The sequence below is a fragment of the Paraburkholderia sp. SIMBA_054 genome (genome assembly GCF_046534875.1).
Lineage (GTDB): Bacteria > Pseudomonadota > Gammaproteobacteria > Burkholderiales > Burkholderiaceae > Paraburkholderia > Paraburkholderia hospita.
Genome location: NZ_JAWRXV010000015.1, coordinates 115343 through 210214 on the forward strand (window position 1 = coordinate 115343; position 94872 = coordinate 210214).

General features: G+C 63.7%; 93 protein-coding genes and 2 tRNA genes. 43 read left to right on the forward strand and 52 right to left on the reverse strand.

From position 1 onward, the window contains the following. Window positions 1-769 precede the first annotated feature (769 nt). The 4 genes from earP to SB822_RS19865 all read left to right on the forward strand — a co-directional run bounded on the left by earP (window position 770) and on the right by SB822_RS19865 (window position 4853). The gene (gene earP, locus SB822_RS19850) at window positions 770-1951 is read left to right on the forward strand and encodes an elongation factor P maturation arginine rhamnosyltransferase EarP (RefSeq protein ID WP_090835765.1); all 1182 of its coding nucleotides are present in this window, start codon (window positions 770-772) and stop codon (window positions 1949-1951) included. Between the two features lie 329 nt (window positions 1952-2280). Next, entirely contained in the window at window positions 2281-2838 is a 558-nt protein-coding gene (efp, locus tag SB822_RS19855; RefSeq protein ID WP_007741081.1) for an elongation factor P, read from the forward strand. A 282-nt stretch (window positions 2839-3120) separates the two neighbouring features. Further along, window positions 3121-3327 (forward strand): CsbD family protein, encoded by a 207-nt coding sequence (locus SB822_RS19860; RefSeq protein ID WP_007741080.1) that lies wholly within the window; start codon window positions 3121-3123, stop codon window positions 3325-3327. 143 nt (window positions 3328-3470) lie between these two features. Then, the gene (locus tag SB822_RS19865) at window positions 3471-4853 is read left to right on the forward strand and encodes a sigma-54-dependent transcriptional regulator (protein ID WP_090835766.1); all 1383 of its coding nucleotides are present in this window, start codon (window positions 3471-3473) and stop codon (window positions 4851-4853) included. Between the two features lie 76 nt (window positions 4854-4929). Here SB822_RS19865 and nagZ read toward each other — a convergent pair whose 3' ends face one another. The 22 genes from nagZ to SB822_RS19975 form a co-directional block, all read right to left on the reverse strand. Beyond that, window positions 4930-5961, reverse strand: coding sequence for a beta-N-acetylhexosaminidase (gene nagZ / locus SB822_RS19870; RefSeq protein ID WP_090835767.1), 1032 nt, complete (start codon window positions 5959-5961; stop codon window positions 4930-4932). A gap of 58 nt (window positions 5962-6019) precedes the next feature. Further along, window positions 6020-6427 carry a holo-ACP synthase gene (gene acpS, locus SB822_RS19875; protein WP_079500000.1) on the reverse strand — a complete coding sequence of 136 codons (408 nt, stop codon included), beginning with the start codon at window positions 6425-6427 and terminating at the stop codon, window positions 6020-6022. Window positions 6428-6475: 48 nt separating this feature from the next. Then, window positions 6476-7240, reverse strand: a complete 765-nt coding sequence (gene pdxJ / locus SB822_RS19880) for a pyridoxine 5'-phosphate synthase (protein WP_007741074.1) — start codon at window positions 7238-7240, stop codon at window positions 6476-6478. Then, a complete protein-coding gene (recO, locus tag SB822_RS19885; protein WP_090835768.1) occupies window positions 7237-8241 on the reverse strand; it encodes a DNA repair protein RecO in 1005 nt (334 codons plus the stop codon). Before recO ends, pdxJ begins: the two co-directional genes overlap by 4 nt. Beyond that, window positions 8228-9127, reverse strand: coding sequence for a GTPase Era (gene era, locus SB822_RS19890; protein ID WP_009770784.1), 900 nt, complete (start codon window positions 9125-9127; stop codon window positions 8228-8230). Before era ends, recO begins: the two co-directional genes overlap by 14 nt. 64 nt (window positions 9128-9191) lie before the next feature. Further along, window positions 9192-10472 (reverse strand): ribonuclease III, encoded by a 1281-nt coding sequence (gene rnc / locus SB822_RS19895; protein WP_090835769.1) that lies wholly within the window; start codon window positions 10470-10472, stop codon window positions 9192-9194. A 184-nt stretch (window positions 10473-10656) separates the two neighbouring features. Continuing rightward, entirely contained in the window at window positions 10657-11550 is an 894-nt protein-coding gene (gene lepB, locus SB822_RS19900; protein ID WP_007734561.1) for a signal peptidase I, read from the reverse strand. Window positions 11551-11569: 19 nt separating this feature from the next. Next, window positions 11570-13363, reverse strand: a complete 1794-nt coding sequence (lepA, locus tag SB822_RS19905) for a translation elongation factor 4 (protein ID WP_103153671.1) — start codon at window positions 13361-13363, stop codon at window positions 11570-11572. A gap of 186 nt (window positions 13364-13549) precedes the next feature. Then, on the reverse strand, window positions 13550-13819 hold the full coding sequence (locus tag SB822_RS19910) for a glutaredoxin family protein (RefSeq protein ID WP_090835772.1): 270 nt from the start codon (window positions 13817-13819) through the stop codon (window positions 13550-13552). 5 nt (window positions 13820-13824) lie between these two features. Then, window positions 13825-15357, reverse strand: a complete 1533-nt coding sequence (locus SB822_RS19915; RefSeq protein ID WP_090835773.1) for a DegQ family serine endoprotease — start codon at window positions 15355-15357, stop codon at window positions 13825-13827. A 19-nt stretch (window positions 15358-15376) separates the two neighbouring features. Next, window positions 15377-16417 (reverse strand): MucB/RseB C-terminal domain-containing protein, encoded by a 1041-nt coding sequence (locus SB822_RS19920; RefSeq protein WP_079500006.1) that lies wholly within the window; start codon window positions 16415-16417, stop codon window positions 15377-15379. Window positions 16418-16421: 4 nt separating this feature from the next. Beyond that, a complete protein-coding gene (locus SB822_RS19925) occupies window positions 16422-17057 on the reverse strand; it encodes a sigma-E factor negative regulatory protein (protein ID WP_090835774.1) in 636 nt (211 codons plus the stop codon). A gap of 100 nt (window positions 17058-17157) precedes the next feature. Next, window positions 17158-17757, reverse strand: a complete 600-nt coding sequence (gene rpoE / locus SB822_RS19930; RefSeq protein WP_007734577.1) for an RNA polymerase sigma factor RpoE — start codon at window positions 17755-17757, stop codon at window positions 17158-17160. A 135-nt stretch (window positions 17758-17892) separates the two neighbouring features. Beyond that, entirely contained in the window at window positions 17893-18324 is a 432-nt protein-coding gene (locus SB822_RS19935) for a protein YgfX (RefSeq protein WP_322789365.1), read from the reverse strand. Window positions 18325-18382: 58 nt separating this feature from the next. Then, the gene (gene fabF, locus SB822_RS19940) at window positions 18383-19621 is read right to left on the reverse strand and encodes a beta-ketoacyl-ACP synthase II (RefSeq protein ID WP_090835775.1); all 1239 of its coding nucleotides are present in this window, start codon (window positions 19619-19621) and stop codon (window positions 18383-18385) included. Window positions 19622-19976: 355 nt separating this feature from the next. Next, entirely contained in the window at window positions 19977-20216 is a 240-nt protein-coding gene (gene acpP, locus SB822_RS19945; protein WP_004197638.1) for an acyl carrier protein, read from the reverse strand. A gap of 149 nt (window positions 20217-20365) precedes the next feature. Beyond that, window positions 20366-21115 carry a 3-oxoacyl-ACP reductase FabG gene (gene fabG / locus SB822_RS19950; RefSeq protein WP_009770780.1) on the reverse strand — a complete coding sequence of 250 codons (750 nt, stop codon included), beginning with the start codon at window positions 21113-21115 and terminating at the stop codon, window positions 20366-20368. A gap of 66 nt (window positions 21116-21181) precedes the next feature. Then, a complete protein-coding gene (fabD, locus tag SB822_RS19955) occupies window positions 21182-22114 on the reverse strand; it encodes an ACP S-malonyltransferase (RefSeq protein WP_090835776.1) in 933 nt (310 codons plus the stop codon). A 95-nt stretch (window positions 22115-22209) separates the two neighbouring features. Then, window positions 22210-23199 carry a beta-ketoacyl-ACP synthase III gene (locus SB822_RS19960; protein ID WP_090835777.1) on the reverse strand — a complete coding sequence of 330 codons (990 nt, stop codon included), beginning with the start codon at window positions 23197-23199 and terminating at the stop codon, window positions 22210-22212. Further along, window positions 23199-24329 (reverse strand): phosphate acyltransferase PlsX, encoded by a 1131-nt coding sequence (gene plsX, locus SB822_RS19965; protein ID WP_079484735.1) that lies wholly within the window; start codon window positions 24327-24329, stop codon window positions 23199-23201. Before plsX ends, SB822_RS19960 begins: the two co-directional genes overlap by 1 nt. A 136-nt stretch (window positions 24330-24465) precedes the next feature. Next, window positions 24466-24645 (reverse strand): 50S ribosomal protein L32, encoded by a 180-nt coding sequence (rpmF, locus tag SB822_RS19970; protein WP_007741736.1) that lies wholly within the window; start codon window positions 24643-24645, stop codon window positions 24466-24468. A 113-nt stretch (window positions 24646-24758) separates the two neighbouring features. Beyond that, the gene (locus tag SB822_RS19975; protein WP_079484732.1) at window positions 24759-25397 is read right to left on the reverse strand and encodes a DUF177 domain-containing protein; all 639 of its coding nucleotides are present in this window, start codon (window positions 25395-25397) and stop codon (window positions 24759-24761) included. A gap of 252 nt (window positions 25398-25649) precedes the next feature. Between SB822_RS19975 and SB822_RS19980 the strand changes: the two genes are divergently transcribed. Then, entirely contained in the window at window positions 25650-26267 is a 618-nt protein-coding gene (locus tag SB822_RS19980) for a Maf-like protein (RefSeq protein ID WP_007741742.1), read from the forward strand. Further along, window positions 26264-26983 (forward strand): SAM-dependent methyltransferase, encoded by a 720-nt coding sequence (locus SB822_RS19985; RefSeq protein ID WP_090835778.1) that lies wholly within the window; start codon window positions 26264-26266, stop codon window positions 26981-26983. Before SB822_RS19980 ends, SB822_RS19985 begins: the two co-directional genes overlap by 4 nt. Before the next feature lie 51 nt (window positions 26984-27034). Here SB822_RS19985 and SB822_RS19990 read toward each other — a convergent pair whose 3' ends face one another. Genes SB822_RS19990 through SB822_RS20005 form a run of 4 tightly spaced genes read right to left on the reverse strand, consistent with a single transcriptional unit; the run spans window position 27035 to window position 30186 of the window. Next, on the reverse strand, window positions 27035-28048 hold the full coding sequence (locus SB822_RS19990; RefSeq protein WP_007741746.1) for a S49 family peptidase: 1014 nt from the start codon (window positions 28046-28048) through the stop codon (window positions 27035-27037). A gap of 47 nt (window positions 28049-28095) precedes the next feature. Continuing rightward, entirely contained in the window at window positions 28096-28488 is a 393-nt protein-coding gene (locus SB822_RS19995; protein ID WP_079484723.1) for a Rieske (2Fe-2S) protein, read from the reverse strand. After that, complete coding sequence (locus SB822_RS20000; protein ID WP_007741754.1) at window positions 28485-29144, reverse strand: HAD-IA family hydrolase; 660 nt, start codon at window positions 29142-29144, stop codon at window positions 28485-28487. Before SB822_RS20000 ends, SB822_RS19995 begins: the two co-directional genes overlap by 4 nt. After that, window positions 29125-30186: an RluA family pseudouridine synthase gene (locus SB822_RS20005; RefSeq protein WP_090835779.1), complete on the reverse strand. Its 1062-nt coding sequence runs from the start codon at window positions 30184-30186 to the stop codon at window positions 29125-29127. Before SB822_RS20005 ends, SB822_RS20000 begins: the two co-directional genes overlap by 20 nt. Before the next feature lie 756 nt (window positions 30187-30942). Here SB822_RS20005 and SB822_RS20010 point away from each other — a divergent pair. From SB822_RS20010 to SB822_RS20035, 6 genes are all read left to right on the forward strand, one after another. Further along, window positions 30943-34254 (forward strand): Rne/Rng family ribonuclease, encoded by a 3312-nt coding sequence (locus SB822_RS20010; RefSeq protein WP_090835780.1) that lies wholly within the window; start codon window positions 30943-30945, stop codon window positions 34252-34254. 162 nt (window positions 34255-34416) lie between these two features. After that, window positions 34417-35529, forward strand: a complete 1113-nt coding sequence (gene moaA, locus SB822_RS20015) for a GTP 3',8-cyclase MoaA (RefSeq protein ID WP_090835781.1) — start codon at window positions 34417-34419, stop codon at window positions 35527-35529. 13 nt (window positions 35530-35542) lie between these two features. Beyond that, a complete protein-coding gene (mobA, locus tag SB822_RS20020) occupies window positions 35543-36166 on the forward strand; it encodes a molybdenum cofactor guanylyltransferase MobA (protein WP_090835782.1) in 624 nt (207 codons plus the stop codon). Between the two features lie 84 nt (window positions 36167-36250). Then, window positions 36251-37564 (forward strand): gephyrin-like molybdotransferase Glp, encoded by a 1314-nt coding sequence (glp, locus tag SB822_RS20025; RefSeq protein WP_090835783.1) that lies wholly within the window; start codon window positions 36251-36253, stop codon window positions 37562-37564. A 57-nt stretch (window positions 37565-37621) separates the two neighbouring features. Next, on the forward strand, window positions 37622-37897 hold the full coding sequence (locus SB822_RS20030; protein WP_007741774.1) for a hypothetical protein: 276 nt from the start codon (window positions 37622-37624) through the stop codon (window positions 37895-37897). Further along, window positions 37897-38382: a GNAT family N-acetyltransferase gene (locus tag SB822_RS20035; protein ID WP_079500012.1), complete on the forward strand. Its 486-nt coding sequence runs from the start codon at window positions 37897-37899 to the stop codon at window positions 38380-38382. Before SB822_RS20030 ends, SB822_RS20035 begins: the two co-directional genes overlap by 1 nt. Window positions 38383-38484: 102 nt before the next feature. Here the strand turns inward: SB822_RS20035 and rmuC are convergent, their stop codons facing one another. The 5 genes from rmuC to pncB form a co-directional block, all read right to left on the reverse strand. Then, window positions 38485-39969, reverse strand: coding sequence for a DNA recombination protein RmuC (gene rmuC, locus SB822_RS20040; RefSeq protein ID WP_090835784.1), 1485 nt, complete (start codon window positions 39967-39969; stop codon window positions 38485-38487). After that, entirely contained in the window at window positions 39966-40955 is a 990-nt protein-coding gene (locus tag SB822_RS20045; protein ID WP_090835808.1) for a 2-hydroxyacid dehydrogenase, read from the reverse strand. Before SB822_RS20045 ends, rmuC begins: the two co-directional genes overlap by 4 nt. A 54-nt stretch (window positions 40956-41009) precedes the next feature. Continuing rightward, the gene (locus SB822_RS20050) at window positions 41010-42410 is read right to left on the reverse strand and encodes a sodium:proton antiporter (RefSeq protein ID WP_090835785.1); all 1401 of its coding nucleotides are present in this window, start codon (window positions 42408-42410) and stop codon (window positions 41010-41012) included. A gap of 55 nt (window positions 42411-42465) precedes the next feature. Further along, window positions 42466-43128, reverse strand: coding sequence for a lactate utilization protein C (locus SB822_RS20055; RefSeq protein ID WP_090835809.1), 663 nt, complete (start codon window positions 43126-43128; stop codon window positions 42466-42468). A 206-nt stretch (window positions 43129-43334) separates the two neighbouring features. Then, a complete protein-coding gene (gene pncB / locus SB822_RS20060) occupies window positions 43335-44534 on the reverse strand; it encodes a nicotinate phosphoribosyltransferase (RefSeq protein WP_007741791.1) in 1200 nt (399 codons plus the stop codon). Window positions 44535-44896: 362 nt separating this feature from the next. Here pncB and fdxA point away from each other — a divergent pair, with 362 nt between their 5' ends. From fdxA to SB822_RS20100, 8 genes are all read left to right on the forward strand, one after another. Beyond that, entirely contained in the window at window positions 44897-45220 is a 324-nt protein-coding gene (gene fdxA / locus SB822_RS20065; RefSeq protein WP_007741795.1) for a ferredoxin FdxA, read from the forward strand. A gap of 112 nt (window positions 45221-45332) precedes the next feature. Further along, a tRNA-Asn gene (locus SB822_RS20070) sits at window positions 45333-45408 on the forward strand. A gap of 64 nt (window positions 45409-45472) precedes the next feature. Next, window positions 45473-45548 (forward strand) — tRNA-Asn (locus SB822_RS20075). A 200-nt stretch (window positions 45549-45748) separates the two neighbouring features. Beyond that, complete coding sequence (locus SB822_RS20080; RefSeq protein WP_007741798.1) at window positions 45749-46249, forward strand: CreA family protein; 501 nt, start codon at window positions 45749-45751, stop codon at window positions 46247-46249. 76 nt (window positions 46250-46325) lie between these two features. Continuing rightward, complete coding sequence (locus SB822_RS20085; RefSeq protein WP_090835786.1) at window positions 46326-47153, forward strand: AraC family transcriptional regulator; 828 nt, start codon at window positions 46326-46328, stop codon at window positions 47151-47153. Between the two features lie 139 nt (window positions 47154-47292). Further along, window positions 47293-48033: an AzlC family ABC transporter permease gene (locus SB822_RS20090; RefSeq protein WP_079484696.1), complete on the forward strand. Its 741-nt coding sequence runs from the start codon at window positions 47293-47295 to the stop codon at window positions 48031-48033. Next, a complete protein-coding gene (locus SB822_RS20095) occupies window positions 48030-48353 on the forward strand; it encodes an AzlD domain-containing protein (protein WP_007741806.1) in 324 nt (107 codons plus the stop codon). The genes SB822_RS20090 and SB822_RS20095 overlap by 4 nt, the downstream gene beginning before the upstream one ends. Before the next feature lie 230 nt (window positions 48354-48583). Next, window positions 48584-49351: a DUF4088 family protein gene (locus tag SB822_RS20100; protein WP_007741812.1), complete on the forward strand. Its 768-nt coding sequence runs from the start codon at window positions 48584-48586 to the stop codon at window positions 49349-49351. A gap of 55 nt (window positions 49352-49406) precedes the next feature. Here the strand turns inward: SB822_RS20100 and SB822_RS20105 are convergent, their stop codons facing one another. From SB822_RS20105 to SB822_RS20115, 3 genes are all read right to left on the reverse strand, one after another. Next, window positions 49407-51653 carry an ATP-dependent helicase gene (locus SB822_RS20105; protein ID WP_090835787.1) on the reverse strand — a complete coding sequence of 749 codons (2247 nt, stop codon included), beginning with the start codon at window positions 51651-51653 and terminating at the stop codon, window positions 49407-49409. 123 nt (window positions 51654-51776) lie between these two features. Beyond that, a complete protein-coding gene (locus SB822_RS20110; RefSeq protein WP_079484687.1) occupies window positions 51777-52043 on the reverse strand; it encodes a hypothetical protein in 267 nt (88 codons plus the stop codon). An 80-nt stretch (window positions 52044-52123) separates the two neighbouring features. Next, a complete protein-coding gene (locus tag SB822_RS20115; protein ID WP_007750427.1) occupies window positions 52124-52570 on the reverse strand; it encodes a hypothetical protein in 447 nt (148 codons plus the stop codon). On the opposite strand from SB822_RS20115, the gene SB822_RS20120 reads away from it, so the two are divergent. The 5 genes from SB822_RS20120 to fumC all read left to right on the forward strand — a co-directional run bounded on the left by SB822_RS20120 (window position 52569) and on the right by fumC (window position 58305). Beyond that, the gene (locus SB822_RS20120) at window positions 52569-52763 is read left to right on the forward strand and encodes a hypothetical protein (RefSeq protein ID WP_131542704.1); all 195 of its coding nucleotides are present in this window, start codon (window positions 52569-52571) and stop codon (window positions 52761-52763) included. The genes SB822_RS20115 and SB822_RS20120 overlap by 2 nt on opposite strands. A 126-nt stretch (window positions 52764-52889) precedes the next feature. Then, window positions 52890-53108, forward strand: a complete 219-nt coding sequence (locus SB822_RS20125; RefSeq protein WP_012400207.1) for an RNA-binding S4 domain-containing protein — start codon at window positions 52890-52892, stop codon at window positions 53106-53108. 217 nt (window positions 53109-53325) lie between these two features. Then, a complete protein-coding gene (locus tag SB822_RS20130; protein ID WP_009770773.1) occupies window positions 53326-54720 on the forward strand; it encodes an MATE family efflux transporter in 1395 nt (464 codons plus the stop codon). 400 nt (window positions 54721-55120) lie between these two features. Next, the gene (locus tag SB822_RS20135; RefSeq protein WP_090835788.1) at window positions 55121-56809 is read left to right on the forward strand and encodes a phospholipase D family protein; all 1689 of its coding nucleotides are present in this window, start codon (window positions 55121-55123) and stop codon (window positions 56807-56809) included. Between the two features lie 95 nt (window positions 56810-56904). Continuing rightward, window positions 56905-58305 (forward strand): class II fumarate hydratase, encoded by a 1401-nt coding sequence (gene fumC / locus SB822_RS20140; RefSeq protein WP_007588222.1) that lies wholly within the window; start codon window positions 56905-56907, stop codon window positions 58303-58305. A gap of 64 nt (window positions 58306-58369) precedes the next feature. Here fumC and SB822_RS20145 read toward each other — a convergent pair whose 3' ends face one another. The 4 genes from SB822_RS20145 to SB822_RS20160 form a co-directional block, all read right to left on the reverse strand. Beyond that, entirely contained in the window at window positions 58370-58876 is a 507-nt protein-coding gene (locus SB822_RS20145) for an acyl-CoA thioesterase (RefSeq protein WP_042306829.1), read from the reverse strand. A 132-nt stretch (window positions 58877-59008) separates the two neighbouring features. Then, the gene (locus SB822_RS20150; RefSeq protein ID WP_090835789.1) at window positions 59009-60091 is read right to left on the reverse strand and encodes a GlxA family transcriptional regulator; all 1083 of its coding nucleotides are present in this window, start codon (window positions 60089-60091) and stop codon (window positions 59009-59011) included. 28 nt (window positions 60092-60119) lie between these two features. Further along, window positions 60120-61376 carry an MFS transporter gene (locus SB822_RS20155; protein WP_090835790.1) on the reverse strand — a complete coding sequence of 419 codons (1257 nt, stop codon included), beginning with the start codon at window positions 61374-61376 and terminating at the stop codon, window positions 60120-60122. Between the two features lie 133 nt (window positions 61377-61509). Next, the gene (locus SB822_RS20160; RefSeq protein ID WP_007588226.1) at window positions 61510-61650 is read right to left on the reverse strand and encodes a hypothetical protein; all 141 of its coding nucleotides are present in this window, start codon (window positions 61648-61650) and stop codon (window positions 61510-61512) included. 190 nt (window positions 61651-61840) lie between these two features. On the opposite strand from SB822_RS20160, the gene SB822_RS20165 reads away from it, so the two are divergent. Both SB822_RS20165 and SB822_RS20170 read left to right on the forward strand, forming a co-directional pair. Next, the gene (locus tag SB822_RS20165; protein WP_090835791.1) at window positions 61841-62554 is read left to right on the forward strand and encodes an ArsR/SmtB family transcription factor; all 714 of its coding nucleotides are present in this window, start codon (window positions 61841-61843) and stop codon (window positions 62552-62554) included. A gap of 153 nt (window positions 62555-62707) precedes the next feature. Then, a complete protein-coding gene (locus SB822_RS20170; protein WP_103153669.1) occupies window positions 62708-65440 on the forward strand; it encodes a DUF6600 domain-containing protein in 2733 nt (910 codons plus the stop codon). Window positions 65441-65527: 87 nt separating this feature from the next. Here the strand turns inward: SB822_RS20170 and SB822_RS20175 are convergent, their stop codons facing one another. Next, a complete protein-coding gene (locus tag SB822_RS20175) occupies window positions 65528-66499 on the reverse strand; it encodes a thymidylate synthase (protein WP_007585823.1) in 972 nt (323 codons plus the stop codon). Window positions 66500-66753: 254 nt separating this feature from the next. Next, window positions 66754-68148: a sigma-54 dependent transcriptional regulator gene (locus tag SB822_RS20180; protein WP_007585822.1), complete on the reverse strand. Its 1395-nt coding sequence runs from the start codon at window positions 68146-68148 to the stop codon at window positions 66754-66756. Between the two features lie 549 nt (window positions 68149-68697). On the opposite strand from SB822_RS20180, the gene SB822_RS20185 reads away from it, so the two are divergent. The 9 genes from SB822_RS20185 to SB822_RS20225 all read left to right on the forward strand — a co-directional run bounded on the left by SB822_RS20185 (window position 68698) and on the right by SB822_RS20225 (window position 77255). Further along, window positions 68698-69201 (forward strand): hypothetical protein, encoded by a 504-nt coding sequence (locus SB822_RS20185; RefSeq protein ID WP_079484664.1) that lies wholly within the window; start codon window positions 68698-68700, stop codon window positions 69199-69201. Window positions 69202-69281: 80 nt separating this feature from the next. After that, on the forward strand, window positions 69282-69815 hold the full coding sequence (locus tag SB822_RS20190) for a hypothetical protein (RefSeq protein ID WP_090835793.1): 534 nt from the start codon (window positions 69282-69284) through the stop codon (window positions 69813-69815). Continuing rightward, window positions 69812-70420 carry a hypothetical protein gene (locus tag SB822_RS20195; protein ID WP_090835794.1) on the forward strand — a complete coding sequence of 203 codons (609 nt, stop codon included), beginning with the start codon at window positions 69812-69814 and terminating at the stop codon, window positions 70418-70420. The genes SB822_RS20190 and SB822_RS20195 overlap by 4 nt, the downstream gene beginning before the upstream one ends. Window positions 70421-70449: 29 nt before the next feature. Then, a complete protein-coding gene (locus tag SB822_RS20200) occupies window positions 70450-71847 on the forward strand; it encodes a hypothetical protein (protein WP_090835795.1) in 1398 nt (465 codons plus the stop codon). A gap of 81 nt (window positions 71848-71928) precedes the next feature. After that, the gene (locus SB822_RS20205) at window positions 71929-72648 is read left to right on the forward strand and encodes a C39 family peptidase (protein WP_079484655.1); all 720 of its coding nucleotides are present in this window, start codon (window positions 71929-71931) and stop codon (window positions 72646-72648) included. 7 nt (window positions 72649-72655) lie between these two features. Next, window positions 72656-73462, forward strand: a complete 807-nt coding sequence (locus SB822_RS20210; RefSeq protein ID WP_079484652.1) for a peptidase C39 — start codon at window positions 72656-72658, stop codon at window positions 73460-73462. Window positions 73463-73575: 113 nt separating this feature from the next. Beyond that, on the forward strand, window positions 73576-75042 hold the full coding sequence (locus tag SB822_RS20215) for a hypothetical protein (protein ID WP_079500028.1): 1467 nt from the start codon (window positions 73576-73578) through the stop codon (window positions 75040-75042). A 24-nt stretch (window positions 75043-75066) separates the two neighbouring features. After that, on the forward strand, window positions 75067-76617 hold the full coding sequence (locus SB822_RS20220; RefSeq protein WP_079484646.1) for a sigma-54 dependent transcriptional regulator: 1551 nt from the start codon (window positions 75067-75069) through the stop codon (window positions 76615-76617). Window positions 76618-76754: 137 nt separating this feature from the next. Then, a complete protein-coding gene (locus SB822_RS20225) occupies window positions 76755-77255 on the forward strand; it encodes a dihydrofolate reductase (RefSeq protein ID WP_007745442.1) in 501 nt (166 codons plus the stop codon). Between the two features lie 862 nt (window positions 77256-78117). Here SB822_RS20225 and pmbA read toward each other — a convergent pair. Beyond that, window positions 78118-79488 (reverse strand): metalloprotease PmbA, encoded by a 1371-nt coding sequence (gene pmbA / locus SB822_RS20230; RefSeq protein ID WP_007580226.1) that lies wholly within the window; start codon window positions 79486-79488, stop codon window positions 78118-78120. 219 nt (window positions 79489-79707) lie between these two features. Here pmbA and yjgA point away from each other — a divergent pair, with 219 nt between their 5' ends. Both yjgA and mog read left to right on the forward strand, forming a co-directional pair. Continuing rightward, entirely contained in the window at window positions 79708-80319 is a 612-nt protein-coding gene (yjgA, locus tag SB822_RS20235) for a ribosome biogenesis factor YjgA (protein WP_090835796.1), read from the forward strand. After that, the gene (gene mog, locus SB822_RS20240; RefSeq protein WP_079500030.1) at window positions 80300-80926 is read left to right on the forward strand and encodes a molybdopterin adenylyltransferase; all 627 of its coding nucleotides are present in this window, start codon (window positions 80300-80302) and stop codon (window positions 80924-80926) included. Before yjgA ends, mog begins: the two co-directional genes overlap by 20 nt. Window positions 80927-80929: 3 nt before the next feature. On the opposite strand, the gene orn is transcribed toward mog, so the two are convergent. Then, window positions 80930-81556 (reverse strand): oligoribonuclease, encoded by a 627-nt coding sequence (gene orn, locus SB822_RS20245; protein ID WP_090835797.1) that lies wholly within the window; start codon window positions 81554-81556, stop codon window positions 80930-80932. A gap of 130 nt (window positions 81557-81686) precedes the next feature. Here orn and SB822_RS20250 point away from each other — a divergent pair, with 130 nt between their 5' ends. From SB822_RS20250 to SB822_RS20260, 3 genes are read left to right on the forward strand one after another with little or no spacing between them, the layout of a single operon-like run. Further along, on the forward strand, window positions 81687-82946 hold the full coding sequence (locus SB822_RS20250; RefSeq protein ID WP_007580222.1) for a M48 family metallopeptidase: 1260 nt from the start codon (window positions 81687-81689) through the stop codon (window positions 82944-82946). Beyond that, the gene (gene rsgA / locus SB822_RS20255; RefSeq protein ID WP_086914378.1) at window positions 82943-83896 is read left to right on the forward strand and encodes a ribosome small subunit-dependent GTPase A; all 954 of its coding nucleotides are present in this window, start codon (window positions 82943-82945) and stop codon (window positions 83894-83896) included. Before SB822_RS20250 ends, rsgA begins: the two co-directional genes overlap by 4 nt. A 12-nt stretch (window positions 83897-83908) precedes the next feature. Beyond that, window positions 83909-84229: a putative signal transducing protein gene (locus SB822_RS20260; protein ID WP_090835811.1), complete on the forward strand. Its 321-nt coding sequence runs from the start codon at window positions 83909-83911 to the stop codon at window positions 84227-84229. A 28-nt stretch (window positions 84230-84257) separates the two neighbouring features. Here SB822_RS20260 and SB822_RS20265 read toward each other — a convergent pair whose 3' ends face one another. From SB822_RS20265 to rpsP, 6 genes are all read right to left on the reverse strand, one after another. Further along, window positions 84258-85196: a CobD/CbiB family protein gene (locus tag SB822_RS20265; RefSeq protein WP_007580219.1), complete on the reverse strand. Its 939-nt coding sequence runs from the start codon at window positions 85194-85196 to the stop codon at window positions 84258-84260. 163 nt (window positions 85197-85359) lie between these two features. Continuing rightward, the gene (locus tag SB822_RS20270) at window positions 85360-86058 is read right to left on the reverse strand and encodes a CoA pyrophosphatase (RefSeq protein WP_090835798.1); all 699 of its coding nucleotides are present in this window, start codon (window positions 86056-86058) and stop codon (window positions 85360-85362) included. A 93-nt stretch (window positions 86059-86151) separates the two neighbouring features. Beyond that, complete coding sequence (rplS, locus tag SB822_RS20275; RefSeq protein WP_007580217.1) at window positions 86152-86541, reverse strand: 50S ribosomal protein L19; 390 nt, start codon at window positions 86539-86541, stop codon at window positions 86152-86154. Window positions 86542-86686: 145 nt separating this feature from the next. Beyond that, a complete protein-coding gene (gene trmD, locus SB822_RS20280) occupies window positions 86687-87454 on the reverse strand; it encodes a tRNA (guanosine(37)-N1)-methyltransferase TrmD (protein WP_007580216.1) in 768 nt (255 codons plus the stop codon). 25 nt (window positions 87455-87479) lie between these two features. Then, complete coding sequence (rimM, locus tag SB822_RS20285; protein WP_090835799.1) at window positions 87480-88184, reverse strand: ribosome maturation factor RimM; 705 nt, start codon at window positions 88182-88184, stop codon at window positions 87480-87482. Between the two features lie 95 nt (window positions 88185-88279). Then, on the reverse strand, window positions 88280-88534 hold the full coding sequence (rpsP, locus tag SB822_RS20290) for a 30S ribosomal protein S16 (protein WP_006050280.1): 255 nt from the start codon (window positions 88532-88534) through the stop codon (window positions 88280-88282). Between the two features lie 399 nt (window positions 88535-88933). Between rpsP and SB822_RS20295 the strand changes: the two genes are divergently transcribed. Next, on the forward strand, window positions 88934-89401 hold the full coding sequence (locus tag SB822_RS20295) for an NINE protein (RefSeq protein WP_090835812.1): 468 nt from the start codon (window positions 88934-88936) through the stop codon (window positions 89399-89401). A gap of 8 nt (window positions 89402-89409) precedes the next feature. Here SB822_RS20295 and SB822_RS20300 read toward each other — a convergent pair whose 3' ends face one another. Then, entirely contained in the window at window positions 89410-90555 is a 1146-nt protein-coding gene (locus SB822_RS20300; protein ID WP_090835800.1) for a PA0069 family radical SAM protein, read from the reverse strand. A gap of 111 nt (window positions 90556-90666) precedes the next feature. Beyond that, window positions 90667-91155, reverse strand: a complete 489-nt coding sequence (locus SB822_RS20305; protein ID WP_007580208.1) for an Lrp/AsnC ligand binding domain-containing protein — start codon at window positions 91153-91155, stop codon at window positions 90667-90669. A gap of 130 nt (window positions 91156-91285) precedes the next feature. Between SB822_RS20305 and SB822_RS20310 the strand changes: the two genes are divergently transcribed. Beyond that, window positions 91286-92608: a D-amino acid dehydrogenase gene (locus SB822_RS20310; protein WP_341809169.1), complete on the forward strand. Its 1323-nt coding sequence runs from the start codon at window positions 91286-91288 to the stop codon at window positions 92606-92608. 91 nt (window positions 92609-92699) lie between these two features. On the opposite strand, the gene SB822_RS20315 is transcribed toward SB822_RS20310, so the two are convergent. Beyond that, window positions 92700-94490: an acyl-CoA dehydrogenase gene (locus SB822_RS20315; RefSeq protein WP_103153668.1), complete on the reverse strand. Its 1791-nt coding sequence runs from the start codon at window positions 94488-94490 to the stop codon at window positions 92700-92702. A gap of 103 nt (window positions 94491-94593) precedes the next feature. Then, window positions 94594-94872 (reverse strand): electron transfer flavoprotein subunit alpha/FixB family protein (locus SB822_RS20320; RefSeq protein WP_410855446.1); only part of this gene is annotated, 279 nt, incomplete at its 5' end.

A 94872-nucleotide genomic window follows, 5' to 3' on the forward strand; every position in this document is an offset into this window, starting at 1 on the left:
ACGTAGCCCAAATTCTAAGTGGACTAACCAGCCACGTACCTTTTGGTTAGAGCCCGATGTTCAAGCAGCTTTGGCTCCTCACTGGTAACGAGGTTTATCAGCAGTTCACATACGTTAACCCTATCAGCCAGCCTAGCTCCTCGACCCCTTTGCTGCTAGGAGTGTCCAGACCCAATCCCTCGCGGGAAAGGCCTGCCCGAAACATCCGGGGGCTACATTGTCAGAAGAGCTTCACACCCCACCGTTGCCAGTGACGCATGTCTTCCTAGGCTACTGCTGGTCGTACAGCAGGTTCACTTCCTCACCCGGACAGCAGGCGAGGCAAAACAATGACACACCGAGCTTTCGCTCGTATCGGTTCGCGAATCCATTGCCGCTGGCGGCGCAGGAATTGCATACATCACTCCACCCTGTCGGCGGAGGTGAAGCCGCTGACGGGGCGGAACCTGACGGTAATCAGGTCAATGCAATGCGAGCTCTCAGAGAATGTGCTCTACCGAGACCCGTAAGGACGAGACCCGGCAAACCTCTACCGGCTCTCGCTTCGCTACAAGAGATACCCCACTTCTGAGCAGTTGCGTCGAGGGACTCACGCCCCTTCCCGATGCTCCGCGTGGTATCTTCGCGACCGGTTAGGCTCATACAGACGCCTCCTTTGCCGCTAGTCGATGCCCCTTACGTTGGGGCTACCCGGACACGAGCGTGCGTGTCGCACTAGAATCGCCAGTTTAGAACATTCCGCCCACGCCCGAACCCAGGCGCCGCCATCATGTCTTCCGCTCCCCCTCAAGCGTTGCAGCCGTCGACGATCGCATGCGACATTTTCTGCGCGGTGATCGACAACTTTGGCGACATCGGCGTCTGCTGGCGGCTTGCGCGACAACTCGCGGGTGAGCATGACTGGCAGGTGCGCGTCTTCGTCGATGATCTGCACGCGTTTCACAAGCTCAATGCATCCGTCGATGTGAAAAGCGCGCGGCAGACGGTGGACGGCATCGTCGTCGAGCACTGGCACGAGCCGGCCCACGTGGGCGATACGCTGCAGGTCGCGGACGTCGTGATCGAAGCGTTCGCGTGCGAGTTGCCGCACGTGTACGTCGAGGCGATGGCGCGGCGCGAGCGCGTGCCCGTCTGGTTCAACCTCGAGTATCTGAGCGGCGAGGACTGGGTCGCGGACTTCCATTTGCGGCCGTCGCCGCATCCGCGTCATGCGCTGAACAAAACGTTCTTCTTCCCTGGGCTCGGCAAGGGCACGGGCGGCGTGCTGAAGGAGCGCGATCTCGACACGCGACGCGCGGCCTTCGAAGCGTCACCCGACGCGCGCGCCGCCTGGTGGCGAGCGAAGACAAGCAGCGCGCCGCCGTCGAAGGACGCCACCGTCGTCTCGCTGTTCGCCTACGAGAACCCTGCCGTCGACAGCCTGCTCGAGCAATGGCGCGACGCCGAACGCGAAATCGTTCTGCTCGTGCCCGAAGGCCGCATTTCGGGCGCCGTTGCACGGTTTTTCGGCCTGCCGTCGTTCGCGGCGGGCACGCATACGTCGCGCGGCAGCCTGCGCGCGCACGCGCTCGCGTTCACCGACCAGCCCGGCTACGACGAACTGCTGTGGGCGAGCGACATCAATTTCGTGCGCGGCGAGGATTCGTTCGTGCGCGCGCAATGGGCCGCACGGCCGTTTGTCTGGCACATCTACCCGCAAGCCGATGACGCCCATCTGCCGAAGCTCGACGCCGCCCTCGCGCACTACGCGCACGGCCTTCCCGCCGCCGCCCGCGCCGCGCTCGGCCGTTTCTGGCATGCGTGGAACGGCAACGGCACGCCCGACTGGGCCGACCTGCAACGCCACCGTCAGCTGCTAGATACACGCGCAGCCGACTGGGCGCGTGAACTCGCGTCGATCGGCGATCTCGCCGGAAATCTCGCCGAATTCGCAAAAAGTCAGTTAAAATAAGCGGTTATCCAACGGCCGACGACGCAAGCGCGGCACGGCGGCCAGACCGGCGGCGGATCGAAAGTCTGCCTTCACGGCTGTGTCAGTCAGTGCCACACGCGTACGCGCCCGCTTCGGGTAAAAGAAGCAGACGGACGAAGCACGGAACAAGGCGTCAGGGAACATCGGCGCCACTCCGGCAAGCACCGGCCCCGCTCACCGCGCACTCCAGCTCGATCTGCCTTCAGGTTGCTGAACGAGATGTCAAGCGCGCGCCGGGCGCCGAACCCGCTTACGCCGTATGCCGTTGAGCAAAAGTTGAAGCACCTTATTTCGTACAGGACAGTTTTATGAAGATCGCTCAAGAACTCCGCACCGGCAACGTGGTGATGATCGGCACCGACGCGATGGTCGTGCAGAAGGCCGAATACAACAAGTCGGGCCGTAACTCCGCCGTCGTCAAGATGAAGTTCAAGAACCTGCTGACGGGCGCGGGCATGGAAAGCGTGTACAAGGCGGACGACAAGTTCGACGTCGTCTTGCTGGACCGCAAGGAAGTCACGTACTCGTACTTCGCCGACCCGATGTACGTGTTCATGGACGCGGACTACAACCAGTTCGAAGTCGAAGCCGAAATGATGGGCGACGCGCTGAACTACCTCGAAGACGGCATGGCTTGCGAAGTTGTGTTCTACAACGAGAAGGCGATCTCGGTCGAACTGCCGACCACGCTGGTCCGCGAAATCATCTACACGGAACCGGCTGTCAAGGGCGACACGTCGTCGGGCAAGGTGCTCAAGACGGCCAAGCTGAACACCGGCTTCGAACTGCAAGTCCCGCTCTTCTGCAACATCGGCGACAAGATCGAAATCGACACGCGTACCAACGAATATCGCAGCCGCGCATAAATTTGAATCGCGCCACACTGCATTCGTCTTAAGCCCTGAGTCAACTCAGGGTTTTTGAATTAAAAAGCGCCCTTCGGGGCGCTTTTTCTTTTTTTCGCGACCGTGTATGGTGGTGGAAAACTTTACCGGCCAGTCATGCAATTTTGCCAGGTCGGCTCGCGCGGCCGGTGTTTTTAGCCCGCGCTCACGTCGGTTTTCAAGAAAGTCCGGTTGGGCACGCCTTCTGCTTACCGAATAGTTCAGGCCTATAAGGCTTTCGTACATTCGAAAACGGGAGGTTTCATGAACAACGATATCGCTGAAGGCAAGTGGAAACAGATGATCGGCAAGGCGAAAACCGCGTGGGGCGAACTCACGGACGACGAACTGACCAAGGCGGAAGGCCGCGCCGACAAGCTGGCGGGTCTGATCCAGGAGCGCTATGGCAAGACCCGCGACGAAGCGGAACTCGAAGTGCGCCGTTTCTTCGACAGCAACCGGCCCTTCTGATCGGGGTCGCGTCCAGCCCGCCACGCCTACCGGGAGGGAGCATTGGCCGCTCAAGCTCACTCATCAAGCGTCCGTGCGTGCGGCGCCGCCTACGGCGAGCCGCGTGCGTCGGGCATCCGTCCATCTGAACAGTTGCGCTCGATATGCCACATGCCCTGATTGTCGAAGACGATCCTAATAGCCTGTCAGGCCTGTCCGCGATTCTCGCCGCCGACGGATTCTCCGTCGACACCGCGATCACGCTTTCCGAAGCACGCGCAGCCCTGACACGCTTCATCCCCGACGTCGTGCTGGTCGACCTGAATCTGCCCGACGGCGGCGGGCTCGACCTGCTCCAGCATCTGCCCGCGCAGCCGCCCGGCGGCGCGTTGCCCGTGATCGTGATGACGGGCAATGCGACGGTCGAAAGCGCGATCGAAGGCTTGCGCCACGGCATCTGGGACTACCTGCTCAAGCCCGTCAACATTCCACGCCTGCGCAGCCTGCTGGCGCGCATTCCGCGTCCGTACGAACTCACCGAGGAAGTACAGACGCTGCGCGCCAAGCTGCGCCGCATGGGCCGCTTTGGGCCGATGATCGGTCGCAGCGGCGCGATCCAGCATATCTACGATTCGATCGAGCACGTCGCGCCGACAGAAGCGGCCGTGCTGATTTCGGGTGAAGCGGGCACCGGCAAGGAAGTCGCCGCGCGCACGCTGCACGAGATGAGCCGGCGCCGCAAAGGCCCGTTCGTCGTGCTCGACTGCCGCTCGGCTCAAGCCGTCGCGGGCGGGCGGCCGCTCGACAGTCTGCTGTTCGGCCACGAACGCGGCGCGTTCGGCGGCGCGGAGCAACGCGAGCCCGGTCTCTTCGAACAGGCGAGCGGCGGCACGCTTTTCATCGACGAGATCACGATGCTGCCGCGCGCGCAGCAGGAAGCGCTGCTGAGCGCGCTCGATTCGCAGACGTTCATGCGGGTCGGCGGCACGAATCAGGTGGCGACCGATTTCCGGCTGATCGCATCGACACGCAAGGCACCGCGCTCGGCCGTCGCCGAAGGCACGCTGCATCAGGATCTCGGCTTGCGCCTCGAAGCGGCCGCGCTGTCGCTGCCGCCGCTGCGCGAGCGCGGCGACGACCCTGCTCTCTTCGCGCAGGCGCTTGTCGACGAACTGAACGATGAAGCCAACGCGCGCGGTGTCGCGGATGCGACCAAGCTGATCGGGCCGAATTTCGTCCGCGAATGTCTGGCGTATGAATGGCCGGGCAATGTGCGCGAGTTGCAGGACCGCGTGCGGCGCGCGTATCACGCATCCGGCGACGTGCTGGAGACGCTGCGCGCCGACGAAGGCAACGGCGCAGGCGGCCGCGATCTGAACGGGGGCCGCGTGCAGGTCACCGTCGGCACGCCGCTCGCCGATGTCGAGGAAATGCTGATTCGCGCGACGCTCGACGCCGTCGGCGGCACGCGGCATCGCGCGGCGTCGCTGCTCGGCATCAGTCCGAAGACGCTGTACAACAAACTGCAGCGCATGCGCCTGAACTGAAGTCGCGCGTCACAAAAACAAAAAGGACGGGTTCCGATTGGACCCGTCCTTTTTTATTTCGACCGCGAGGTGAAGATCAGCCCGCGAACGCCTCGCGCAACAACGCCTGCGCTTGCTGATACTGCGGCTCGTCCATCAGTTGCGCCCACGATAGCGCGTCGCCGCGCGGCCGCATCCGTTCGAGACGCTGCCTCGATTCCTCCGACGGCATAAAGCGCAGCGCGTCGAGCACCTTGCCCGCCTCGTCGGGCTGATTGCAGATCAGCACCATATCGATACCCGCTTCGAGCGCGGCCGTCGCGGCTTGCGTCAGCGTGCCGCCCTGGCGCGCGGCTTCCATCGACAGATCGTCGCTGAAAATCGCGCCCTCGAAGCCGAGCTTCGTGCGCAGAATGTCCTGAATCCACACGCGCGAGAAACCCGCCGGCTTGCTGTCGACCTTCGGGTAAATCACATGCCCCGGCAGCACCGACGCAAGCGACAAGCCGAGCCAGTCGTACGGCGTGACGTCTTCGCCAAGAATCTCGTCGAGCGTGCGTTCGTCGACGGGCACGGCGACGTGCGAATCCGCCGACGCAAACCCGTGCCCCGGAAAATGCTTGCCGCAGTTCGCCATGCCCGCAAGCGCGAGCCCGTGATTGAGGCTCTTCGCGAGCATCGTCACGACGCGCGGATCGCGATGGAATGCACGGTCGCCGATCACCTGCGAATGGCCGTAGTTCAGATCGAGCACGGGCGTGAAGCTCATGTCGATACCGCACGCGCGCAGCTCGGACGCAAGCACGTAGCCGACGGCCGTCGTCACCTTGGTCGCGCGCAGCACGTCGTCGTCCCACAGCGTGCCGAGCTTGCCCATTGCGGGCAACACCGTGAAGCCGTCGGTGCGAAAGCGCTGCACGCGGCCGCCTTCGTGATCGACGGCGATCAGCAGATCGTCGCGTATGTTGCGGATCGCATCCGTCAGCGCGACGAGTTGCGTGCGGCTCTCGAAGTGGCGCGCGAACAGGATCACGCCGCCGGTCATCGGATGTGCGAGGCGGCGCTCGTCGTCGGCGTTCAAGGTCTTGCCGACGACGTCGAGCATCACCGGGCCAGGAGTCAGTTTCATCGGGTTCGTGAAGGAAAAAGGAAGAACGCGGCGCAGTGTTCGCGCCGCGTCGAAAGAATCAGGCAGAGGGGTCAGCAGTCTCGGCGATCACGAATGAAACCGCGTAATCGCGCTCATCGGACAAAGTCACTTTCGACGTGATGCCGCGCTCGGCCAGCCAGTCGGCGAGTTCGCCCGACGCGACGCACATCGGACGGCCGCTCGGTTCGTTCAGCGTCTGCAGTGCGCGCCACGTCATCGGCCAGCGCATGCCGAGTCCGATCGCTTTCGAGAACGCTTCCTTGACGGAGAAGCGCGTCGCGAGAAACGCGAGGCCACGCACCTGCGAGCGTGCATTGCGCGCGTGATAAATGCGCAGCTCATCGGGGCCGAGCACTTTCTCGGCGAAGCGTCCGTTGGTGCGCTCCATCACCGCCGCGACGCGGCTCACCTGAACGACGTCGGTGCCAATCCCGTAGATCGCCATACGTGTACCGTCGCTATCCGTTGTGTGCGTTGTGTGTGCCGTGCTTCGTCAGGCGCGCGCTGCGAGACGCGCGGCGACCATGATCGCCTTCATCTCGCGCACAGCGTTGTCCCAGCCCGCGAAGATCGCATGCGCGACGATCGCGTGGCCGATGTTCAGTTCGACGATGCCTTCGATCGCCGCAATCTGCTGGACGTTTGTGTAATGCAGGCCGTGACCCGCGTTGACCTTCAGTCCCAGCGACGCGCCGAACTCGACGCCGCGTACGATGCGCTCGTACTCGCGCTGCTGTTCGCTCGCGTCGTGCACTTCCGCGTAAGCGCCCGTGTGCAATTCGATCACGGGCGCGCCCGCTTCGTGCGCGGCGCGAATCTGCGCTTCGTCGGCATCGATGAAGAGCGACACGCGCGAGCCGGCGTCAGCCAGTTGCTTGCAGGCGGCACGCACCGCCTCGAAGTGCCCGACGACGTCGAGGCCGCCTTCCGTCGTGAGTTCCTGGCGCTTTTCCGGCACGAGACACACGTCGTGCGGCTGCACTTCGCATGCGATGTCGAGCATTTCCTGCGTCACCGCGCATTCGAGGTTCATGCGCGTCTTCAGTTGCGAGCGCAGCGCGCGCACGTCGGCATCGACGATATGACGGCGGTCTTCGCGCAGATGCAGCGTGATCGCGTCGGCGCCCGCCTCTTCAGCCTGCAACGCGGCGCGGATCGGATCGGGATAGGACGTGCCGCGCACATTTCGCAGCGTAGCGACGTGATCGATGTTCACGCCGAGGTCGATCACAGTCGGAGAAGTCAGAAAGAAGCTCATAGATTCTGCAGGTCGATCAGGATCTGGCGGGTCGCGAGCGGCGTGCCGCCCAGATAGGTGTTGAGCAAAAAGCGCATCAGCGTCTTGCTTTGCGCGACGGTCTGCGCTCGATGGTAATCGTCCTGCTCCATGTCGAGCAAGGTCTGTCCGATGATCACAGGCCAGTTCGAAGGATGCTCGTCGGATGCTTCGCGCACGCCGCGCTCGGGATCGAACACGTAGCGGCCTTCAGGCACCACGGCCTTGCGCGCCACCGTGCGATTGAGCGACATCGCGTAGCCGGTTTCGCGCAGCAACACGCGCTCGAACGAACGCAGCACCTGCACGGGCGGTTCGTCGTGCGCAAGGCGCGTCAGCGTGACGACGTAGTGATGGAACAGTTGCGGATGCGGATCTTCGCGCGCGAGAAACTTGACGAGCAATTCGTTCACGTAGAAGCCGCACAACAGCGCGTCGCCGGCGAGCGGCAACATGCCGCCGACCCACTCGGCGCCCGTCAGCGTGCGCATCTCGGACTTGCCGGACCATGCAAGCGATAACGGCTGGAATGTCTGCAGCACGCCGCGCAGCGCGGAATGCGGACGCTTCGCGCCCTTCGCGACGAGGGCAATGCGGCCGTGATCGCGCGACAGCACGTCGACGATCAGGCTCGTCTCGCGATAGGGATAGCTATGCAGCACGAACGCTGGCTGCTCGGAGATACGGAAGTCGGATGCTGGCGCACGCGGCACGCGCGACGTCGAACGACGGCCTGATGTCTTGCGCAGCGCGGCTTCGGCGTGATCGCCGCCTTCGCCGAAGTCATCGCCGTCCTGGCGCGATGCGCTGCGTTTCGTCGAACGTGCGGGACGCGCCGGCTTTGCGCGGGGCGGCGGCGCGAACGAAGCCGGCTGCTCGTCGTGAGCGGAGGCGTCGTCGGAATCGGCGTCGGGTTGTGTTTCGTTCGGCGGCGTCATCCACGCGTCAGATTGGGTGTCCGGTGCGCCGTCATTCGTAACCATAGGCGCGGAGTCCGGCTTCATTGTCGGCCCAGCCACTCTTCACCTTGATGAACGTCTCGAGATACACGGGGCCGTCGAACAGCTTCTCCATGTCGAGGCGCGCTTCCGTACTGATCTGCTTCAGCTTCGCGCCCTTCTGGCCGATGATCATCGCCTTGTGCATATCGCGCTCGACGAGGATCGTCGCGAAAATGCGGCGCAAGCGCCCTTCCGTCTCGAACTTGTCGATCAGCACCGTGCTCGTGTACGGCAGTTCGTCGCCTGTCCAGCGGAACACTTTCTCGCGCAGGATTTCGGCGGCGAGGAAGCGCTCACTGCGATCGGTCAGATCGTCTTCGCCGTAGATCGGCTGGCCTTCGGGCAGATACGGCTTGACGGTCGCCAGCAGGCGCTTGATGTCGTCGGGATTCTTCGCCGACAGCGGCACGATTTCCTTGAACTCGCGCAGCGCGCTCATCTGCTGCATGAACGGGAACAGCGAATCCTTGTCGTTTACGCGGTCGAGCTTGTTCGCGATGAGCAGCGTCGGCGCGGATTTCGGGATCAGGTCCAGCACCTTCTGGTCGTCGGGGCCGAAGCGGCCGGCTTCGATCACGAACAGCACGGCATCGACGGAAGACAGCGTCGATGTCACCGCGCGATTCAGCGAGCGGTTCAACGCGCTGCTGTGACGCGTCTGGAAGCCGGGGGTGTCGACGAACACGTACTGCGCGTCGTCGATCGTGTTGATGCCCGTGATGCGATGGCGGGTCGTCTGCGCCTTGCGCGACGTGATGCTGACTTTCTGGCCGACGAGCGCGTTCATCAGCGTCGACTTGCCGACGTTCGGGCGGCCGACGATTGCGACCATGCCGCAGCGAAAACCAGTGGGAGTGGGAGCGTTCATATTCGTACTACGGCAGGTTCGTGTGGACGCGCGTCAGGTCGAGCGCATCCACGTCGTATAGCGTTCAATGACCGGCATCGGCCACGCGGGTGTGCACCGCGCCGGCGACGCCGGGTTCGAGATCGCCCGCGCTTGCGCCGGGAGCGGCCTCGCGGGCGCGCGACGCGGTTTTGTCCGCGCCGCGAGTGTTGGTGTCGGGTTTTTCGGCGTGCTTTTCCGCAGATTTGTCGGCGGGTTTGTCCGACGCCTTGTCAGCCGATTTTTCGACAGGCTTCTCAGGCGTCTTTTCCACTGCACGCGCCGGCGTGTCGGGCTTGTCCTGGCTTTGGCGCTCTGCCGGACGGTCGGCCAGTTTCAATACCGTTTCCGGTTTGTCTGCCACGCGCGTGGCGCGCTCGGCCTTGTCGCCGCTCGCGGATTCCTGGCTGTACTCGACATGCGCCGCGCGTATGACCGCGAGCGGCGCCGCCGCAGCCACCTGTCCCGCCGACGGCACCTCGGGCGTCACCGGCTTCGCCTCGGCGGCGCGTGAGGCTCTATCTGACCTGCGCGTATCGGGCGCACGCAGATCGAGCGCCGCCTGAACGCCTGTCACGCCCGGCACGATTTCGGACTCGGCCTGCTTGGCCGCGCGCGCGCTCTTCGAGCGCTTCGGCTTGGCCACCATGGCGGGCGCCGCCGCCATCACCTCGTCGAGCGCCTTCTTCGCCGCGGCCTGCTCGGCAGCACGACGGCTCGCGCCTGAACCGGAAACCTTTACGTCCAGCTTCGGCACGGTGCACTCGACTTCGAACTGCTGATTGTGCGCCGCACCATGCGTGGCGACGACGGTATAAGTCGGCAACGGAATCTTGTGGCCTTGCAGATACTCTTGCAGCAAGGTCTTGGCATCCTTGCCGAGGGTGCGTGGGTCGATGTGATCGAGAATCGGCACGTACAGGCGCTTGATGACCGTCTGAGCCGCGTCGAACCCGCTATCGAGAAAGATCGCGCCCAGAATGGCTTCCAGCGTGTCAGCGAGAATCGACGGGCGGCGGAAACCGCCGCTGCGCAATTCGCCTTCGCCGAGCCGCAGGCTCTCGGAAATATTCAGGGCCTGAGCAATCTCGTACAGCGACTGTTGCTTGACCAGATTCGCGCGAACGCGGGACAGATCACCCTCGTCCAGCTTCCCGAAACGTTGGAACAAAAGCGCAGCCACCGCGCAATTCAGAACGGAGTCGCCGAGAAATTCCAGCCGCTCGTTATGCGTGGCACTGTGACTGCGGTGAGTTAAAGCCTGACGCAACAATTCCGCATTGCGAAATTCGTAGCGCAAACGGCTTTCCAACGGAGATAGGGGCATGTGCAGAGTATAACGCGGGCGCACCACGGGGCGGAGAGTGTGAGCCTCGCAGCCCCGGCGCCGAAAAAGCGTGTTGTAGCGACGTTACCGCGCGTTGTTAAAGTAGCGTGATAACACGTCGCGCTCGATGCGCGACGTGTTGCGCGGGTTCAGCGCGCATCGTCTTGCGATGCGCGAGTGGCGATCAATGGAAGCCGCCGATGCGTTTCAAATTGCTGAAGTTCATCCAGATGAAGAACGCGCGACCGACGATGTTCTTGTCCGGTGCGAAGCCCCAATAGCGGCTGTCGGCACTGTTGTCGCGGTTGTCGCCCATCATGAAGTAGTTACCCGGCGGCACCTTGCACGTGACACCGCGTGCGTCGTACTTGCAGTTATCTCGATAAGGGAAGTCTTCCGCGCCGACGATGAACGGCGGCACGGCCGGGTTATTGAGAATGCGGTTCTTGCGCCCGTCGAGGTCTTCTTCGAACTGCTTTGCGTAGCCGATGCGCTCTTCATCGAAGTAATCGGGCAGCGGTGTTTCGGGCACGGGCTTGCCGTTGATCGTGAGCTGCTTGTCCTCGTACGAGACGACGTCGCCAGGCAGGCCGATCACGCGCTTGATATAGTCGACCGATTCATCCTTCGGATAGCGGAACACGACGACATCGCCACGTTGCAGCGGACGGCCTTCCGTGACCTTCGTATTCGTGATGGGCAGACGGATGCCGTAATCAAACTTGTTGACGAGGATGAAGTCGCCGACGAGCAGCGTCGGCACCATCGAACCAGACGGAATCTTGAACGGCTCGACGACGAACGAACGCACGACGAACACGACGAGAATCACCGGGAAAAAACTCGCCGTGTATTCGAGCCACCACGGCTGGCGAAGCTTTTCGTCACGCAGGCGCGCGCGTGTGGCGGGCGCATTCTCATCGGCGAAGCGTTCGCCGACGCGTGCCTGCTGATTGTCGAACTCGGCGACGGCGGCTTCCGCCGCGCGGCGCCGCTTTGGCAGGAAAACCAGTTTGTCCGCGACCCATGCCACGCCCGTAAAGATCACGAGCACAAAAAGAATCAGCGCAAAATTCATAAGGTTCCAGTTCTTAGTCTTATTTGTCTTCGACGCGCAGAATCGCGAGGAAAGCCTCTTGCGGAATCTCGACGGAGCCGACCTGCTTCATCCGCTTCTTACCTTCCTTCTGCTTTTCCAACAGCTTCTTCTTACGCGTAATGTCGCCGCCGTAGCACTTTGCCAGAACGTTCTTACGAAGTGCTTTGATGTTCTCGCGCGCAATGATGTGCGCGCCGATGGTTGCCTGGATGGCGACGTCATACATTTGACGCGGAATGATTTCACGCATCTTCGCAGCGACTTCGCGGCCGCGATATTGGCTCTGAGAACGGTGAACGATCACCGACAACGCGTCGACCTTGTCGCCGTTGATCAGCATGTCGACCTTCACGACGTCCGACGCGCGATATTCCTTGAACTCGTAGTCCATCGACGCGTAGCCGCGCGACACCGACTTCAACCGGTCAAAGAAGTCGAGCACGATTTCGCCCATCGGGATCTCGTACGTCAGCTGAACCTGGCGGCCGTGGTACTGCATGTTGATCTGCGAGCCGCGCTTTTGCGTGCACAGCGTAATCACCGCGCCGACATAGTCTTGCGGCATGTACAGGTTCACGGTGACGATCGGCTCGCGCACTTCTTCGATCTTCGACGGGTCCGGCATCTTCGCCGGATTCTCGACCGTCATGATCGAGCCGTCACGCTGCACGACTTCATAGACCACGGTCGGCGCGGTGGTGATCAGATCCATGTCGAACTCGCGCTCCAGCCGCTCCTGGACGATCTCCATGTGCAACAGACCGAGGAAGCCGCAACGGAAACCGAAGCCGAGCGCCTGGGACACTTCCGGCTCGTACATCAGCGAAGCGTCGTTGAGCTTGAGTTTTTCCAGCGATTCGCGCAGCGCGTCGTACTGGTTCGCTTCAACGGGGTAGAGACCGGCGAACACCTGCGGCTTCACTTCCTTGAAGCCGGGCAGCGGTTCGGCTGCCGGACGCTTGACGATGGTGACGGTGTCGCCGACCTTCGCCGCCGTCAGTTCCTTGATGCCGGCGATGATGAAACCCACCTGCCCTGCCGACAGCTCTTCCAGATTCTTCGATTTCGGCGTGAACACGCCGACGTGTTCGACGGGATATTCGGCGCCCGTCGCCATCATCCGGATCTTGTCTTTCGGACGCAGCGTACCGTTGACGATACGCACCAGCATCACGACGCCGACGTAGTTATCGAACCACGAGTCGATGATCAGCGCCTGCAGCGGCTCGTCCGTGCTGCCCTTCGGCGGTGGCACTTTCGCGATCAGCGCTTCGAGCACATCCTGGACGCCCAAGCCCGTCTTCGCGCTGCAATGCGTGGCGTCGGTGGCGTCGATGCCGATCACGTCTTCGATCTCGGTGATTGCGTTTTCGGGGTTCGCGGCCGGCAGGTCGATCTTGTTGAGCACGGGCACAACTTCCACGCCCAGTTCGATGGCCGTGTAGCAGTTGGCGACCGTTTGCGCCTCGACGCCCTGACTCGCGTCGACGACCAGCAGCGCGCCTTCACACGCGGAGAGCGAACGGCTGACTTCGTACGAGAAGTCGACGTGCCCGGGCGTGTCGATCATGTTCAGGTTGTACAGCTTGCCGTCGCGCGCGCGGTACGACAGCGCGGCAGTTTGTGCCTTGATGGTGATGCCACGCTCGCGTTCGAGGTCCATCGAGTCGAGGACCTGCGATTCCATCTCGCGGTCCGACAGACCGCCGCAAAGCTGGATGATGCGATCGGCGAGCGTCGACTTGCCATGGTCGATGTGCGCAATGATCGAAAAGTTACGAATATGATCCATTCAGTGCCGATCAAGCGAAAAAGGCGCGCTCTGACGATAGCGGAGCACGCCTTGTAAGTAAGTGAAAAACCTATCTATTTTAGCCGAAAAGGGGGTCGGCGGGCGGGACTTACGGGTAGCGGGCGTTATTCGTGCTATCTGGCCGCCCGCTTTCGGCCTGCAGGTTCGATAGCGCGTCGGCTGTGTTCACCGTGGCGGCGTTGCGTGATGCCCCGCCAGCGCCACACGGACCCGCGCTTCGTCGAGATGGTAATGACACAACTCGACGCCCTCATGAACCAGCACGGGAACCCAATCGTTGTAGCGCGCTTCGAGCGAAGGATCGGCGTCGATGTCGATCACTTCGAGTTGCGCGCCGAACTCTGCCAGCAAAGGCGCGAGCGCGGCGCGCATGTCGTCGCAGAGGTGGCACCACGCGCGTCCGTAGAGCGTGAGCGATGCCACCGCGTTGACCACGTCGCTTACTTCTGCGGCGCGCGCGGGCGAACGGGCACGAACTGCGTGTTTTCGCCGCGACGGACCAGCAGCGCGACCATCTTCGACGGGTCGAGATGCGCAGTCACTTCGTCGAACTGCTTCGCGCTCGTGACGTCCGTGTCGCCGACACGCAGAATGATATCGCCGCGCTGCAGGCCGACACGCGCGGCCGGACCGTCGACGGCATCGACCTGGACGCCGTTGCGCAGCTTGAGCGTCTTCATCTGGTCGGCCGGAATGTCGCTGACGGCCACGCCCAGCGCGTTCGATGCGCGCGGCTTCGGCGTCGGCGCCTTCTTCGGGTCGACCTTCGCCGTCTTGTCGGGCTGCATTTCGGCCACAGTCACAGGCAATTCGCGCGTCTGGCCCTTGCGCCACAGCGTGATCGTCGCCTTCGTGCCCGGCTTGGTGTCACCGACCATGCGCGGCAGGTCGGTCGCCGTATCCACATTGTGGCCGTTGAACTTCAGGATGATGTCACCCGGCTGCACGCCAGCCTTATCCGCCGGACCGCCCGGCTCGACGCTGCTGACGAGCGCGCCCTGCGCTTTCGGCAGACCGAGCGAATCGGCCACGTCCTTCGTCACTTCGCCGATCGCGACGGCAATCCGGCCACGTGTAACCTTGCCCGACGTTTTCAGCTGCTCGGCCACGCGCATCGCTTCGTCGATGGGAATCGCGAACGAGATGCCCATGAAACCGCCCGTGCGGCTATAAATCTGCGAGTTGATACCGATCACCTCGCCCTGCATGTTGATCAGCGGGCCGCCCGAGTTGCCGGGATTCACGGCGACGTCGGTCTGGATGAACGGCAGATAGTCGCCCGTGTCGCGCCCCTTCGCGCTGACGATACCCGCAGTCACCGTGTTCTCGAGACCGAACGGCGAACCGATCGCGACGACCCATTCGCCGACGCGCACCTTGTTCGAATCGCCGATCGGCACGGTCGGCAGATTCGTCGCGTTGATCTTCACGACGGCCACGTCCGTGCGGTCGTCGACGCCAATCAGCTTGGCCTTGAACTCGCGCTTGTCGGTGAGCGTGACGTAAATCGTGTCCGCGTCATCGATCACGTGCGCGTTGGTCATCACGTAGCCATCCGCCGACAGGATGAAGCCCGAGCCGACGCCGCTGTTCTGCTCGGAATCGCTGCCGCCGCTATCCGGCGCCTGGTCCTGGTCGCTGTTGCCGCCACGCGGCGAATTCGGAGAATTCGGCGTACCCGGCGATTGCGGCGACTGCGGCGACTGCGGGGAGTTAGGCATCGGAATGCCGAAGAAACGCCGGAAAAACTCCGACATGTCGCCGTCGTCCATGCCGGGCGGCAAGCCCCGCGTGGTATTGGTGACGCGCGCCGTGGTGCGGATGTTGACGACGGCCGGCCCGACCTTGTCGACCAGATCGGTGAAATCGGGCAGATTGGCAGCAGGCGCCGCCGACGCCGCATGCGGCGCGAGGGGCAGGCAAGCCACCAGTACTGCGGCCGCGAAGAATTTGCGCACCGAAAGAATCGTCATGTCGTAGGGGACCGAAGGATTACCTGGAAGGCTTGTATTCTATGGCAGCCGCAAATTGCTGCAACGTGGTCTGAGGCACTTCCCCGAGCAAGGTGATCCAGAAATCGCCGCGCCGCTTGACCAGCACGTGCGTCGCGCCGCTACTTCCCGCGCCTTCCTTGCGGGTGCTCTTTTCGACCGGCTCGACGAAGATCGAAATCGCGGCGAGACCGTCAGAGAACACCATCTGGTCGACGGGAATGGGCGGATTGGATGGATCGTGCGCCGCCATCGGCCGGCGCAGCTCGCGAATCTTGCGGAAACCCGCGACGGGAGACGTGACCTGCCAGCCCTGCGCTTCCATATCGACAGGCTCGACGGGCGGGCGTACCACCGTCCAGCCCGACGTGTTTTTAATACCGCTGGCGATCGGCGCCTTGTCCACGGGCACACCGATGCGAATCTGCGAAAACGACATCTGCTCGAGCACCTGACCGCTCGGGTCGAGCGTCTGCGCGCGTAGCAGCAGCCCCGTTTTCGTATCGGCCCACAGCTTGTAGGCGAAGCGGTTCGCGTCTTTCGGATCGAGTTCGATGACCTGGCTGTCGACGCCCGCCACGCGGTCCGTGCCTAGCATCTTCGGCTCGTAGACGGTCAGGACCTGCTCGCCGCTCGCCGACATCAGCGCCGGGAACGAGTCCTTGTTCTGCCGTTTTTCGACGACGCACAGATGCCGCTCCGGCACGAACGTGTACAGCTCGTCGTTGTGGCGCAGGATCTTGCGCGGCGCGCCGTCGAGGCTTTCGAGCGATTCGAACTCGCCGTCGTTACGCGTCGCGTAGTGGGCAATACGCGACGACTGCACGAAGTTGCCGCGCTGATAGAGGAACGTGCCTTCGTAGTTCTGCTGCTGCGCAGCCTGATGAACCCGGTTCAACAGTTCCGCCGCGCTGTGCCGGGTGGCAGAGTCGTCGGTTTGCGCGTAGGTGCGCGACGTGGCGGACAACATCACGGCTGCACAGAACAGAAATGCCGGCAGCCGCCCCCAGATAGTCGTTTTTTTCAACCGCAGACTCTGCATCAGACTAGTGGCCCTGCGTGGTCAGAGAAGCCGCGCGGAGCAACGGCATCGAACCCGATACAACGGGTTGAAGGCCGAACTGTTGATGCGCTTCCAGATATTGGTCGAGGCTCGCGTCACGGATGATGTTGCCGTCCGATCCATTGGCTTGAGCCGTGGTCGCGGCGGGCATCGAGGCCATCGCCACGCGCTGCACCGAGTCCCCATGCGGCGCCACCGAGGCGACCTGCGTCACGCCCGTACCGACGCCCGAGAGCTGCGGCATCACGATCCACGTCAGCGTCGCGGCGGCAGCCGCCACAGCGAACGCCGGGATCACCCGGCGGCGCAGCGCCAGCAGACGGCGCGTTGCCGGCACGGAAATCGGCGCCAGCACATGCGCCTCGCTTTCGAAGCGGGCCGCGAAACCGTTCAGAAACGCGCTGCTCGTTGCCGGGCTGACGGCCAGATCGTCGGAACGCAGTGCGTCCCCGATCAGGTGATAGCACGACCATGTCGCGCAGTCTTCACGACCCAGCGCGGCCAGAATTGTGTTTGGATGCTCGCCGTCGAGCAGTTCGCCGTCGACAAAAGCCGACAGACGCTCGCCTTGCGAGTTCGCTTGCGCATTCGATTGCATTGGCATCGAAACCGACCCCATGATGCTCCCCATCTTTACAGACACCCCGTAGTGACACCACTTAACCCAGAGACTGCGCCGCTGTCCGCGAGGACCGGCTGGCTGCTGTGTCGAACAGCTGCTACCAGCGCTTGCCTTCGGGTGTGTCAAGCAGCGGACGCAATTTTGCCGCAATGGCCTCACGAGCGCGGAAAATTCTTGATCTGACGGTGCCGATCGGGCAACCCATCATTTCAGCGATTTCCTCGTAGCTCAGACCTTCAATTTCACGAAGAGTTATGGCGGTGCGCAGTTCTTCCGGTAAAACCGCCATCGCAGCATTGACAGTCTCAGCGATCTGTTTGCTCATCAACATCGACTCGGGCGTGTTGATATCCCTTAGTTGGTCGGCGTCCGAGAAAGTTTCAGCTTCTTCTGCATCTGCTTCCGTCGAAGTGGGCGCTCGCCGGCCCTGGGTCGCAAGGTAATTCTTGGCCGTGTTGACGGCAATCCGGTACAACCACGTATAGAACGCGGACTCGCCGCGGAATTGGGGCAGCGCCCGGTATGCCTTGATGAAGGCATCCTGGGCCACATCCTCGACCTCAGCGGGATCCCGCACGAGGCGCGAGATCAGGCGGATGATCTTGCGGTGGTACTTGGCGACCAGCAGCTCGAACGCGGCCTTGTCGCCATTCTGGACGCGCTCAACCAGCACCTGATCTATTTCTTTTTCGCTCACCTGATAAATCCGTTAACTTTTGCGCGTGTAGCGGGGCACCATTGTAGCGTCCCCTCCACCGCGGCACGTTACGCCCGTAACAGCCGTTACAGTCTTTACAGCCAAGGCGCCCGGCCCGCCCCGCCAGGCCCGCGTTCAGACGTGCGCGCTGTGTCTCGCCAGTACGGCGATCTCGCGAAAAGCGCCGCGCCCGGCCATGTCGGCCGCGATCAGAAGCCGATGCAGCTTACCGCCATCTTCCTTGAGCCACAGCATCAGCAGGCTGTCGCTCCACTGGCTGCATCCAACGATACGGCCCTGAGCGCGTAATATTCCCGCCCGGTTCCAGACAGACAGTCCTTCCGGCCCGATTTTAAGGGCGCCCGGCTGATTGCGCGCATGACGGGCCGCTGACGCCGCCAGAATCGCGAACACGGCCGCGGCACCCACAACCGTCCAGGCAACGCCGAAGCGAGGCGCAATCGTCATGCAGACAGCCGCCACGGCAAAAGCGATGAAAAGAGCCGTCGCCAGATACAACGCGGCGGACCGCCGCAACGCTATGCGCTGCGAGGGTCCGCCGTTCACTGCGGTATCGGAAGCATGCGCCGACGTAGCCGGCAGCGACGCTATCGCCGTCAAATGCTTAGAAGCGCTTGAAAACCAGCGTGCCGTTCGTGCCGCCGAACCCGAACGAGTTCTTCAGCGCGACATCGATCTTCATCTCCCGCGCGGTGTTCGCGCAGTAGTCGAGATCGCATTCCGGGTCCTGGTTGAAGATGTTGATGGTCGGCGGCGACACCTGATGATGCACGGCCAGCACCGTGAACACCGACTCCAGGCCGCCCGCGCCACCCAACAGGTGACCCGTCATCGACTTCGTAGAGTTCACGACGATCTTCTTCGAGTGATCGCCGAATGCGCGCTTGATGCCCGTGGTTTCAGCCAGGTCGCCAAGCGGCGTCGACGTGCCGTGCGCGTTCAGGTAGTTCACCGAGTCAGGGTTAACGCCCGCGTTTTTCATCGCCGCGAGCATGCAGCGGCGTGCGCCGTCGCCGTCTTCCAACGGCGCCGTCATGTGATACGCGTCGCCACTCATGCCGTAGCCGCTGACTTCCGCGTAGATCTTCGCGCCGCGCGCCTTCGCGTGTTCGTACTCTTCGAGCACCATCACGCCCGCGCCCTCGCCGAGCACGAAACCGTCGCGGTCCTTGTCCCACGGACGGCTCGCCGTCGCCGGATCATCGTTACGCTGCGACAGCGCGCGCGCCGCCGCAAAGCCGCCGATACCCAGCGGCGAAACGGTCGATTCCGCGCCGCCCGCGATCATCACGTCGGCGTCGCCGTATTCGATCAGGCGCGAGGCCTCGCCGATGCAATGCAGACCCGTCGTGCATGCCGTCACCATCGACAGGTTCGGGCCCTTGAGACCGAATTTGATCGACAGATGGCCGGAGATCATGTTGATAATCGACGCAGGCACGAAGAACGGCGAAATACGGCGCGGGCCGCGGTTCAGCAGTTCCGTTTGCGTGACTTCGATCATCGGCAGGCCGCCGATGCCCGAACCGACCACCACGCCGACACGCTCCGCGTTCGCTTCGGTGATTTCGAGCCCGCTGTCCTTCATCGCCTGGAAGCCTGCAGCCACGCCGTAGTGGATGAACGTATCCATGTGGCGCGCTTCCTTGGCGGGGATGTAGTCTTCGATATTGAAGCCTTTCACCTCGCCGGCAAAACGCGTGGAGAAGTTCGACGCGTCGAACTTCGTGACGTTGGCGATGCCGGACTTGCCGGCGACCAGATTGGCCCAGCCGTCGGCAACATTATTGCCAACAGGCGAAATAAGCCCCAGGCCTGTAACAACAACACGACGACGGCTCACGGTAACCCCTTTTCCATAGATGACAAAACAAAAGCCACAGCAGCGTACAGGAAAGTGCCCTGTGAGCCCTGTGGCTGTTTAACCTGACGATCGCGCTGACCAGGGCGCTGACGAATACGCTGACCGGTGCACTGGCGGTGACGCCAGAACATGCACCAGTAAGCGCAATGGCGAAAGAGCCGACCTTTGCTGCATCGGCCAGTGCGCCTTGAACGACGCCGTCAGGCTTGCGCGCATGCGCATCGGCATTGACGCCTGCCCTCGTTGCACCGACGGGCGGCGCGACAGGGCCGCCGGTACGACGGACGCTGCGTTTTTCACAGCAGCCGAAGCAACCGGCCAGGCGCGAATGGCCTTAGGCCTTGACGTTAGCGCGAGCGTAGTCGATCGCTTGCTGAACCGTCGTGATCTTCTCGGCTTCTTCATCCGGAATTTCCATGCCGAATTCGTCTTCGAGAGCCATCACCAGCTCGACCGTGTCGAGCGAGTCAGCGCCGAGGTCGTTCACGAACGATGCTTCGTTCTTGATTTCCGCTTCGGCAACACCGAGTTGTTCTGCAACGATCTTCTTGACGCGCTGTTCGATATTGTCCATTACCCCTCCAAGGGAAAAAAGTTCATAAATACAGGTGCGCGCATTTTATCAGGTTTGCATCTGTAAAAAAGCGACGCACAAGGTTGCTGTAGAGCCGTTTAAATCCGCACTTCGAATGGCTTCAAGGCGCGGATAGTAACCGAATTCGATTACGACATATACATGCCGCCGTTCACGTGCAACGTCGTGCCGGTGATATAACCGGCCTGCGGCGATGCGAGGAACGTCACGGCGTGTGCGATATCTTCCGGGCTGCCGAGACGGCCGAGCGGAATCTGCGCCTTCAGCGCGGTTTGCTGTTCTTCGGGCAGCGTCTTGGTCATGTCGGTGTCGATGAAACCCGGCGCGACACAGTTCACCGTGATGCCGCGGCTGCCAATTTCACGAGCGAGCGCACGCGTCATGCCCGCCACGCCCGCTTTCGCTGCGGCGTAGTTCACCTGCCCAGGATTGCCCGCCGAACCGACCACCGACGTGATGTTGATGATGCGGCCGCCGCGCGCCTTCATCATCGGGCGCAGCACTGCGCGCGACAGACGGAACACCGACTTCAGGTTCGTGTCGATGACGGCGTCCCAGTCGTCGTCCTTCATGCGCATCGCGAGTTGGTCTTGCGTGATGCCCGCGTTGTTCACCAGCACGTTGAGCACGCCGAATTCCTTCACCGTGCCGTCGATCAGCGCTTCGGCCGCCGCCGCGTCGTTGACGTTGAGCACTGCGCCGCGGCCGTTCAGACCTTCGGCCTTGAACGCTTCCGTGATCGCATTCGCGCCGCTTTCGCTCGTTGCCGTGCCGATCACCGTCGCGCCCTGACGCGCGAGTTCGATCGCGATTGCGCGGCCGATGCCACGCGAAGCGCCCGTTACGATCGCAATCTGTTTATCGAGAGTCTTTTCCATCGTAGCTTTCCACAGTGCCCTGCACATGCAGGGCTGTTCAATTCTTTGCTGCCTTCAACCAGACGTTCAGGCCGTGACGACTTTTACCACTTCGTCTAGCGAAGCCGGATCGACGATCGACGCGCCGACCAGATTGCCGTCGATACGCTTGGTCAACCCCGCGAGCACCTTGCCCGGACCGCATTCGATCACGTGCGTAACGCCCTGCTTGCCGATCGACTGCACGCATTCGACCCAGCGCACAGCGCCGGCCGCCTGACGTACCAGCGCATCCTTGATGCCAGCCGGCTCGTTGACGATGGCCACATCGACGTTATTGACGACGGGAATGGACGGCACCTGCACGTCGACGCTCGCCAGATACTCGCGCAGCTGATCCGACGCGGGCTTGAGCAGCGACGAATGGAACGGCGCGGATACGGGCAGCGGCAGCGCGCGTTTCGCGCCCTTCGCCTTGGCGACTTCGCACGCCTTCTCAACGGCCGCCTTGTGACCCGCGATCACGACCTGCGCGGGCGCATTGAAGTTGACGGCTTCGACGACACCCGCCACGGATGCTTCCTTGCACACTTCGCGCACGGTGTCATCGTCGAGGCCGAGAATCGCGGCCATGCCGCCCTGACCGACGGGCACCGCGTTCTGCATCGCCTGCGCGCGGAAACGCACGAGCGGCACAGCGTCGCGGAACTTCAGCGCGCCAGCGGCGACGAGCGCCGTGTATTCGCCCAGGCTATGGCCGGCCACGATTGTAGGCGCAGGACCGCCTGCCGCCTGCCATGCGCGAAAGATCGCGTAAGCAGCCGTCAGCATCACAGGTTGGGTATTGGTGGTGAGGTTCAGGTCTTCGGCCGGGCCTTCGGCGATCAGCTTGCCGAGGTCCTGGTCGAGCGCGTCGGACGCTTCCTGGAGGGTTTCGCGCACGATCGCATTGTCGGCGAACGCGTTGAGCATGCCGACCGACTGCGAGCCCTGCCCCGGAAAAACGAACGCAAATTTCATATCGTCCCCAATTCGATGAGTTCAAATGTGCGTGACGCGCACACGACGTGCGCTGCCACTTGAGGCGGCGCTCCAGGCGCCGCCGCGCGCGGTCGTCAGAAACGGATGACCGACGCGCCCCATGTAAAGCCGCCGCCGACGCCTTCGATCAGCACGTTATGGCCGCGCTGGATGCGTCCGTCGCGAACGGCCACGTCGAGCGCGAGCGGAATCGACGCCGCCGACGTATTGCCGTGCTCGTGCACGGTGACGACCATCCGCTCCTGCGGCAGGCCGAGCTTGCGGCACGTGCTCTGCATGATGCGGATATTGGCCTGGTGCGGAATCAGCCAGTCCACCTGCTCGGGCTTGAGATCCGCCTTCTGCAGCGCTTCGACCGCGACTTTCTCGAGCACGTTGACGGCGAGCTTGAACACCGCCTGACCGTCCATGTGCAGGAACGCACTGCCTTGCACGATGCCGCCGTTCACATTGCCCGGCGTGCAAAGGATGTTCGAATGGCTGCCGTCAGCGTGCAACGCGCTCGACAGCACGCCCGGCTCGTCCGACGCCTGCAGCACGACAGCGCCCGCGCCGTCGCCAAACAGCACGCAGGTGGTACGGTCGTTGAAATCGAGGATGCGTGAGAACGTTTCAGCACCGACCACCAGCGCAGTACGATGTTGCCCGCTTCGGATGAAACTGTCAGCCGTCGCAACGGCATAGGCAAAACCTGAGCACACGGCCTGCACGTCAAAGGCGGCGCCATGATTCTTGATGCCCAGCTTGTTCTGCAGCAGACATGCCGTGCTCGGAAACACGAAGTCCGGCGTCGACGTGGCGACGATGATGAGGTCGATAGATTGCGGATCGACGTCGGCCGCTTCGATCGCGCGTTGCGACGCGAACAGCGCGAGGTCGCTGGTAGTGACATCAGGTTCGGCGAAGTGACGCGCATGGATGCCCGTGCGGGCCACGATCCATTCGTCGCTCGTCTCGACGCCTTGCTTCGCGAGACGATCAGCCAGTTCCTGATTGGAAACGCGGTTGGGCGGCAGATAGCTGCCCGTGCCCAGCACGCGGGAATAGGTAGTGGATTGAGCCATTATGTCTTCGAGGATTGTGCGCTGTAGGGCTCGGCCGGCTGTCCGGACACCGGACCCGCGATCGGGCTCGCCATCTGGCTCGCGGAGCCCGCGCCGCCGGCCTCGTGTTTCGCCTGTTCGAGTGAACCCGCGTTCTCCTCCATCGCGCGGGCAAGACGTTCGAGAACGCCATTTTTGACGGCATCATACCCGCGTTTGATGGCCCACTCAAACGCGTAGGCGTCAGCCGAGCCGTGGCTCTTGATCACGAGCCCGCGCAGGCCGAGCAACGCGGCGCCGTTGTATTGCCGGTGATCGACGCGTTTCTTGAAACGCAGCAGCACGGGCAGCGCCAGCACCGCCATCACCTTGGTCAGCCACGAACGGCCGAATTCTTCCTTGATTATGTCGGACAGCATCTGCGCGAGCCCTTCCGACGTCTTCAGCGCAACGTTACCGACGAAGCCATCGCAGACGATCACGTCGACGGTGCCTTTGTAGATATCGTTGCCTTCCACGTTGCCGCGGAAATTAAGCGTACTGCTACGCAGCAGTTCGCCCGCACGTTTGATCGTTTCGTTGCCCTTGATGACCTCTTCGCCGATATTCAGGAGCCCGATGCTCGGACGCTCCTTGCCTTCGACGGCAGAAACCAGCGCGTGCCCCATCTCCGCGAACTGCAGCAGATGCTGCGGCTCGCAATCGACGTTCGCGCCGAGGTCGAGCATCGTCGTGTAGCCGGTGGGATTGGGCAAGGCAAACGCGATCGCCGGACGTTCGATGCCCGGAAGCGTTTTAAGGACATAGCGGGAAACGGCCATCAGCGCGCCGGTGTTGCCGGCGGAGACGCAGGCCTGCGCCTCGTCGTCCTTGACGCGGTTGAGCGCCACGCGCATCGACGAGTCCTTCTTCTTGCGAAGCGCGACTTCGACGGGATCGTCCATGGCGACGATCTCGGACGCGGGTACGACCGTGAGTGCCGGATTGTCGGACGCCTTCAGCTTCTTCAACTGAGCACGAATCGCGCTTTCGATGCCGACGAGCATCAGGTGCGCATCGGGGTGCGAGCGAACGAAGTTGACGGCAGCGGGAACGGTCACGGACGGGCCGTGGTCGCCTCCCATGCAATCTATCGTGAGCTTTACAGTCATGGAATGCGACGAATTTCAGGCACAAAAAAGCGGCAGTTGAATGCCGCCTTTTTGATGAACCGGGAAAATGTCAAGCGAGCCGATCGCCACGCGAAATACCAATGGGTCAGACCCAAAGGAGCGCGATGCTGGACGATTAGTCGTTCTTCGTCTTGACGACTTTCTTGCCGCGATAGTAGCCGTTCGGGCTGACGTGGTGACGCAGATGCACTTCACCCGTGCTCGGCTCAACAGCCAGCGGCGCGGCGTTGAGGAAATCGTGCGAGCGGTGCATGCCGCGCTTCGACGGCGACTTCTTGTTTTGTTGAACTGCCATGATAACTCCTGAAAATTTTCCGAATTCTAACACAGCCCGGCACGGCAACCGCCATAGGCCACGTGGCTAAACCATCGTGCCCGGCGCGCCCTGTCGCGCTCCCATGCAACTGTTCAGTGCTTCTTGTCGCCGGATTCGCCCGATTTCAGGCCTTCGAGCGCCGCGAAAGGGTTCGGCCGCTTGGGTTCTTCACCCTCTTCAGCTTCGCCCTCGACGGCCTCTTCGCCTTCCTGCCCGCTTGCGCCCGAGGTGAGACTCTCGTGCACTTCGGGACAGGCATCGTGCTTCGGCACGAGCGGCAACGAAAGCAGCAATTCCTCTTCGATCAAGTCGACAAGATCGAACTGGCGTGACCCAACGATCACATCGACTTCATCCTCGTCCAGAGGAAACTCTTCAGCTTCCTCATCCGTATTGACGATCCGGTAAGTCGCATCGACGTTGAATGCCTGCTCGTACGGAGACAGGCAACGCTGACATTCGAGCCATGCGGCGCCGTGAATCGCAAGCCTCAGATACGGCTGCGGACCCTCGGTGCCGTCGTCCTGCAATTCCGGCTGCGTCGTCCCCTCGGCTTGCCAGGTGAACGCGGTATCGCGGTCTGGCGCTCCCTGCGGGACTTCGTTTAACATGCGCGGCAGTTGCGAGACGCGCACGGTACCCGCGGCCTGACGTCCACTGCGGGCAAATTCGAACAGGTCGAGTGCACGCGGGTCGACGAGACCAGCAGGTTTGCCAGGATGTTGAGTCATGTGCGCTCCTGCGTCGGCAAGGATTTCAGCCGGGTAAGTCGTTATGCGTCGTTTTGGTGGCGCTGGAAGACGGTCTGGATGTCACCAGGACGCCTATCCGGTGCGCCATTCGGCAAAGCATACCGATGAAAAGCCCAAAATCATATCCGTTTTGTCTTTTCGAGTCAAACACTTAAGGCCACGCGCGCGAGCGCGTTCGCGCCCCGCCTTTTCACCTTCAGTTTTACCTACAGATCAAGGTTCTTTTCCAGCATGCCGGATTCCTTCAAACGCCCGCCCCGCCTGATTCTGGCGTCGAGTTCGCCGTATCGGCGCGAACTGCTCGAACGGTTACGCATTCCGTTTGACGTCGCCGTGCCTGCCATCGACGAGGCGCCGCTCGCGGGTGAAACGCCGGAAGCGACGGCACTGCGCCTCGCGCAGGCGAAAGCGCGCGCCGTCGCAGCCGGACTGGCCGCCGGCGAGCGAGCACTCGTGATCGGCTCGGATCAGGTCGCGACCTATGACGGCCATCAGATCGGCAAGCCCGGCACGCATGAAAAAGCGCTCGCGCAACTGCAAGGCATGCGCGGCCGCGAAGTGCTTTTCCACAGCGCGCTGTGCCTGTTCGACAGCCGTTCGGGCGACGCGCAAACCATCGACGTGGTCACGCACGTGCGCTTTCGCGATCTGCCCGACGCCGCGCTCGACGCCTACCTGCGCGCTGAGACACCGTACGACTGCGCGGGCAGCGCAAAAGCGGAAGGCCTCGGCATCGCGCTACTGGACGCGATCGAATCCGACGATCCCACGGCGCTGATCGGCCTGCCGCTGATCGCGCTCACGCGCATGCTGCTCGCTGCCGGCTACCCACTACTGGAGGTGCGATGAGCGGCGTTCTCTATCTGATCCCGAACACGCTCGGCGACGGCGACGCCGCCGCGCTGGACGCCGTCCTGCCCGCGCCCGTTCGCGCTCGCGCGGCTGCCCTGCACTATTACATAGGCGAAAACGCGAAAACCACGCGCGCATTCCTGAAGAAAGTCGGCACGGAACGGCCTATCCAGGAAATCGAGATTCGCGAACTGAACGTCAACACGCCCGCGGGCGAAATCGACAAGTTGCTGGCGCCCGTCCTTGCGGGGACGGATGCCGGGCTAGTGTCCGAGGCCGGCTGCCCGGCCGTCGCCGATCCGGGCGCAATGCTCGTGCGGCGCGCACATGAGCGCGGCGTGAAGGTGGTGCCGTTCGTCGGCCCGAGTTCGATCCTGCTCGCGCTGATGGCGTCTGGATTGAACGGCCAGAGCTTTGCGTTTCACGGCTACCTGCCCGTCGACGCGAACGAGCGCGCGAAACGCCTGCGGGACCTCGAGCAGCAGTCGCGTAAAGGCAAGCAGACGCAGATTTTCATCGAGACGCCCTACCGGAATCGCGCGTTGCTCGACACGCTGATCGCGACCTGCGCGCCGTCGACGCTAGTTTGCGTCGCCGTCGATCTGACACTGCAAAGTGAAACCATCGTGAGCCGGACGGTTGCCGACTGGAAGAAAAAGCCGGGGCTGGATCTCCACAAGCGCCCAGCGATCTTTCTGATTCTGGCGGCCTGAGCCTGGGAAAGCGGTGGCCTACCAAGTCCCAGGCCACCGCCCGATAACGCCCTATCGCAAATTCAACCGGCCGATCGCTGCCATCGCGTGCACGGCGCCGCCGCCGACTGCCGCGCCGAACTTGCGCGCAACGCGGTCGGTGATGCTCTCCTTCACCGTGTAGTCGACCACATCAGGCGCCTTGATGATTTCGCGCGCGACGTAATCTGTGTCGCCGAAGCCGTCCGCGAGGCCCAGCTCGACGCTCTTTGCACCTGTCCAGAAAAGACCGGAGAAGATATCCGGCGATTCCTGAAGGCGCTTGCCGCGCCCCTGCTTGACGGCATCAATGAACTGGGCGTGGATCTCGTCCAGCATCGCTTGCGCATGTTGATCCATCTTCGGCGTATCGGGCGAGAACGGATCGTAAAAGCCCTTGTTCTCACCCGAGGTGCGCATCCTGCGCTGAATGCCCAGCTTGTCCATCAAGCCGGTGAAACCGAAGCCATCCATCAGCACGCCAATCGAACCGACGATGCTCGCCTTATCCACGTAAATCTTGTCAGCAGCCGCCGCAGCGTAATAGCCACCCGACGCGCACATGTCGCTGACAACGACGTAAAGCGGAATAGACGGATATTTAGCGCGCAATCGGCGAATTTCGCGGTAGATGATCCCAGCCTGAACGGGACTGCCGCCCGGGCTGTTGCAACGCAGGACCACACCCGCCGTGCCTGCGTCGTCGAATGCGCTCGCTAGTGCCGCGTCGACATCTTCCGCGTTCGCGTTAGTATCGGATGCGATCTCGCCTTCAAGTGTCACGAGTGCCGTATGGCGGCCGCTGGTGGTCGCGACCTTCTCTCCGCTGAGATCCAGCACAGCCCACGCAATCAGGACCAGCACACCGAGGAACAGGAAACGAAAAAAGATGCGCCAGCGTCGCGCCGCGCGTTGCTCGTTGACGGCTGCCAGCGCAATCCGTTCGAGCGCGGCGCGCTCCCAGTTCGGCTCGTCGGCGGGCACCCGGCGCGGCTCTCGGCTCGTTGCGGCCGGTTCGTTCGGATCGGGAGTCAAATTATCGGACATGCGTTGCCGCCGGAGAAAACGAGGTTTCGGGAAAAGATGCTGGGAAATCAGGCAGATGCTGGACGCAGATCAGCGTCCGGAAGCCAGAACACTGTGCGCCCTTCGGGCGTGTCGCGCTCGTCGACGTGTACCGGGCGAAGCCTGCCGCCGCGGCACGGACCGCCGACGCATTTGCCCGTATCGGGCGCGTAAATCGCGCCATGCGTCGCGCACATCAAGTATAAGCCGGACGATTCGAAGAACTGTCCTTCGTTCCAGTCCAGTTCCATCGGCACATGCGCGCAACGGTTCAGGTAGCCATACGCCACGCCGTCATAGCGGACGAAGAACACCACGGCATCACCGCCAGCGTACGTCGCGTTGCGGCGCACGCCAGCGCCGCCGTCGACGAGTTCTTCGGATGCGCAAATGCGCACCGCCTCCTGCGCGGCGTCCGTCATGCGTGCTCCCGCAACCAGCCCGACAATGAAGCGATGCTGTCCGCGACGAATTTCGGCTCCAGTGCCGTCAACGAATCCGCAGGATGCGCGCCGTATGTGACGCCAATGCCCGACACGCCTGCATTGATCGCCATTTGAAGATCGTGCGTGGTATCACCGATCATCACCGTGCGCACGGGATCCTGCCCTAGTTCACGTGTCAGTTCCTGCAGCATAGCCGGATGCGGTTTCGAGAACGTTTCATCGGCACAGCGCGTGCCGTCGAAAAGACTCGTGAGCCGAACCTGATCCAGCGCGCGGTTCAGCCCGACACGGCTCTTCCCGGTCGCAATTGCGAGCAGATAGCCTTGATCGCGCAGATCCGCCAGCATCTCGCGCACGCCCAAAAACAGCTCGGTCGTCTGATCCTTCACCAGATAGTGGAAGCGATAGCGCTCGGCGAGGCGCGGGTAGTCGGATGGATCGAGCGTCGGCGCGGCAATCTGCAGCGCGTCGCGCAAACCCAGGCCGATCACGAAGCTTGCAGCCTCGTCGGCCGGCACAGGCAACCCGAGATCGCGGCAGGCCGCCTGAATGCTGCGTGTGATATGGACGGTCGAATCCATCAACGTGCCGTCCCAATCGAAGACGATCAGGTCAAATTGCTCTCTTGCCATGCGTTTTCGTCTCGGTTTGTGATTGTTCGTGCGTCCCTGCGCCGGCCGTCCCGGCAAGTTGCGCGATGAACCGCTTGCAGTCTGCCGGCAACGGCGCTTCGAACTGTAGCGTGTCGCCCGTCGCCGGGTGCGTCAGCTTAAGCCGGTAAGCGTGCAAAAACATCCGTTTGAGCCCCGGCTGCGCGTTCGCGCGCGCAAGCGCCTTATTCAGCGCGAAATCGCCGTATTTGGCGTCGCCGATGATCGGCAGCCCCAGATGCGCCAGATGGACACGAATCTGATGGGTCCGACCCGTTTTCAGTTCCGCTTCGAGCAGCGCGTAATCGGGCCAGCGATCGACGAGATTGAAAATAGTGTGCGATGGCAGCCCGTCCGGCTGCACGCGCACGCGCCGCTCGCCATCCGGCAGCAGATATTTGTGCAGCGGCTCCTTCACGGCACGCCGGCGGCCCCAGTCGCTCGCCCATTCGCCGTGCACGCACGCGTAGTAACGCTTGTCCATCCGGTTCGCGCGAATCTGCTCGTGCAGATTCACGAGTGCCGCGCGCTTTTTCGCGAGCATCAGGACGCCCGACGTCTCGCGGTCCAGCCGGTGCACCAGTTCCAGAAACTTCGCCTGCGGACGCGCCGCCCGCAACTGCTCGATCACGCCGAACGCGACCCCGCTGCCGCCGTGCACGGCGACGCCCGCCGGTTTGTCGATCACGAGCATATGCTCGTCTTCGAACAGAATCTCGAAGTGCGCGGACGGCACGGGCGCGTGCACCGCCTCGTCCGCCTTCGCGACGCGGATGGGCGGCACGCGCACCAGATCGCCAAAGGCGAGACGGTACTGCGCGTCCACGCGGCCCTTGTTCACGCGCACTTCGCCGCTGCGCAGAATCCGATAAATATGGCTTTTCGGCACGCCCTTACAGACGCGCAGCAAGAAGTTGTCGATCCGCTGACCGGCCGCGCTGTCGTCGATTTCGATCATCGACACCTGATCGCTCGAAACGGGGCTTGTCACCGATTTCTGGGATATTTTGCCTAACTCTTTCATTCTGAATATAATTTGCCCAGCAGTCTGCGGTGGCCGACTATATAGGATCGGCGCCTTAAACCGAATCGCGGGTGGATTGCGCAGGCGCAAGCGATAAAAACGTCATTTTACTTGCGCCGGGGGCTGGTTGCTCGCCCTGAAAATGAGATGCAACAAGTTGCACGCACGATGCACGACACGGCAGGGACGGCGCCCACAGGCGAGTTCGGTCACAGTCGGCACCGTCGGTAACGGAATTTTGGTCAAAAAGAATTTGACTGGCGAGCTTCGGCAAGGGCTGCTTTCATGTCCCTTAAGCGCGAAGCGGCCGGTGGCGAAAATACGGCGTGCGCCCGAGGCGTCCTGCGGAAAGTGCAGGACATGGCGACGTCAAAATGAGGCGAGACACCCCGAGCGGGACAGGCACGCGCAGTGAGCGAGCCTGCCCGCTGCGGCAAGACCGCAGCCTTCGAACGTGTCCGGACGCGCGCCCAACTGGCGCGCCGGCGCACGTGGACGAAGGCTGATGCAAGTCGGCTGCCAGGACCCGCGGCGTGTCGGGCCATTATTTGAAGCCGTGTTCGCATGTGCCCTGCGGCAGCGCGTCCATTTATTGGAGACGGCGCCCACATCAGGCAATTCTCCCCGCCATCTTTCCCGCTCCAGCGTGCTTGTGAAAACACAATAAGGCGCGGCATGCCGCTGCCCCAAGCCGTCGGCCGGGTTCGTTCCCGTGCGCCGTCGGCCGGACAGGCAGAGCCGCTCTGGAGCCGTTCAATGAAACGCATGTTGTTTAATGCGACGCAGCAGGAAGAATTGCGCGTCGCCATCGTCGATGGGCAAAAACTCATCGACATCGACATCGAAACCGCCGGCCGCGAACAGCGCAAAGGCAATATCTACAAGGGCATCATTACCCGCATCGAGCCGTCGCTCGAAGCCTGTTTCGTCAACTATGGCGAAGACCGCCATGGTTTTCTCCCGTTCAAGGAAGTCGCTCGCCAGTACTTCCGCGAAGGCATCGACATGCGCTCGGCGCGCATTCAGGACGCCCTCAAGGAAGGCCAGGAACTGATCGTTCAGGTCGAGAAGGAAGAACGCGGCAACAAGGGCGCGGCCCTCACCACGTTCATCTCGCTCGCCGGCCGTTACCTCGTGCTGATGCCGAACAATCCGCGCGGCGGCGGTGTGTCGCGCCGGATCGAAGGCGACGACCGCCAGGAACTGCGCGAAACGATGTCCCAGCTGCAACTGCCCGAAGGCATGAGCATCATCGCGCGCACGGCGGGTATCGGCCGTAGCGCGGAAGAGCTGCAATGGGACCTGAACTACCTGATGCAGCTGTGGCGCGCGATCGAAGCCGCGTCGCAAAGCGGCTCGCAAGGTCAGCCGATGCTGATCTATCTCGAATCGAGCCTCGTCATCCGCGCGATTCGCGACTACTTCCAGCCGGACATCGGCGAAATCCTCATCGACACCACGGAAATCCACGACCAGGCACGCGCCTTCATGGATATCGTGATGCCGGACAATGTCAACAAGGTGAAGCGGTATCACGACGACGTGCCGCTTTTCTCGCGTTTCCAGATCGAGCACCAGATCGAGACGGCGTACTCCCGCACGGTGCCGCTGCCGTCGGGCGGCGCGATCGTGATCGACCACACGGAAGCGCTCGTCGCGATCGACGTGAACTCGGCGCGCGCCACCAAGGGCGCCGACATCGAGGAAACGGCCACGCGCACGAACCTCGAAGCCGCCGACGAAGTCGCGCGCCAGTTGCGTCTGCGCGACCTGGGCGGCCTGATCGTGATCGACTTCATCGATATGGAGTCGGCCAAGAGCCAGCGCGAAGTCGAGCAGCGCCTGAAAGACGCGCTCAAGCACGACCGCGCGCGCGTCCAGATGGGCAAGATCTCGCGCTTCGGCCTGATGGAGCTGTCGCGCCAGCGTCTGCGTCCGGCGCTGTCGGAAGGCAGCCACGTGACCTGCCCGCGCTGTAACGGCACGGGCCACATCCGCGATACCGAATCGTCCGCGCTGCAAGTGCTGCGGATCATTCAGGAAGAAGCGATGAAGGAAAACACCGCGGCGATCCACTGCCAGGTGCCCGTCGAGGTCACGGCCTTCCTGCTCAACGAAAAGCGCTCGGAAATCAACAAGATCGAGTCGCGCTTCAAGGTCAACGTCGTGCTGGTGCCGAACAAGCACCTCGACACGCCGCACTACAAGCTCGAGCGCCTGCGTCACGACGATGCGCGCCTCGACGATCCGCGCGCGTCGTGGAAGATGGCCGAAGAAGCGGCCCGCGAACTGGAATCGGAAACGGGTTACAGCAAGCGCACCGAAGAAGTGAAGCCGAAGCAGGAAGCGGCCGTGAAGGGCATCACGCCTGAAAAGCCGGCGCCGAGCGCGCCCGTGCGCACGCCGGCCCCCGCTGCCGCCACGGTCGAAGTCAAGCCCGCCACGGGCGGCTTCATCGGCTGGCTGAAGGGTCTGTTCGGTGTGCAACCGGCGGCTCCCGCTCCCGCGCCCGCTCCAGTCGAGAAGACGGCGAAGCCCGCACGCGGCGAACGCACCGAGCGTGGTGAGCGCACGGGCGAGCGCGGCGGCGATCGCAACCGCAACCGTCGCAACGGCGCAGGTGGCCGCGATGCGGCAGGCCGTGGCGAAGGCGCGGCAACGCAAGGCCGTCAGGCTCAACCGTCGCAGCGCGGCGAACGTCAGGAACGCGAACCGCGTGAAGCACGTGAGCCGCGTGGCGGCCGCGAGCCGCGCGAAGGCCGCGAGCCTCGTGAGGCACGCGAACCGCGCGAGGCACGCCCGGAGCGCGTCGAACGCGGTCAGGAACGCGCAGACCGCGCAGAAACCGCTGAGGTAACGCGCGGCGAGCGTCAGGAACGCCAGGATCGGGCGGACCGTGGCGAGCGCCGTGAGCGTGGCGAACGCGCCGAACGTGGCGAGCGTCGCAAGCAGCAGCCCGAAGCAGCCGACGCGCTGAGCCAGGACGAGGCTCAGGCCGATATCGCCGCACAGGCGCAAGCGAATCTGATGGGTGGCGCTGCTCCCATCGACGACGCGCGTGATGGCGAAGAGCGTCGTCGTCGCCGTCGCGGCCGCCGTGGTGGCCGTCGCGAGCGTGACGAGGAAGGCGTGAACGTGAACACGGCTGCCGATGTCGCGGAAGCGGAAGGCGAAACGGCTGTGGCAGCATCGGCGGAAACGCCCGTGCGCGCACCGGAACACACGGGCCGTCATGAAGCGCAGCCGCAAGCGGTCGAAGCGGCACAACAACAGCCGGCACAGGAAGTGAAGCCGGTCGAGGTCGTCGTGGCAGCCGTCGCGACGGGCGCCGCCGTGGTCAGCGAGTTGCATGCATCGGCTGAAACGCCGGCGCTGGCTGTCGAAAAGGCTGCGAAGGCGGAAGCCGTCGTGCCCACCGACGAAGCGCCTGTTGCGACGCACACGGAAGCAGCCGTCGAAGAGCCGGCCGCTGTCGAGCCGCAAGCGGTTGCGCCTGTCGCAACGGTGCAGGCTCCCGTTGAAGTGCCCGCGCCGGTTGAGACCGTAGCGGCAGCACCCGTCGCCGAAGCGCCTGTCGTCGTCGAGCCTGTAGCCGAGCCGGTTGCAGCGGCTCCGGCCCCGGCAGCGCCCGCCGAAGAAGCGCAGCCGGTTGTCGAAGCGCCCGTTGCAACTCAGCCCGTCGTCGAGCCGGTGGTTCAGGCCGTCGTCGAGCCGGTCGTTCAGCCGGTCGCGGAGCCCGTCGCGGACGTCGCGCAGGCGCAACCCGCAGCGGAACCGGCCGTAACGGAAGCGGTAACGCAAGCCGCGCCGATCGCCGCAGCAGCCGAGCCGCAACCCGTTCGCACGAACGGCACGTCGGCCCGCCGCCAGTCGACGCAAGGCCTCGAGACGATGCTGCAAAGCGCCGGCCTCGTCTGGGTCAACACCGACTCGGACAAGCTGCGCGTCGCGCAGGAAGCCGCCGCGCAGGCGGTGAAGCCCGCACGCGCGCCGCGCGAGCGCAAGGCGCTTCCGGCCACCGACACGACGCCAATGCAACAGGTCGAAACGGCAAAGCAGCCGCAGTAAGCGGTCGCTAACTTCGCCCGGCGGCAACGCCGGGCAACCCGAAAAGCCCGCCTTCAAGGCGGGCTTTTTGCTGCCCCTCGCCTGACAACACCGCGCGTTCGCCCTACTGTGACGGACAGGGCCTTCCGCTAGAATGAAGTCTGATATCCCAAATATGTAATCATGTCCCGACGCATCATCCCTGTTGCCGACGTCAGCGCCGTTCCCGACGTCGCCGGTCCCATCCGGACCCCGCGCGGCGAGCTGACCGATACGCTGTCGCGCCCGCTGCGCGACCTGCGCATCTCTGTCACGGACCGTTGCAACTTCCGGTGCGTCTACTGCATGCCACGCGCGGTGTTCGACAAGGACTATTCGTTCCTGCCGCACAGCGCGCTGCTGACTTTCGAGGAAATCGAGCGGATCGCGACGATCTTCGTCGCGCATGGCGTCGAGAAAATCCGTCTGACGGGCGGCGAACCGCTCTTGCGCAAGAACCTCGAATTCCTGATCGAACGGCTCGCGCGCATGACGACCGCTGCGGGCAAACCACTCGACCTGACGCTCACCACCAACGGTTCGCTGCTCGCGCGCAAGGCGCGCAGCCTGAAAGACGCCGGCCTGAGCCGCGTGACCGTCAGCCTCGACGCGCTCGACGATGCGTTGTTTCGCCGCATGAACGACGCCGATTTCGCGGTGCGCGACGTGCTCGACGGCATCGAAGTTGCGCAGTCGGTCGGTCTTGCGCCACTGAAGGTCAACATGGTCGTCAAGCACGGCACGAACGACAGCGAAATCGTGCCGATGGCGCGCCACTTCCGGGGCTCCGGCGTGGTGCTGCGCTTCATCGAATACATGGACGTCGGCACGTCGAACGGCTGGAACATGACGGAAGTGCTGCCGTCGGCGGATGTAGTCGCGCGGATTAGCGAGCACTTTCCGCTGCTGCCGCTCGAAGCGCATAGCGCAGCCGAAACCGCGCAGCGCTGGGGCTACGCGGACGGCTGCGGCGAAATCGGCGTGATTTCCAGCGTGACGCGCGCGTTCTGTGGCGACTGCACGCGCGCGCGGCTATCGACGGAAGGCAAGGTGTATCTGTGCCTGTTCGCTTCGTCGGGCCACGATCTGCGCGCGCTAGTACGCAACGGCACGAGCGACGCAGGCATCGCCACCGCGATCGCCAACATCTGGCACGCCCGCGGCGACCGCTACTCGCAACTGCGTGGCAGCGCGAACGCGGCTTCGACGACGACGCGCGAAGAGCGGCGCGTCGAGATGTCGTACATCGGCGGCTGAGCCGGTCTTTCCAATGACCATCACGCGCGACGAGATCACCGGCCTGCTGCTCGCAGGCGGACGCGGCATGCGCATGGGCGGCGTCGACAAAGGCCTGCAGATGCTGCACGGCGAACCGCTCGCGCTCCATGTGATGCGGCGTCTCGCGCCGCAGGCCGGGCCGCTTCTGATCAGCGCGAACCGTCACACGGCACGCTACGCGGAACTGGGCGAGCCGTTTCACGCAACCGTCATCTCCGACACGATGCCTGATTTCCCCGGTCCGCTCGCCGGTCTCCTCGCCGGTTTGCGCGCGGCGCGCACGCCGTTCGTGCTGTCGGCACCCTGCGACACGCCCGGCCTGCCAGCTGATCTCGCCGGGCGCCTCGCAGCCGCGCTCGCTGCGCAAGACGCGCAAGACGCGGGCATCGCGACCGTCACGACCACGGACGCCCAAGGCGACACGTCCATCCACCCCGTTTTCGCGCTCGTGCGCACGTCACTGGCCGACGATCTCGAAGGCTTTCTGCAGGCGGGCGAGCGCAAGGTTCGCACGTGGTACGCACGCCACAGGGCGGTCGAAGTCGCCTTTCCGGACGAGCGCACGTTTTACAATATCAATTCACTGCAGGAACTCGCCGACCTCGAACGCGGTTGACCGGGTTTAACATTAGCAGCGCCATTTGCCGCGATTGCCGCCCGGCCGCCGCCGCACCGCATTCCGTCGCGACGCTCCCCTTTCATGACCACGCTGAACGAAACTTCGAGTTGCGTCGCACAGTACGACGCTCAAGCCATGCCGGTGTCCGCCGTACAGGCGATCGTGCGCGAGTGGGCGACACCCGTGACGACCGTCGAGCGCGTCCATCTGCGTGACGCGCTGAACCGCGTGCTGGCGCAGGACATCGTGTCGCCCATCGACGTGCCCGCGCACGACAACTCGGCGATGGACGGCTACGCGTTCGCAGGCGCGGCGCTCGCAGTTCAAACGGGCGTACCAGGTGAAAAGGGCGAGCTCGCGCTGAGCGTGGCGGGCAAGGCCTTCGCGGGGCATCCGTTTGCGGGAAGCATCGAGCGCACGCAATGCGTGCGCGTGATGACGGGCGCAACGATGCCCGCCGGGTGCGACACCGTCGTGCCGCAGGAAGCCGTCACGCGCGACGGCGACACCATTCGCTTTCCGGCTTCGCAATTACGTACGGGCGCGAACCGGCGCCTCGCGGGCGAAGACCTTGCGCACGGCGCGGTCGCGCTGAAGGCGGGCCGCATCGTGCGTGCGTCGGACCTTGGACTGCTCGCGTCGCTGGGCATTGGCGAGGTGTCCGTGCGCCGCCGTCTGCGTGTCGCATTCTTTTCGACGGGCGACGAACTGCGCTCGATCGGCCAGCCGCTCGAGCCGGGCTGCGTTTACGACAGCAACCGCTATACGCTGTTCGCGATGCTCAAGCGACTCGACGTCGATCCCATCGATCTCGGCGTGGTCCGCGACGAACCCGCCGCGCTCGAAGAAGCACTGCGGACGGCTGCATCGAGCGCGGATGTCGTGATAACCTCCGGCGGCGTTTCGGTGGGCGAAGCCGATCTGACGAAGCAAATGCTGCGCATGCTCGGCGACGTCGCGCACTGGAGTCTCGCGATGCGCCCTGGCCGGCCGCTGGCGTTCGGGCGTATCTGGTCGGGCGGCAAACCCGGCGCGGGCGAACCGGCGATCTTCTTCGGTCTGCCGGGCAACCCCGTCGCGGTGATGGCGGCGTTCTATCAGATCGTGCGCGAAGTGCTGCTGCGGATGTCCGGCGCGACGACGCATCCCGTGCCGCTGATCCGCGCAGCGTGCGTCGACACGATCCGCAAACGGCCGGGCCGCACCGAATTCCAGCGCGGCATCGCGCAGCGCGACGCGCAAGGCGCATGGCGCGTCACGCCGACGGGCTCGCAAGGCTCCGGCGTGCTCAGTTCGATGAGCGAAGCAAATTGCTTCATCGTGCTCGCCCACGACCAGGGCGATCTCGATCCGGGCGACGCCGTCGATATCATGCTGTTCGACGGCCTCATCTGAGCGCACGAAGCCGGCAAGTTTTTACGCAATCCACTACGACATACGGGTTTGACTTACATGAAAAAACAGATCTCGTTCATTGCACCGGGGCAAACGGCAAAGGCATTGATCCTCGTGTATCTGACGTTCAGTGTGCCTATCGTGCTGCTCGGCGTGCTGGTCGCCTTCATCCGTTACGGGTCGGTGGAACTGAGCACCGTGTTCAGCGCGCTGCTGCTCAACGCGATTCTGGGCTTCATCCTGCTGTGGATTGCATGCCACGCGTACAACTGGGTGGCGTCGCGCTTCGGCGGCATCGAGATCCAGTTGAGCGACGTGCCGGAGGAAGCGTAATGCCGGCGACGATCCGCGCGGCCACGCCTGACGACGTCGGCACGATGCTCGCGCTGATGTACGAGCTGGCCGAGTTCGAAAAGCTCACGCATCTGTTCATCGCGACGGAAGACGGCCTGCGCGACGCGCTGTTCGGCGCGCGTCCCTCGGCAGAAGCGATCGTCGCGGAACGCGACGGCAAGATGATCGGCTACGCGCTGTTCTTCCACAACTACTCGACGTTCCTCGGACGGCGCGGCCTGTATCTCGAAGACCTGTACGTGCAGCCGACCGAGCGCGGCACGGGGCTCGGGTCGAAGATGTTGCGCTATCTGGCGGCGTTGGCTGTCGAGCGGCAGTGCGGCCGCTTCGAATGGTCGGTGCTGGACTGGAATCAGCCTGCCATCGATTTTTATCAGAAGATGGGCGCGACCGTGTTGCCGGACTGGCGCGTCGTGCGCATAACGGGCGAAGCGCTCGATCAACTCGCGGCAAGCGCGGACTGATTTGCGCGCACGCCCGGCGCAGCTTCGCTTACATTCGAAGCTGCCCTGCTGGCTGGTGAGACGCTTGACCATCGCGGTCAAGCGTTGCCAGCCTTCCCTGCATCAAGACTCTTCCGCATCGACTCCGGACAGCGAGTCCCCAAGCAAGCCCGCCGCCCGTTCTTCGGGCAATGCTTCGACATCACGCAGCTTTTTGTTCATCTGACGCGTACGCACTTCTGCCGCCTCGATCGAACGCGTGACGGTTTCGAGTTGCGCCTTGGTCTTCGCCAGCACGTCGCCGAATTTGCCGAACTCGGTCTTCACCGCGCCCAGCACCTGCCACACTTCGCTCGAACGTTTTTCGATGGCGAGCGTGCGGAAACCCATCTGCAGACTGTTGAGCAAGGCCGTCAATGTCGTCGGCCCGGCAATCGTCACGCGATAGTCGCGTTGCAGGAGATCCGTGAGACCCGGACGACGCAGAATCTCGGCGTACAGCCCTTCGGTCGGCAAGAACAGCAGCGCGAAGTCCGTGGTATGCGGCGGCGACACGTATTTTTCCGCAATCGTCTTCGCTTCCGCGCGAATCCGCCCTTCGAGCGCGCGCGACGCGTCTTCGACTGCGACTGGGTCGGCACGCTCCTGCGCTTCGATCAGACGTTCATAGTCTTCACGCGGAAATTTCGCATCGATGGGCAGCCATACGGGCGTTGCCGCCGCATCGGGAGTCGGCTGACGCCCCGGCAGCTTGATCGCGAACTCGACGCGATCGTTGCTCTTCGGAATCGTCGCAACGTTCTTCGCGTACTGATCGGACGTCAGCACCTGTTCAAGCAACGCTTCGAGCTGTACTTCGCCCCATGTGCCGCGCGTCTTAACGTTCGTCAGAACCTTCTTCAGATCTCCGACACCCGCCGCCAAAGTCTGCATTTCTCCGAGACCGCGATGCACCTGTTCGAGACGATCGGACACGAGCTTGAACGATTCGCCAAGCCGTTGCTCGAGCGTCGCGTGCAGCTTTTCGTCGACGGTGCGACGCATTTCTTCGAGCTTCGTCGAGTTGTTCGCCTCGATGTCTTTCAGCCGCTGCTCGATGGTCGCGCGCACTTCCGCGAAGCGCCGGTCGTTTGCCTCCGTCACCTGTGCCAGTTGCTGCTGCAACGTTTCGCCGAAACGCTTCAGCGTAATCCCCTGTTCGTCGCGCGCCTGTTGCGCCTGCTGTTGCAGGCTGTGGCGCACGGCGTCGAGCTGTTGCGTATTCGTCTCCGTCAGCTTGACGAGCTGCTGCGCAAAGCCGTCGATCTTGGCGGCCTGCACGGTCGTCATGCTCGTGAACTGGGAAGCGAGCGTCTGCTGGAACTGCGAGAAGCCGCCACTCAATTCCGTGCGCGACACGCGCGCCGTTTCGGAAATCTCGCCACGCAGCTCGCGTTCGAGCCGCTCGTACTCGCGCGTCTGCGCAAGCGCTGCGGCATCGAGGCGCTCGCCGAGTTCGTCGAATTGCATTTGCTGTTGCGCGCCGCTGTTACCGCGCATCAGCATGAACAGCGCAATCACCAGCGCAACGGCCAGTACGGCAACGGCCGCGATCAAAACCATCGTCATGAACGCGCCTTCCCGATCACATCAGGGTTGATAGGGTTCGGCGGACGCCCGGCGCGCGGACCCTCACCCAACCCCGCGATCAGATTGTCGGCGGCGAGATTCGCCATCGCGCGGCGCGTCGCTTCCGTCGCGCTCGCGATATGCGGCGTCAGCACGACATTCGGCACAGTGAGCAACGCCGGATTGAGCTTCGGCTCGCCCTCGAACACGTCGAGGCCCGCCGCGGCGATACGCTTCTCGCGCAAAGCCTCGGCAAGCGCCGCGTCGTCGACGATGCCGCCGCGCGCGATATTCGTCAGCGTCGCCGTCGGCTTCATCAGCGCGAGTTCGGCGGCGCCGATGGTGTGATGGTTCTCAGCCGTGTACGGCAGCACGAGCACGACGTGGTCGGCACGGCGCAGCAGGTCCTGCTTCGACGCGTACTCCGCGTTCAGCTCGGCCTCGATCTCCGGCGCGACGCGCGAGCGGTTGTGATAGATCACGTTCATGTTGAAGCCGCGCGCGCGACGCGCGAGCGCCTGCCCGATGCGGCCCATGCCGATCACGCCGAGCGTCGAGCCATACAGGTCCGAGCCGAGAAAGCCGTCGTACGACCACTTTTCCCATTTGCCCGCGCGCAGCCAGTGCTCCGATTCCGCGATGCGGCGCGCAGCCGCCATCATCAGCGCCCAGCCGAAATCCGCCGTCGATTCGTTGAGCACGTCGGGCGTGTTCGTGCCGAGCACGTTCGCCGCGTTGAACGCAGCCATGGCGAAGTTGTTGTAGCCGACCGCCATGTTCGACACCACGCGCAGGCGCGGCGCAGCGGCCAGCACGGACGCGTCGATCGCGTCGCCCGCCGTCAGCGCGCCGTCCTTGTCGGCGAGGCGGCGCTTGAGTTCGTCGGCTGGCAGCACGTCGCCGTTATGCCAGTCCACTTCGAAATGCTGCTTGAGGCGCGCGATCACATCCGGAAAGATGGGACGCGCAACCAGAACCTTTTGCATTGCCATTCTCCGAGTATCAGGCCGTAGCGCATGCCTTCCGGCGCGCGCACGGCATCAAAAGAAAATCAACGATGTTGCGATGAACAACGGTATCAGCACGACGCCCGACCACGCGAGATACCCGAAAAAACTCGGCATCTTCACGCCGCGCGATTCGGCGATCGCCTTGACCATGAAGTTTGGCGCATTGCCGATGTAGCTGTTCGCGCCCATGAACACTGCGCCCGCCGAAATCGCCGCGAGCGTCGATGCGCCCGTGGTCGTCAACGTCTGCGCGTCGCCGCCCGCGAGATTGAAGAACACGAGATACGTGGGTGCATTATCGAGGAACGACGACAACAGGCCCGTCGCCCAGAAGTACATATCGTCGCGCGGCTGGCCGGCCGTGTCGTTGACGAGATGCACGATGCCGCTGAACGCACCCGCCTCGCCCGCGCGCAACATCATGATGACAGGCGCGATCGTCACGAAGATTCCCGCGAACAGTTTCGCAACCTCTTCGATGGGCGCCCAGTTGAACGCGTTGCCCTCGCGCGCGGCGCGCGGCGTCACAACGAGCGACAGCAGCGTCACCGCGATCAGCGCCACGTCGCGTACGAGATTCTGCAGCTCGACGTGCGTGCCCGCTATATCGAACGTGATGCCGGGTTTCCAGATGCCGCTCATCAGCACCAGCGCGATCACCGCTGCAAGTAGCACGAAGTTGATCTTGCCGACGACGCCAACGGCAAGCGTATCGGGCGATGGATCGACAGGAAGCACTTCTTCGCGATGCCGGAAATAGTACGTATCGAGCGCGTAGAAAACGGCGAGCAGCACGATGCAGATGAACAGCATCGGCAGCGCGAGATGCACGGTCGTCCAGAAGAAGCCGACGCCGTTGAGAAAACCGAGGAACAGCGGCGGATCGCCGAGCGGCGACAGCGAACCGCCCGCGTTCGCGACCAGAAAGATAAAAAACACGACGACATGCACGACGTGCCTGCGGTTGTCATTCGCGCGCAGGAGCGGCCGGATCAGCAGCATCGCCGCGCCCGTCGTGCCCATGATGCTGGCGAGCGCCGTGCCGAGCGCGAGCAACGCCGTATTCAGGCGCGGCGAGCCGTGCAGATTGCCCGTCACGCAGATGCCGCCCGCGACGGTATAGAGCACGGTCAACAGCACGATGAACGGCAGGTACTCTTCGAGGATCGCATGAATCAGCGTGCCGAACGCCGTCGACGCGCCGAACGCGAACGCGAACGGCACGAGGAACACGACGGCCCACCCAGCAGAAATCTTGCCGAAATGGTGATGCCAAAGTTTGGGCGCGACGAGCGGGAACACGGCGATCGACAGCAGGACGCCCGCGAACGGCACGCCCCACCAGGCAGAAAGCGAAGCGCCGTCGAGACTCGCGGCCGATGCTGCAAGCGGCCAGCATGACAGCATGAACAACAACGCGACGCCGCCCATTCGAGAACACGCGCGAGAACACGCACGCTCAACACGTCCCTGCAACGACACAGCGTTACGCGCCACGCACGACGATCGCATGCACGCGATAAGGACCGTGCGCGCCCAGCACGATGGTTTGTTCGATATCGCCCGTACGCGACGGGCCGGAGACGAAGTTGACGGCGCGCGGCAGTTCGCCGCGTTCGCTGCGGATCAGGTTGAACGCTTCCTCATGACCGGCAACGATGCGCGAGGCTGGCACGATCGCGATATGCGTCTCCGGCAGCAAGCCCGCCGACGCATACGTCTCTGGCCCGGACAGCAGCACCAGCGTGCCCGTTTCAGCCGTCGCACAGAAGCAGCCCGTGATGCCGACGCGGTCTTCGTCGCGCGGTTTGCGAAACTCGATGTCGATGCCCGAGCCGCTCCAGGGCAGCGCTTCGAGCGTCTGCCATGCGATGGCCTGGGTCGGAAGGTTCAGTTCGGAAAGGTAACGGTGCGCGGCAGCGGGCGCTTCGGCGAGCGACTCGACGGTATCGACCGTGGTCGCCATCTTCTTTGCCTGCTCGATGAAATGCGCGACGAGATCGGCCGGCATGGGCGGACGCGGACCTTGCGGACGGCTTGCGAGATACGCCTGCGCCGCCTCGCGTTCGGACGCGGCCGGCTCGGGCTCGCGCCCTTGCCCCGCGCGGATGCGCGCCAGGATGTTGCGGCGGGCCGTCGATGTATCCATGTGCAATATCCTCGTGCCGGTGGTCGTGCTGAACGTGGGACGTACGCGTGCGAAATGCGCCTTCTCGTTCCGCACATTGACGGTCGAATTATACCGGCCGCCCTTCATGCCAACACCTTGCCGAACGGCATATAGCGGCACGTGTGCAAAGCGCCGACAATGCCCTCACATGCTCTCCGCCTGCAACGCTACAGCGTGGCCCCGCGTCACTTGCCCGCGGCTTCTTCCTCAGGTTGATCGATGCCGAACACCTGGCGCAGATACGCAAGGTACGCCTTGTCTTCACACATGTTCTTGCCCGGCGAATCGGACAGCTTCGCGACGGGCTGGCCATTGCACTTGACCATCTTGATGACGATCTGCAGCGGGTTGTAGCCGAGGTCGTTCGTGAGGTTCGTGCCTACACCGAACGCGAGCTTGCAGCGGCCCCGGAAACGCTCGTACAGCTGCAGCACCTTCGGGATGTCGAGCGCGTCGGAGAACACGAGCACTTTCGTGCGCGGGTCGCAGCGGTTCGCTTCGTAGTGAGCGAGAAGACGCTCGCCCCAGTCGAACGGGTCGCCGGAATCATGGCGCGCGCCGTCGAAGAGCTTGCAGAAGTACATGTCGAAATCACGGAGGAATGCCTGCATGCCATACACGTCCGACAACGCAATGCCCAGGTCGCCGCGATATTCCTTCGCCCACATCTCGAAGCCGAAAATCTGCGAGTCGCGCAGACGCGGGCCGAGTGCCTGGCACGCCTGCAGGTATTCGTGCGCCATCGTGCCGAGGGGCGTCAGGCCGTGCTTCATCGCATAGAACACGTTGCTCGTGCCCGTGAACTGGTCGCGCAGCCCGTCCTTGAGCGTGAGAATCACCTCTTCGTGCCAGCGCCCGGAGAAGCGGCGACGCGTGCCGTAGTCGGCGATCTTGCAGTCGGCGAACTCGGGGCGCGCACCGAGCAGCTGGATCTTGTCGCGCAAGCGCTCACGTCCTTCGCTGTAATCGGGCTGCTGCTGCGTGTTGCGGAAATACACCTCGTTGACGATGGCAAGCACGGGGATTTCGAAGAGGATCGTGTGCAGCCACGGCCCCTTGATGTCGATTTCGATCTCCCCGTTGCCCTTCGCCGAAGGCGTGATCGATATGTACTTTTCGTTCAGATGGAAGAGCGCGAGGAAGTCGATGAAGTCGCCCTTGATGAAGCGCATCCGGCGGAGATAGTCGAGATCCTCTTCGTTGAAGCGCAGCTTGCAGAGCTTGTGCACTTCGCTGCGAATCTCGTCGATGTACGGCACGAGGTTGACGTTCGGCGTGCGGCAGCGGAACTTGTATTCGACGTTGGCAGCCGGGAAATAATGCAGCACCACCTGCATCATCGTGAACTTGTACAGGTCAGTGTCGAGCAGCGAAGTAATGATCATGATCTTGCAAACCGGGACTGCATGAAATCGGAAGACGTCAGGCCTCGTGCGCCCTCGCCCTTTCGTGTTCGCCATGTGCGCCATGTTCACATGTGCGCTTCGGGCTTCGCGCAGAATCCGCTCAACACGGGTCTCGCGAAGATGCTGTCGCATGTTACCCGAATGCGCGCCGGCGGTTGTTTGAACGCGTCAAGGCCGGCGGGCGCCTGCGGCGCAAACGGCTCGCCATAAACTAATCACCAAACGATATAAAAGGCTTGGGACGATGGCGTATGCACTACTTGACGTTACGCTACAATACCGCTTTTGGCGTCTCGCCATCCCCCATTACCTAAAAGATATCGTTTGCAGGAGTTGCCTGAATGACTCACGTTGTGACCGAAAGCTGCATCAAGTGCCGCTATACCGACTGCGTCGATGTGTGTCCGGTGGACTGCTTTCGCGAAGGTCCCAACTTCCTCGCGATCGACCCGGATGAATGCATCGACTGCGCGGTGTGCGTTGCGGAATGCCCGGTGAACGCCATCTACGCCGAGGAAGACGTGCCCGGCGACCAGCAGCACTTCACTGAGCTCAACGCCGAGCTCGCGAAGGCATGGCCCAGCATCACCAAGACCAAGGCCCCACTGGCCGAAGCCGACGAATTCAAGGACGTGAAGGAAAAGCTGGCGCTGCTCGAGCGTTGAGCGCCGCAAGCTGTCGCCCTGGCTCGAATCAGTCGAATTAAATTGAGATGATTCGAGGGTATTGACAGCTTCTGCTACACCTCCTACAATTCCGCTTCTCTGCTGTTGTTGTTCCCCGATAGCTCAGTCGGTAGAGCGCCGGACTGTTAATCCGTAGGTCCCTGGTTCGAGCCCAGGTCGGGGAGCCAAAGAATTGCAAGAGCCCGTTAACCACAGCGGGCTTTTTTATGTAGCGACAAGTTGTATTGCTGTTCCCCGATAGCTCAGTCGGTAGAGCGCCGGACTGTTAATCCGTAGGTCCCTGGTTCGAGCCCAGGTCGGGGAGCCAAAATTCGAAGGCCCGCATTCGTGCGGGCCTTTTCTTTTTCTGCCGCCGCTGATCGGCACGCGGCTTCGTCGACAGAAGAGAAGCGCCGCAAGCGTATCCCACGTCAGCAGCCAGCGCCGGCAACCAGGTTACGATGGCGTTCTCACTGGCAGCCGTCCTGCCCGTCCTGTTCTTCAAACGCCCATTCTTCCGGTCACCTGATGAAACTCGCCCTGCCCTGTGCGTGCATCGCGCGCGCCGCCGCCTTCCTCGCCGCTTCGGCAGCGTTCACCTGCGCGCCGCTCGCGCAGGCCGAGGAAGTCGCCAGCGTCAACACGAACTTTCATATCACCGGCTCGGATCGCGTGGTCGTCGAAGCGTACGACGATCCCGCCGTGCAGGGCGTCACCTGCTACGTGTCGCGGGCGCGCACGGGCGGCATCAAGGGCACGCTCGGGATCGCCGAAGATCCAACCGAGGCATCGATCGCGTGCCGCCAGGTCGCGGCCATCAAGATTTCCGAGCCGCTGCGCCAGCAGGCCGACGTATTCACGGAACGGATGTCGCTGATCTTCAAGACGCTGCACGTGGTGCGCGTCGTCGATTCGAAGCGCAATACGCTCGTGTACCTGACCTACAGCGACCGCGTCGCGACGGGTAGCGCGAAGAACAGCGTCACGGCCGTGCCGATGCCCGCCGGCACGACGATTCCCGTTCGCTGAACGCGCCGCTGAGCAGGCCGAGGCAAACAAGCCGAACAAGGCGCGCTAAACTGACAGGTCCACCCGGACTTCGCTCATGACTTCGACCCGCTTCCGCGATAACGCCCGTTACTGGCGCACGCCGCTTCTGCCCGGCGCGGATCTGCTCACGGCCGAATATCACGATCACGAGTTCACGCCGCACTGGCACGACGCGTACACGATTCCCGTGATCGAGGCGGGAGCGGAAACGTATCGGTATCAGGGTTCGCGCCACGTCGCCGAGGCGGGCAGCGTGCCCATCATCAATCCCGGCGAAGTGCATACCGGTTCGCGCGCCATGGACGAAGGCTGGCGCTATCGCGTGATGTACGCACCCGTCGATTTCATTCACGCGCTCGCTGAAGACATCGCGGGCCGCGCGCAGCCGCTGCCGTGGTTCGATGCCGACGTGATCCGCGATGCCGACCTTGCCGTGCGGCTGTCGCGCGCGCATCAGTTGCTGGAGGCGAACGGCGATCCGCTCGTCGCGGAAACGGCGATGCTCGACGCGCTGTCGACGCTGCTCGTGCGCTACGGCCGCACGCGTCCCGACACGCCGCAACTCGCCACCGACGATACGCGCGTCGTCACGATGAAAGAGCAACTGGCCGGCGATCTGGCCGCGCCGCTCAAGCTCGCGGATCTCGCCGATACCGTCGGCCTGTCGCAGTTTCATGCCGCGCGGCTTTTCACTCGCGCGACGGGATTGCCGCCGCACGCGTGGCGCAATCAGGTCCGTCTGCAGCGCTCGCTCGCGCCGTTGCGTGCTGGCGTATCGGTGGCCGATGTGGCGGCGGCAGGCGGCTTCACCGATCAAAGCCACTTCACGCGGCATTTCCGGCGCATGTTCGGCGTGCCGCCGGGGCGCTGGCAATCGGCCTGAACGAGCCGGCGCGCGAGCAACAGGGGCACCGGGGCCGCGCCGCCGCAATCTCCCCGCATCAATAAAGCCCAAGGCGCAAGAACGTACAAGCCGCCGCTCCCTCCGCCCGGCTATCCTCGGCCCCATCGAGGAGAAAAGATTGACTCACCCTGCAAAACCCGCTCACCGTCTCAAGGAACTCACGGCCGGCGCACGCGACACGCTCCCGATGATCATCGGCGCTTCGCCGTTCGGTGTGATCTACGGCACGCTCGTCGCGTCCGGTCCGCTGCACCTGTGGCACGGCCAGCTGATGTCGTTGGTCGTGTTCGCCGGATCGGCCCAATTCATCGCACTCGGCCTGATAGCGGGCCACGCGAGCTATGCCGTCATCTGGGCCACGACTTTCGTCGTCAATGTCCGCCACGTGCTCTACAGCGCGACGCTCGCGCCGTACGTGTCACATCTGCCGTCGCGCTGGCGCTGGGCGCTCGGCGGCCTGCTCACCGACGAAGTGTTCGCCGTCGCATGGGCGCACTACCGGCTGCATCCGCCGGGTTCCGTCGGGCCGTACTACTTCCTCGGCTCGGGCCTGTCGATGTATCTCAACTGGCAGGTCTGGACGCTGATCGGCCTGCTGTTCGGCGCGGCCTTCCCCGGCCTGCAATCGCTGGGGCTCGACTTCGCGATGGCCGCGACCTTCATCGCGATCGTCGTGCCGCAACTCGTCGCCGTGCGCTATCTGGCGGCGGCGGCCACGGCCGGCGCGCTGGCATTCTTCTGGCAAGGCTGGCCGTACAAGCTCGGCCTGCTGGGCGCCGTGTTCGTCGGCGTGACGGTCGGCGTGCTGCTGTCCTTGACGGCGTTCCAGCGCACCCGCGCAGCGGAGGCATCGCGATGAACTACGTGCTTCTGATTCTCGGCATGGCCGTCATCACATGGCTGATCCGCGCCGCGGTGTTCGTGCTCGGCGACCGCATCGTGTTTCCGCCGCTCGTGCGCACCGCGCTCGGCTTCGTGCCCGTCACCGTGCTGACGGCGATCATTGTCCCGATGACCGTGTCGCCGCACGGCACAGACGCCGAACTCACGTGGCGCAACCCGCAGCTGGTCGGCGCGCTGGCCGCCGTGGCCGTCAGCGCCCTCACGCGCCGTCCGCTGCTCACCATCGCGGTCGGCCTCGCCGTGTTCTTCCTCTGGCAAGGCGTCGTGCTGAAGTAACGCCGGGCCCACGCCCTCGCGCGCCGTTCGACGGACGGCGCGCCGCCCTCAAGTTCCCTTTCAATCCGCCGATAAACACTCGTGGTCCGTGAACCCGGAAGCGTCTATCGACGGCATGCCGGCAAGCCGGACAGAACCGCGCCGGATATCGGTGCCGCCAGCGCACGGGGGCGCTCGGCACGAGGCGAATGCCTCGACGGTGTCGCGCGGTCGACGAAACGGGATAAGACATGGGTCAGATTACCCTTAACATCAAGGACGAAACGCTCGCATCCTTGCGAAAGGATTTCGAGGCGTTCGTGCGGGTCTCAGTGAAGCTGGACCCGCAGTTCGCGACGCCGTCGTTCGAGGATTTTCTGCGTGCAAAGCTCCTCGACAACATGGTGCCGCTGACGGAGCACGCCGTGCAGCGGATGCTGCAGGGCGGCCAGTACGCATGGGCGAAGCGCACGCTGGACAAGGAGTTTCCGGATGTCGTCGCGATCCTGATGAAGCAGGCAAGCGAGTTCGGTTTCGGCTTTGCCGCGCGCTCGGAATGGACGCCCGAAGAACTCGCGAAGCAGAGCCGCGAGTGGGCCGCTGCGATCGTCAAGGAAGCGGAAGGCTCGCCTTCGCTGGTGGACCCGCTCGCCGCGCAAATCAAGTCGGCGGCGCAGGATATCCAGGCGCTCGAAGAAGTGATGCAGACGCCCGCGTGGCGTCTGGCGGAATCGCTGCGTCAGCGGGTGTACGAGGCGAAGGTCGCGTGCGAAACCAGCGTGGGCAGCGCCGCGCGCGAAAAGCTCGGCGAATTGCGCGGCCTGCTGCGTCTGGGTATTTCGCACGGCTCGTTCCAGAAACAGGAAGCGCAGCAGATCATGGAATATCTGCGGCTCCTGAAGCCGGAGATTTTCGTCGAAGAGCCGTATGACGTATTCACGCGGCTCGCCGCCTGGCTGCGCAACTTCTTCATGCCGCCGCCGCGCCCGCAGCAGCAACAACAGCGGCAGTCGCGCTAAGGCCTCGTCTCGGGACACAGGGCGTCGAACCGGACGCCGACACATCGCGGCAAGCTCAGTCCCACATTTTTCTGAGCTTCGCCGCGATTTCTATTTTCGCTTGCGCGGCGGCGGCCAGCCCCGCTCGCGTCGGCGCCGACACGACGGGCGCGGGCGGCCACGCATGCGAATCGAACAGCGGCAGCAGATGCGCCGGAATAAAGCGCGTGCGCGACGCCCACACGTGCCGGTCGGCGAGATGCGTCTGGTTGTGCACGTAGAACCGCTGCGGCATCACGATATGCAGGTCCTCTTTCGCGCGCGTCATTGCCACATACAGCAGGCGCCGCTCCTCGTCGATTTCCTCTTCGCTGCCCGTGCCGAGATCGGACGGAATGCAGCCGTCGACGCCGTTGAGCACGAACACGTTGCGCCACTCCTGCCCTTTCGCTGAATGGATCGTCGACAGGATCAGATAGTCTTCGTCGATCAGCGGAACGCCGGATTCGTCGCTGGTGGCATCGGGCGGATCGAGCGTCAGCTCCGTCAGGAAGCGCTCGCGCGACGCGTACGTGCCCGCGATGCTCTCCATCTGCGCAAGATCGGCCTGGCGAATCGACGCATCCTCGTGATTGCGCTCGAGATGCGGCTCGTACCAGCGCCGCACCATTTCGAACTCGGCGGGCCAGGGCGTCTGCCGTCCGCATGCGGACGCCATCATCGCCACGAACGGATGCCAGTCTTCGAGCGCGCGCGCCGGCGGCGCGAACGCGGCGAGCGCATTCGCCGTGCAGCCCGCAACTGCATGCGCGGCATCCGGCGCGCCGCCTGACTGCAGCGCGTCGGCCCGCGCGGCGATGTCGTCGAGCACGCGCGCAGCCGTCGCGGGCCCGACCCCCGGCAGCAACTGCACGACGCGAAAACCCGCGACGCGATCGCGCGGATTCTCCGCCCAGCGCAGCACGGCCAGCACGTCCTTCACATGGACGGAGTCGAGAAACTTCAGGCCGCCGAACTTCACGAACGGAATGTTGCGCCGCGTCAGCTCGATTTCGAGCGCGGCGCTGTGATGCGCGGCGCGAAACAGCACCGCCTGCGCCTTCAGCTTCATGCCCGCCTCGCGCGCGGCGAGCACCTGCTCGACGATGTAGCGCGCCTGGTCCGCGTCGTCGGCGACAGTGACGAGATGCGGGCGTTGCGCCGACGCCTTGTCGGTCCACAGGTTCTTCGTGTAACGCTCGGACGCAAGGCCGATCACCGCGTTCGAAGCTTCGAGGATCGGCTGCGTCGAGCGATAGTTGCGCTCCAGCGTGACCTGTTTCGCGGGCGGATCGAAATGCGAGGGGAAGTCGAGAATGTTGCGCACGGTCGCGCCGCGAAACGAATAGATCGACTGCGCGTCGTCGCCGACCACCGTCAGCCCGCGCCCGTCGGGCTTCAGCGCGAGCAGGATCGACGCCTGCAGACGGTTGGTGTCCTGATACTCGTCGACGAGCACATGATCGAAACGGCCGGAGAGATCAGCGGCAATGGCGGGCTCGGCCGCCATGTGCGACCAGTAGAGCAGCAAGTCGTCGTAGTCGAGCACGCTTTGCTTCTGCTTCGCGTCGACATACGCGGCAAACAGCATGCGCAGATCGGCTTCCCATTCACGGCACCACGGGAACGCGCTGTTGAGCACGTCGGCCAGCGACGCGCCCGTATTCACGACGCGCGAGTAGATCGCGAAACACGCCGATTTCGACGGAAAGCGCTTTTCCTTCGCGGACAAGCCGAGCTCGTGACGCACGAGATTCATCAGGTCGGCGGAATCTTCGCGGTCGTTGATCGTGAAGGTCGGTGCGAGGCCAATCAGATCGGCGTACTCGCGCAACAGGCGCGCGCCGACGCCGTGGAACGTGCCCGACCACGTCAGCCCCTGCGCGAGCGCCGCGCGCGTGCCGAGTGCAGCGCCCGCGATGCGCGTGACACGCCGGGTCATTTCGAGCGCGGCGCGGCGCGAGAACGTCAGCAGCAGGATGCGGCGCGGATCGACGCCCTTGACGACCAGATTCGCGACGCGGTGCGCGAGCGTGTTCGTCTTGCCGGAGCCCGCGCCCGCGATGACCAGCAGCGCGCCGGACGGATGCGCGATGTCGTCGGTGCCGTATTCGACAGCTTCGCGCTGGGCGTCGTTGAGCTTCGCCAGCCAGTCGGAAGTGGCGGCGGTGGCCGCCGCTGCGGGCGAATCCGTCGCGGCAGAGGATGACGAGGACGGAGAATCGGCGACGGAAAGCACGATTGGCGGGTCGGATAGTGAGGGCGACGCATACTGTATATCCATACAACCCGCGACGACAAGCGCCCCATTTTTCGTGCACTCGCCGCAAACAAAAAGCCCGGCGCGAGGCCGGGCTTCGCCAGGCGGCGTGAACCCGCCGCCCAGCACGTGCAGCAAAAGAACCGCTTACTGCGATTTTGCGTCCTTCACCTTCGCGTCAGCGTTCGCCTTGTCGGCGTCGGCCTGCGCGTCGGCCTTCTTCTGGTCGGCCTTCGCCTGCGCGACGTCCGCCTTCTTGTTGGCCTTCGCCTGTTCCTTGGCGGCCTTGTTGTCGGCATGCGTCATCGGCTCGGTGGCGGGATCGTGCGTCGTCTGCGCGACCGCGAACGTCGTCATGCTGCCTGCGATCAGGGCGGCGCACAGCGCGCTCATCGTCTTGCTTGTCTTTTTCATCTTGTCCTCCCTCTTTCCAACTTCAAAAGCTTGCAGGCGGTCACAGCGCCTGTCGCATCACAGGCGCCGGAAGCCGCTTATCAGTTATGCGCTTCGCCCGATGCCGCCGCGCCTGTCGGCTGGCCCTGCATCTCGGCCTTCAGTTCGTTCGACGCGGCCGCCTTGTCGGCCTTCTTGTTGAGCTTCGCGTTGCTGACCTGGTCCTTGTAGGCAGTCTTCGCAGCGTTTTGCTGTTCCTTCATCTGCTGCTTCGACATCTTTTTCTGCGCGCTGTACTCGGCGTTCGCCTGAGCGTCCGCGTTGCGCTTCTGGACGAGCGGGTCAGTCGAACCGGGTGCGGCGAGGTTCTGCGGCGCGGGCGTCGGCATCTGGACGCCTTGGGCGGCGGGTGCGGCGGCGGGCGCCTGCTGGACCTGAGCCTGGGTGGACAGGTCCGCGGAAGGCTGGGCAGCCGTCTGGGCGAATGCGGCAGTCGACGCCATCGCAGTGAGGGCGGTACCGATCAGGAGCGTACGGAGCTGGGTCATGGCAATCCTCTCTGAAGTTTGTCGATATCGGCACGCGGGCGGTTCGGTCGGCGTGAATTGGCCGATCTCGTGTCCGCGCTTTCAGCCTGCCGAAAAAATGCAGCAGGCTATTCCACAGACCGGGCTTTTGCGAGTGAAGTTCGCCACGAAAGACGTCTGTTACTCAACGTTTCATTTCCTGACAACTGAATAACATCTGCTTGCAAATGCTCCGGCACGTGGCCATTCACTCGCACCCGAACGTCGGGCGCCGCGCGATGGCTTATCATGCGAGTCGCTTTTCAACGACCCTGCCGACCACCTGTCGATCGCAACTGCCATGCCCAACCTCGATTTCACCCTGACCGGCGACTACGTCGAACTCCACAATCTGCTGAAGATTACGGGCCTTGCGGACAGCGGAGGATCGGCGAAAGTGATCGTTGCGTCGGGCGCCGTGACCGTCGACGGCCAGGTCGAAACGCGTAAAACGTGCAAAATTCGCGCGGGCCAGGTCGTGCTGCTCGGCGACACGCGGATCGCCGTCCACGAAGGCTGACGTTCGACAGACCCGCCCGGACGTTGCCGCAAGGCCGCGAGATATGCGGCTGGCATCAGTCGACGGAATTCCCGCCGCCGCAAACCCGCACCAAAAATGTGCCTGTTCATCGACAGCGCCGCGTTCCCGCAATAAGCTGTCCGTCTGGACAGAAAAACAAACGGCGCGCGGCGCACTTGCCGAGCGTGTCGCCCTTTCGCGCAACAGCGCTTCGAACATGAATCCAACCGGAATGTCCCGCGCGCTCAGCGGGCCGCCCACTCTTTCGCGTCACGCCGCCGACACGGCGCGTCTCGCCGCCCCGCTTGCCATCGCACAGCTGTCGCAGATGGCGATGAGCGTCACCGACACCGTGCTGCTCGGCTCGCTCGGCCCCGACGCGCTCGCGGCGGGCGGCCTCGGCGCGAACCTGTTCTTCGTCGTCGTGACGCTGTTGCAAGGCGTGTTGACGTCCGTCAGCGTGAGCGTGTCGCATGCGCGCGGCGCACAGGCCGAAGAACGCGTGCCGCATATCTACTGGACGGGCTTTTTGCTGTCGTTGTTGCTGGCCGTGCCGGCGTTCGTGCTGCTGTCGTTCGCGGCGCCCATCATGATGGCGTTCGGCGAGCCGGCGCTGCTCGCGCACAACGTCGGCGAATACTGCGCGGCACTGCGCTGGGGCGCGCCTGCCAGCCTGATCGGGATTGGCCTGATGCGCTCGTTCCTGCCGGCGATCGGCGCAGCGCGACGGCTGCTGTGGGTGTCGATTGGCGGCGTGTTCGTCAATGGGTTCCTGAACTATGGGTTGATCCATGGCGCGTACGGCTTGCCGCGAATCGGGTTCCTCGGGTCGGCGGTTGCGACGACTATCACCGTCTGGCTCACGGCGCTCATGCTGATGGGTCTTTTGCATCTGCGGCCGCGCTTCCGGCATTTCGTCACGGCCACGCGGCCGAACGTGCCGCTGATGGGCGAGTTGTTCGGTATCGGCTGGCCGGTGGCGATCACGTATGGCGTCGAATCGATGTTGTTTCTTGCCACGGGGCTGATGGTTGGGCTGCTTGGCGAATCGCAGCTGGCGGCGCATCAGATCGCGTTGAATGTGGCATCGGTGGCGTTTATGGTGCCGCTTGCGATTGGTCAGGCGGCGAACGTGCGCGTCGGGTTCTGGTCAGGTGCGGGGCAGCCGCTGGCCGCGCGGCATGCGGGGTTTGTCGCGCTTGGGCTGGGGGTCGGGTTTATGTGTCTGTCGGGGCTGTTTTTGATCACGGCGCCGCGTTTCATTGTCGGGCTGTATTTGCATCTCGATGATCCTGCTAATGCGCCTACTGTGGCGCTGGCCAGTTCGTTGCTGGGCGTGGCGGCGATTTTTCAGATCGTTGATGGGATGCAGACGGTTGGGTCTGGGTGTTTGCGTGGGCTGAAGGACACGCGGGTTCCGATGATTGCGGCTGCGTTCGGGTATTGGGGGATTGGGTTTCCGACTGGTTATACGCTCGCGTTTCATTTTGGGCTCGGAGCGCGGGGGTTATGGTGGGGGCTCGCTGCTGGGCTTGCGAGTGTCGCGGTGTTGATGACGTTACGGTTTCATCGCAAGAGTTTGCGGATTGTGGATAGCGGCGCCGCCGCGTGATGATTTTTTTGCCTCTGCGGGCGCGGGGCTAGCGGCTTGGTTGTTGTGGGCTTTGCGGTGGCCATTCGCGGTTTGGGTTTTGTGGTTTGGGCGACGCCGTTTGGTGTATTGGCCTTTGCGCTGGCATCCGCGATACGGTGTTTGCAGTTCAAGCGTCGCCCCTGTGCGGGGCAACGCTTGAAGGACGAAGGCATAACGCGGATGCCAGCGCAAAGGCCCGAAACACCGACTGGTAACGCCGCCCTCACGGACGCCGTCCCCGCTCATCGAATCCAGGCACGCGCGTTGCAGAGCCAGATTGCGTCGCTATCCGACCCGCATTAACGTTTCCCCGTAGAATGGTCCGGTCGATGGACGACGCCACGACGACCATCCGTGCCGCTTAAGTGGAGGAACAAGCGTGTCGGCTCATAAGAGGAACGGCGCCACCGCATCGCAGCATCAGCATGAACAACGCAGCACCCGCATCTCGCGTCACGCGCCAGGCCCAATGTTGATGCGCGCGTTCGCGCTCATCGTGTCGGCGATGCTGCTGGCAGCATGCGCGACACGCCCGCCCGCCACCGCGTTCGACCGCCCCGTCACGCACGCGCTACCCGCCACCGACACCACGCCACTCGCCACCGCGCTCGCCGCGCCCGAGCGCGCGCATCCGGGTCAGTCGGGCTTTCGCGTGCTGTCCGACGGCACGGAAGCGCTGCAGATGCGCATCGCGCTCGCGCGCGCGGCGACGAAGACGCTCGACATGCAGTACTACATCGCCGAGGAGGACACGACAGGCAAGCTGCTGCTAGCGGCCGCTCTCTACGCGGCGGATCACGGCGTGCGCGTGCGCATGCTGGTCGACGACCTGAACTTCAAGGACATCGACCGCGTGATGGCCGCGCTGAACTCGCACGACAAGATCGAGATCCGCGTATTCAACCCGTTCGGCAGCTCGGAAACGAGCTTCTATCAGCGCGGCCAGAACTTCTTCACGAAGATCGGCGCGTTCACGCGGCGCATGCACAACAAGGCAATGATCGCGGACAACCAGATCGCGATCGTCGGCGGCCGCAATCTCGGCGACGAATACTTCAGCGCAAGCCCGACGCTGCAGTTCCGCGATATTGATGTGCTCGCGGCAGGCCCGATCACTTCCGACATTTCCGGAAGCTTCGACGCGTACTGGAACGACAGCAACGCGTACCCTTTACGTGCACTCAACAAGCAGAAGTTCGATCCGCACGAACTCGACGACATGCGCGACGAACTGCGCGCGCACTGGCGCAAGAACGCCGATCCATACAACGCGAAGCCGCTGAACGCGACGCCGCTCGCCGCGCAGATCGCGAAAGATGGACTGGGACTCGTATGGGCGAGCGCCGAATTCAAGGTCGATTCGCCCGAAAAAATGAAGCTGCCCGCCGATCAGTACCAGAGCCCACCGATGCAGCGGCTCATCGAACTGATGCACGACGCACAGCAGGAATTCCTCATCACGTCGCCGTATTTCGTGCCGCACCAGGCGGGCGTCGATGCGCTCGGCCAGCTCGTGCAGCGCGGCGTGGCCGTCAAGGTGCTGACCAATTCGCTCGCCGCGACGGACGCCGTCGCCGTGCAGGCGGGCTACAGCCCGTACCGCGTGCCGCTGCTCGAGCGCGGCGTGCAACTCTACGAGTTCAAGCCCACACCCGGCGACGCGGCGCCGAGAGCTGGCCTGTTCGGCTCGCAATCGAAAGCGAGCTTGCACGCGAAAACCTATGTGATCGACCGCAAGACGCTCGTGATCGGTTCGATGAATCTCGATCCGCGCTCGGCGCATCTGAACACGGAGCTTGCGCTCGTGATCCACAGCCCGCCGCTCGCCGACCAGGTAGCCAGACTGTTCGACCAGGCTACAGCCCCCGCCGTCAGCTACCACGTGACGCTCGCAACGCCGTCCGAGCTGGCCGTGCTGCGCTACTCGGCGACGCCGCAGGCGAAGCTCGTCTGGACCGACGAGGAAAACGGCCAGCTTCGCCACTACAACCTCGATCCCGGCGCGGGCTTTTACCGTAACGCGCTGACGGGTCTATTCTTGTTGCTGCCAGTCGACGAGCAGTTATAACGGCGCAGTCTCACGTGCAGACAGATTGCAAACTGAGTGCAGAGTGCGCCACTTTCCCGGAAGCCTTCCGATCACCTAGTCAAGCGGAGTAGAACATGACCGAAGATGTACGCATGGAACGCGATACGTTCGGCGAAATCGCCGTGCCGAACGCGAAATTGTGGGGAGCGCAAACGCAGCGTTCGCTGCAGAACTTCAAGATCTCGACGGAAAAGCAGTCGCCCGAACTGGTCACCGCACTCGCGATCATCAAGCGCGCCGCCGCCGAAGTGAACCTGAGCCTCGGCGTGCTCGACGCGACCAAGGCGAAGGCGATCATGGCCGCCGCCGACGAGATCATCGAAGGCAAGCATCCTGACGAATTTCCGCTCGCGGTCTGGCAGACGGGCTCCGGCACGCAGACCAACATGAACCTCAACGAGGTGATCGCCAACCGTGCGAGCGAGCTGATGGGCGGCGAGCGCGGCGAAGCGCGCCTCGTGCATCCGAACGACGATGTGAATCGCGGGCAATCGTCGAACGACGTGTTCCCGACGGCCATGCACGTGGCGGCTGCCGTTGGCATCGTCAAGCATCTGCAGCCGGCGCTGAAGGCGCTGCGCGAGACGCTCGATAAAAAGTCGAAGGCATTCGCCGATATCGTGAAGATCGGCCGCACGCACTTGCAGGACGCGACGCCGCTCACGCTCGGCCAGGAATTCTCCGGGTATGTCGCGCAGCTCGATCACGGCGCGAAGCATGTCGAATCGGCGCTGGCGCATCTGTATGAACTGGCGCAAGGCGGCACAGCCGTCGGCACGGGGCTCAACGCGCATCCGAAGTTCGCCGACGACGTGGCGGCCGCGATCGGCCGTCTGACGGGCCTGCCCTTCGTGTCGGCGCCGAACAAGTTCGAGGTGATGGCAGCCGCCGACGCGCTGGTGTTCGCGCACGGCGCGTTGAAGACGCTCGCGGCGAGCATGATGAAGATCGCCAACGACGTCCGCTGGCTGGCGAGCGGTCCGCGCTGCGGCCTCGGCGAGCTGTCGATTCCCGAAAACGAGCCGGGCAGCTCGATCATGCCGGGCAAGGTGAACCCGACGCAATCCGAAGCGGTGACGATGCTGTGCTGTCAGGTATTCGGCAACGACGTGGCCGTCAACATCGGTGGCGCGAGCGGCAACTTCGAATTGAACGTGTTCCGGCCGATGATCGCGCACAACGTGCTGCAGTCGGTGCGCCTGCTTGCCGACGGCATGCACAGCTTCAACGACAACTGCGCAGTCGGCATCGAGCCGAACCGCGAGCGCGTCGATCAACTGCTCAATGAATCCTTGATGCTCGTGACGGCGCTCAATCCGCACATCGGCTATGACAAGGCCGCGAAGATCGCCAAGAAGGCGCACAAGGAAGGCACGACGCTGAAGGCCTCGGCGCTGGCGCTCGGCTATGTGACGGAACAGCAGTTCGACGAATGGGTGCGTCCGCACGACATGGTCGGCAACGCGAAGCCCTAAAACCCTTCCCTCCCGCGAGGCTCTCTTTGCAAACGTGCAGAGAGCCTCGGCGCGCAGGCTTCCTTTACACCTTGCCCTGCGCCACTTCCTCGGGCTTCAGGTCGACGATCGCATCGAGTGCGGCCTTCACGTCCATCGCGTACTTCGCGAGCGCCTTGTGTTCTTCTGTTTGCGGCTCGAACGACGGCACGGGCACGGGGCTGCCGTTCTCGTTGACGGCGACCATCACGACGAGGCAGTCGGTGGTTTGCAGCAGTTCGCCGCCTTTCGGATCGCCGGCATAGACGGACACATGGATGTGCATGCTGGTGCGCCCCGTCGCGACGACGCGCGCGCGCAGTTCGACCAGATTGCCGACGTGAATCGGCCGGCGAAAGCGGATATTGCCGACGCTGACCGTCACGCAATAGCGGCTCGACCAGACGGCCGCGCACGCGTACGCGGTTTCGTCGATCCATTTCATCAGCGCGCCGCCGTGCACCTTGCCGCCAAAGTTGACCGAAGTCGGTTCGGCGAGGAAGCGGAACGTGGTTTCTGAACGATCCAGCGGCGCAGCGGTTGGCGTGCTCATCTTGACTCCGGTCAAACAAATCGAAAGGAGCCGATTATACGAGCGCAATAAGGCGGCCGCTGTGCTATCGGGCTTTGGACGTCATTCGATGCACGCGAGATGCCGTGAAGCGACGCCCGAGCGGACTTCGATTCAGCGCAGCGCGGACGCAAAGCGCTCGCGATAATCCAGCGGCAACACGCCAAAGCTGCGTATGAACGCGCGCCGCAAGTTCTGCTCGCTGCCGAAGCCGCAATCGAGCGCGATCCGCTTCAACGGGCGGCGCGATTCGGCCAGCGCCCGCGACGCCGCTTCCAGCCGCATCGCCGACACGGTCTTCGCGGGTGTGCGGCCCACTTCGTCGACGTAGCGGCGCGCGAACGTGCGCGGACTCATGCTCGCTTCTTCGGCAAGCCGCTCGACGGACAGGTCGCCGTTCAGGTTCGACGCCATCCAGCCGTGCAGGCCGTCGAACGCGCCGCCCGCCGATGCCTGCGCCGCGAGCGCCGCGCTGAATTGCGACTGACCGCCGGGGCGCTTGACGAACACGACGAGGCGCCGCGCGACCTGCATCGCGACGGGATGCCCGTAATCCTCCTGGATCAGCGCCAGCGCGAGATCGATACCCGCCGTCACGCCCGCCGACGTCCAAACGGCGCGTGAATCGTCCTCCATACCGACGCCGTTCATGGGCTCGCGGATAAAGATCGGCTCGGCATCCACATGCACGCGCGGGAAACGCTCGGCAAGGCGGTGCGCGTCGCGCCAGTGCGTCGTCGCGCGGCGTCCGTCGAGCACGCCCGCCGCCGCCAGATAAAACGCGCCCGTGCACACCGAACAGACGCGCCGCACGTGCGGCGCGCGCCGCGCGATCCAGTCGATCAGCGCGGGCTGCAGCGTGCGCGGATCGTCGACGGGGATGCCGGGGACGATCAGCGTGTCGATCGGCTCGTCGTCGAGTGCATCGAGACGCTGCGTGACGACGGGCAGGCCGGGAAACGTGTCGAGCACGCCGCCGTCGATCGACGCTACCGTCGTTCGATACGCAACGGGTGAAACACGTTCGCCAGATGCCCGCGACACGCGGCGCGCGTCTCGCACGGTAAGCTCGGCACGATGAAACGCTTCGAGCGGGCCGCATGCGTCGAGCAGCACGAGTTCAGGCGCGACGGCGAAGACGATGTGGCGAACCTGCGGCGCGGGCGCGTCGAGGGTTTCGTGGGAAGCGTGCGACATCAATTGATCCTTAAACGGCATGGCTGTTTCACATGCCCGACGCCGCAACCACGCGTCTGCGCGACCACGCAAACGTGATCGTCGCCAGCGCGGCGAGCGCGAGGAACGGAAAAATCGCCACGTTGATCGCGGCCCAGCCGAGATGTGCGAGCATCTGCCCCGCGCACAGCGAGCCGAGCGCGGAGAACGCGAAGGTGGTGAATTCGCTCGTCGCCTGCGTCTTCGCGCGCTCGGACGGCCGGTACGATTGCGCGAGCAGCGTCGTGCCACCGACGAACATCAGGTTCCAGCCGACCCCAAGACACGCGAGCGCCGCATAGAAATGCGGCAGGTCAGTCGAGCGCAGCGCGAGCACGCCGCACAGCGCCGACAGCACGATGCCCGCGCCGATCACACGCAGCACGCCGAAGCGCGCGATCAGACGCGCCGAGAAAAACGACGGCGCAAACATGCCGACCAGATGCCACTGGATGATCTGCGCGCCATCGCCGATCGAGTGCCCGCACGCGACGGCGGCAATCGGCGTCGCCGTCATCACGAACATCATCACGGCGTAGCCGAGCGCATTGTTCGCGAGCGCGGCCACGAAGATCGGCTGCCGGACGATCGCGCGCCAGGGCCGCGCGGGTTCGCGGTGCGCCGCGGCATCCATGTGCGGCGCGGCATCGCGGTAAAGGCTCGCCAGCAGCGCCATCGACAGCAGGCCGAGTCCTGTGACGAGCGCGTACGAGCCGGCAAACGCGACGGGCGCGAGCCAGTCCTTGCTCCACGCGGCCAGCGCCGGTCCGAGCACGGCTGCAACGACGCCGCCCGTGAGCACCGTCGAGATTGCGCGGCTCTTGGCATCGGCGGGCACGGCGTCGGCGGCGGCCAGCCGGTAATACTGCGCGAACGCCTGAAACACGCCGACGGTCGCCGTGCCCGCGCAAAACGCCCAGAAGCTCTGCTGAAAAATCGCGTACACGGAGATCGCTCCGCCCGCCGCGCCGATGGCCGCGCCGAGCAGAAAGCCCGCGCGACGGCCGATGCGCGCCATCAGGAACGACGCGAAAACCGTCGTCAGCGCGGCGGCGACGGTGATCAGCGAAAACGGCAGCGTGGCGAGCGACTTGTCGGCGGCGAGCGTGTAGCCGACGAGACCCGTGAGCGTCAGATCGATCGATACCGACGATGTGTAGAGCGCCTGACAGACGGCGAGCACGCGCGCAGCGCGCCGGCCGTGCGGATCGGCGTGGCCCGGCACGTCGCTGCGGACGGCGGAAGCGGTGGAAGGAGACGGCGGCATCGGTGGCCTCGAGGCTGGGTGACGATGTCGGCATCGTCACATCGATCGCACTGGCAGAAAGGCCAATGATGCATCAATTTCTGCCAGATGCGCACACGCGATTCGCGCAGATACGCCGGGTGCCGCATACGTATCACTTGCGGAAGGTGACGCCTTCGTCGATCGTGCCGTACATCGTGATGCTGCCCGACCCGGCCGACGACGAGCCCGAGCCGCCCTGCGCACACGCGCTGCAAAGGACGACGGCGATGACCACGGCAAACAGGATTTTCATGACTGCGTTATTCGCTAAACGGGAGAAAGCCCTTTTTGATTCTAGCCTGTCTGGTATGACGACCGCAGATTGCCTCGCCCCACGACGCACGCGAGAATGCATCCGACGCTTCACGACAACCTGAAACATCGAATGCACGATGCGCCTAGAGTGGAGCCATGACAAGCGAACCCGGAAACAGGAGACCCTGATGGCCGCCGCACTTTCCTCCGAACCGAACCACTTTCCCGGCCTGAGCCGCATCGGCGCGCTGCTCGCCGATCCTGGCCGCGCCGCGATGCTGTGGGCGCTGATGGACGGCACCGCGCGTCCCGCGGGCGAGCTGACGCTGATCGCGGGCCTGTCGCCTTCGGCGGCGAGCGCCCATCTCGCGCGGTTGACGGACGGCGGGCTGCTCGCGCTCGAAGTGCGCGGCCGGCATCGCTATTTCCGGATCGCGTCGGCGGAAATCGCGTCGACCATCGAGGCGCTCGCCAACGTCGCGCAAGCCACGGCCCCGCAACGCACCGTGCCGCGCCCGGCGCGCACCGTGCCCGTCGACATGCGCTACGCGCGCACCTGCTACGACCACATGGCGGGCGAAGTGGCCGTGCGGGTCTACGAGCGGCTCATCGACGGCGGCCTGCTGACGGTCCACGGCGACGCGCTCGAAGCAACGTCTGACGGCAAAGCGCTGCTCGCGCAATGGGGCATCGACGTGTCGCAGCAACGTGGGCGACGCCGGCGCTTCGCCTGCACCTGCCCGGACTGGAGCGAGCGGCGCCCGCATCTCGGCGGCGCGCTTGGCGCGGCGCTACTCGATTCGTGGTCGTCGCAGGGCTGGGTCGAGCGCACCGACCGGCCGCGAATCCTGCGCGTGACGCCCGTCGGCCATCGTCAGTTCGACGCCTTTCTCGCGCACTGACGAACGATTCGTCTGACTAAAGCGATCCACGCGACAACTTTTGTTACAGCGCCGTCTGGATGGCTTACAAATGAGAGCGCCTTGAAACAGGGGCCGAAGGTACAGTGATTTCACACGGCGCAGCCTGACGCTGCGCCCGATGGAGCGACAACCATGAAATCACTCGCCACACCCGGCACGACATCCAGACACGCTAACCCTGCCCTTCGACGCGATGCGCGTCGAGCTTCGCTCGTGGCGCTCGCCGTCGCGGGCGCGCTGACTTCGCTTGCGTTGCAGAGCGCCGCAGCGCAGGACGCGCCGCCGCCCGCCAACTACGCGCAAAGCGCGCCGGACAGCGATCCGCCGGGACGCATCGCGCGCCTGAACTACATGGCGGGCACGGTCACGACCGAACCGGCGGGCGCATCCGACTGGTCGTATGCGCAGGTCAACCGCCCGCTCACGACGGGCGACCAGTTGTGGAACGACAAGAATGCGCGCTCGGAACTGCACATCGGATCGACAGCCGTGCGCATGGGCGCGCAAACCAGTCTCGACATCCTCAACCTCGACGACAACAGCGCGCAGCTGAAAGTCGCGCAAGGCACGCTGTCGACCCGCGTGCGCGCGATCACGCCCGGCTCGTCGTATGAGATCGACACACCGAACCTCGCGTTGGGCGTGAACGGCCCCGGCGACTACCGTGTCGACGTCGCCCCCGATGGCAGCAGCACCACCGTCACGGTGCGCAGCGGCAGCGCGACCGTGTACGGCGACAACGGCCAGGTGCCCGTCGGTGCCGGGCAGCAGGTCACGTTCACGGGTACGAGCCTGCAGCAGGCGGCCGCGAGCGGCGCGCCCGGGGCCGATCCGTTCGATCAATGGGCAGCGAGCCGCGATGCCGCCGAGGAGCGCTCGGTGTCGGCGCGCTATGTATCGCGCGAGATGCCCGGCTATCAGGATCTCGATGCGAACGGCACGTGGCGGAGCACGCCGCAGTACGGGCACGTGTGGACACCGAATCAGGAGCCCGCCGGCTGGGCGCCGTATCGCGACGGCCACTGGGCCTGGCAGGCGCCATGGGGCTGGACATGGGTCGACGACGCGCCGTGGGGCTTCGCGCCGTATCACTACGGCCGTTGGGCCTATGTCGACGATTCGTGGGCGTGGGTGCCGGGACAGGCCGCCGTCAGCGAACCGCCCGTGTATGCGCCGGCCCTCGTCGCCTTTGTCGGAGATGGCGATGGCGGCGGCAGTGACTGGGGCGTGAACCTCGCTGTCGGAGGTGTGGCGGCGGCTGGTCTCGCGTGGTTCGCGCTCGGACCCGGCGAGCCGTGGCATCCGCACTGGGGCCGCGATCATGACTGGAGCCCGCGCTATTACGAGCGCGTGAACAACACGGTCATCGTCAACAACCGCGTGGATATCCATAACAACACCCACAACACGTACATCAACTATCGCGCGCCGGGCGCCGTGACGGCGATGCCCGCGACAGCGTTCGTCCACGGACAGCCGACCAACCGCTTCGCGCATCGCGCCGATCCCGCGCAATGGCGCAACGCGCGTTTCAATGCGGGCGCGCCGGGCATTGCGCCCGTCAGGCAGAGTTTCGGGCCGGGCACGCGCAACGCCGCTTATCGGCCGCCTGCGAATGTGATGGCGCGGCCTGTCGTTGGTACGCGCAATCCGGGTGTCCCGGCTGCGTTTCATGACCGGCTCGCGCAGAATTTTGCACAAGGCGGTCACGGACGCGTGCCGGGCGCGGGCGAGCCGATCGTTCATACATCGGTGCCGGCGCGCTTCGGCGCGCAGACGGTCGGCGGGAATGGGCCGGTCGCGAATGTTCGTGTCGTGCGCTCGCATGCGCCGGGGCAGATGCCCGGCGCGATGCCGGGTGCGCCGATGGCAGGTGGTCCGGGCGCTCAGCGGCCCGGCGGCGGCGCTCCGCAGGGCAATGGGCAGAAGCAAGGGATGCCGGGGCACGGGTTCGTACCCGGACAGATCGCGGGCGCGCCGAATGGCCAGCGGCCGGGTGGCGGCGAGGCGCAGGGCAATGGCCAACCGCACGCCATGCCTACGCAGCCGGGGAACGGCGTACCGCGTCCGCCGCAATTTGCGAGTGGCCGCCCGATGAACGGCATGCCGCAACAGCCGGGTCAGCCCGGAAATGCGCAACGGCCCGATATGGGCGCGGGTCAGCAGCGTGAACCCGCGTGGACACAGCACCATGCACCGATGGCACAGCAACACGGCAATCCGCAGCAGTCAGGCGCGGCACAGACGCCTGGACAGCGTCCGCCTATGTCACAGCCGGGTCAGGTCGCGCAGCAGCAGCGTGAGTCAGCGCAGAGATCGGGGAATGGTTTCGGCGGCGGCGTCGTACAAGGACAGCCGCCGCATGGCCAGGATCAGCGCGGGCAACCCGCACCGATGCAGCAGGCTCAGGCGCAACCGCGTCCGGAGATGCATCCGCAGCCGCAGGTCCAGCAACCGCAGGTCCAACAGCAGCCGCGAGCCGACATGCATCCGCAACCGCAGCAGCAGGCGCGTCAGGAATTCCATCCGCAGGCCCAACCTCAGCCGCGTCCGGAGGTTCGTCCGCAACCGCAGCAGCCGCAGCAGCAGGCGCGTCAGGAAATCCGGCCGCAGCCGCAACCTCAACCGCGTCCGGAGTTTCATCCGCAGCCGCAGCAACCACAGCAGCAGGCTCGCCAGGAATTCCATCCGCAGCCGCAACCTCAGCCGCGTCCGGAGTCTCATCCGCAGCCACAGCCGCAACCTCGTCCGGCGCCGCAGCAGGTGCAACAGCCGCATCCGCAACCCCAGCCCCAGCCTCAGCCTCAGCCGCATCAGGACCAGCGCACGACGGGTGGCGGACACGACGAGCATCATCGCGGGTAAGAACCGGCATCACGCCACAAACAGAAACGCCCGCCGCGAATCGCGGCGGGCGTTTCTCGTTCAAGTCGAAGAAAAACCGTCTACGGATCAGATCGCCATCGGCGCCGTCAGCGGTTCATGGTGGCGGTAGCCGACCAGCGAGAAATCGGACGGCTCGATCTTCTCCAGCCATTCAGGCTCATAGACGCCCGTCTTTGCATACTCGGGCACGCGCTCCGAAATCGCGAGCTGCGGGCTTTCGTACGGATCGCGCATCAGTTGCTGCTGCAACATGTCGAGCTGATTCTCGTAGATATGCGCATCGCCGATGAAGTACGTGAACCAGCGCGGTGTATAACCCGTCAGCCGGCCGACGAGGTGCAGCAGCGTCGCCCCTTCCGTCAGGTTGAACGGCGTGCCGAGCCCGACGTCGTTACTGCGGATATAGAGGCACAGCGAAATTTCGCGCTTCGCGACGTTCGGCAGGAACTGATACAGCAGATGGCAAGCCGGCAGCGCGATTTCCTCGAGCACGGCCGGATTCCACGCATGAAACAAAATTCGACGGTCGGACGGGTTTTTCATGATCGTGTCGAGACACTGGCGAATCTGGTCGATCGCCTTGTACAGCAGCACCTTCTGCACGCCGTCTTCCTCGAACTCGGTAACGGGCGCATAACCGCGCGACGCCGCGTCTTCCAGCTGCGCGCTCGCCGCCGCGTCGAGCACCTTGTAGGCGGGCCACTTGCGCCACTGCACGCCGTACACGCCGCCGAGGTCGTCCAGCCCTTGCCGGTAAGGATTGGCGAGCCACTGAGCGTTTTCGTTCGCGTTCCCGTCCCAGACCTTGCAGCCGAGCGCGCGGAAATCGGCGGCACTGCGCGACGCGCGCAGAAAGCCGATCAGCTCGCCGAGCGCCGACTTGAACGCCAGTTTCTTCGTCGTCACGGCGGGGAAACCCTGCTGCAGATCGAAGCGCAACATCGCCCCCGGCATGCTGATCGTGCGGATTCCGGTGCGGTTTTCCTGCCAGCTGCCGGTATCGAGGATCGTGCGGACGAGGTCGAGGTATTGTTTCATGCGGGTTCCTTCGGCAGGACGCGGGCGCGCCGACCGTTTCTGGGAAAAACCCGATTCTAGCAAGCCGGGCGAACCCACGTGAACGCGCTGATAGCGCCGGGCAGAACGGTCGCAAATGCAACCATCGCAAATCTGAACGCTTCATGCACGGCAGAACGCGGCATTCAGAAACCGACGCTTCGCAAACAAAAAAGCCCGGTCAATTGACCGGGCTTTTTGCCCCTACACCAGCCCGTTATCCGCGAGGCCGGCGCTTAAAGATGCGGCATCGTCGACGGCATCTCCGCGTGCGGCGCGAGCGGCTCGCTTTCCATATGCCGCATGCCGTGCGAGCACAACAACCGGTACAGCGTGACGCGCGAAATACCCAGCTCCTGCGCGGCATCGCCCAGACGGCCCCGATGACGCAGCAACGCCAGTTCGATCGCCTGCCGCTCGGCGGCCTCGCGCGCCTGCGCAAGGGACACGGGTACGATTTCGACGTACTCGGCCAGTTCGAGATCGCGCGCCGTGATCGCCCGCCCTTCCGACATCACGATCGCGCGCCGCACGCGGTTGATCAGCTCGCGCACGTTGCCCGGCCAGCTGTAGTTGTGGAGCGCAGCAATTGCATCGGGCGCGAAGCCGCGCAGCCGGCGGCTCGCATCTTTCCTGAAACGTTCGAGCATATGCCGCGCGAGCAGCTCGATGTCCTTGCCGCGCGCGCGCAGCGGCGGCTCGTCGATCTGCAGCACGCACAGCCGGTGATACAGGTCCGAGCGGAACCGCCCTTCGATCATCGCCGTGTTCATGTCGACGTGCGTCGCAGAAATGATCCGCACGTCCACTTCGATCGAACCATGTCCGCCGAGGCGCTCGACCTTGCGCTCCTGCAGGAAGCGCAGCAGGCTCGCCTGGCTTTCGAGCGGCAGGTCGCCGATTTCATCGAGGAACAGCGTGCCGCCGTTCGCCGCTTCGACGCGCCCGATCTTGCGCTGGTTCGCACCCGTGAACGCGCCGCGCTCGTAGCCGAACAGCTCCGATTGCAGGAGATGCGGCGGAATCGCGCCGCAGTTGATGGGGATGAACGGTGCGTTGCGGCGCGACGAACGCTCGTGAATGGCAACGGCCGTGAGCTCCTTGCCGGTGCCCGATTCGCCGGAAATGAAGACGGGCGCGTCGGTCATCGCGACCTTGCGAATCGAGCGGAACAGCGCGAGCATCGCATCGCACGAACCGACCATTTCGCCTTCCGTGCCGCCTTGCGACGCGTCATTGGACGCTGGCTCGCCAAGCGAAACCATGCCATATGCGTGACCCACCGAATCGACGATCCGGTCGCCCGAATAAGGCACGGTAACGTAATCGAAACAATAGTCGCGCACGAGCCGGCGCAATGCGGCGTCCTGCAACTGGCCTGCCATGGTGGTTGCGACCCAGCCGACATTCGGCATGGTCAAACACGATTCAAACGCCGCGATTTCATGCTGCTGGAAACAGCTCGACAGATCGAGCAGACCACCCGCCGCCATCCCCGAGCGTACGGCGCGGCGGGCATCGCGTGCCGAACCGACAACCTCGACATGCCACCCGCGCTCATGAAAACGCGTGTTCAACTCCGCGCTGGGATCTCTTGATACGTAAATCAGTTGCCGCGTGGCGGATTCCATTATTCAGATCCTCTCGTCAACGAACGTTAAGGATGACGGCATGTGCTGATCTGGATTTAGCTTAGAGGCACGCCTATTCGCACGGGATTCGCAAACAGCGAAAACCGAACGGCCATTCCATTCCGTACGGACAGCTGATCCCCGAAAAACGGCGCGTGTATTGAAACGGCCCAGTAGTGGGCTTTTTTAAAAACGTGTGCTGTGGTTGAGAGCTTACTATACGCGCGAGCCGTCGAAAACAAATATGCGAATTAAATCGTTCAGCCTTGCCCGGTAAGGGTTTGCGGTTCATCAGCATGCTCATTGGGGACCGATTAAAACGGTGGAAGCGCATTCACCATACTTTTTTATCAACGTACTACGCATAGCTCGCGCTTAACGCATGGATTTGAAATCCGCGTGTTTTCTGGTCCAGGTTTCAGACCTGAAACGTTTACGTCCGATTTTACTCGACGGACACCCGCACCATTTCGCCACGTCCAATTGCATCAATGGATTGCGACAGATGGCACACGTTTCGCTAAATGTCCCGTACCAAGGAGAGACATCATGCGACTCGTTTTCCGCATCGACTCGAACCACATTTCACTGCTGCCTGCCGGCGTCGCCGTGTGCGTTGCACTTGCGCTGTCGTCAATGTCAGCCGGTGCAGCCAATGTATACGCGCAGGAATCCTTCACGGATGCGACAAACGTGACGATGGCGACCTCCGCGCAACAGGCAACGGAAGTCGCCGCGGATGAAACATCGAACGCGACCGCGGACACAACGACCGGCGTAGATATTGCTACCGGAGTCGACTCGACTGGCCCGCAGTTCACGAACGTACCGGCCGACAGCGCGGCGATGAGCGACTTCGCGCTTGACGACCAGGTGCTGGCGCGCCAGCGCGGCGGCGCGGCGGGCATGGTGATGGTCGCGGCGACGCCGCAGCTGATGCGCGGCGCGGCCGTGACGCTGTGGGACGAAATCGCGCCACCGTCGCCGCTGCCTATTCCCATCGATGCCGCGCGCACCGCGCAAGGTAACGTAGCGAACTACCAGCGGAAGTAGCACAGCAACACGACGTCGCACGCAAAAGAGACCAGTGCAGACTGTTTCGCACTCCAAATGGATAGTCGGGGACATACAAAATGATCGCTTCATGGGGGATGCTGTGCCGCCGCGCAATGGGTGCAGGTAGCACGACTGGCGCGCCACGGCTCGCGACACGGCTGGCCGTCATCGCCGGTCTGTGCGCCGCCGGCTTCGCAGGCGCGGCCTTCGCACAGGCCGCGAACCCGGGCGACATCATCGTTCAGCGCGAAATCACCCCGCGCATCGCCTATGCGCCCGTGCCGAAAGATCAGGACCCGATCAGCGCGCGCGTCTCGACCTTCCCCGCCACCACCTTCAACCCGACGATGGCGCAAGTCGCGTCGGATGCCGACCTGACCAACGCGCACGGGTCGACGGGCCTCGACAGAAACGTCGCGGGCGGCGCCGGGCTGCAGGCCGTCACGCGCATCCTCACGGGCAACACCACGAACAACAACGTCGCGCTCAACTCGGGCGGCATCGGCCAGCCGGCGCCGGGCGTCGGCGGCAACATTTCGGCGTCGGTGACGGGCGCGCTTGCGCCGCTGTCGACCGCGCTCGGCGGCGCGCTTGGAGGCCTCGGCAAATGAACACACTACTTCGCCCGATTCCGCTGCTCGCAACGCTCGCCCTGGTCGCCGCGCAACCGTCGTACGCGCAGCAGGTGGGACGCGTGAGCGGCGACGCGAGCATCGCCACGGGCGCCGCCGTCAGCGCGACGGGCGCGATCACGGTAAACCAGGCCGCGGGCCTGAACAACGCGCAGACCAACCAGCTGACGATCACCAACGGCGACGCCGTCGCGAACGACAACGCGAGCATGCAGAGCGCCACCGCGCGGGCGCGGGTGCCGAGCGCGCGCGCGTCGATCGAAGGCAACGCGTTTTCGAATTCGTCCGGAGCGGTGATGGTGAACCAGTCTGCGGGCGCAGGGAATCTCCAGCGCAACAGTGTGCTGCTCGGCACTGCGGCGCCTGGGGTCGAGACCGTCTCGGATGGGGTGCTATCCGCGACGGCCGCGAATAACGGCGGTCAGAGTCGAGCGGTCGCACCACAAGGCGTCCGCGAGGCCAGCATTTCCAGCGATGCCTTCAAGAACGTCAATGGAATCGTGCAGATCAACCAGACTGCCGGAGCCGGTAACGCCACGGCGAACAGTTTTGTGCTCCGTCCCCCGGCGGGCACTCTTTTCTAACTGACCACAACTAGTATCGGAGCGAAACCATGAAGCGCACACTCATTGCAGCAGCCGTCCTCGCAGCCGCTTCCACCAGCGCCTTCGCGAGTCCGCTGAAGAACCCGTTCATCTTCAATGCGACGCTGGTCGGAGAAGCCGTCGGGATCGAAGGATTCGTCACGCTGTTCGGCTGCGTCAGCGTCTCCAGCACGGCGGGCGCCGTCGTCAACAACACGCAGCGTGCCTACGCGCACGCCTCGCTCAGCCCGAACGCGCAGTCGTACACCTCCGGCTCCATCACGACGCGGATCGACAACAGCTACAAGTCGATCAACGGCGGCGGCAACGCATGGGCTTCGCTGTCGACCTCGCACTCGTCCGAGTCGTATCGCGCGCAGGGCCATCAGTCTTCGTCGGGCTACGCGTATGGCAACCAGAGCAGCTCGGTCAAGGGCGGCGGCTTCGAGTTCAGCGCGCAGGCAGCGGCCATCGGCGGCAGCTTCAGCCATGAAAGCCAGAACGCCGGCGGCCACATCTCGGCGGGCGGACACGCAAGCACCAGCTATGAAACCGCTTCGCACTACAACCCGTGGACAGGCAGCGCCTCGGGCCATACGAGCATTTCTGGCGGCCTGTCCGCTGGCTACAAGGAATCGAGCTACAGCAACAGCGAGCAGGTCGGCGGCGCGTTCGGCGCAGTCGAAGCCTCGGGCCAGGGCAAGGTGTGGGGTTACAAGGCCAACCAGGGCTCCGGCTATAGGGCCTACGGCGAGCAGTCGAGCGGCTACGAAGTCGAGAAATCGAAGACGCACGACAGCGTCGCTGCGCAGTGGGGATTCAGCTCGTCGGTCTCGAAGACGGACGTCGACGTGTATGGCTCGGTCACGCAGCACATCAACACGCAGAAGGCGGGCAACCTGACGGCGACGACGGGCAGCAACGCCGCGCAGAACGTGAGCGGCAACATCGGCGTCAACATCGCGGAAGGCATCAACAACGCGCAGAGCAACGACGCAGCGCTCGCTTCCGTCGATGCCGGCAACGTGTTCGGCAACGCCCAGGTCTTCAACAACCAGAGCTCGGGAGGCAAGGCCAGCATCAACAACTTCAACGTGAACGCCTCGGTCGGCGACGGCTCGCTGCAGTACGCGTCGGGCAACGTCGGCGTGAACGTCGCGTCGGGCATCAGCAACGTGCAGAACAACAGCATGGCTGCCTCGACGTCGACGGTGTCGCGCAGCCACGGCAGCGCGGCGATGGTGGCGACGGATGAATCGTCGCAAACGGCGGGTGTGGACTTCCGTGGCTCGTTCGAAGGCACGGCGACGCTCGGCGCAGGCGCGCTCAGCCACGCGACGGGCAACATCGGCGTGAACATCGCGGGCGGCGCGGGCAACGTGCAGCACAACGGGCTCGCGATCGCTTCGATGAACACCAGCCGCTAAGAAAGGCAGCTGAAACAGGCAGCCATACGGGATGCGCCGGCGGCCAATGCAGCTGCCGGCGCGACTTGGCAGGAGACCAGCATGTCCGGGTTTGACCGGTTCCCGGCGTTACGACTCGCCGCAACTGCCGTTGCGCTCGTTACTTGCACGTTGTGTGCGCGAGTGAACGCACAGGCGAGCGTCGACACGTCTACCCTCGCAGGTATTCCGCTTACCAAAACGGTGCACTCGATGAGGGACCTGCGTTACCGCCACATCGTCAGCCAGCAGTTCGATTACAGCTGCGGTGCGGCGGCGCTCGCAACCCTCCTCAAGTACGGCTACGGCATCGACATCCCCGAAACGGACCTGATCCGCCGGATGATGGTTTTCTCGACGCCGGAGGTAGTGGTCAAGAACGGCTTTTCGATGCTCGACATGAAGAAGTTCGTCGAGACGATCGGGCTGCGGGGCCGCGGATTCCGCGTAAACACGGACGCGCTGTATCACCTCCAGGTGCCCGTCATGGTTCTGATGAACCTCGACGGCTATGAGCATTTCGTGATCGTCAAGCACGCGCAGGACGGTCGCATCTTCATCGCGGATCCCGCTCTCGGCAACCGGATATTGCTCGAGGAAGACTTCGCGAAGACATGGAATGGCCTCGTATTCGCAGTCGTCGGGAAACCTTTCAGGGAGGATTCCCCGCTGTTGCAGGACAACGAATCGCTGGCCTTGCGGCTGCGCGAGCGCGCGCTCGCCAACGGCACGGCCGCGACTCCCTTTGTCGAATACGGCTTGATCAAGGCAGACCTGTTCTGACTCACCCATGAAGCACTACCTCAACCAGCCCGGCCGCACCTGTTTCGCGACATTGATCGCGACGGCTTGCGGCCTCGCAACCAGCGCTTTCGCCGCAGACGTTTCGACGTCCCGCGACGTGGCGCCGGCGGCGATCCAGTGGCAAAGCGTCGGGGATGATGTGCTCGCCCAGCAGACCGGAAAAGGCGCGGGCGGACAAATGATCTCCGGTTTCGTATTGAACGTACTTTCGCAATGGCAGTTGCCGAACGGCGCGAACGCGCTCGCGCAAGGCAGCCTCTCCGTTGCACGCGATGCGGCGAACGCGCTGACGGCCAACGTCAACACGCTCGCGCGCGTCACCGACGGCCGCGGCAATCCGGGCGCAGACCCGAATGCCCAGACGATCGGCGGACAACGCATCGCGGTCAACGGCGTATCGCAGGTCACGCAGGTGGCGGGCGATCGCAACGCCGGCTTCAACACGGCGACGATCGACTTCAACAACAATCCGCAACTGCTGGCAGGCGGCACGAATGCGCAGAGCGCCGCGGCATCGAACCCGGCGGGCAACGTCAAGGCGGGCATCTCGTTCGGCAACGGCGGCGTGACGGTCGCGCTGCAGACGCCTGCCGGCATCGCATCGCAAACCATTGCACCCAGCAACGCGCAACAGGCCGGCGCGATTGCCCAACTACTGCAGATTGCAGGCAATAACCAGCAAGTCGCCAACCAGTTGCAGCTCTCGTTGCAGACGACGCCCATGTCGTCCTCGATGCTGCGCCAGGCCGGCGTACTACAAGCCCTGCAAAACGCGGTAAATGCAAGGAGATAGGGCGGGCCGCCACCCGCCGAACAGGCGTCATCAGGAGGAGAAGTCGTACAGAAAGCGGCGGCACAAAGCATAAGAACCAGCCAAGTGCTGCCAGATTCACCGGGGGAAGAATAATGATGATTGATACAACAGACAGGAAGCCGCGAGTCCGACTCGCGGCTATTCCTGCTGCTGCGATGCTGTTCGCGCTGTCGCAGGGGGTTTCCGCACAAGCCATCAACAACCAGTCGCTCGAAGAGCGGCTCAACACGCTGATGCGCGTCGTCGACGAGCAGCAGCGGCAGATTCACTCGCTCGAACGGCAGGTCACGAATCTGGAAATGTCGCAGCGCGGCCGCGGTGCGCCTGGCTATGGCGCGCCCGCCGGCAGCGAGGCCGTTGCCGAGCAGCCGGGCGCGGACGGCCTGCCGATGCCGTTGCCGCCGCTCGCCCAGGTGACGCCGGGCGCGCCCGCGCCGGGCAACGCGACGGGCACCGCGACGGGTGTGCCCGTCAATCCGCCCGCGCCGGAAGGCTCGACGTCGGCGGGCTCGCCCGGCACCAGCAATCCCAACGCGCAGGCGAGCGGCCCCGGCATGCCGGAAGGCGCCGTCGGCCAGACGCAGAAAGCCGCCGAGCCGGTGCGCACGCAGGCCGAGGAAGCCGTCGTGCAGCGCGAGCACGCGCCGCTCTTCGATCACAAGCTGACGCTGGACTGGGGCATCAGCGATACCTACTACGACCGCCGGCAGCTGCAGCTGTCGGGCTTCCTCGCGCTCGACGCGATCTTCCTCGGCAACATCAACCTGGGCCAGACCAAGTCGCACCAGGTGATGGCTGATCTCGACGTGCGCTACGGCCTCACGGACCGCATCAGCGTCGACGTCGACGTGCCGTATGTCTACCGGCACAGCCAGTTCATCGTCGGCGGCGCGGGCGGCGCGGCGAATACGCTGTCCGACGCGTCCGTCAACTCGCACGCGATGGGCGACATGAACTTCGGGTTCTACTATCAGATCCTGAAGGAGACCAACAGCATCCCCGACGTGGTCGGCAGCCTGCGCGTGAAAGCGCCGACGGGCACCTCGCCGTTCGGCATCAAGGTCGTGCAACTCGAGCCGGACAACACGAACCTCGTCGCACCGTCGAAACTGCCAACGGGCACGGGCTTCTGGAACGTGACGGCGGGCCTGTCAGTGCTGAAGACCTATGACCCCGTCGTGCTGTTCGGCAGCCTGTCTTACACGTATAACATCGCGCGCTCATTCTCGGATATTTCATCGATCGCCGGGCAGACGCAGCCCGCGACCGTGAAGCTCGGCGATATCTTCCAGCTCGGCGCGGGCGTCGCGCTTGCGTTCTCCGACAAGGACTCCGCCAGCATCTCGTACACGCTCGCGCTGCAGCCCGCGTCGAAAACGAAGGCGCCCGGCGGCGATTACGTGAATGTGCCGGGCAGCGAGACGACGGCAGCCGTGATGAATTTTGGCCTGAACCACGTAGTGAACAAGCATCTGACGATCAACGGTTCGGTATCGATCGGCATGACGCCCGACGCGCCGAACTATGTGATCGGCATGCGCTTCCCCTATACCTTTTGACGTGACACCGATACGAGGCAGATCGTGCGCGAAACTTCTCATCTGAGCTCCGTTCCCCCGCTCGCCGGATCCGGGTTGCGTCTTGCCGTGTCACGCGGGAGCGACACGCCCGCGGCGCATCCCGTGGCCGTCGACGCGCCGCGCGGCGCCGCGCCCGATCCCGGCGCGCGGATCCTGCTGTACGCCGCCCGCACGCCCGACGACGCGCTCGTCGAGCATCTGAAGAGCCGCGGCTGGAGCGTGCTGGTTGCGCGCTCGGCGCATGAGATCGGCCGGCTCGTGAAGCCCGCGACGATGTGCGCGGGAATCGTCGACATGGCGAGCTTTGCCGTACGCGATCTGCCCGGCCTGGAGGCGAGCTTGCGCGCGCAGCAGGTCGGCTGGATCGCGCTGGCGAATCCCGAACGGCTCGCGGACCCGGCCGTGCGGCGGCTGATCCGCCATTACTGTTTCGACTACGTGAAGATTCCCGTGGCGAACGCGACGATCGACTATCTGGTCGGTCACGCGTACGGCATGGTCAATCTGTGCGACGCCGATTTTCCACCCGACACGACGGGCGCGAGCGATGACGAGATGGTCGGCACCTGCGAAGCGATGCAGCAGCTGTTCCGCACGATCCGCAAGGTCGCGAACACCGACGCGAGCGTGTTCATCTCGGGCGAATCGGGCACGGGCAAGGAACTGACGGCGCTCGCGATCCACGAGCGCTCGCCGCGCCGCAAGGCGCCGTTCGTGCCGATCAATTGCGGCGCGATTCCGCATCATCTGCTGCAGTCGGAGTTGTTTGGTTACGAGCGCGGCGCGTTCACGGGCGCGAACCAACGCAAGATCGGACGCGTCGAATCGGCCAACGGCGGCACGCTGTTTCTCGATGAAATCGGCGATCTGCCAATGGAGAGCCAGGCGAGCCTGTTGCGCTTCCTGCAGGAAGGCAAGATCGAGCGGCTGGGCGGCCATGAATCGATTACCGTCGATGTGCGCATCATCTCGGCGACGCACGTCGATCTGGAAGGCGCGATGGGTGACGGGCGCTTCCGTCAGGATCTGTTTCACCGGCTGTGTGTGCTGCGCGTCGACGAGCCGCCGCTGCGCACACGGGGCAAGGACATCGAACTGCTTGCGCATCACATACTCGGCAAGTTCAAGACGGACAATGCGCGCAAGATTCGCGGCTTCACGCCCTCGGCGATCGAGGCGATGTACAACTACCACTGGCCGGGCAACGTACGCGAGCTGATCAACCGGGTGCGCCGCGCGATCGTGATGGCGGAGAACAAGCTGATTTCCGCCGCGGATCTCGACCTCGCGCACTTCAGCGAGCAACAGACGATGAGTCTTGCGCAGGCGCGCGAGGCCGCCGAGAAGCGTGCGATCGAAGTCGCGCTGCTGCGGCACCGGCACCGGCTCAACGAGGCGGCCACGGATCTTGGGATTTCGCGTGTGACGTTGTATCGGCTGATGGGTACGCATGGGTTGCGGGATGCGTCGACCGACGAAAAGGCGGGTTTCAAGGGCGATGAGAAGGGAGATGGCAAGGGCGCGTATGGGGGCGATCACGAATCGCGCGAGTGACGGTTTTTGTTTGTTTGCCGGTGTGGCTTCGCGGTTCGCGTCGACAGACGCCGGTGTGCTTGAGTGACGCGCATTCTGGCGGACGGCGCGCGGTCGGGTAGAATCGGCTTCCGCTTTCTATCCGCTTCACTCTTCGCATGACGACGCTGACCCTGATCGTCGCTCGCGCCCGCAATGGCGTGATCGGCCGTGATAACCAGTTGCCCTGGCGACTGCCCGAAGATCTCGCGTTCTTCAAACGCACGACGATGGGCGCGCCTATTGTCATGGGGCGCAAGACGCATGAATCGATTGGGCGGGTGCTGCCTGGGCGGCGCAATATTGTTGTGACGCGGGATGCTCAGAGACGTTTCGACGGGTGCGATACCGTTACTAATCTCGATGATGCGTTGGCGCTCGCTGAGCGCGATGGGGCGGCGGAGGCGTTTTTGATCGGCGGCGCGCAGTTGTATGAGGAAGGGGCGCGACGCGCGGATAAGATGATCGTTACTGAGATTCATGCCGACTTTGACGGTGATGCCAGGTTTCCGGCGCCTGATCCGGCAGTGTGGGATGAGGTTTCTCGCGAGACGCATCGGGCTAAAGAGCCGAATGATTTTGAGTATGCGTTTGTGACTTATCGGCGCGGAGCGCGGTAGGTTTTTTTTGTCTGCGACGCTGTTTGGTTTTGTGCGCGTTCGCGGGTTAGTGGTTGGCTTTTCTTGTCTCTGCGCTGGCAGCCGCGGTGGCGCCTTCGCGGCGCGGGCGTTTTGGTTTTTTTGCTTCTGCGCTGGCATCCGCGCTTTGCCTTCGTGCTCCAAGCGTTGCCCCTGTGCGGGGCGGCACCTACTTTTCTTTGCCGCCGCAAAGAAAAGTAGGCAAAAGAAAGCGGCTAACACCGCCAGTTCTAGTGCTTGCCTGAGGGCCCCCAACCGGTCCCACGCTTCGCACGGCAACCACGTGACCCATGTTTGTTGCCAACGCTTTGAATTGACGCCTCACCCGCCGCGCACGCCCGCGTCGCAGCACGCCGTGCCTGATATTCCACTGCCGCCCAGGTGGCAAACTGTGTGTAGGCCGTAGCGCCACACACGCCTCACTCCGGACCGATAGCGCACGCGTTCCACCATGTACGAGCGCCAGGCTATACGACACGACAACCTACACACAGTTTGCCACCTGGGCGGCGCAAACCATTCGCTGCCGCTAGTTCTTGTTCGGGTGTTTGAAGTGGGTGAGGCGATCATTCGAAGCGTTGGCAACGAACGCGAACAGAAATGCTGCCGTGTGAAGCGCAAGACCCTTTGGGGGCCCTCAGGCAAGAAGAAATGTTGGCGGTGTTAGCCGCTTTCTTTTGCCTACTTTTCTTTGCGGCGGCAAAGAAAAGTAGGTGCCGCCCCGCACAGGGGCGACGCTTGAAGCACGAAGGCAAAACGCGGATGCCAGCGCAGAAGCAAAAAAATCACAAAACCCAGCGACAAGCCAACCAAAAACCCACCCGGCCGCAGGCCAAAAAAACCATCACTGCCCTGCAACAGTCATCCGCTCAATCAAAACAGAGCCAGTCTGCTTAGTCCCGCGGACAATCGTGTCCGCTCCAATAGCGACGACATGCCGGAACATCTCCTGCAGCGTACTGGCGACAGTGATCTCTTCAACGGGATACTGAATCTTCCCATTCTCGACCCAGAACCCTGACGCGCCGCGCGAATAGTCACCCGTCACGTAGTTGACGCCCTGCCCCATCAGCTCGGTGAGCAGCAACCCCGTCCCAAGCTTGCGCAACATCTCCTCGAAGTCATCAGACGCCTGCGTCAACGAACTCCGCAGTGACAGATTATGCGAACCACCCGCGTTACCAGTCGTCGGCATACCGAGCTTGCGCGCCGAATACGTCGACAGAAAATACCCTTCGACGACGCCATCTTTCACGACAGAACGCTGCTTCGTCCGCACGCCCTCTTCGTCGAACGGCGCACTGCCCATGGCGCGCGGCACGTGCGGATCTTCTACGACCTGCACATGCGGCGCAAATACCGGCTTGCCAAGGCTATCAACCAGGAACGTCGTCTTGCGATACAGCGCGCCGCCGCTCGTCGCCTGCACGAACGCGCCGAGCAGTCCCGCCGCGAGCGGCGCCTCGAACAGCACCGGCACCTTGCGCGTATCGAGTCCACGCGCACCCATGCGCGCCAGCGCGCGCTCCGCGGCATAGCGGCCGACGGCTTCGGGATCGGCGAGCTCGCCTGCGCTGCGCTTCGACGTGTACCAGTCGTCGCGCTGCATGTTGCGCGCACTGCCCGCGATCGGCGCGCACGCCACGTAATGACGCGAATACGGATAGCCCGAGAGAAAACCGCGCGACGTGCCGAGCACGAACTGCGAATGCTGCGCCGACACACTCGCGCCTTCCGAGTTCTTGATCTGCGGGCTCACGGCGAAGGCCGCGTCTTCCGCACGGCGCGCGAGTTCGACCGCTTCGTCCGCGTCCAGATTCCACGGGTGATACAGGTCGAGGTCGCGCGGATCCTTTTCGAGCAGCTCTTCTTCCGCGAGGCCCGCACAGTCGTCCTCGGCCGTGAAGCGCGCGATGTTGTACGCGGCCATCACGGTGTCCTTCAGCGCTTCGGACGAAAAGTCAGAGGTACTCGCATTGCCGCGCTTGTTGCCGATGAACACCGTCACGCCGACCATCTTGTCGCGGTTGTGCTCGATCGTTTCGACTTCGCCGCGACGCACTGAGACGGACAGGCCGTCGCCTTCCGAAATCTCGGTTGCCGCGTCGCTTGCGCCGAGCGACTTTGCGTGACGAAGAATGTCGGAGGCGATTTCCTTCAGTTCATCCTGCGTATGCGGGAAAAATCGTTGCCGGGCTTCCGTGTCTGCTGCCATTGTCGTTTGCCGTCCTGAGTTGCGGTGCCGTCCGGGCCGAAGCCCGCGAGAGTTCGTCGTTGCCAGCGCTGTGTTCAGCCGGCCTGTGCGCCGACGTATCCCGCGATCATAGCAAGCTCTACGCTAGCGTACCTGGCATTCGCATGTGCCTCCCGCGCATGTGCTTCGCGGACCGCACCTCGCCCAGCCAGCGCGGCCCGGCACGCTACAATATCGCGCATGACACGCAAAACCCGCATTCAACCCATGGAACCCGCTGCCGTCGTCGACGACAACGGGTATGACCGTCCCAGCAAGTCGCAACTGAAGCGCGAAATGCACGCGTTGCAGGAGCTGGGCGTAGAACTCGTCGCGCTGCCCAAAGACGCATTGAAGCGCATGCCGATGCCCGAATCGCTCGATGACGCCGTGCGCGCAGCACGCCGCATCACCGATCACGAAGGCAAGCGCCGCCAGATGCAGTATGTCGGCAAGGTGATGCGCGGCCTGCTGGACGACGAAACGGCCGCGTTGCGCGAAGCGCTCGACAAGTACAAAGGCATCAACAAGGCCGAAACGGCGCGCCTGCACTGGATCGAACGCACCCGCGAGAAACTGCTCGCCGACGACGCCGCGCTGACCGAATTTATCCGCCAGCATCCCACCGTCGACCCGCAGGAAGGCCGCACGCTGATCCGCAACGCGCGGAGGGAAGCGCAGCAAGGCAAGCCGCCCCGCTACTTCCGCGATCTGTTCCAGTGGATCAAGAACGCGGACGGCGCCGGCAACGACGATGCCGACAGCAACGATTCCGACGATCTGGACGACGACGATGACGAATCCCGTGCGTAATCATCCCGACGAGCTGATCGTCGGCCTCGTGTCGATCAGCGACCGCGCCAGCACGGGCGTCTATGAAGACAAGGGCATTCCGTCGCTGCAGGAATGGCTCGGCGGCGCCCTCACCTCGCCGTTTCGCACGGAAACTCGGCTGATCCAGGACGACGCGCCGACCATCACGAAGACGCTGATCGAACTGGTCGACGAAGCCGGCTGCGATCTCGTGCTGACGACGGGCGGAACAGGTCCCGCGCGCCGCGACGTGACGCCGGAAGCGACGCTGGCGGCGGGAACGAAGGAAATGCCCGGCTTCGGCGAGCAGATGCGGCAAATCAGCCTGAACTTCGTGCCGACGGCGATCCTGTCGCGCCAGGTGGCGGTGATCCGCGAGACGGCCGAACGCGCCGCGCTGATCGTCAATCTGCCGGGGCAGCCGAAGTCGATCAGGGAAACGCTGGAAGGCTTGCGCGATGAAACGGGGAAAGTGAAGGTGCCGGGCATTTTCGCCGCGGTGCCGTATTGCATCGACCTGATCGGCGGCCCGTACATCGAGACGAACGCCGCCGTCGTGACGGCGTTCCGGCCGAAGAGCGCGGTGCGCGCTCCGCGGCAAGGCTGAACGTTATTTCGCGGGAGCGTCGCTCGACGGCGCGTCGACAGGCGTGCTCGCGGCCGGGATCAGGAAATGCTCGCGGTAGTAGCGCAGTTCGTCGATCGATTCGTGGATGTCGGCGAGTGCGGTGTGCATCGCGCGCTTCTGGAAGCCCTTGTAGATCGCGGGCTGCCAGCGGCGGCACAGTTCCTTCAGCGTGCTGACGTCGAGGTTACGGTAATGGAAGAACGTCTCCAGTTCGGGCATCCAGCGCGCCATGAAACGGCGGTCCTGGCAGATCGAGTTGCCGCACATCGGCGACTTGCCGGGCGGAACGTGCTGGCCAAGGAACGCTCGGATCTGTTCAGTAGCGTCGGCTTCCGTCACCGTCGACGCCCGCACGCGGTCGATCAGCCCGGAACGGCCATGCGTGTTCTTGTTCCAGTCGTCCATCTTGCCGAGCGTTTCGTCGCTCTGATGAATGGCGAGCACAGGGCCTTCAACCAGCCTGTCGAGCGTCGAATTCGTCACGACAACGGCGATTTCGATGATGCGGTCGTTGTCGGGATCGAGCCCCGTCATTTCCATGTCCAGCCAGACGAGATTCATGTCGCTGCGCACGAGCGGCTGATCGACGGATTCGATAATGTCAGTCATTGAAGGCAACCTTGATTTGAGACCGCGCGAGCGGATCACGTTACACCCGCCGCCCGCCGAAGATGGCGCGCTCCCGCCCACGAGCGGGAACAAACATATAATTCTCGCATAGAACCTACGGATTCCCCGGATGCCTCCTCTCTACTTCACCGTTCTGTTCGTGGTCGCCGTGCTGGCGATGGTCGGCACGAAGCTCTGGCTCGCGTCGCGCCAGATCCGCTTCGTTGCGGCGCACCGTGAGAGCGTGCCGCAGCAGTTCGCCGGCACGATCGCCCTGTCCGCGCACCAGCGCGCCGCCGATTACACGGTCGAGCGCACGCGGCTCACGATGATCGAGATCGTCGTCAGCGCGGCCGTGCTGATCGCGCTCACGCTGCTGGGCGGCGTGCAGGCACTCGATTTCGCCATTGGCGACTGGGTGGGCTATGGCTACGTCGGCCAGATCCTGCTGGTGGCAGCCGTGATTGCGATCACGAGCGCGATCGACCTGCCGTTCGATTATTACCGCCAGTTCGGCATCGAGCAGCGCTTCGGCTTCAACCGGATGACCAAGCGCATCTTTTTCGCCGACCGCATCAAGGGCGTGCTGCTCGGCGCCGCGTTCGGCCTGCCGCTGCTGTTCGTCGTGCTGTGGCTGATGAATCAGGCGGGCACGTACTGGTGGTGGTGGACGTGGGTCGTCTGGGTCGCGTTCCAGATGCTCGTGCTGATCCTCTATCCGAGCTTCATCGCGCCGATGTTCAACAAGTTCGAACCGCTGAAAGACGAAGCGCTCGTGCAGCGCATCGATGCGCTGATGAAGCGCTGCGGCTTCGCGGCCAAGGGCCTGTTCGTGATGGACGGCAGCCGCCGCTCGGCACATGGAAACGCGTATTTCACGGGCTTCGGTTCGTCCAAGCGCATCGTGTTCTTCGACACGCTGCTCTCGCGCCTGTCGGGCAGCGAGATCGAAGCGGTGCTCGCGCATGAACTCGGCCATTTCAAGCGCCGCCATGTGATCAAGCGGATGGTCGTTACGTTCCTGATCAGCCTCGCGATGCTCGCGCTGCTCGGCTGGCTCGCGCAGCGTACGTGGTTCTTCGAGGGCCTCGGCGTGCGGCCGTCGATGACGGGCAGCAACGACGGGCTCGCGCTCGTGCTGTTCTTCCTCGCCGTCCCCGTGTTCCTGTTCTTCGTGACGCCGCTGGGCAGCCTCAGTTCGCGCAAGCATGAATTCGAAGCGGATGCATTCGCCGCGACGCAGGCCGACGCGAAGGATCTCGTCAATGCGCTCGTCAAGCTGTACGAAGACAACGCGTCGACGCTTACGCCCGACCCGCTCTACACCGCGTTCTACTACTCGCATCCGCCCGCCTCGCAGCGGATCGACCGTCTGCTGCGTCACGCATGAGCGGCCGCTCGCCGAAAGCGCTGCGCGCCGCTGCCGCCAGCGACCGCGCGCAGGAGCGCGTGCGCGGCCTCGTGATCGCCGCGCATGGACGTCACTACATCGTCGCGCCCGAGGACGGCAGCGCGATCCTGCAATGCTTCCCGCGCGGCAAGCGCAGCGAGATCGCCGTCGGCGATCAGGTGCTGTACGAGTCGACTTCGGCCGATCAGGGCGTGATCGTCGAGATCGGCGAACGGCGCAATCTGCTGTATCGCTCGGATCAGTACAAGTCGAAGCTGTTCGCCGCGAATCTCGATCAGTTGCTGATCGTGCTCGCCACGGAGCCGCATTTCAGCGAAGACCTGCTCGGGCGCGCGCTCGTCTCTGCGGAAGAGAACGAGCTGAAGCCGCTGATCCTGCTGAACAAGATCGACGTCGAAGCCGCGCTGCCGCTCGCGCGCAAGCGGCTCGACCGGTATCGCGGGCTCGGCTACACCGTGCTCGAAGTGTCGATCAAAGCGCAGCCGGACGCCGCGCGCGAGACGTTCGAAGCGCATCTGAGAGGCCATTCGACGCTGCTGCTGGGTCAGTCGGGCATGGGCAAGTCGACGCTCGTCAATCTGCTGATTCCCGATGCCGAAGTGGCGACGCGCGAAATCTCGACGGCGCTCAACAGCGGCCGTCACACGACCACGTTCACGCGTCTCTACCCGCTTCCTGGTGGCGAAGGCGCGTTGATCGATTCGCCGGGCTTTCAGGAATTCGGCCTGCATCATCTGACGGAAGGCAAGCTCGAACGCGCGTTTCCCGAGTTCAGGCCGCTGCTGCCCAACTGCCGGTTCTACAACTGTCATCATCTGCACGAACCCGGCTGCGCGATCCTCGAAGCCGTCGCCGATGGCCGCATCGCGAAGGAACGGCATGCGCTCTACGCGCAGCTCGTACATGAGGCGAGCCAGATCGTCCGCTGACAGGCAATCATGATGAAGCTCATGCGCGCGCCCAACGTCGTGATCGGGCAGCATTGGATCAACGTGCTGGCGGCGGCGGGTATCGCGTGCGAATTGCATAACCGCTATCTGAGCGGCGCCATCGGCGAAATTCCGGCGGATCAGTGCGCGCCGGAGTTGTGGCTCATGGACGAGCGCGACGAAGCGTTGGCGAGGAAGTTGATCGATGCGGCGCGCAGCGGGCCGGCCGTCGGCGCGCCCGGCTGGCGCTGCGCGCATTGCGGTGAAGTGCTCGAAGCGCAGTTCACCGTGTGTTGGAATTGCGGCACGGCGCGCGAACCTCTGGACGGCTGAATCGCCTCTTTAATGGATGGCTCGGCGCTCAGGCGAGCCAGACGGCGATCGTCAGCATCAGCAGCAGAATCATCCACAGGATGACAGCCCGCCACACGAGCCCCACCGCCGATTGCAGCGTGCGCGGCGTGCAGTCGTCACCGACGGGCATCGGGCCGCCGTCGCCCGTTGCCAGCGCGTCGAGGCTCGATACCTCGGCGAGCGGGCCCGCGAGACGCGCGCCCAATGCGCCGCTGCCCGCAGCGAGCAGCACGCCGTCGTTCGGGTCGGGCCATTGACGCGCATGATTGCGCCACGCATAGATCGCGTCTTCGAAGTTGCCGACGATCGCAAAGCCCATCGACGTCAAACGCGACGGGATCCAGTCGATCACGAAGAACGCGCGTTGCGCGAAGGTGGAGAACGCAGCCGTACGGTCGTCGACAGGCTTCGACCAGGTGCGCGCCAGATACTCAGCCGTGCGATACAGCACCGCGCCCGCCGGCCCGACGGGAATCAGGAACCAGAAGAACACGCCGAACACATGCCGATGCGATGCGACGACGGCATGAATCAGCGTGTGACGGACGATTTCGCTGACGGGCATGTCGACGGTATCGATGCCCGTCCATTCATTGAGGATTTCACGCGCGCGCGGCACGTCGTCGTTGTTCAACGACAGATGGATGTCCGTGAAGTAATGGCTGAACTGGCGAAAGCCGAGCGTGAAGTACAGCACCGCGACGTTCCACAGGAACGCGAGCACGAAGTGAATCTCGTACAGCACGAAATAGATCAGGCCGGTGACGAGCGTCCACGGCAGCACGACGACCAGCCACGCGAGGATGCCGTGCTTCTCCTTCCCGGCATCGAAGCCGTGCGCCGTCGATTCCGCATGGTATTGAAGGAGTGCCGACACCGGATTGTTCGGCGACAGCGCGCGCATCTGTTCGATGATGAGGGCCAACAATACGGAGAAAAAAGTCATGCGAGACGCCGTGCTATTCGAGTTCTTACCGGGCGGTTCTTGCCGGCCGATCCGGTCCGATGAGCGGAATTGGTCACTACGATAGCACAGGGTCGGATGAGGCTGAGCGGCTGCAATACAAACGTAATGCAGCGAGACTGCATGCCGATCGCGCGGCTATGCATCATGCAGCGAGGAAGCGATAGAAATTGCGCAACATGCCCGCCGTTGCGCCCCAGATGAAGTAATCGCCGCCTACTTCGCCGCGCGGATACGGCATTGCAAAAAAACGACGCTCGCCGCCTTCCCAGTTCAGCACGCGCACCTCGTGATTCTTCGGGTCCATCAAAAAGCTTAGTGGGACCTCGAAAATCTCCGCCACCTCGAAGGTGTCCGCCTGAACCGTGAACGGCGGATGCACGAGACCGACGACGGGCGTCACGCGAAAACCCGTGCCCGTCAGATACTCGGGTAGCGCGCCCAGCACTTCGACGCGCGAAGGATCCAGGCCGACCTCTTCCTGCGCTTCGCGCAAGGCGGTTGCCGTCGTCGTGGCGTCGTGGGGTTCGTGGCGGCCGCCGGGAAAGCTGACCTGCCCCGCGTGATCATTCAGATGCGCGGTGCGCTGCGTGAGCAGCACGGTCAGTCCCCCATCGCGCACGACCAGCGCCACCAGCACGGCGGCGACACGCGGATCGCCCGTTTCGCGCCACCGCACTTCGCGCGTCTCCCGCTCCCACGGCACGTTTTGTTCGAAGCGTGCGCGCAGGCTGTCCGGCGTCAGACGCTCGGGCGCGACGGCGGGCAGATCGACATCGGCCGGTTCGACAGGCAAGCTTTCGGGATCAAAGACGGGACGAGAGGGACGGGAAGGCGCGGTCAATGGAAGTCTCGAAACGAGCGCTGGTGGGACACGACGCTATTTTGACCTGGCAAACAAAAAAGCACCCGTGGAGGGTGCTTTTTCTTACAGCTTTTACTCTTGAGCAGCTGCAGCGCGGTCTTTCGACACCAGCTTTTCTTTGATCCGAGCCGACTTGCCCGAACGTTCGCGCAGGTAGTACAGCTTTGCACGACGCACATCGCCACGACGCTTGACGACGATGCTTGCCAGCAGCGGCGAATACGTTTGGAACGTACGCTCGACGCCTTCGCCCGACGAAATCTTGCGGACGATGAACGCCGAGTTGAGGCCACGATTACGCTTCGCGATCACGACGCCTTCGTAAGCCTGAACGCGCTTGCGGGTACCTTCAACGACGTTCACGCTCACGATCACCGTATCGCCGGGAGCGAATTCGGGGATGGTCTTGCCTGCGAGCGCGCGCTCGATTTCTTCCTGCTCGAGTTTTGCAATCAGATTCATTACTGACTCCTGTTGCCATCTTGTCGGCGTTCGTACCTGCCTCGCGCATCGCGCGTTCGGCTACGGCCCCGATAGAGGATGGGTTCACATCTGGAACCGGCCACGCATGGACGGTTCCGCCTGATCCCGCTTCGTTGCGCGAAGCTCAATGCTTCGACGCTTCCTTGGCGAGATTTGTGAGCCACGCCTCGTCGGCACGGCTCAACAACTTGTTCTTTCTGGCCTGAACGATCAGATCGGGCCGCTTGACCAGCGTATTGCGCAGTGCTTCGCGCCGCCGCCACTGCTCGATTTCCGCATGATGGCCGCCGAGCAGCACATCGGGTACACGAACGCCGTCGTATTCCTCGGGACGCGTGTAGTGCGGGCAATCGAGCAAACCATCGACGAAGCTATCCTGCACCGCCGATTGCGCGTCGTTCAGCACACCCGGCAAATGACGCACGACGGCATCGATCAACGCCATGGCCGGCAACTCGCCACCCGACAGCACGAAGTCGCCGAGACTGACTTCTTCGTCGACGACGCGGTCGATCAGACGTTGATCGATCGCTTCGTAGCGGCCGCACAGCAAAATCAGACCAGGCTCAGCGGCAAAGCGCATGACCTTGTCGTGATTGAGCGTGGTGCCTTGCGGCGACATCATCACGACGCGCGCGCCGCCGATGCCCTGCTCCGCCTGCGCCGCTTTCGCCGCACCGATCGCGTCTTCCAGCGGTTTGGCCAGCATCACCATGCCGGGGCCGCCGCCGTACGGGCGATCGTCGATTGTGCGGTAGTTGTCGGTTGTGAAATCACGCGGATTCCACGTGCGCAACCCATATCGCTCCTGCTTCGCCGCGCGGCTCGTAATACCCCACTCGGTCAACGCGCGAAACATTTCAGGAAAGAGCGTAACGATATCGAACTGCATCGCTCTCTCCGTGAAGCGAAATGTTTTAGTAATCGGCTTCCCAGTCGACGATGATCTTCTTCGCCGCCTGATCCACCGTTTTGATGAAGACGCCGACGAACGGGATCAAGCGCTCGCCGGTGACCGGCTCGCCGTCTTTGTCAGTAGCCGGATACTCGATGCGCAACACCGACTGCGCACCGTTGTCGATCAGATCTGCCACTTTGCCGAGTTCGACGCCTGCCTCGTTGACCACATCGAGGCCCAGCAGGTCGACCCAGTAAAATTCGTCGGTTCCCAGCGCAGGGAAATCGCTGCGGCGCACGTAGACGCGATGACCGCGCATTGCGAACGCGGCATCCCGGTCGGCCAGGCCGCCGAGTTGCGCAACGATACTGTCGCCATGAACCTTGGACTGCAGGCGGGGCGCCGATTTGCGCTCGCGGCCCTTCTCGAGCCACCAGCGTTTGGCGTTGAGCAAGGCGTCGCCGCCTTGACCGGCATTTGCATGCGCGGCCACCTTCACCCAGCCTTTGAGACCGTATGCATCGACGATTGCGCCGACTTCGACAGCGTCGTCGGGCCAGCTTTCGGCCGATTCAGCCTGCATGTCCTGCGCGGCTTCGGCCGTTGCCGCATTCGCCGCAGGCCGTTCGACCGGCTTGCGGACAAACGCGCCAAACGACGCTCGCGCGCCAGGCTGTGTTTTCGCCTTAGCGCGTCCTGAACTATCCGAATCACGCTCCGACATCAGCGAACCTCAAGCCTGCATACGTCAAACCTGCACATTTCGGACTCGCACAGAACCAATGCCGCACGAGCCGTCGATGTACCGTGAAACTGCACTTAAGCAGCCGGTTGCGCCTTTTGCGCTTCCTTCACCAGACGTTCGACCGTCGGCGACAGTTGTGCGCCAACGCCTTGCCAATACGTCAGGCGATCTTGAGCGATACGCAGCGACTCACCTTTCGTAGCGACCGGGTTGTAGAAACCAACGCGCTCGATGAAGCGGCCGTCACGACGGTTACGCGAATCGGTTGCAACGATGTTGTAGAAAGGGCGCTTCTTCGAGCCGCCACGAGCCAAGCGGATGATGACCATACTGGAATCCTTGAAAACCGGGGTTCGAAACTACTGAAACGTGCGATTATAGCCGGAAACCGAAAGCACAACAAACACTTAGCGGGATAAACTGAGCCGCGGGGCGGTAGCCGAGACTCAACGCCGTGCTTGCCAGCTCCAGATAGTCCGTCCAAGCCGCGTGGAAGCGCCGTGAAACCCTTGCTGACGGCTGTTTCGCCTGTTTCTCAGGACACCGTCGCGCGGATGCCACGCTGCGCCGCCGTCTCCGTGTCACATGCACTTCGCGCCGGACCGCCGCGGAATGCCGGCATAAGTCTCCACAAGTGCCGCGCGCGATGCGGCCGGCGTAGAATGCGCGACGGCTGTGCGCGGGATCCGCAGCCCCCGAAGCCGTCCGTCATCCTGTCGCTCACGCTCATGGCCACCGTCGCTACGCATAACTCGCGCTTTCGCTCCAAGACCCTTACCGCCGCGCTCGCGTTCTTCTTCGGCACGCTCGGCGCACACCGCTTCTATCTGTACGGCTTGCGCGACGTGTGGGGCTGGGCGCACCTCGTTGGAACGATCATCGGTATTCCTGGCTTCATGCTGCTCGCCGCCACCGAGCGCGCCGCGATCATGGGCTGGTTGCTCGCGTTTCCCGGCGCCGTGTCGATGCTGGCGGCTTTCCTCGCGGCGATCGTCTACGGCCTGCGCCCCGACGAAAAATGGGACGCCCAGTTCAACGCGCACACCGACCAGCAGAGCCGTTCCGGCTGGACCGTCATCTTCGTCGTGATCTTTTCGCTGCTGATCGGCGCATTCCTCCTGATGACGGGACTCGCGCTGTCGTTCCAGACCTACTTCGAATCTCAGGTCGAGGCCGCAAAAGCGATCTCGCAATAAGGTCGCCCTCAGAAAAGACTCAATTGAGGCGTGTCGGGCGTAGCCGGTTTAAGCGGTTTGGGCAACTCGACACGCTTGAAATGCGACATATCGAGAATGCCGTGATTGCGCGCATTCAAACCAAGCCGCCGCACCGCGTTCGCAAAGCGCTGCTTGAGCAGATCAGCCCATAGCCCCTCGCCCTTCATGCGCGTCGAAAACGACGAGTCGTAGTCCTTGCCGCCGCGCATGTCGCGCACGCGGTTCATCACGCGCTCGGCGCGGTCGGGGAAATGCGCTTCCAGCCAGCCTTTGAAGAGCGGCGCAACTTCCCAAGGCAGACGCAACACGATATAGCTCGCGCTCGTCGCGCCCGCTTCCGCGCAAGCCTCCAGCACGCGCTCCATGTCCTGATCGGTGACGAACGGAATCACGGGCGCAATGCTCACACCCACCGGTATGCCCGCCTCGCTCAACGCGCGGATTGTCCTGAGGCGCCGCGCGGGCGTGGCAGCGCGCGGCTCCAGTGTGCGGGCGATATCGGCATCGAGCGTCGTGATAGTGATGGCCGCCATCATTAGCCCTTTCTCGGCCATCGGTGCGAGCAGATCGATATCGCGCTCGATCAGCGAGTTTTTGGTGATCGCGGCGAACGCCTGGTTGTGCTCGCTCATGACCTGGATCACGCGCCGCGTGAGCTGAAGGTCCCGCTCGACCGGCTGCCATGCATCCGTGTTCACGCCAAGCGCGATCGGCTCCGGCACGTAGGACTTCTTCCCCATTTCACGCGCGAGCAGTTCCGGCGCGTTGACCTTCGCGTAGATCCGGCTTTCGAAGTCGAGTCCCGGCGACAGGCCGAGATAACTGTGTGTAGGCCGAGCGAAGCAATAGATACAGCCATGCTCGCACCCGCGATACGGATTCAACGATACGCTGAACGGAATATCCGGCGACTGGTTGTGCGTGAGGATGCTTTTCGCGCGCTCCTCGAATATCTGCGTGCGCAACGCGGGACGCCCGCTTTCCTCTTCCGACGGCGCGATCCAGCCATCGTCGACGGACTCGCGCTGGTCCACTTCGTAGCGGCCCTGCAGATTTGTGACCGCGCCCCGCCCCTTGCGCGGAGCAGGTGGCGCGATTGGAAATTCGGGAATGTCTCGATCGTAGTCGGTCACGGAACACGGCAAAAGCAACGCGGAATACTGTACAAATATACAGTGTTTGCAGCTTTTGTCGAGCGTGACTTTCGGGGCCGAGTCAACCGCCCGCGAGCCTCGCCGTAAGTGTCATTCGCCTACAGCAATGTTCAGCGTTTCCTTGATTTCTTCCATCACGACATAGCTCTTTGACTGCACCGCGCCCGGCAGTTGCAACAGGATGTCGCCGAGCAGCTTCCGGTAGTCCGCCATTTCGCCGATCCGCGCCTTGATCAGATAGTCGAAATCGCCCGAAACCAGATGGCATTCGAGCACCTCAGGAATCTTCTGCACTTCGCGCCGGAACTGGTCGAACATGTTGCCGCTCTTGTGATCGAGCGTGATCTCGACGAACACCAGCAGCGCCGCGCCCAGCTCCGCCGGGTTCACGCGCGCGTGATAGCCCGTAATGACGCCGTCGCGCTCCATGCGCTTGACGCGCTCGATGCACGGCGTCACCGAAAGACCCACCTGTTCGGCCAACTCCTTCATCGCGATCCGGCCGTCCTGCTGGAGGATTTTCAGGATCTTGTGATCGAGTTTATCGAGCGATCGAATCGGTTGACGCTGTGTACGCATGGTATTTACCGAAAATCTGAAAAATACGATAACAAAACCTACCTCGACGCAAATAGTATAGCGGTTAACACTAGGCATCCGGCAAATCACCGCGTCAATCGAACAAAAGCACGAAAAAACGAGGTTTTCCATCACGCCGCGGCCTTCCGACCTTTATGGAGCAGCTATGCGAGTTGTCGTTCTGGGCAGTGGCGTCGTTGGGGTAACGACCGCCTATTATCTTGCGCGCGCGGGTCATGAAGTCACAGTGATCGATCGCGAAGCGGGTCCTGCGCTCGAAACGAGCTTTGCCAACGCCGGCCAGATTTCGCCGGGCTACGCCGCGCCGTGGGCCGCGCCGGGCGTGCCGCTAAAGGCCGTCAAATGGATGTTCCAGAAGCACGCGCCGCTCGCTATCCGGCTCGACGGCACGCAATTCCAGCTGCAATGGATGTGGCAGATGCTGCAGAACTGCACGTCCGCGCGCTATGCCGTCAACAAGGGCCGCATGGTGCGCCTCGCCGAATACAGCCGTGATTGCCTGCAGGCGCTGCGCGCCGAAACGGGGATCCACTACGAAGGCCGTACGGGCGGCACGCTGCAACTGTTCCGCACACAACAGCAACTCGATGGCGCGGCGAAGGACATCGCCGTGCTCGAGGAAGCGAACGTGCCGTACGAACTGCTGATGCCGGACGATCTCGCACGCGCCGAACCCGCGCTCGCCGCAACGGCACACAAGCTGACGGGCGGCCTGCGCCTGCCCGGCGACGAAACGGGCGACTGCCAGTTGTTCACGACGCGCCTTGCCGCGCTCGCCGAGCAGTTGGGCGTCAAATTCCGCTACAACACGCCGATCGACGCACTCGCGATGGAAGGCGGGCGCATCGCCGGCGTGAAGTGCGGCAGCGAGATGGTGCGTGCGGAGAGCTTCGTCGTCGCACTCGGTTCGTACTCGACCAAGTTCCTGTCGGACATCGTCAAGATTCCCGTGTATCCGCTCAAGGGCTACTCGATCACCGCGCCGATCGTCGATGCAAAGTCGGCGCCCGTGTCGACGGTGCTCGACGAGACGTACAAGATCGCGATCACGCGTTTCGACGACCGGATTCGCGTCGGCGGGATGGCGGAGATCGTGGGTTTCGACAAGAAGCTGAAGCAGGCGCGTCGCGAGACACTTGAGATGTGCGTCAACGACCTGTTCCCGGGCGGCGGTGATACGTCGAAAGCGACATTCTGGACGGGCCTGCGTCCGATGACACCGGACGGCACGCCGATCGTCGGCCGCACGCCCGTGTCGAACCTGTTCCTGAACACGGGACACGGGACGCTCGGCTGGACGATGTCGTGCGGCTCGGGCCAACTGCTCGCCGACCTGATCTCGGGCAAGCGTCCGGCGATCCAGTCGGGCGATCTGTCGGTGCATCGCTATCTCGGCGAAGCGACGGGTCAGACGCGTCCGGCTTACGCCTGATTCGGTTCCTCCTGATGCAACAACGACGGCGCCTCGTGGCGCCGTTGTTTTTTTGTGCTTTGGTTTTCTACGCGACGCGCATCGAGCGTCGTCAGAACTGGTCTTCGGACAACGCGAGGATGCCCTCGCCGCCCTTCGCGCTGGTGATCGACGCTTCTAGCGCCACCGCCTGCGGCAGCAGATGTTCCGCGAAGAACTGCGCGGTCGCGATCTTCGCGCCGTAGAACGATGGGTCTTGCGCGTGTTTCTCTTGCGCTGCGAGCATCGCGCGCGCCATCTGCCAGCCGCCCAGCACAATGCCCGCAAGCTTCAGATACGGCACGCTGCCTGCGAACACTGCATTCGGATCGCTCTTCGTATTCGCGACGACATACGCCACGACCGACTGCAACGCATCATGTCCAAGTGACAAGTGCTTTTGCATCGAATCGAACGCTGCGCCCTTATGCTGCTTCAGTGCTTCGACCGTCTGCGCAATCTGCGCAAGCAGTACTTTTGCAACTGCGCCGCCGTCGCGCACTGTCTTGCGCCCGACGAGATCGTTCGCCTGAATGGCCGTCGTGCCTTCGTAAATCGGCAGGATGCGAGCGTCGCGATAGTACTGCGCTGCGCCCGTTTCTTCGATGAAGCCCATGCCGCCATGCACCTGCACGCCAAGGCTCGCCACATCCACCGATAGCTCCGTGCTCCAGCCCTTCACGATCGGCACCAGGTATTCGTAGATCGCCTGATGTTCCGTACGCTTCGCTTCCTCAGGATGCCGATGCGCGAGATCGCTGTGCGACGCCGCGACGTACGCCAATGCGCGCGAGCCTTCCGTGAGCGCGCGCATCGTCGACAGCATGCGTCGCACGTCGGGATGATGAATGATCGATACGGCCTGCTTCGCGGAGCCGTCCACTGGCCGGCTCTGCACGCGGTCCTTCGCGTAAGCCACAGCCTTCTGGTACGCACGATCCGATATGGCCACGCCCTGCATGCCGACCGCAAACCGCGCCGCGTTCATCATGATGAACATGTATTCGAGGCCGCGATTCTCTTCACCGATCAGGTGACCGATGGCTCCCCCATGATCCCCGAACTGAAGAACGGCCGTCGGACTCGCCTTGATCCCGAGCTTGTGTTCGATCGACACGCAGTGCACGTCGTTGCGCTCACCCAGCGATCCATCCTCGTTGACGAGGAACTTCGGCACGACGAACAGCGAAATGCCCTTCACGCCTTCAGGCGCATCCGGCGTGCGTGCGAGCACGAGGTGGACGATGTTGTCCGCCATGTCGTGCTCGCCCCACGTGATGAAAATCTTCGTGCCGAACAGCTTGAAAGAGCCATCGCCCTGCGGCTCGGCGCGCGTGCGCACTAGCGCGAGATCGGAGCCGGCTTGCGGCTCGGTGAGATTCATCGTGCCAGTCCATTCGCCCGAGATGAGCTTCGGCACGTAGGTCTGCTTTTGCGCTTCAGTGCCCGCCGTGAGCAGCGCCTCGATCGCGCCATCGGTCAGCAGCGGACACAGCGCGAACGACAGGTTCGACGCGTTAAGCATCTCGATACACGCCGTCGCGATCAGCTTCGGCAGGCCCTGGCCTTCGTATTCGACGGGATGCTGCACGCCCTGCCAGCCGCCCGCGGCGAACTGGCGGAACGCATCGGCGAAACCGGGCGTCGCTGTGACGTGGCCGTCTTTCCAGCTGCTCGGGTTCCTGTCGCCTTCGACGTTCAGCGGCGCGAGCACTTCGCCGCACAGCTTCGCGGATTCTTCGAGCACGGCTTGTGCGGTTTCAGCGTTCGCATCTTCAAAGCCGGGCAGCGCTGCGATGTCATCCAGTCCGGCCAGTTCCTGCATCGCGAACATCATGTCCTTGATGGGTGCCGTGTAGCTCATGTGTGTCTCCTCCCTGACTCCGATGAAAAAAGAGGCGCTGGATTCAACATCCTCGCGCCTCTTCGCTTTGCTGTCGTGCGCCGTCAGGCGGCGTGTCGCTTTATCAGCCGAGTTCTTTCACCAGCTCCGGCACGACGGTGAACAGATCGCCGACGAGGCCATAATCCGCGACGCTGAAAATCGGCGCTTCTTCGTCCTTGTTGATTGCGACGATAACCTTCGAGTCCTTCATGCCAGCCAGATGCTGGATCGCGCCCGAGATGCCGACCGCGATGTAAAGCTGCGGCGCGACGATCTTCCCCGTCTGACCGACCTGATAGTCGTTCGGCACGTAGCCAGCATCGACGGCTGCGCGCGATGCGCCCATTGCCGCGCCGAGCTT

Bases quoted from the DNA above. Each gene is read 5' to 3' on its own strand.
- earP (WP_090835765.1), top strand. From the start codon at position 770: ATGTCTTCCGCTCCCCCTCAAGCGTTGCAGCCGTCGACGATCGCATGC.
- efp (WP_007741081.1), top strand. From the start codon at position 2,281: ATGAAGATCGCTCAAGAACTCCGCACCGGCAACGTGGTGATGATCGGC.
- SB822_RS19860 (WP_007741080.1), top strand. From the start codon at position 3,121: ATGAACAACGATATCGCTGAAGGCAAGTGGAAACAGATGATCGGCAAG.
- SB822_RS19865 (WP_090835766.1), top strand. From the start codon at position 3,471: ATGCCACATGCCCTGATTGTCGAAGACGATCCTAATAGCCTGTCAGGC.
- nagZ (WP_090835767.1), bottom strand. From the start codon at position 5,961: ATGAAACTGACTCCTGGCCCGGTGATGCTCGACGTCGTCGGCAAGACC.
- acpS (WP_079500000.1), bottom strand. From the start codon at position 6,427: ATGGCGATCTACGGGATTGGCACCGACGTCGTTCAGGTGAGCCGCGTC.
- pdxJ (WP_007741074.1), bottom strand. From the start codon at position 7,240: ATGAGCTTCTTTCTGACTTCTCCGACTGTGATCGACCTCGGCGTGAAC.
- recO (WP_090835768.1), bottom strand. From the start codon at position 8,241: ATGGTTACGAATGACGGCGCACCGGACACCCAATCTGACGCGTGGATG.
- era (WP_009770784.1), bottom strand. From the start codon at position 9,127: ATGAACGCTCCCACTCCCACTGGTTTTCGCTGCGGCATGGTCGCAATC.
- rnc (WP_090835769.1), bottom strand. From the start codon at position 10,472: ATGCCCCTATCTCCGTTGGAAAGCCGTTTGCGCTACGAATTTCGCAAT.
- lepB (WP_007734561.1), bottom strand. From the start codon at position 11,550: ATGAATTTTGCGCTGATTCTTTTTGTGCTCGTGATCTTTACGGGCGTG.
- lepA (WP_103153671.1), bottom strand. From the start codon at position 13,363: ATGGATCATATTCGTAACTTTTCGATCATTGCGCACATCGACCATGGC.
- SB822_RS19915 (WP_090835773.1), bottom strand. From the start codon at position 15,357: ATGACGATTCTTTCGGTGCGCAAATTCTTCGCGGCCGCAGTACTGGTG.
- SB822_RS19920 (WP_079500006.1), bottom strand. From the start codon at position 16,417: ATGCAGAGTCTGCGGTTGAAAAAAACGACTATCTGGGGGCGGCTGCCG.
- SB822_RS19925 (WP_090835774.1), bottom strand. From the start codon at position 17,057: ATGGGGTCGGTTTCGATGCCAATGCAATCGAATGCGCAAGCGAACTCG.
- acpP (WP_004197638.1), bottom strand. From the start codon at position 20,216: ATGGACAATATCGAACAGCGCGTCAAGAAGATCGTTGCAGAACAACTC.
- fabG (WP_009770780.1), bottom strand. From the start codon at position 21,115: ATGGAAAAGACTCTCGATAAACAGATTGCGATCGTAACGGGCGCTTCG.
- fabD (WP_090835776.1), bottom strand. From the start codon at position 22,114: ATGAAATTTGCGTTCGTTTTTCCGGGGCAGGGCTCGCAGTCGGTCGGC.
- SB822_RS19960 (WP_090835777.1), bottom strand. From the start codon at position 23,199: ATGGCTCAATCCACTACCTATTCCCGCGTGCTGGGCACGGGCAGCTAT.
- plsX (WP_079484735.1), bottom strand. From the start codon at position 24,329: ATGACTGTAAAGCTCACGATAGATTGCATGGGAGGCGACCACGGCCCG.
- rpmF (WP_007741736.1), bottom strand. From the start codon at position 24,645: ATGGCAGTTCAACAAAACAAGAAGTCGCCGTCGAAGCGCGGCATGCAC.
- SB822_RS19975 (WP_079484732.1), bottom strand. From the start codon at position 25,397: ATGACTCAACATCCTGGCAAACCTGCTGGTCTCGTCGACCCGCGTGCA.
- SB822_RS19980 (WP_007741742.1), top strand. From the start codon at position 25,650: ATGCCGGATTCCTTCAAACGCCCGCCCCGCCTGATTCTGGCGTCGAGT.
- SB822_RS19985 (WP_090835778.1), top strand. From the start codon at position 26,264: ATGAGCGGCGTTCTCTATCTGATCCCGAACACGCTCGGCGACGGCGAC.
- SB822_RS19990 (WP_007741746.1), bottom strand. From the start codon at position 28,048: ATGTCCGATAATTTGACTCCCGATCCGAACGAACCGGCCGCAACGAGC.
- SB822_RS19995 (WP_079484723.1), bottom strand. From the start codon at position 28,488: ATGACGGACGCCGCGCAGGAGGCGGTGCGCATTTGCGCATCCGAAGAA.
- SB822_RS20000 (WP_007741754.1), bottom strand. From the start codon at position 29,144: ATGGCAAGAGAGCAATTTGACCTGATCGTCTTCGATTGGGACGGCACG.
- SB822_RS20005 (WP_090835779.1), bottom strand. From the start codon at position 30,186: ATGAAAGAGTTAGGCAAAATATCCCAGAAATCGGTGACAAGCCCCGTT.
- SB822_RS20010 (WP_090835780.1), top strand. From the start codon at position 30,943: ATGAAACGCATGTTGTTTAATGCGACGCAGCAGGAAGAATTGCGCGTC.
- moaA (WP_090835781.1), top strand. From the start codon at position 34,417: ATGTCCCGACGCATCATCCCTGTTGCCGACGTCAGCGCCGTTCCCGAC.
- mobA (WP_090835782.1), top strand. From the start codon at position 35,543: ATGACCATCACGCGCGACGAGATCACCGGCCTGCTGCTCGCAGGCGGA.
- glp (WP_090835783.1), top strand. From the start codon at position 36,251: ATGACCACGCTGAACGAAACTTCGAGTTGCGTCGCACAGTACGACGCT.
- SB822_RS20030 (WP_007741774.1), top strand. From the start codon at position 37,622: ATGAAAAAACAGATCTCGTTCATTGCACCGGGGCAAACGGCAAAGGCA.
- SB822_RS20035 (WP_079500012.1), top strand. From the start codon at position 37,897: ATGCCGGCGACGATCCGCGCGGCCACGCCTGACGACGTCGGCACGATG.
- rmuC (WP_090835784.1), bottom strand. From the start codon at position 39,969: ATGACGATGGTTTTGATCGCGGCCGTTGCCGTACTGGCCGTTGCGCTG.
- SB822_RS20045 (WP_090835808.1), bottom strand. From the start codon at position 40,955: ATGCAAAAGGTTCTGGTTGCGCGTCCCATCTTTCCGGATGTGATCGCG.
- SB822_RS20050 (WP_090835785.1), bottom strand. From the start codon at position 42,410: ATGGGCGGCGTCGCGTTGTTGTTCATGCTGTCATGCTGGCCGCTTGCA.
- SB822_RS20055 (WP_090835809.1), bottom strand. From the start codon at position 43,128: ATGGATACATCGACGGCCCGCCGCAACATCCTGGCGCGCATCCGCGCG.
- pncB (WP_007741791.1), bottom strand. From the start codon at position 44,534: ATGATCATTACTTCGCTGCTCGACACTGACCTGTACAAGTTCACGATG.
- fdxA (WP_007741795.1), top strand. From the start codon at position 44,897: ATGACTCACGTTGTGACCGAAAGCTGCATCAAGTGCCGCTATACCGAC.
- SB822_RS20080 (WP_007741798.1), top strand. From the start codon at position 45,749: ATGAAACTCGCCCTGCCCTGTGCGTGCATCGCGCGCGCCGCCGCCTTC.
- SB822_RS20085 (WP_090835786.1), top strand. From the start codon at position 46,326: ATGACTTCGACCCGCTTCCGCGATAACGCCCGTTACTGGCGCACGCCG.
- SB822_RS20095 (WP_007741806.1), top strand. From the start codon at position 48,030: ATGAACTACGTGCTTCTGATTCTCGGCATGGCCGTCATCACATGGCTG.
- SB822_RS20100 (WP_007741812.1), top strand. From the start codon at position 48,584: ATGGGTCAGATTACCCTTAACATCAAGGACGAAACGCTCGCATCCTTG.
- SB822_RS20105 (WP_090835787.1), bottom strand. From the start codon at position 51,653: ATGGATATACAGTATGCGTCGCCCTCACTATCCGACCCGCCAATCGTG.
- SB822_RS20110 (WP_079484687.1), bottom strand. From the start codon at position 52,043: ATGAAAAAGACAAGCAAGACGATGAGCGCGCTGTGCGCCGCCCTGATC.
- SB822_RS20120 (WP_131542704.1), top strand. From the start codon at position 52,569: ATGGCAATCCTCTCTGAAGTTTGTCGATATCGGCACGCGGGCGGTTCG.
- SB822_RS20115 (WP_007750427.1), bottom strand. From the start codon at position 52,570: ATGACCCAGCTCCGTACGCTCCTGATCGGTACCGCCCTCACTGCGATG.
- SB822_RS20125 (WP_012400207.1), top strand. From the start codon at position 52,890: ATGCCCAACCTCGATTTCACCCTGACCGGCGACTACGTCGAACTCCAC.
- SB822_RS20130 (WP_009770773.1), top strand. From the start codon at position 53,326: ATGAATCCAACCGGAATGTCCCGCGCGCTCAGCGGGCCGCCCACTCTT.
- fumC (WP_007588222.1), top strand. From the start codon at position 56,905: ATGACCGAAGATGTACGCATGGAACGCGATACGTTCGGCGAAATCGCC.
- SB822_RS20145 (WP_042306829.1), bottom strand. From the start codon at position 58,876: ATGAGCACGCCAACCGCTGCGCCGCTGGATCGTTCAGAAACCACGTTC.
- SB822_RS20150 (WP_090835789.1), bottom strand. From the start codon at position 60,091: ATGTCGCACGCTTCCCACGAAACCCTCGACGCGCCCGCGCCGCAGGTT.
- SB822_RS20155 (WP_090835790.1), bottom strand. From the start codon at position 61,376: ATGCCGCCGTCTCCTTCCACCGCTTCCGCCGTCCGCAGCGACGTGCCG.
- SB822_RS20160 (WP_007588226.1), bottom strand. From the start codon at position 61,650: ATGAAAATCCTGTTTGCCGTGGTCATCGCCGTCGTCCTTTGCAGCGCG.
- SB822_RS20165 (WP_090835791.1), top strand. From the start codon at position 61,841: ATGGCCGCCGCACTTTCCTCCGAACCGAACCACTTTCCCGGCCTGAGC.
- SB822_RS20170 (WP_103153669.1), top strand. From the start codon at position 62,708: ATGAAATCACTCGCCACACCCGGCACGACATCCAGACACGCTAACCCT.
- SB822_RS20175 (WP_007585823.1), bottom strand. From the start codon at position 66,499: ATGAAACAATACCTCGACCTCGTCCGCACGATCCTCGATACCGGCAGC.
- SB822_RS20180 (WP_007585822.1), bottom strand. From the start codon at position 68,148: ATGGAATCCGCCACGCGGCAACTGATTTACGTATCAAGAGATCCCAGC.
- SB822_RS20185 (WP_079484664.1), top strand. From the start codon at position 68,698: ATGCGACTCGTTTTCCGCATCGACTCGAACCACATTTCACTGCTGCCT.
- SB822_RS20190 (WP_090835793.1), top strand. From the start codon at position 69,282: ATGATCGCTTCATGGGGGATGCTGTGCCGCCGCGCAATGGGTGCAGGT.
- SB822_RS20195 (WP_090835794.1), top strand. From the start codon at position 69,812: ATGAACACACTACTTCGCCCGATTCCGCTGCTCGCAACGCTCGCCCTG.
- SB822_RS20200 (WP_090835795.1), top strand. From the start codon at position 70,450: ATGAAGCGCACACTCATTGCAGCAGCCGTCCTCGCAGCCGCTTCCACC.
- SB822_RS20205 (WP_079484655.1), top strand. From the start codon at position 71,929: ATGTCCGGGTTTGACCGGTTCCCGGCGTTACGACTCGCCGCAACTGCC.
- SB822_RS20210 (WP_079484652.1), top strand. From the start codon at position 72,656: ATGAAGCACTACCTCAACCAGCCCGGCCGCACCTGTTTCGCGACATTG.
- SB822_RS20215 (WP_079500028.1), top strand. From the start codon at position 73,576: ATGATGATTGATACAACAGACAGGAAGCCGCGAGTCCGACTCGCGGCT.
- SB822_RS20225 (WP_007745442.1), top strand. From the start codon at position 76,755: ATGACGACGCTGACCCTGATCGTCGCTCGCGCCCGCAATGGCGTGATC.
- pmbA (WP_007580226.1), bottom strand. From the start codon at position 79,488: ATGGCAGCAGACACGGAAGCCCGGCAACGATTTTTCCCGCATACGCAG.
- yjgA (WP_090835796.1), top strand. From the start codon at position 79,708: ATGACACGCAAAACCCGCATTCAACCCATGGAACCCGCTGCCGTCGTC.
- mog (WP_079500030.1), top strand. From the start codon at position 80,300: ATGACGAATCCCGTGCGTAATCATCCCGACGAGCTGATCGTCGGCCTC.
- orn (WP_090835797.1), bottom strand. From the start codon at position 81,556: ATGACTGACATTATCGAATCCGTCGATCAGCCGCTCGTGCGCAGCGAC.
- SB822_RS20250 (WP_007580222.1), top strand. From the start codon at position 81,687: ATGCCTCCTCTCTACTTCACCGTTCTGTTCGTGGTCGCCGTGCTGGCG.
- rsgA (WP_086914378.1), top strand. From the start codon at position 82,943: ATGAGCGGCCGCTCGCCGAAAGCGCTGCGCGCCGCTGCCGCCAGCGAC.
- SB822_RS20260 (WP_090835811.1), top strand. From the start codon at position 83,909: ATGAAGCTCATGCGCGCGCCCAACGTCGTGATCGGGCAGCATTGGATC.
- SB822_RS20265 (WP_007580219.1), bottom strand. From the start codon at position 85,196: ATGACTTTTTTCTCCGTATTGTTGGCCCTCATCATCGAACAGATGCGC.
- rplS (WP_007580217.1), bottom strand. From the start codon at position 86,541: ATGAATCTGATTGCAAAACTCGAGCAGGAAGAAATCGAGCGCGCGCTC.
- trmD (WP_007580216.1), bottom strand. From the start codon at position 87,454: ATGCAGTTCGATATCGTTACGCTCTTTCCTGAAATGTTTCGCGCGTTG.
- rimM (WP_090835799.1), bottom strand. From the start codon at position 88,184: ATGTCGGAGCGTGATTCGGATAGTTCAGGACGCGCTAAGGCGAAAACA.
- rpsP (WP_006050280.1), bottom strand. From the start codon at position 88,534: ATGGTCATCATCCGCTTGGCTCGTGGCGGCTCGAAGAAGCGCCCTTTC.
- SB822_RS20295 (WP_090835812.1), top strand. From the start codon at position 88,934: ATGGCCACCGTCGCTACGCATAACTCGCGCTTTCGCTCCAAGACCCTT.
- SB822_RS20305 (WP_007580208.1), bottom strand. From the start codon at position 91,155: ATGCGTACACAGCGTCAACCGATTCGATCGCTCGATAAACTCGATCAC.
- SB822_RS20315 (WP_103153668.1), bottom strand. From the start codon at position 94,490: ATGAGCTACACGGCACCCATCAAGGACATGATGTTCGCGATGCAGGAA.